This is a genomic window from Victivallaceae bacterium (genome assembly GCA_036659455.1).
Taxonomy (GTDB): Bacteria; Chlamydiota; Chlamydiia; order Chlamydiales; family Chlamydiaceae; genus JAVXCN01.
Map to the genome: position 1 here is coordinate 691,910 of JAVXCN010000001.1, position 115,343 is coordinate 807,252.

Below are 115,343 nucleotides of genomic sequence, written 5' to 3' on the forward strand. Positions count from 1 at the left end.
TTCCCGAATAAATTTCTCCAAAGACTGCCAATCGACATAACTACTACACTTGGGTTTATCGAAAGACCGTGATTTAGATGCGTCTTCTTTTAAAACCAATAAATCGGAATCGATGACCGATTCTTCCGTAATATTCTCTTCCTTCATTTGCTGTTCCAACTGAGCAACCGTCTTTAACTCTTCGCAAGATTTCATAACGGTTGATTCCGTAAAACAGGTCGAAGAGCAAAGAACTAAACACAAACATAAAAGTGTGGCTCGTTTCATATAAATCCTTACTAGCTTGTATGAAAAAATAATGATCCGAACACAACTCAGGTATCGTTGTCGATTATCGAATTTCTACGCGTCCAAAAATTCAATTGAAAAAGTTCCAAAAGATCATTAACTGCAAAAAGTTTCGCAAAAACATACAAAAAAACCAAGAAAATGCAGTTTTTAGATGAAAAAACAAATAAATTGTTCCAAAAATGAGACAAATCGATAGTCGATTCGGGAAATAAAAAGTTAAAACTATAAGTGGTTATTATATACGCTACCACCAAAGCAGGTAATGCTCTTAACAGCCCCGGTAACATCCCTGTTAGCAAGTTTTTATATAAAGAGCTTTTCAAATCGGAACAATACCATAAACAACACACCTGTAACCATGAAACTACACTCGTTACTAGAGCAATAACAACCATATCGTGATAAATTAAAACACCGAATACATAGCTTAAAATAATATTCAAAGCCACGGAGGCACATCCAAGCACCACAGGAATCGTATATTCTCTTTTGGAATAGAAAAAAATATTCACGATACTAATTAAAGACACAGGTAACAATCCGAAAGAATAACTTATAAGAAGTTTAAAAGTTTTAAGTCCGTCGGTAGAAGAAAATTTGCCATGTCCGTAAATAATCTCTATTCCTAAACGACCGGTCAGAAAAATACCGAAAATGACTATCAGCAATAAATAAACAATTACTTTCAAAGCCAATAACACCAATCTTCGACTTATTTCATAATCTTTACTTTGAACGGCTCTTGAAATGGGCGGTAAAAGAACTGCGAACACGCCTACCGTTAATAAAGAAAGAGGCAATTGTTGTATTCTAAGAGCATACCATAAAAAGGCAGGTCCCGAAGGTTCTATCAAACGAGATAAAAACATATCCGAGACTCCGTTAAGATAATTAGCGGCTATGCCTACAATACTTAACACCATCGGAAATAAAAGCTTCATGAAAGGTCGATATCCCTCAAAACTTTCCATCGGATATTTCTTTTTCAATTTGCGAATCGGCATTAACGTGATGGCCCACTGACAAATAAATCCCCCAATCAAACAAGAAGATAAAATCATTAAGGCTTTTTCGCAGGTAAATCTACGCGTCGATAAAACGATTGCAATCCAGAAAATATTGACAGCAGCCGGAGCTATCCCCGGTAAAAAAAAAGTTTGTTCACAAGACAAGATAACGGTATTTAAAGAGTATAAGACTAAAAAAATACTGCTTGGCAGTAACAATATTATTAAAACAACAGTAAATTTTTGTTCAAGAGAGCATGATTTATAGATTAAAAATAACGCCGCTTCACAAAAACAAACCGTCAATAAGGTGGAAAAAGAAAAAATGTGCACTATTTTTCGAATAAACATTCCCGTTTTTTCGGGAGAATCTTTTCGTAATTTTTCAAAATAAGGTACTAAAGTAATACTTAGAAGGTTTTCTCCGAAAATTCTTCTTAAAAAAAATAAGATTCGAAAAGCCATCCAAAAAGCGGCAACCGACGGAGTTATGCCCCAAATTGTTACCATAACAATTTCTCTGAAAAAACCCGTCATCCGACTGACTAAGTTACCGGAAAAAAAACCAAGAACGGAAGCAACAACGGACCTTTCATTATCTTTGATACTCATTTAATGACTCTTTATAGAAAAATATCGTTGCGTATATAACCAATAGACCAATAAATCATAATTCACTCTTCAAAAGCTATGAAAAATAAAAATTCTTTTCGAATGTTATTGGGTGCTCATACCTCAGCATCGGGAGGCCTTCAGAATGCCGTTTTGGCAGGAAAAGAAATCGGAGCTTCCACCGTTCAATTATTTACGGCTAATCAAAAACAATGGCACAGAAAACCATTGACAAAAGAAAATATCGATTTATTTAAAAACACAGTTGAACATACCGAACTGGAAAAAATCATGAGTCATGCCAGTTATCTGATTAATCTCGGAGCACCTGATGAAACGGTTTTAATCAAAAGTCGTCAATGTATCAAAGAAGAAATTCAAGACTGTTTATCTCTGGGGATATCTTTCGTTAACGTCCATCCTGGGGCTGCTTTAAAAAGTTCGCGCGAAGAATGCTTAGACCGAATCATTGAAAGTATTCTCGATACCGGTTTTCTATTTCCGGATACTTCTTCCTTAACTTTACTATTGGAAACAACTGCCGGTCAAGGTTCTTTAGTGGGAGCTTGTTTTGAAGAATTAGCATATATTCTCAGTAGAACCGAAAAAAAAGTACCTATAGGAGTATGTGTTGATACCTGCCATATTTTTGCTTCGGGATATGACATACGCAATGAAGAGGGATGGGAAGAGATCCTGAAAAATTTCGACAAAATTATCGGACTGAAATATTTAAAAGCTCTTCATCTAAATGACTCCGTATACTCGCTTGGAGCCAGAAAAGATCGACATGCAAATTTAGGTGAAGGACACATAGGGTGGAGCAGTTTTAAGTACATCATGGAAAACGCAACCCTAAAACCGCTACCTAAGTATTTAGAGACCCCTGGGGGGCCCGAAACATGGAGGAAAGAAATCCGAAAACTCTTAAAAAATTAAGTCCTGTGTGCAAGAAACTCGCAAACAACCGCAACATTGATAGGCATTGGCATCTGATTTTCCATCTGTTCCAAATCGGGGACAGCAATAAGACTTCCTTTAAAAGAATTCTTATCCAAAGATAAATATGCAGGTAGAGAATCACAATTCTTCAACTCCAAACACATTTTAATATCCTGTCTCTTGCGAGATTTTTCTTTTAAAGATATTTCCATTCCCAGCTTCACATGAAAAGACCGCCGATCTACTTTTTTACCGTTTACCAAGACATGCCCGTGAGATACCAATTGCTGTGCCGCAAAGATGGTTTTCGCAAAACCTAAGCGATAGACAATATTATCCAAACGACACTCAAATCTTTCAATAAACCACTGAGCCGTATTTCCGGCTTTTTTGGAGGCTTCTTTGAACGCTTTAACGAGCTGCCGCTCCATAATCATGCCGTAGCAAGCTTTCAACTTTTGTTTTTCTTCAAGCTGAAACCCATAATCCGACTTTTTCTTTCTCTGAACACCGTGCTGCCCCGGAGGATTCGGTTTATTCAATAGAGGGTTTCTACTCCTGCCAAAAATATTAGCCCCAAAACGACGTGCTATACGATTTTTAGGACCGCAGTACCGTGCCATTAACGTTTATCCTTTATTTAGACTTCTAAAACAAACACTTCACTTTCAAATGATTCAAAACGACTGATCGTAGCCGAAGGTGACATTTTAGTTAGAGACGTTAATTTTCTACAATGGAATTATTTGTATGATTCCGGTAAAGTCTCCATCATGAAAAATATTTACTACGCTTTAGCCTATTATTCTGTAGCCGGTGTATCCGATCCTCATGAAGAGATCGTTTTACATCAAATTTTTTTGAAAAACAAAGATGCTGCCTGTCGTATTTATATTTCAGAACAAGGCATCAACGGTCAATTCAGCGCCCATATTACGGTTGCTGAAGAGTATATGAATTGGCTTAAGGAGCGACCTTCTTTCGCTAAAATTCATTTTAAGATTCATGAAATTCAAGAAAATATTTACCCTAGAATAACGGTAAAATACCGAAAGCAACTCGTAGCTTTGGATTACGACGTAAATCTATCTCTTATGGGTGATCATATCTCTCCTCAGGAATGGAAAGAAAAGCTTTTGGAAGGTCAGTCGTTGATTCTCGATGTCAGAAACGATTATGAATGGAAAGTCGGTCATTTTGAAGGAGCGACTTTGCCTCCTCTTAACACATTCAGAGAATTTCCCGCTTATGCCGCGGATTTGGCAAAAACGCATGATCTTGAAACCCCGGTTCTCATGTATTGTACCGGAGGAATTCGTTGTGAATTTTATTCCGCATTATTAAAAGAAAAAGGATTCGAAAAGGTTTATCAGCTTGACGGAGGTGTAATAGCCTACGGGCAAGAAGTCGGACAGGATCTCTGGAAAGGGAAGCTTTTTGTCTTCGACGATAGATTGACAATCCCCATATCTCCGACCGAACAACCCAGCATGATTAGCCATTGCATTTATTGCAATAAACCTGCGGACATTTATTACAACTGCGCCAATGTCAATTGCAACGATCTCTTCATTTCCTGTTCCGAATGCATAGCACCTAACCATTGTTGTTGTTCCGACGAGTGTCAAAACTCAAATACGGTGCGTGTATATGATTCATCCCGAGGCAATAAGCCATTCGGAAGAAAAAGTACGGCTACGATCTTAGTTTCGGAAATGAGCGAATAATCTTTTTCTCATTAAATAAAATAGATTTTCCGTAAAGATTTAATAACCGTTTTCACGGCTTATTTTTAACAAAAACGATTTTTACTTGCTCTCGCCACCCAATCATCATCCAGATCGTCACAGTTAAAGTCAGGCATCCCATAATCAAAAATCCCGTTTTCGAGGCTTGGCCTAAACAATGTCCACACAGGAACATAATCCCGGAAGCACATAAAACACCTACGAAGTCAATCAAACTACTTACCGCAAGATTTTGTCCTCTATAAGAAATCGGACTTACTAATTGGACAAAAGCATGTAAAGGTACAATAAAACCGCCTCCGAAAAATCCTAAAGCAAACAATAAAAATATAACACTAATGAGGGAGCTTGAAAAAACATAAAGAAAAACAAAACCTATGCACATACCTAAAGCCATAAAAGGAACATAACCTAATACAACTTTAGATCCCGAAATATAGCCGATAAAAGTAGATCCTAAACCGATACCTATAGCGGTTCCTAAAAAGAAATATCCTCCATACAAGGGCTCCAATCCCAATTCGCTCTTAACAAACGAAAGCAAGGCGGACTGTGTATAGACGCCAACCAATAAAAAAAAGCCTCCTAACAAAATAGAAGAAACAAGAAAAGGAGTAGCACGACATCGTTGTAAACAAACAATCACATCCTTAACAAATGACCAATGTAATTTTTGTTCAGGATTACAAACACCGGTATCTTTTATATTTAATGACAAAAAAAAGCCGATTATCGAAAAAACAAAACAAAATAGTGAAGAGAAAACAAAATTGTCAGAAGATACGTGAACTAAAAAAGACGCTAAAAACACTCCTATAATACTAGCCAAATAAGTAACACTGGTCATAATTCCGTTACATTTCGTCATTTTCCGACTTGGGACCATTTCAGGCAATATTCCGAATTTAGCAGGAGCAAACATAGCAGTATGAGCAGCCATCAAAAATAAAGTTATATACCCTAGTACGGATGACGATAAAACAAAGCCTAAAAATCCCAAGAAAGTACAAACTATTTCTGCTATCCTAGTCAAAAATATTATTTTACTTTTAGAATATTTATCGGAAAGGCTCCCTGCTACCGCTGCCAATACAATAAACGGAGCAGCAAATAAAAAACCTACAGAACTTAAAACTAAAGCATTATTGGATTCGGTTACTTTTGTTAATAGAAAAAATACTAATAAAGTCTTATATAAGTTATCATTTATAACAGTGAAAAAATGAGTTAAAACCAAACCGTGAAACGATTTTTTTTGAGAAACATCAGGCATGCCCAATCAACAACCTCTAACTTTTTTTTTGAGTAATAAAATTGCTCTATTATTAAAAGAATTAGATATGAATCTTCTGATAAATGCCACCCCTTTTAGCAAAAGATGGATTATCGTTCCTAACCAAGAAATAGGTTTATGGATACAAAATCAAATAGGATTTTCAATCCAAAGACAAATTTCCATGGGAACTTTATGTATATCTTCATTGGAAGTTTTTCTTGATAAACTCAATCACTATTTATTTCCAACCGAGCCATTGAAAATTCCCGATGAAGTAGGGATATTTTTTGCTGTAAAAAAAATTTTACTCAAAACCCTCTCGGATGAAAGATATAATCCTATTAAAAAAATTTTTTCAACTAAAACTCAGCGTCTTTCCTTTTCAACGGTTAATTTCATCACCGCTTTTATAAAAAAAGCTTACTTTATGGATTTTAAAATTTTTGAAGATATGGATCCGGTTATAGTACAGGTTTTATCGGAATTTCAAAAAATCTTCGATTCGTTATCGGAAATATTAAATCTTTTTACACAAAAAATAATAATGTCTCCCGATAATGTACCCGCGTTACATTTTTTTGGATTTTCCGATTTTTCTAATCCTATAAAAAATTTTTTTCACAAAATCCAAAACCATATTCCGATAAACATTTATCAACAAACGGCTTGCAGGGGCATTTGTCTAGAGGTATGTTCCGATAAGGAATTGGCATTACTAGGTATTCCGGAAGCTGAACAAGAAAAATTCCATGCGATCCCATATCCTTTTTTGGGTAATTGGGGAGAAATAACAAAGAAACTGCTTTGTCATATCTGTGATTATAATCTTAATACAAAGGAGAATTATGAAGACAATGTCGTTATTAATGATTTAAATCGCCTACAAAATGCTATCTTAAACGTCACCGAAATATGTCCTCAAATAAATGATGATAGCTTTTCTATATTCAAGGCCACTTCCAAATTACGAGAAATCGAGATACTTTGTGATAAAATTTTGAAAATAATAGGTCTCGAAAATGAGAATGCACCCTCACAAATTTTTGTATTAACAACTAATCCTCAAGAATATTTTCCTTTAATAACTCAAGTCTTCTCGGAGAAATTATCTTTTAAATTCTCAGGTTTTTTAACTCGTGAAGGAAAGAATTTAAAAGAAAAAACCGAATTGATTTTTAAGATAATTGAAAGTGATCTGGAAATAGAGAATCTTCTTCTTCTTGTTTTGCATCCAGATTTTTTAAAAAAAAGACGTTGGAAAATCAGTGAATCAAATTTCCTATTAAAAATATTAAAAAATGCAAATATCCTTTGGAAATATACTTCAAACAATCAAGATACTGCTTGGACGGATTACATAGCCGATATTTTCAGGAATTACCCTTTTGTTTCCGACATCTCCAATGAACAATCTCTTTTTGAATCATCACAAAGTGAAATTTATGGAGAATTAGGAATTCTTCTCCATAATTTAACGATTTTTTCTTCGTTTATGAAACTCAATCATATCCCGGCAGATTACAAAGATAAGATGCTTCATCTGCTAAACATTTGCTTTTACATTGATGAAAATGAAGAACGAATTTTACAAGAAGCCGTTTTGAATTCATTTAAAAAAGATTACATTAATACTTATGAAATCGATTTTGACTTTTTCAAATCTTATTTTTTAAAAGCTATTGAGCACGATTTCTCTAACTTCAGGTCACATATCGGAAATTTTATAAGAATCGGTCATTTAACACATCTATCTGCGTTGCCTAAAGACTACACGTTTATTTTAGGATTTCCTGACATCACATGGACTTCGAATCCTTTCGACTCTTTAAAAACCACTTCATTACAAGCGGAAGCCGAGACCAAATTAGCACTCCTGCATGCTATTATCTCTACGAAAAAAAAAGTATGTGTAAGTTATACCCAAAATACACAAAGAAGTCATGAGTCTTTGGCAATCTTACAAGAGATGCTGAAGGTAGTTCCTAAAGACAAAATCGAAAATCATCCCACTCAAAACTATCATCCCGATTATTTCAAACAATCTTCCCCTATTTTTATTAATGATTTATCCAGATTTCAAATGGCAGAAAATTTTAATTCTTCGTCACCTACTATTAGAAAAGATTTTTTTTCCGAAAATCATTCTTATGAGAGAGTGCATGAAAACAATATAGTGACATCCGAACGACTTATTTCTTTTGTTGATCTTATCAATTGTTTATCTTCTCCAATTAATCATTTTTTCAAGCACCGTTACGGTATTAACTATAAAGATCACTACCCTTCAATACCAACCCCAAAGTTTTACCCTTCTTCAGCTTTTAAACGGAAAATAAAAAAGCAATATTTGAAGGAGCGAGATCCACCGCTTTCGCCTTGTTTATGTGTTTATTCGAAATCTTTTTTTGAAGAACAAGCAGAGAGTGAAAAAAATATTTTAGATAAATTTTTGAACGATTCCTCACTACCTTATAGAACTGTCGTATTTTCGGAAGCAGCCGTAAAACAAAATTCTATTATTAAAACACAAAATCCTCCTATAGAGATTATTTTGAATGGCGAGAAAATAAAAATTTGCGGCGAAATTAAAGGAATTTCTTCTGAAGGACTCTACTATCCGGGAAAACTTAAATCTAAAGATTTGTATCCAATACAAGAATATATCGAAATAATAATTTTAAGGTTTTTGAAAATTTCAAAAGGAAGTTTATTTTTTAAAGACGAATCGGAATCCTTAACCCTTACCGAATTATCTTTAACCCCTGAAGATGCTCGAATAAAACTGGAGAACATTGTTCGTTATTACTATTTAACGAAGAATCATCCTTCTCCTTTATTAATCGAATGGGTTCCGGCAATCTTATCCGGAGATGAAGAAAAATTAACTAAAACAATTCATGATTACATCGATCGACTAAGATGCGATGACCTCAATTTCTGGATTTTGAATTTTCGACAATATCCCTCTGCCACGCAAATATTGCAATATTGGAAACAGACGGCTTTTGATATATTTAACCTAGTTCCATAAAAACATGACTTTTGACATCCTTTCGGCTCAAACCCAAATTCTCGGAGAAAATTTTCTGGAAGCTTCAGCGGGCACCGGAAAAACATTCACAATTGAACATCTTTATCTCAGATATGTTGTTGAACACAATATTGATGTAGATAAAATCTTAGTCGTGACTTTTACTAAGAAAGCAACCCAGGATTTACAAGAAAGAATTTTTTCGAATTTAAAGAATATGCTTTCTTTGATTACCGAAAGCAATACATACAAGGATTTACCGGATTATCTTCTCAATTTGCTTAATGATAATGTAAATCGGATTGACAATCGAAAAAATATTTGTCGTCGTTTAAAAACAGCAATTAACAATTTTCAAGACAATGCTATCTTTACTATTCACGGGTTCTGTTCAAAAGTTTTAAGAAAGTATCTACCTGGGCAGATACTCCATGACCACGTCGGTAATGAGTACGACAAATTAAAGAACGAAATCCGAAAATATTTCAAAAACCAAAAATTCAAAGATCTTTTACTTAAGAACCAATTAAAACTCTTATATCAAAAATACCCTTTCTCTTACGGAGATTATAGTAATTCTTTAGAGGAAATAATTTTAAAAGAAATTTTAAACAAAAATCCATCAAAAACTTCATCTACCGATAATACCAGGGAACCCTTACACAACAGCTTTCTCAAAATCAAAAATGAATTTTCTTTCTTGAGCTCCCAAGAAATATTTGATCTTCTCAAAACGGATGCCAAGCATTTTAAAGATATTTGCTCCACTAAGAAAGAAATAAAGAGTTTTTTTCTTGAAAGCCTATCAGGACTTTCGGAATCATTAGCTAACGTCGACATATCCCTATTGAAAACGAACGATATTTGCCGTTTAAATTGTACGAATCGAAAAAAAACCGCTTCGAATAAATCCCTATCGGGTTTATTAAACAGATTACATCAATTAAATGTTTTTAATATGATATCCAAATTCTTGAATTTGGAAATAATTATTGAATTAATAGTTTATGATATAAAAATTCATATCGAAAACAGTGATCTTCATTTAAGTATCAACGATCAATTAATACTTACGGAATGTTTAATCACAACACAACCCCAAATCGCTCAAAAAATTCGAGACGATTTTACATGTGTTATGATTGATGAATTCCAAGATACCGACATTTTACAATGGAAAATTTTTTCTACTCTTTACATAGGACTCTCTCCCCCAAAAAACATTTTTCTTATAGGAGATCCTAAACAAGCCATCTACGGATTCAGGAACGCAGACGTCTATACTTATGCTAAAGCTAAAACATTTTTTGAAACCAAAGGAAAAACGTCTTCCTTAAATGTCAGTTATCGATCTATCCCACGATTAACCGATTGCTTAAATTTCTTTTTTACATACGCTGCTTCACTCATGACTCTACCGAAAACAGGGGGATACATACCGTATACTTCTATTGAAAATCCTCCGAATTCTGCCGAGGATCCATCAAAGGAAAAACCTTGTCAAATTATAGTAGATCAAAATGAAACGAATGTTTTTAAAAGAATATGTTTTGAAATAAAAAAATTAAACACACAAAAAAACATTCCTTTAAAAAAAATAGCCGTCTTATTTAGAGACAAAAAACAAATAGAACGATTTATAAGAATTTCTTCTTGTTTACCCACTACCGTATTTTCAGGAAAATCAATAACAAAATCTCTTGCGTTCGAGGCCCTATTTTCTCTCTTAGCAAGTATTTATTCACCTCATGATGAGGGAAAGTTGTATAAAGCTCTCTGTACTCCGTTATTTTTTCTATCCATAGAAGATTTCATACAAAACAAATTCTACTATCTTGAATTATTTTCTTCTTTCCGAAAAATTTTAATAAACAAAGGAATTCTAGCCTTATTCAAAGAAATAGTGCGACGCCGTGGACCGAAAATCCTTCAAAACATTCATCATTCATTTTATGAAGATCTTTCACATTTATGTGAACTTCTGAACAAAAAAGTACATTGCGTAGAATCATATTTGATCTACTTACAAATATTAAAAAATTCCGGAAATCAAAATCTTGATGAAATAAATCAGACCGGAGATTCCGAATTGGATGCGGTACATTTGTTGACTATTCATGCCTCAAAAGGATTGGAATACGATGCGGTTTTCGTTCCCGGTTTGGATTATGGCACCCGACAAACATCTTCAGACCGAATGGAAGAAAACGCCGAAAAATCCAGATTGACTTATGTTGCATTAACCCGTGCCAAAAAATACCTTTTTATTCCACTTACACTAAAATCTTATGAATCCATCAATGAAGGACAACCCGCTACTCCAATCTCTCGACTTTTATTTGAAATCGAAAAAAATACGAAAATCTCTATAGAAAAACTTGCCGAACAAGAAAAATCTCCATTTGCTTTCTTTACCAATGAAAGTCCGATAAAGGATTCCTCAGTGTCTTCCGAAACCAAACTTATCCCCCCCGGCACATTTGATATACCCATTTGGGAAGAGCCGATAATTTTATCTTTTTCGGGTTTAAAACAAGTAATACAAACAAATCATCAAATAATCGAAAACGACGAATGTTTATTCCTACACCATGAACCGGATTCTTCCGATCTTCCATTAGGCCCTCAAACAGGAACCATCATCCATAAAATCATTGAAAAACTGAATTGGTCTATCTTTAAACAACCTGAAAATACCTCGGAAATCATTTCCTTTATTTCACCCTTCTTACAAAACACTCCGTTATCGGGTTATGAGTCATACATTGCAGATATGTTAAATAAAGTATTTAACACACCGATAATAATCGATAACGAAACTATTGTATTAAACCGAATATCTTCAGACAAAATTTTAAAAGAAGCCGATTTTCACCTTTATAATGATAATTTCTCATTCTCGAAAAATAAATACTGGAAGGGAACCATTGACGTTTTTTTTGAATATAACGGTCATTATTATGCTATTGATTGGAAAATGACCTATGCCGGAGGAAATTCCGAAAATTACAATGAATCCGCTCTCCTAAAACTACTGGAAGAAAATTTATTAAATTACCAAGCCGCGATATATAGAACTGCTTGTAAAAAATATCTTGAGCTATTTAATAAAGAAAATTTATTTAAAAGCATTATTTTTATTTTCTTAAGAGGAATAGATAAATACGGTCAAGGAGTAGTTACTTTATAGATGCCCCAAGAATATCCGGAAAATCATCTGAATTAAAATTAACCGGAGGAAGAACGATAACTTCGTTTAACAGATCAAGATCCTTAACCAAAGGTTGTGCCTCCAATTCCAAAATATAATCCCCTTCCTGAGGCATAATCACCGTAACAACTTCAGCTACGGGAATACCCTCAGGAAAAACACCATCAAATCCGGTCGTAACCAAAATATCGCCCTTCGATAAAGAAAGCCCGTTATCATTTTTTCCCTGACAAAAACCATGGCCCTTCAATAAACGGGAATATTTCGTCCTTAAAGGATTTCCGGTACCATTTAGAACCCCGAATATTACCGAATCTTCTTTTAATGAAAAATCGACGTCCCACTCATCATTTAAAAGAGTCAATTCCTTTACTAAGCTATGAGTATCGTAATCCGAGATGTTTTGAAGATGCCTAATCAAAAAAGAAACGCAGGTCTTCATGAGAGCATCCTTATATCTTTTTCCCGGAACATAAACGGAAGGTTTGATCCCTGCATCAGTAATCATTCGTACTCTGGATTGATTGTCACCAACATAATCTACAAGACCGACTAAAAATCCTCCCGAAACTACAGGACTGTTTTTTTTTAAATCAAAACCGTTTTTTTGACCAATATCTATCCAAAAAGAACTATTCCAGAATGACGGATCTCTATAAACCACCTTTGCAGTAGCAATGTTTCTTTGAAACTTAGCGGATATATGATCAGACAAAAAAAAATGGCATAAACCGGCATATTCTCTTTTAAGATGATCCAAATCTCTTCTTAAAAGAAAATTTTCCTCATCATAAGCAACCGGAGATATCGTTTTCGAAGAAGTTATCGGAGTCGAAAAAATCTTACGTAAAAAAAAAATCCTTTTTTCCTGAATAAAATTTCTTATTTTTCCTTCGAAAACTCCTCCTACTCCGATAATAATGGATAAACAAATACCGATAACAAACAAATATTTTCTTTGATCTCGTTTTATTTTTTGCTTATAAAACATGTACTAAACCAAACGACTCCGCTACATAATCGATATTATCCGAATTTAATCCGGCAAGATTAAATCTTCCACCCGGTCCTACATAAATCGATTTTTCCTTTTTTAAAAACTCAACTTGTCGAAAAGACCAGGAAGCGTATCCGAAAAACCCTACTTGATCACCGAGAAAATCAAACGACTGTCCACAACCGGATTTTAAAGCTTCAACGATAACTCGTCTTTTTTTATCTAAATTATGTTTCATTTCCGATAATTCATTCTCCCAAGCCTTACGTAAGTCCGAATTTTCCATAATCGTTTTTATAATAAAAGCACCTCTTCTGGACGGCGATGAATAAATTCCTCGAGTTTTTTCTTGTAAAAACGAGGCGACTTTATCCAAATAACAACGTTCTTGGTTGAAAACTCCTAAAAATCCGATTCGCTCTCCATACAAACTAAAATTTTTACTCAAACTAGAAGCAACCAAAACAAACGGCATTTGTTTTACAAATAATTCAACTGCATACCTATCTTCATAAAAGCTTTTAGCAAATCCTTGATAAGCAAAATCAAAAAAAGGTATCAATTCTTTTTCTTTAAAAACTTGAGCCAATTCCGACCACTGTTGTTCCGTAAAATCGGTTCCTGTAGGATTATGACAACATGCGTGCAACAGTACTAAAGAGCTGTTTTTCACTTCGGAAAAAAAGTCGATTATTTTTTCAAAGCAAACAGTCTTGGATGCAAAATCCAAATAAGGATAACAAGAGACCTTCAAACCTGCTTGAGAAAAAATTCTTATGTGATTATCCCATGTTTCCTTCGGCACAAAAACTTCCGATATCGCTCCGGTCCCTTTGATTAATTTTGCTCCTAAACAAAGAGCTCCCGTTCCGCCTACGGTTTGCATTCCGTATATATGATCATGATTAACGGTGTCTCCGAAAACCAAAGATTTCATAACGGCAATATAATCACGATCCCCGGCTATTCCCAAATATTCCTTATTTAATTCACTTGTAAGCAATTCGGTTTCCGCTTTTTTGACACCCTTACTTCCGAAAACTTTTCCCGTGCTCTCATCAATATAAACTCCGATTGAAAGATTGACTTTTACGGAAGACGGATCATTACGAAATTCGCTCTGAAGACCTAAAATAGAATCCGGAGGAAACACAGGAAGATTATTAAAAACACCTAAGCGATTTTTTGATAAAGAACCCATAAAATATTAACTCTCCCTAAAAATTTTTAAAGATATAAAACATCCCGTTGACTCAAAAACAAATACAAAATAAAATTCTCCAGTCGTTTTAGGGGTGTTAGCTCAGTCGGTAGAGCGCAACAATGGCATTGTTGAGGTGAACGGTTCGATCCCGTTACACTCCATTCTAGATTTCAGCTTTGAATATCTTTTGGATTAAAAATTCTTTATCATGAAAACTAAAACGTTGTTGTTCTTTCAATCCAACCATTTGTTCGGTAAATCTCGATTTCAAAGAAAGAATATTCTTTTCGGGATCGGCTTCCCATGGTCCCAATATCGTATAACAAACAATTCCTCCAGTATCATCAACAACCTCAACGACACATCCAATTCCTACTTCCGAATCGCTTATATCTACGGCAGTTAAAATTCTAGCTCGTCCTAATTCTTCAGACAAAACTTTGATTTCATTTTGAATCCTGGCTCGTTTCTCAAGAGCAAATTTGTATTCGGAATTCTCTCTTAAATCCCCTAAAGCCCTTGCAGCCTCTATTTCTCTGGCATTTTCAACCATTTCCTTTCCTGCAAGAGAGTTGAGTTTTTCTCTCATCTTACAATAACTGCCTTGTGTACTCCAAAAAATGTCGTCGTCATTTTTAACTGTTTTAGAAGACTTTAGACTAGGTTGGACGACTTCGGTTAAACTTTGCAGAATACTTAAATCTTCTTGGGAAAATTGAGGACATTTAGTTGAGAGTAAAATCAATTCTCTTAAAAAATCAACCGAAGCCGACTTAATAAACTCTCTGAGTAAAAGATACTTTTTTCCAACCAAAAACTGATAAAGTTTCTTTTGATAATCTTTATCGGAAACGTTTTCGGAAAGGAAATGTAACAAAACAAAAGAAGCCTCAAGAAAATCCCTTCTGATGGATAAATCATCAGGTGAAAACAAGCCGTCTTCTTTCATAAACAGCTTTTGTAAAACCCAAATAAATGCTTCAGGATAACAAGACGCTTTACCGGGAAGCTCAGTTATAATCTCTCTTAATAAAATGTCTCCGAACTCGGACTCTTTCAACTCTTTAAAAAGGTATCCCCGAATATTGGATATATTATTACAAAGAAATAAACTTAAAAAAACACGATTCCATTCTTTCAGATGTTTTTTTATTAACTCTAAAAAACTGCGCTTCAAACCCAAAACGTATATGGAATCCATTACATCTTCGATCTTTGAAGAACAAACATATTCTTTAACTACCGATTCTTTATCAATCGACAAAAAATCATTTAAAATAATCAGACACTGTAAGCGATCTATCGGATCGCAATTATCTAAAGAAACAATGTCCTCCAAAACCGATATTAAATATTCCTCACAATCTTTTCTTTTAACTTCTTGAGGAAAGTCTCTCAGAAAATTATATACGGATATGATTTTTTCCTTATTGGTCAGATTTTCGGAATGCTCTTTTTTAAGTCGCTCTACACGAGAACAACTTCCTACACGTAAGACAAATGGATCTTTCAAATTATCGGGATAAATGACTCTCGAGTCTTTTTTTAATTTACTTCTCGCTGATTGCCACCATTTACTCCATTCTGCTTCCGGAATTACCAAATCCAACAATTCGTTTTTAATTTCCGAAGATGTTTTAATACCTAAATCTTTGAGCATCATAATAATAACCCCAACAGGATCCCGTTTCGCCAAAGACTCCAAAGAATCAGGATCTCCGAATCTTCGAGAAAGAAAATGTCCCTCATTTAAAGGAATCAAAGTTTTAAACGCACTCTCGAAAGAAACTTCTTTCAACGAAAATACACCTTCAAATTCAATAAGGGCTCTTTTCTGAGTAAATGAAGCCTCCATAACTTCTCCTACTCCCCAACCTCTTAAATGAAATACGAATTTTCCGGGTTTTAAGTGGTTAAGTAATTCGTAGTTACTGATAGCTCCCTTAAACTCTCCTCCTTCTCTTAAACCAATCAGCTTTAACGATTCTTGAAAATATTCTTCCCGTTCATATTTTTCTTTTAGAAAATTATAAGACAAATCATAAAAAAGTTTTGAATTATCGACTTGCAAATCCAATATAAGTCGCAAAATATTATCTTTCGAAGGCCCTTCCGCAACCACTTCCCATAAAGGTAGTACGGTATCAACGACTTGTCCAAAAACAGCCGCCAGAGGAGAACCCTTAACCATTTCTAAAACTTTCACAACTTCTTCAGCATCCACTACATCATTGAGACAAAACTCATCCCAAATAGACATGAAAGAAGAATACTGTTCCTCTTTTATAAGTGATTGAAATTTCTCTAAGTAATCCACAAACAATCCAAGTTTTTGGAAGACAAAATACAAATCCAAATAAAAAAGATCAACTACAGATTAAAAAAAAATATTTTTTATTTTAAAATACAAAAGAAACGGTATTTTATTATGAAAAATAGAAATGAACAAAAAATCCTCGACTCGATAAAACAAATATTGAGTATTTATAAAATAGATTTTGATACATCCCTTCAAGACTCTCTGCAATTCGATCCGAATAATCCTATGGATTTCGATCTGATCATTCAAAAAACTCAAGAAAAGATAGAAGAGCTTGATCAAAGAACCTCCGAAATATTAAAAAAAACGGGTATGTCTCAGGATCAAATGGAAACATACATACAAAACGCCGATAATTTTTCTCCGGAAGAATGGTTGGCTCTCCAAAACGTCAAAACAGCTTGCGATTCTTATAAAAAAGAAACCGAAGAACTTTTGAAACAAATCGATCAGGAGCTTGGGACATCGAAAATCACTGCTCCAGGCAAAAAAGAAAAGTCTACAAAAAAGAGTAAGAAAAGAAATTGGATTCCCATGTAATATTGGCGATATGCGTTCGTCTAGGTAAATCCGTTTTCAATGAAGCTTAAAATTAAAAAAGGGTTTGATATACCGATAGAAGGTTGTCCTGATGTCTTGACTAAAGAAATCACCGGAGTTACAACCATCGGGATCGATTTAAGTCCTTTTTCTTCTTTTCAACGATTGAAAATTTTAGTCAAAGAAGGTCAATTCATAAAAACCGGAGAACCGATTGCCGAATATTCTTCATTCCCGGGGACGTTTCTAACTTCCTCGGGAACCGGATATGTCGTTGCAATAGAACGAGGAGTAAGAAGGGTTCCTTTAACCGTAGTAATCGGAACGGCTTCCGAAGAAAGCTTTTTTTTCCACCCACCTCTTGACAAGGAGTTGGATAAAGATAAGGTTATTGATTTCTTATCTTCCAGAGGTCTGTTTTCTCACTTTTCGACAAGACCTTTTAACTTACCTGCTACACCTTATAACCTTCCTCGGAATATTTTTATAAATTTTTCCGAAAACTCTCCCTTTTATCCCGATTATATTTTGCAAACGGAAGGTTTGGGATTAAAGGATGAGATTTGTTCGATTGTGGAACAAGGAATTGAGATCGTTTCTCATCTGATTCCACACAAACCGCATTTGGTATATCGAAAACAAAACGAACGTTTTGTTTCTCCGACCGTTAAAAGAATGTGTATGTTGCATGAAATTGAAGGCCCCTATCCTTCCGGAGAACCGTCACTACATATCAGTAAGATATCACCGATAAAAAAATTATCCGATTCAACTTGGATTCTTAACTTTTACGATTTAATCGCAATCGGTTATAACGCTTTAAAAGACAGATATTTAAATAAAAAAATCATCGGTGTCGGAGGTTCGGCATTAGCTCCCGAAGACAGATTTTTCGTAAAAGTTCCCTCCGGAATCGGAGTTAAGGATGTAATTTCTTCGAAATATTCATCCTCCGACTATACGATTATTTCCGGTTCGCCTTTGACGGGACGAAAACTTCGTCATCCGGACAAAGAATTTTTAGGATTCAGAGATATGAATGTTTGTTGTTTTTCTATCGAATCGAAAAGAGAATCGTTTTATTTTATGCGGTTGGGATTAAATAAATTCACCTTAACAAACACTTACTTATATAAACTTTTTCACGGCTCCAAAACCCCTTGCTCTTTCACGACCAATATGCATGGAGAAAAGAGAAACTTCATTGAAGCGGACTTATACGATCGCTTTATGCCTATGAAAATTCCGGTCATTCCTTTAATTAAATCGATACTTACGGAAAATTACGATCAGGCCATTCGCTTCGGTTTTCTGGAAGTCGTTCCCGAAGACTTTGCTCTCTCCACATTCGTTTGTCCATCGAAAAACGAATTGATTGATATAGTCAGACACGGAATAGAAGACTTTCTGTCTAAAGAAAGTTGATTGTTCTCTAAAGAACATCACCCTTGAATGTCTTTTATGATTTTAATAACATAAGGAGCCGCATACGTTATAATCATATCCGCTCCGGCTCTTTTCATCCCTATCAGTGATTCATAAAAAACTTTATCTTTATCCAACCAACCATTTTGAGCTGCGGCGACAATCATGGAATATTCTCCGCTTACCTGAAAAGCTGCTATCGGCAAAAAACTTTCTTGTTTACTTCTGTAAATTACGTCGAGATAAAAAGATGCGGGTTTTATAATCAGGATGTCCGCTCCTTCGGAATCGTCTAAGACAATTTCGGATAAAGCTTCTCTTACGTTTTCAGGTTTTATTTGATATTCATTTTTATTACCAATGGAAACATGAGACGATAAAGCATCCCTGAAAGGACTATATAAAGAAGAAGCATACTTAACGCTATACGACATTATCGATACGTTTTGAAAGTTACTCCTATCCAATTTAGCTCGGATATAGCCGATTCTTCCGTCCATCATATCACTGGGAGCTACAATATCGGCTCCCATTTCGGCATGTAAAAGAGCAACCTCACCTAAAAATCGTACCGATTCATCATTCAACACACATCCCTTGTCATCAATAATTCCATCATGTCCATGAATAGTGTATGGATCCAAGGCAACATCCGTAATCACACATAATTCCGGAAATTCGGATTTTAAAATTTTAATCGTTTGACAAAAAATTCCATTCGGATTGACGGCAAAGGAACCGTAAATGTCTTTATTTTCTTTATTGATAACAGGAAAAAGAATAACGGAATAAATCCCTGATTCCAAAAGTTTTTCAACTTCTTTCAACAAAAAATCAGGACTCCACTTGTAAACTCCCGGCATACTTTTAATCGGTTGTTTAACGAATTGTCCTTCGGATACGAAAAAAGGACAGATCAAATCCTCAATACTTAAAACCGTTTCTTTTACTAAATTTCTAATTGCTTGGGTTTTTCTATTTCTTCTGGGACGTTTTTTCATATCTAAAACAGTCATAACTATCTCCTATTAAAAGGGGTTCGAAGTTAAAAGATGTTTAAATTACAAGTTTTCGTCATGTTTAACCCGGTTTTATTAAACATTTGAAATAAGAAAGAATAGATTTTTAGAAGTATATATTTTCTTCTTCTTCTTTTCTTGTGGAAAACATCAAAACTAATGTTTTTTCTCTGAAAAACATTGTCCAATTCGGTTCAAAAGTTGTAAAAACTTCTGAAGAAAAGTCAATTTTTTCGTATTCGACATATTTGTGAAAGAACTTTTAACATTACTTTAAAAGTTTTATAAACTGATTTTCCACAATTTCTAACGCATTGAGGTTTCGTAATGTCTTTTTTGAATGAAGAGTTTTCGGATAGGCAAAAAGAATTATTGTCTCTATTCGTAACCAATTTGGATAAAAATGTTTTCGGTATAAAAAACCTTCCGGAAGTTGTTAAAGGAGCATTGTTTTCCAGATATTCGAGATCGGTATTAGGTTTAAGAAGTTTGTTATTAAAAGAGTTTATCGAAAATGAAGAAGTCAATTCCTTTAATGCCGATGATTGTTTGAAGATCAGTGAAGACTCACTAAAAAAAGCTTCTTCCTTCTATGAAAGAGTTTTGGATAGTTTCGGAGACGATTCAATTGGAGAATTGGGGGGGGCACATCTGGCTATGGAAGGTGTGTCGGTTCTTGCTGCAAAAATTTTAGAAGACGCAAGAATCGGAGGATCGCCTCTTGAAAAGTCCACTAGATACGTTTATTTTGATCAAAAAGTAAACGGGGTCTATTTATACTATCGAGACCCTGTTATCATGACCTCGGCCTTTAAAGATGTGTTTTTGAAGGTTTGCGATAGTCTTTTCGATGCTTATTCCAAGCTTATACCGCAAGTGATCTCTTTTTTTGAAAAGTGTTATACCAAACCGGCAGATGTTTCAAGCGTTGCTTATAAGACCTCCATTAGAGCAAAAGTTTTGGATTGTCTAAGAGGTTTATTGCCTGCGTCTACTCTGACTAATTTGGGATTTTTCGGAAACGGGAGATTTTGGCAAACATTGGTTCATAAAATGTTGAGTAGTGATCTTTCCGAAGTTAAAGACTTGGGATTGCAATCGCTGGAAGCATTGAGATGTATTATTCCGTCATTCGTTGTCAGAGCGGAACCGCATCATAAACATCATCAAGGGATCATTTTATTTTTCCAGACAATGAAAGAACAATTAAAAAATATCGTTCGTTACCAAGGTCTTAACCAAAGAGATAAATCCAATAAATTTTCCGTGAAACTGGTTTATGACGATCCTAAAGGCGTATATAAAACTGCCGCAGCCCTTTTATTCCCCTATTCCGATCATCCTTATGAATATTTAATTGAGTTTTGCGAGAATCTTCCCAAGGATAAGCTTACTGAAATTTTTGAAGCTGCTTCTTCTTTAAGAGAAAATCGTCGGCATAAATCTCCTAGAGGATTGGAGTGCTGTGAATTCGGTTTTGATATTCTTGCCGACTTCGGAGCTTATCGAGATCTTCAAAGACATAGAATTTTAACTCAGGAAAGGCAACTTCTAACGGCTAATCACGGTTATTTCTTTCCTGAAGAACTTTTGGATACTCCAATGGAAAAAACTTATAGGAAGGTTATGGATGAGGCAAGAGAGGCCTATGAATTGATGTCCGAAGATTTTCCTGAAGAATCCCAGTATATAGTTCCAATGGCTTATAATATTCGTTGGATATTTCATATCAATTTACGTAGTTTACAGTGGTTATGTGAACTTCGATCAATGCCTCAAGGTCATACTAACTATAGACATATTGCTCAGGAAATGGCTTCTGAGGTTATCAAGCGTCAACCGTTGTTTGAACATTTTTTTAAATTCGTAAACTATGAAAGAGAAGATTTGGGGCGTATACACCAAGAAGCCAAGGGACTTTCGAAATAATTTCTTTCGAAATTCTGTATTGAACGTAAGTTTGCGCATGTGTTAGCTTTGGACTCTCGGATTTTATATTGAAGAATTTATGAAAGATCTTATGGAAAACAGTCTCGTTCGTTTTAAAAATATAGAGAAAAACAAACACGGTATTTTCGTTAATTTCAAAGTTAAAGGGGAAAGAGGAGGGGCTGTTTTTTCTGCTTCCATTTCCGTAGATATCAATTCCGCAGATCTGTCTTCTGTCGATTCATTGGAGACTATAATCGATATATGCGCTAAAATCGGAGTTGAAGAATTCAAAAAATGTAATTTTCATTTTGAAGGAATAGCGAGTCTTTAATTAGGTTAACTGGGTGTAGCGCAGACTGGTAGCGCACTTGCATGGGGTGCAAGGGGGCGGAGGTTCAAATCCTCTCATCCAGATTTTTTCTTTTAGGATCGTATTTTTGTTCTGATATCGGTAGTTTCTTGGTGAAATCGGAAAAATAGAAGAGAATAAACGTGTTGTATCTGATTTATTATCTTTTTAGTCGGCTTTTGTTTGTCGTTATGAAAAAATGGTTTTTTTTAATTGCCATTTGTTTGTGTTCCGTAAGCTTTGCTTCTTCGATTCAGGAGAGGAAAATCGATCCGCAAGCGTTTTCGGAACTCACCTTTGCTTTGAATATACCGAAAGATGAGGATATTATTGCTGCAACCCAGAGAATGTGGTTGCGTAAGCCTAATCAAGAAAGGTGGGATGTTAAAGAACTTTCTGAAGATCAGAGACTTTTTGTTTTGGATTGGGCTAAAAAACAAGGGTTTTTTTCTTCATGGAAACCTCTTGACAAGTCATACGACAAAGCTTTTATTTTAGGAGCTACAACTTCTCGAATGTCGATGCGACTCAAATATCTCAAACAACTTTGGGAGAATGAAGGAGTTCGTTTCAATGAGGTTGTGTGGCTTACGGGAGACAGACCTCTTGATCCGCGAGTCGATGATTTAACAGAGTGCTGCAATAATGAATCTCAAGCAGCTTGCGTTATTTGGAAAGAAGCCCATCTACCTAAGGAAATGCATAAGCTTCCCGTCGTTTTTGTTTCCGCTCCTATGAAAGTGAATGGGGATGTCTTAAAACGACCCAACACGGAAGATACTATTATTGCTTGGTTAGAACGAGATCCCAAGCCTTGTAAGGCGATATTCGTTTCGAATCAACCTTTCTGTGGATATCAATTTGCGGTTATCGATAAAAATCTTCCCAAAGAGTTTTTATTCGATGTTGTAGGCCACGGAACGAAAACCACAAGTGATCCTGCTTTGGCTGCAGTTGTCCTTGATTCCATAGCTCGTTGGATTTATTTGAACGGTCTAAATGCAAAGTCATAAACCGATTTATTCAATTTGCTCGATTTTCAAGAATTTTTTAGTGTTTTATAGCACTTTCTGAGATTGAAAGAAAAGCGCTTAGAAAAATTTGCTGAGACTCGTATTTAAAATGTCTCCATCCTATTCGTCTTTATAGAATAATCTCGAGATACGGACGATTATCTTAATAAAAAATGTTACGTATTCGAATCAGATGTATTGAGCCAAGATAACGTCGTTCGTGATAAAGTAAATCAAGCCTACTTATCCGAATTTGTTATTTACTCTTAGAAGAAGGAGTCTTTTTTACGGATTTTTCTTCTTCTTCCAAAAGATCGAGAAATGCCATCAACTGCTTCGAACGGATAGGATGTCGCATTTTTCTTAAGGCTTTTGCTTCTATTTGTCTAATACGTTCTCTCGTTACGTTGAAAGTGGAACCAACCTCTTCCAAAGTTTTAGGTTTCCCATCCATTAATCCGAAGCGGTGAATCAAAACGAATCTTTCTCTTTCAGTCAGAGTTTTTAAGACTTCTTTCATCTTGTCTTTAAGCATGGAGTATCCGGTAGCTTCTGCAGGCGATTCTGCTCCGGTATCTTCCAAGAAGTCTCCGAAAGAACTTTCTCCGCCTTCACCGACCTCTGCTTGTAAAGAAATCGGATGCTGAGCAATTTTATAAATCTCTCTTACTCTTTCAGGAGTTAAACCCAATTCCTCTGCTAATTCCTCAGGAGTTGGTTCTTTCCCGGTTTCCATCATAAGTTTTTTAGCGCCCCTAAGGACCTTATTGATGGTTTCAATCATATGCACGGGAATACGGATTGTTCTGGCTTGATCGGCAATCGCTCTTGTTACTGCTTGACGAATCCACCAAGTAGCGTACGTCGAAAACTTATATCCCCTACGGTATTCAAATTTCTCAACTGCTTTCATCAACCCCATATTACCTTCCTGGATAAGATCAAGAAAAGACAACCCTCTATTAGTATATTTTTTAGCTATTGAGATAACGAGCCTTAAGTTTGATTCCACCATTTCTCGTTTGGCTTCCTGGCTTTTATCCATCCATCTTTGCAACATTCGGACGTCTTTCTTAAACTCTTCTAAAGTTCTTCCTGCCGCAATTTCTCGTTTATGTAATTTTCTTTTGGCTGCTGCGAGTTTGGCTGCCGCAAATTTATTTCTCTCTGCTCTGATCTTTAAATCATTAATTTCTTTTTCCAATTCTATAAAAGAATCGTAGGCTTTAAAGACGACTTCACCGAAATCCTCGGTAATATTATGTCTGAAATGAAAACATCTTAGATAAGCTTGCGTTCGAATCCGGCATTTTTCGAGCTCTTCGTTAAGACCTACCAGTTCTTGTTTAGAAGGGTTGTCATTTTTTATTTTTAAAAGAATTGTTTCCAGGAAATCATCTTCTTCTTTCAAAAGAGAGACTAGCTTAGGCAACAATTTCAGAAACCCGGTTTTGTCTTCTACTTCTTTCTCGGAAATAATTTTATCAAACCTTTCTTTCCCTGTCGTGAGATAGTAAGCAATAGAGATGGTTTCTTTGTTAGAATAACGAAATCTTAAGATAATTCTTTCAATTTGAATTTGTGCTTTTTCTATTCTTTTAGATATCTCGACCTCTTCTTCACGAGTCAAAAGAGGGACAGCGCCCATTTCTTTCAAATACATCCTAACGGGATCGTCCGGGGTACCTTCAGTTCTTTTAGTGAGATTTTCTAAATCTTTAGCTTCCTTTTTTCTTTCTTTTTGTCTTTCGACATCGACTTGGTTGAGAACCTGAACATCCATTCCGGTTAAAAAAATCAAAACTTGATCGATTTGTTCAGGTGTATCGAAACTCATAGGAAGAATTTCATTAATTTCTTCATATGTGATAAAACCCTGCTCTTTTGCAAGAGCAACCAATTCTTCCATTTTTTTAGGAAATTCTTCTTCCGAAGGAGTGGGTTCGAGAAGTGTTGATTCAGCTGTCATATATTATATTCATTTTTTGATTCTTAAAGGTGTGGCCAAAAATATAACGGATCTTAGAAAGATATCTTCGAATTTTAACGAATATGTTATAGCAAATCTAGATAATTTTATTTCTCTTGAAGAGTTAGGATGCCTATAGTGTGTTCGTTTAAAGGCCCTTTACGTATCTTACGATTACAATAATAGAAATCGGTACGTTTTTGAAGGGCGGTTTTTATCGAAACTTTGCCGATGTTTTCTTTGGATTGAGAGCATTCGATGTCTTTAATCCATTCATTGCCGTTGTCCAACAAAAAATCGTGTTTTTTTTTAAAAAAAACGTTATGAGAAAAGCCGATCCAAGTTTTAAATAAAGAATTTGAAAAAATACAGTTTTTTTCTTTAAGAGAGTAAACGAAAAGAATAAATGAATTTTCATTTCTTAATATATCGAAAAATTCTCTGATATTCGGAGAATATTGATTAGGTGGAATGCAAAATGTATGAACATCATATCTAAAATCGTTTCCGAACTCTAAATTCTCGGCTTTTTCCGTTAACACTTTTAAAATGTCCGTCCCTTGATGAGAAGCCGGTGTTTTGGGAAGATCAATAGTTAATAAATTTTTGATTTCCGTAATTAAATCGCGTATTTTATTTTCCAATTTAAGAATATACGAGGATTTTTGATTGATGATTCCCCTTTGTTCTTTTTGAGTGATTCGATGTTCTTTGAGTAAAGATAAAATATTTTCGTTTTCTTGTTTTAATTCTTTTAAAATGCCTTCATGATTTTCCTTGCTTTCCCTTTGCTCTTGTTTCAAAAATTTTATAACAATATCTTTTTTTTGAGATTCTTCTAAAATTTGATGAAGTTTTATTTTTATTTGATGGTTTTCGTTTTGTAATCGAATGCAATTATTTTGAATATAAGAAAACTGTTCCTTGAATTGTATTTGATTTTTTTGAAAAATTTCTTTTAAAGTATCAAAATCCTTCGATTTTGTTTTTAATTGTTGTTTGAGGGATTTTTTTTTTAAAAAACGGTTTTTAACTAAAGTGGTTTTATTATTTCCTCTTTTTCGAAGTAAATCGTTTTTAAAAAACCAAAAAAGACAAAAAAATATTTGTATATAAAGTATAATTTTTAAATATGCGGTTTCGCTTTTGTTCGATAACAGGTAAATTGTAGTTATTGTAGTTACCGATAGTATAAGGATGATTATATTCGGCCGTATCAATCGATTTTTTATAAATGACGATGATTCTTTATTTAACGAAGTTTGTTTCATTCGACGATTTCTTTCCGGTTCTCGGCATCTTGTATTTAATATAGATTTTTTAGTTTTTTATTACATCTCTAAGGTTTTTAGTTTTTTTTTTTTTAGTTTTCGGTTATCATTTTTCGAATTGAATTTGAATGCGTTATTTTTTAGAAACGTCTTCGGTTGTTTATGAAGTTTTAGGTTGTATGGTGGGGAATAATGAAAAAAGTTGTAGCCGTTAAAGGTAAGCAAAAGCGTCCTAGTGCAGAAAAAAGAGTGATTACTTCGGCAAAGAAGCGTCTCATTAATCAATCTTTTAAATCCAAAGTTAAGACGGTAATTAAAAAATTCGAGACTTCTTTGAGTTCGGGTGATTCGGTTTTGGTTAATTCAGGATTGAATGATGTGTATTCCGTTTTGGATAAATGTGTTAAAAGAGGGGTGTTTAAGTTGAATAAGTCCTCCAGGTTGAAGTCAAGGCTTTCTTCAAAAATTTAAAAGATTGGCAGTGATAATATGGCTTTATTTATTTCTTCTTTAGCTTGTGGAATGGGGGTTAGGCGATCTCCTGCCTCTTTTGAACATGCCGTTTCAAGATTCGGGAATTGGATCAGAAATGCTGACGGTTGTTTGGGATTGATTTCGGATACAGCCTCCGTAGCAGCCGCAACTTGTGGAGTTTTATCTAATGCTATGAGTATGGCGAAGCTTGATTTCTCCGATAGTCCTCATGACAGGCGAATAAATACCGTTAATAGTATGTTATCCGTAACAAATGGGGGAATTGGAGCTGTCAGAGCGGTAGGTTTGTGGTCTAGATTTTTGTCGGGTCAAATGTTCTGGGAAACCGGACATAACGGAGAATTTTTGTATAAACCACGAGAGACGTTAACGGGTGACGCGAATAAAAAGATTTGGAGATGTCCTATAGACATTGCCAGTGATGTATCCTTAATGGTTGCCAGAACCTGTTCGGCGGCTTCCTTTTTACATAATCATCAACTTGTTGATTTGGGTAAACATGCTCAAATAATAGGTGGCGGGCCTTTGAGTGTCGCTTGTTTCGGCTTTGCGGTTTCCGACGCATTTTCAGCTGCAAGTGGCGCGGTAGCGGTACATAAAGGACTTAAAAATTATAATTCCGATTCTTTAGAGTCCAGGAAAGAGATGAGAAGTCTTATTTTTGGATTTTTATGTGATGTGATCGATATTGTGGCAACCTTTGTTGATTATGGTTTAATTATTCTAGGAGGACCTATAGGGATGCTGATCGGTTCCGTATTGATTCTGTTCTCCAGTGTCTTGAACCTTGTCAGAAGATGTTTGGGTTGATTTTGGTTTATTTTAACCATGAATTTTGTATGAGAACCCGGATTTTTTTCTGGGTTCTTTTTTTATCATAAGGTCTATCATTGAAGAGTGAGACCATATCTCGATTGTTTTTTTAGCTCTAGTAATTCCGGTATAGATAAGATCTGAGGAAAAATTTTCGGATCCTTGAGGAAGAATTAATAGGACATTTTCATATTCGCTTCCTTGGCTTTTATGGACCGATGTCACATAGTTTAGGGAAAATTTATCTTCCAATAATTGTGAAGAAAATAATCTTTTCCCTATCCGGATAGAATTGTCCTTTATGCATAAAATTCCTGTATCACCGTTATAAATATCCAGATTAGGCAAATTTTCAGTAATTATAATAGGAATAGGAAATCCCGAAGGAATTTTTTGTGAAAAAAGTTCATATAGTTTTTTATTCAAAAATTCCGTACCCCAGTATCCTTGTTTTAAGGGAGTGAGAACACAAAAAGTACCTGGTTCCGACTCCCTAAATTTTGTAAAAACTTTTTCTAAAAATATTTTCTGATTAGGTAAAGGCAAGGTTTCTATCGTTTCTCGAATCAAAATTTTATAAGCCAATTCCTGTATTAACGAACAAGATGTTCTTTGATTAATATTCAAGCGATAGCTGAGCTGAGGAAATAATTTTATTAAATCAAAAAAGATGTTACCTACGCCTATAGGAGAAAGTTGATTGGGATCTCCGGTTAATATAAGTCGTTTTTTATTAGGTATATAATTCAGTAAGAGATTAATGAGATCTAAACTAATCATCGACGCTTCATCGATGATGATTAGATCCGCATTAAGCAAAAGTTTGTTTTTATCCGGAGTAATTAGAGAATGTATAGTTCTGACTAATATGTCGGCATTGGTAACCGATTGACGGTTGGTTAGTAATTGTTTGATGTTTGAAGTTGATTTTCCTGTTGGACATGCCACGATAATCTTTGCTGACGGATGTTCTTCGAGGAATTGGGTTATGATTTCAATAACAACGAAAGTTTTTCCTGTTCCCGGCCCTCCATAAATAAAGCTTATCGAATTCCGTAAAACAGAATCGATAACATGTTTCTGTTCATCCGTAAGATAATCCGGGAGAGAGTGATTGTTAATATGAGGTTCCGGAGATAGTTGAATAATGGTTTTAATATTATTTAGAGTTTGTTTTTCAAGTTCATATATTTTCTTTAAAAATACAAATGGATAAGAAATATAGAGGTGCTGTTTTTTGATAATCTCCGGAAGATCTTGAACTCCCCTTTTTATTTGTTTTTCCCCTAATAGAGAACCGATGGATTGATCATCCGTTTCTTCAAGAGACAAACAAGAATGCCCGTTTCTGTGAAGAACCGATAGATAAACAAGAAAAAAAAAACTTGAACTTTGATGAGGATGATCTTTTAACAAAGAATAAGCAAATAATATGTCTTGATTTGTAATAATTTCTTGATCGATTAATGTAGTTAGTAAAGGAGAATTCAAAATCGATGCAGGAAGAAATTCCAAATCCGATAGGTTCATTATTTCATAACTCTCTTAAGGATAATTCATCCATACATATTGAAATGGCATGAATAACTCTTGTATCTTTTTTTTCATAAGAAAGTTTTTCAAAATAATTTAATGCTTCTTTGTAATACTTTTGTTTAACTAAGCAAAGTCCGGTTAATCGAATAATATCTTCATTATTCGGATAAACTTTTGAAAGCCAGTTGCAAGACATCATAGCTTTTTCGTTTTTCTGATGCATGTAAAAATACTCCGCATCCGCAATTAAGTTGGCTATATCTTCAGAAGAAAGATTTCGGAGAAGAGGGGGAAGTCTATGATTGAAAATAAATTCATCGAGTAGGCATAACCTAGAGATGTCTTGCATAGCTTCCGCTTTTTGATAAGCAATGTTAATGAAGTTTAAGATTTCTTCCCAAACTTCATCTTTATCTACTGTCATAGAGAGGATATTTTTAAAAATTTCCAATGCATACGCATCGCGTTTTTGTTGCCATAAATATCCGGCAATTTCAATGAGAGAAAACAACAGGTTTTTCCTATCTCCGGATGAAATTTGTTCTTTTTTCCATAGAGAGAGATAGGTGGTCAAAGGTTCATTAGAACCGTCGCATAGTAGTATTTGTTGTATGTCTTCGGTAGACATCGTGATTCGTTGAGTGAATGAAATATTGGGTTCTAATATTTCGAGATACGCAAAATATTGCCTTATTTTTCTCATGTCCAATCGATGTAAGGAGATTTTCATATAATCAGCTAGATGTTTAGTCAACTGTTCCCTAAATTTTCGAATGTTTGGACTTAATATCAATTTTTTTAGATATTTAATAATGGTTTGATGATTGTTTTCGTGCTCATTTAATTCATGAAATGTTTTTATAATTTCTCCGTATTGAAAGTAATTATAATTTTGTTCGGATAATTCGATAAATTCCAATATCAATTCGATATTATGATCGTTCATGTCTGTGACTAATTCTTGAACAATAGATAATATTTCTTCGGAAGAGATATGATTTTTTAATGAAGAGAGATTAAGTTTATTTGTTTTTTTTAGATAAAATAACATCATTTCATAGTAATGATTTTTTTTCTCATAAAAATCATTTTTTTTAGATAAAAGATAATAGTAACGACTTGATAATAATGCTATTTCTTCATAGATAGCGAGATTCCAATCTTCTTGTTTTTTTAAGAGATTGTCCATGAGTGTATTTAGATCCTTATAGGCTTTTTTTAATTCTCCGGTTTCCATTAAACATTTGATTTTGAGTAATGATAGATGCTGTTTAATGAATGGAAGACTACAGTTATAGGACAACCAACTCGTTTCAATAAGTGAGGGGTGGGCGGAATGTTTTTTTTCCCAAAGACAGATATGATCTAAGGCTTTCGAAAACGTTTTTTCGGTAAACGACCACATTCCTTCAAAAAGTTCCAAGAAAATTGAATCGGGACAATGTTTTTTAAAGTATTTCCAATAATAATCGAAGTCGTTGTGTTTTTGTTGAAAAAAAGCATTCAATAACATCCCACCCAAAAGATCTTCAGTTAAAGTAAAGTCGGTTCTATTGATCTTATTTAATCTAAGATCTTGAAAAGCTTTATTGAAAATAATTTCGGATTCTTCGAAATTTTTCTTCTCTTGTAAGCGAAGCCCTTCGTAAATCTGTTTACAGAGTATTTGTTTTTCTTTAGGGAAAGTACAAAGAGTTTTTTCCCCTTTATCAAGTTTACCTGTTAAAAAAAATGAAGTCGCTTTTGAGATTTTCAGGTTGGTTTTGTTTTGGTTGTTATGAAAGTGCCAAATACCGCTTGTCGTCCCCATAATAACGAAAAACGCGGTGAGTGCGATAACATAGTAACGTGACATCATAAATTTTTTCGAACACATTTAAGAGCGACTGAGCAAGAACGAACAGTTGTTTGAAGAGGAGCATTATATGTTTCGTGAGTTGTTTATGCAAATTGAATTTTAAATTTTGCATAAGAAAAAAATTTTGTTTTTTTAACGTTTTCTTTCAAAAATATCCGATTTTTATTAGGTTGCCGTTGAGAGAAGAAGAGTTTTTATTAGATGAAGCGTAAGAAAAATGTTTTATTAATTACTTTAAGTATGGATATTTTTCAATCCTTGCCGGACCATTGTAATCAATCGTTTTTAAATATTTTCTGGGAAGAAAAGATTGGCGGTGGATTTGAACGTTTGAAAGACATTCCTTGCGATTTAATTCTTTTGGATATCGACGGACAGGATTGTGATTTTGACACTTTTTTTGCCGATCTAAGGCAAATCAATACTTGTATTCCCGTAGCTATTATTTCTTCTTGCAGAGATGAATCAATCATTATTAGAGGACTTAATGCCGGAAGCGATGATTTCATGGAAAAGCCTTTGTCCTATCCTGTTTTAGGCGCTAAAATCAATGCTATTTTAAGAAGAACGGAAAGAGATCTCATCAGATCCGAAAAGGTGACTTTTGGGACGTTTGTTTTAGATATCAATAATTTTATTTTAACGACACCTGATAAAACAAAGATATTGACACCCTCGGAATCGAATATTTTAAAAAAATTGGTCCTCAATCGCGGCGAGGTGTGTTCTCGAGATGAACTTATGGGAGTAATCCGTCATGTCGACAATGATATCATAACCAGAAATATTGATGTTCACGTAGCGTCAATTCGTAAAAAAATCGGTGACGGTAATTATTGGATTAGAACCGTCAGGGGAATAGGCTATCGCTTTCGGGCTAACGATTAAAAATTTTTCTTAACCCGGCCTCTAATATTTTTCTTTCATTGTTTGATTTTTCTAACTTGGATCCTTCATACTGGAGCCGTTTATTTTTGTGTATTTCTTATGTCTTTTTTAGTTGCTGATTTTTTTGATCCCGAAACACATATATTTCCGGAATTGTTTTATGATGTTACCTATTGTTGGGATGTGTTGGATGGTCTGGACGAATTTTTTTCGAAGTATGTTTTCAGAGGAATTCGGGGAGTAGTGGAAGAAGGCGTGATTTTAAAAAATTCCGAACTCATAGAGATTCGGGAAGGTGCGATTATTGAATCCGGTGCCTGTCTTATAGGACCTATTGTGATCGGAACGGGGACTGTAATTAGAACAGGAGCTTACGTTCGAAGCAAAGTTGTTATAGGAAACGATTGTGTTATAGGACACGGTACTGAAATTAAAAGTTCCGTTTTGTTTAACAGAGTTAAAGCTTGTCATTTTGCCTATATAGGTGATTCGATAATAGGTAATCGTGTTAACCTGGGTGCCGGAGTTAAATTAGCCAATATGAAATTGGATAAACAGGAGATTTTTGTGACAACTTCTTCAGGAGATCGTATGGCTACCGGTCGTAGGAAGATGGGAGGGGTTTTAGGTGATGATGTCAGTATCGGATGTAACGCCGTTTTAAATCCGGGAACTTTTATTATTAAAGGATGTTCCGTTTTGCCTTTATCATGTCTCTCAGGTCTTATAAATTAGTTATTCACAAGGTGTTGAATTATGATTGAGGTTCTCGAAAGCTTGTTGTCCAAGTATTCGGTTGTTATAGAAAATTCCATAAAAGACAGTTTAGCGGATTTCGGGATCGGTGAAAATAAACTAAGAAAAGCTACCGAATATTCTTTAATGGGCGGAGGGAAAAGAGTTCGGCCGCTTATAATTTTTGTTGTGGCTAACGCTGTTGGGAAAAATTTCGATGTCTCCGATGTTGCTGTGGCGATCGAGTTTGTGCATACCTCGACTCTTATTGCTGATGACTTGCCGTGTATGGATAATGACATTGAGCGTAGAAAAAAACCGACTTTACACGTTGCTTTCAATGAAGCTACCGCGTTGTTATCTTCTTATGCTTTAATTGCGGCCTCTTACAATAGGATTCGTTTGAATGCCGAAAAGCTTCGTCGAGCTACGAATACCGAAATCGCTTGGGAAGCCTATAATTTAGTGTTGGAAAATGTGGCTTTCAATACCGGTGTGTACGGTGTTTTAGGGGGACAGTTTGATGATTTATTTGCGGAAAATTATTCGGCTGAAAATTTAAAGAGTATTTTTAGTCGAAAAACAGGCGCTTTATTCGAAATCTCTTTTGTTATGGGATGGCTTTTCGGAGGAGGCCACGTCAAATATCTGACCGACATTAAAAAATTAGCTAATCATTTCGGTCTTATATTTCAAATAGTTGATGATTTGATTGACTACAGACAAGATCAAGATAAATCCGAAACGGATCTAAATTATATTTCGATTTTAGGGGAGGATGCTGCGCGCAATACTTTGAATGAAGAGGCTCAATCCGCTCAAGATATTTTAAGCTCTCTATCTATCGATAGCAGAGAGCTTAAGGTTATTCTTGATTATCTCATGATGCGCAGCATTTGATGTCTTAGGATCTTAAGTTACTCCGACGATCTCTTTTTCCATGTTTTCCGCCGACCCTTCGGTAGCTACGGGCATCGGAGTTGGGGTAGGTATTGTTTGACAAGCTATTAATACTTTTTTCTCTATTTCGTTCAGAAGAGAACTGTTTTTTTTGAGTTCTTCTCGAGCAGTTTCTTTACCTTGACCGAGTCTTAGGTTGTTATAGCTAAACCAAGAACCTTTCTTTTCAATGATATTTTTTTCAACAGCAAGGTCTAAAATACATCCTGCAGAAGAGATACCTTCATTGAATAGAATATCGAACTCAGCAGTTCTAAAGGGAGGCGCTAATTTATTCTTCGCGACTTTGACTTTGATACGGTTTCCGATATCCGTATTATCGCTACTTTTAATACCTCCGATTCTTCGAATATCCAGCCGTAAGGAAGCATAAAATTTTAAGGCACGACCACCTGTAGTGGTTTCCGGATTACCGAAGCTAACACCGATTTTTTCTCTAATTTGGTTAATAAATACGGCACAAGTGTTTGAACGTGCTAAAGTCGCTGTTAATTTTCTTAGTGCTTGCGACATCATACGAGCTTGAAGTCCTACATGAACATCCCCAATATCTCCTTCCAATTCGCTTTTAGGAACTAAAGCGGCTACCGAATCGATAACGATGACATCAACGGCTCCGGAACGGGCCAATAACTCCGCAATACTTAATGCATCTTCTCCGCAATCGGGTTGAGAGATCATCAATTCTTCGATATTTACGCCGATAAGTCCTGCATAACTCGGATCTAGCGCATGCTCGGCATCAATGTAGGCAGCAATACCTCCGGTTTTTTGAGCATTGGCTACGATATGAGTAGCTAAGGTAGTTTTTCCGGATGATTCCGGACCGAAGATTTCAATGATCCTTCCTTTAGGAACGCCTCGAATACCTAAGGCTAAGTCAAGAGACAATGCCCCTGTTTTAATAACGGAGATTTCATGAGTAAGGGAATGTTTCCCTAGACTCATAATGGATCCGGTTCCAAATTGTTTTTCTATGTAAGAGATAGCGACTTCCAGTGCTTTTTTGCGATCCAATGATGAATTCATTTCAGGCCCTAATGGTAGACTTAATTTAAAAAAGGAAGAATAAGGAAAATGCTTTCGATTTATCACTATTCTTATTTCCAATTATGGGAATGCAGGGGTTTTCTTAAAATATGAAAAGTTATTTTAAAAGAATAATATTTCAGATAGCGAGATGTCATGTTGTTCGGATGGTAAAGAAATTAAAATTTGTTCTTTAAAACCTATACCGAAGATTCTGGTATTAGGATTTGGGAAATTCAAAAGGAATCGATCATAATAACCTTTGCCGTAACCTAAACGATGTTTGGAGATCGGATCAAAAGCTAACCCAGGGACTAAAATCGTGTTTATTTTATCGAAATCCGTATACGCAGGGATATTGGAGAGAGGTTGTAAAATATTTCCGAAAGGAGAGAGTTCAAGTTTATTGAGATTATCAATGTGTATCGGCTTCATTAATAAGTTATCGATATCTATTCTAGGCAGAAGTAACACACCGTTCTTGGCCAGAAAACGATTTGTTTCGGTTGTCGGGATTTCATGACCGAACGAACAAAAAGACATAACATACCCAGGATCGCTTGTATTTTGCTTTATGAAGTTTAATAAACCGATCTCTGCCTCGTACCGACGAGTTTTCGGAATGGCCGTTCTTTTGAGGCGATAGATTTTTCTGAACTGATTTTTTTGTTCTTTAGTCAAGAAGCGGTTTACCGTCTTGGTATATAATCTTTTGATTAACGGCACCGTTTTTAGTAAAGAGGGTGGCAATGCCGTTTCCTTTTTCTACTTTTGAACAACACTGTTTGTCTCCGGGTTTATAATATTCTCCCTTTATCAACAAATCATTTTCGTACTCCTCGACCATCATGATTTGTCCATTGGAATAATAAACCGTGGCAAGTCCGTTTTTTTTGTTACAAGACATTTGTCGGCAACTTTCTAGGTTCCCATTCTCATACCATGTTTTAATAGGGCCTTGAATAATGCCATGTTCTCTTGTAATTAATAATTGAGGCTGACTGCTGTCGGAGTGATAGAACACCTCTTCACCGGTTTTCAGATTGTTTTCAATGCGGAACATTCGCGTGATTCGACACCCGCTATTATCAAAGATCGATACCTGACCGTGTTGGTTTCCCGAACGATATTCTTCTTCGGAAGCAACACCGGTTTTTCCGAAATTAATTTTTGTACCGTTCCCTTCGATAATTTCGGATAAAAGAGTCCCGTCTTGTTGAAAATAGGAACCATGAATTAATCGATCATCAATATAATTTTCTTTGTGAGCAAGGATATCGGGGCTATGGTATCTCAAGGACAAGCCGTGTTTTTTTCCGTTTCTGAATTGTGTTTCTTGCAGTAATCGGTTATCCGATAAATATATGTTGAATGTTCCGTGAATAGAATTTTTTTGATAAGGCACTTCTTTCCAAACATTCCCGTTGGGATGAAAATAAACGGCAATCCCCTCTAAAGATCCCTTCTCGTAGGGAATTTGTGCGATACAGTTCCCGTCTTCGTCAAAGGCTTCCGTAGTGCCGTCGAACAGCCATCCGGCTTCTGCAGCGGGATTGAGATCCGCTACTCCTCCTACGACTTTGGCATGAATTTTTAATTGTCCGTTCGAGAACCATTCTTTATAGGTACCCAAAGCTCTGTTATTTAAACCTTCCAGATATTGTTTAATTTGACCGTTAGGGTGATATCCTGTCAGAAGATAAGCGTTTTCTCCGGATTGATTTTTGTAAATTCTTAACACTTTCTGATAAGGCTGAGGATCTAGAAAATTAACCGATAGATATTTTTTTAGTTTTTCCTTGGAACAAATTGTTTCCGAGAGTCCGTTTCTGTCAACGATATTGATACTGACGAGAATGTTTTTATAAGTCGTTCGTCTTCTGGGACGGGCAACGGATGAAACGGCTCCGGTTGCCGGAGTTACGCATACAAAAACCACAAGGTAAAAAACACCTATCCATTTAAGCAGACATTTAGACATTAGTACATTTCTCTTTGAACGATTTCTATTTGAGTATTCCAAGCTTCATTTCCGTCGGAAAACCGAGCTCGATTCATTTGCCAGCGCGAAATAAAGCAGATAGGTTTTTCTGCAGACGGACTCTCAGCAATCTCAGATAATCCGACGATGTCTTCCTCATCAATCTCTAAATTCGAAACTTTAAATATTTTAAAATCGGTCGCCGAGCGATCTTCGAGCTGGGATACCTTGGGCATGTTATTTCGGGATAAAAAGAGAAATCGGGTTTCTAAAATAGGATCGGTGATGAAGTCGGGAGCATTGAGCAATGTTTGTAATTGCATTCTTTCTTTTCGGCAAGGCGTAAAAGACTGTAAAGTTTGTTTAAGATATAAAGGATTGGCAGTGCGGGCTTTAGAGAGTATCTGCTCATTTTTTTGTCTTTTTGTTTTATCTTTATGACTCAAAATACCGATCTCCATTGCTCGTTCATTGATCTCGAACCAGTAATGCAGTTTTTTCTTGATGATACTGTAAGTAAATAAGGAAGGAAAAAGCGGAACGATAAAGATGACGGAGAAGAAAAATGCTTTGGGTAAAATTTTATTTTTCATATTTCACCTTTTGCGTTAATTCGCATAAATAGAAGGAAGTCGTAAAACCATCACTCTTTTCTTCCCAAGTAAATTGATTTTTATATTTTGGCTCGTTAAGCGATGTAAAAAATGATTTTAAAGATGATAACTTGTGTTTATCTATAGATTTACCCGATAGCGTAATTTTGGCCACGTAATCGGATGAAGGAGCGGTTAATGAAGGAAAAGAAATTAATTCGTAATCATAAGCGGTGATTACAATTTTGCCTTCTTTAAATACGTGTGATGACGTTAATTCATTCAAAATTTTAGAAAACGATAACGTTTCCGGAAGAAGCGGATAATAATAAGAAGTATGCAGATTTTTTAATTTGCCTTCCAAAAGCGAGCAACACTGTTTTAAAGAACCGATCTTTTTATGTTTTTGAGGGGAATCGTCGCCGAGAACGTAAGCTATATTGGCTTTTACCTGTCTTTTGGCACGATTCACGAGTATCCATCCGGTCGTCCCCGTAATAATCGTGCAGATAAGACTGATATAGGTAAGAGGGAAGTACCATTTTTTCAAATATTTCTTCCAACCGCATTTCGATAAGGACTGATCGTCTTGTTGAAAATCGCAACCTTTAGGGTCGCTACCGCTAAGAGCAGCAACAATGGTATCTCCGTATTTTAATCGTTCTTCCTTTGAGAGGTTTGTAAAAATAGTCGGGAGGAGTTCTTCCGATTCGGGACAATGAGAAGACGACCAATTTATTAAGAGTAATTCCGGAGGATTGATAAAGTAAATTTTTTTATTCATCTTTTCGGGATATTGTTTTCCCAAATGATCTATTGTAGCTACAAGTTCCGTTAATAATTGCTCGGAAGACGAGAATTTGAAGGAGTAAGAAAACAGGGGATGACTGTTTTTCATGAGAAGGCACTTAACATCTTCCTGTCCGAAATAAACTACGAGACCTGAAAGATCTTTTGTGGCGGAATCCGAGCGTAAAAGCGTTTTAAGATCCAGTTGTCCGCAAGATACGCGATCGATTGTAAAAGGCAGTGAAGATAAGTTATGCAACAATAATTGAATTTTTTCTTTTCGTGTAATGAAAGTAAACACATCGGTTTTATTACCGTCTTTTTGACGCGAGAAAAACACTCGAAAAACACCGGAGTTTTGAGGAAAAGGGAGTAATTGTTCGATTTGAAAACGTGTATCGGCTTCGATGTGACTGTTTTTTTTAAGACCGGATTCCGAATATTTGATAATAACATCGCGGAAAGGAAGAGAAGCTGTGGTAGCAACGAAAGCATATTTTTCCATTGCTTCCGTTAAATCTTGTAGAAACCCTTCTTCAATTGCTTTAACGGTCCAACCTTTAAAAGTTTTTTTTATAACCGCTAGTCGGATCGATTTATCGGAGTTAATCGTGATTCCCAATCGGTAGTTGAAAGGATCTAATAACATGATTATGTTTTAGTTTTTTTTTTTAAGGGACCATTTTAAAATAATGAGATAGTTTTTTCAAGAGAAGAAAATATTGTTATTGTTTGTTGTTTTAAACAAAAGGTGTTTATTTCGTGATTGTTTATTTTTTAAATGTTTTTTTTGTAATATATAATTTTTTAATTATTATTAGATTATTGGGTTCTTGGATTCCCGATTGTCATCGTCACTGGTGGTTTAAATGGACGACCACGGTCACTGACCCCTACCTTAATTTGTTTAAAGGTTGGATCCCCATATTTTTCGGTATGGATTTTTCACCGATGATTGCTATGTTCGTTTTACAATTAGTTATTTGGTTGCTTACCGGTTTATTTCAATGAATAATTTGAAAATAAGAAATTTAAGTTTAAAATCTAAGATTGTATATGCTCCACTGGCAGGTTTTTCCGATTTTCCGTTTCGACGTATGTCTGTGTCAGGCAATCCTGCTTTAATGTTTTGTGAAATGGTGAAAGTAGAAGCTCTTGTAAGGCGTATCCCCAAAACCTTGCGTATTTTGGATTATAGTGAAAATATGCGTCCTATCGGCGGTCAAATTTGCGGTAGCATACCGGAAACTGTTCGGGAAGCCGGAAAAATTATTGAAGATATGGGTTTTGATGTTCTCGATTTGAACTGCGGTTGCCCTACTGATCGTATTACTAAAGACGGTAGCGGTTCCGGATTACTAAAGACGCCTCTTGTTTTGGGTAAGATCGTGAAGGTTCTTGTTGAAGCTGTTCGAATCCCGGTTACCGTTAAGATTAGAGTAGGGTGGGATTCATCTTCCGTTAATGTGAGAGAAGTCGTCCGTATTTTAGTCGATTCGGGAGCTTCCGGAATTTTTGTTCACGGTCGTACGCGAGCACAAGGGTACACCGGACCGGCAGTTCGTCAATATATTGCAGAAGCCAAAAAAGAGGCGGGACCCGTGCCTATATTCGGTAACGGCGATATTTTTAAACCGGAAGACGTGAAAAGCATGTTGCAGGAAACATCGGTGGACGGAGTGCTGATTGCACGAGGGACTATAGGGCAACCTTGGATTGCCGAAGATGCTGATAAATATCTTAAAGGAGATCCGATGGTTGTAAAAGATTTTTTTGATCGCAAGAAGATGTTTTTACGTCATTTAGAGTATGTTTGGGATTATTATCAAGATGAGTATCAGGTGTTGACGGCTGCAAAAAAATTAAGTGGATACTATTTGATGGCTCATTCCGGTGTAAAAACTTTAAGAACAAGTTTATCTAAAATTCAAACTGTCAAAGACTTGTTTGATACTTTATCTTGTTTTGATTTAAAGGAGCCTATCGCTTGTTAATGCGACTTGTCGTATCAGGATTCTAAATTGGAACTTAATATTTTAGGAAGTTGTGTCATACGAACGATTTCGCTTCCCGTTATCTTAGCCAAATTATCGTCGGGCATGATATTGCGTCTATCTTTAGGATCTTGCAAATTGTGTTTTTTAATATAGTCCCAAAGTTTTTTCCTTGCTTCCGGTTGAGAGACCGGTTCAGGACCGATAATCGCGGCTAAATGGTGCGAAGGTTTTTTTAGGTTGCCGGAGGATTGGGGGGAAGATGTTTTCTTTTTGGTTTTAGTAGATTTAGTCTTTACATCGGTTTTCTTTTTGGTTTTGGTAGATTTGGTCTTTACACCGGTTTTCTTTTTTTCGTAAGGAGTCTTGGACCGATCCTTATATTTATCCGTAAGTTCCTCAATTGTATTTCCTATAACGTCGCATTCGGGAAAATCGGAACAGGAAAAGAAAGTTTTGTTGAACCGTGATTTTTTTTTCAGGATTTTTCCCGTGCAACCGGTTGCTGGGCAATCTATCGGAGTATAATCATCGGCAACTTGATCTTTTTTCATTAAGGTAATGGTGCCTTTGCATTTCGGATAATCAAGACAACCTAAAAAAGTCCCGTAACGTCCGAAGCGAATTTTCATTAAGCCTTTGCAGACCGGACAAGGCGCATTCCAGTCCGTATCGGGATTATAGTCGTTTTTATCGAAATTTATTTCTTCTTCGGAAGCCTTATAAGAACAGTCCGGATAACCTGAGCAACCATAAAAATATCCGATTTTAGACCATATTTTTTGTAAACGTCCGGTTTTGCAGGAAGGACATGGAATATTGGTCTGTATTTTAGGAATAAAGGCTTCTTTTTCCGCTGATTCTACGATAGGAATGAAATCGGTCCAAAAGTCTCTGATAAGAGTTTTCCAGACTTTTTTTCCGTCGGCAATCAATTCCAGTTCATTCTCCATATGAGCCGTAAAGCCGATATTCATGATATTGGAAAAATTATTTTCGAGAAATTGTGCGATAACCTTACCCAATTCCGTGGGCTTTAAACGCAATTGTTCCTTAATAGTATATTCTCGACTTTGAATTTTGTTCATGATTGTCGCATAGGTTGAAGGTCGACCTATGCCGGATTTTTCCAGCTCCTTTACGAGGGATGCTTCCGTAAACCTAGGCGGCGGTTTGGTAAAAGCTTGTTCTCCTATTGTTTTCTTCAAGTCTACCTTCGTGCCTTCGCATAAAGCAGGGAGAGTCATAGAAACTTCTTCAATATCGTCGTCATATTTTTCTTCGTATACGGCTAAAAAACCTTTGAACTTAAGAACGGAACCGGTTGTTTTCAAAACAATATCATCATTCGTGTGAATAGTAACGGACACGGTATCGTAAATAGCGGCACTCATTTGAGATGCTATAAATCGTCTCCAAATCAATTCATATAGATTAAACTGTTCATTGGATACGAACCGTTTGATTTTATCCGGCGTCACTCGTGCATCGGTAGGACGGATGGCTTCGTGAGCATCTTGAGCACTTTTTTTTCCGGTATAAACATTCGGTTTTTCCGGAATGAAGTCTTTTCCATATACCTCTTGAACATAGCTTCTTGCAGCTGCTATAGCTTCGGGTTCGACACGGACGGAGTCGGTACGCATATAGGTGATAAGACCGGAAACGTCTTCATAAGGAAAATCAATGCCTTCATAAAGAGATTGTGCAATACCCATGGTTTTTGAAGAAGAATATCGGAAATGTCGACTGGCTTCTTGTTGAAGAGTAGACGTGATAAAAGGTGGGCTGGGATTGCGTTTTTTTTCCTTGGCCTCGACCTTATCTATGCCATACGTTCCTTTTTCTAATCTTCGTAAGATAACATCGGCTTTTTCTTTGGAATCGATTAATAAATGTTTTTTGTTCTCAACCGGATTTTTTTCCCACTTCAAACCGTCCACCGAATATAGGGAGGCAAAGAATTCCTGCGCGGTTTCGGAATCTTGAAGAAGAACCTTAATATTCCAATATTCCTGTGGTATGAATTGTTCTATTTCATATTCCCTATCTACGACTAACTTGAGAGCAACGGATTGTACCCTTCCTGCCGAAATACCGGAACGTTGTTGTAGTTTTCTACTCAGAATCGGAGAGATTTTATAACCGACGATTCGATCTAACAATCGACGAGCTTGTTGAGCATCGACTAAATTCATATCTAAGGTTCGAGGTTCTTTTAAAGCTGCGGTAACGGCTTGTTTGGTAATCGCGTTAAACGAAACTCTTTTAATATTTTTGTCTTGAGGCAGACGACAAGCTATGTGCCAAGCTATGGCTTCCCCTTCTCTATCCGGATCGGGAGACAGATAAATGGTATCGCATTGTTTGGCGGCTTTTTCTATATTATTAATGACTTCTTGTTTATCGGGTAAAATTGTATATTGCGGTTCAAAATCATGCTCTATGTCTATCCCGAATTCTTTTTGAGGCAGATCGATGACGTGTCCGAAAGAGGATACAAAAATAAAATTACTGCCTAAAAATTTTTTTAAGGTCTTAATTTTAGCCGGAGACTCAACGATAATTAGCGATTTTTTCATTGAAGGATTAACGCCCGTTTTTATATTTGGCAAGATTGCAGATATTCAATTTCATACCTTTAATATGTGTCAATAAAATTAGTAATTTCATTTTCGCCGATAGGTATAAATAACAGTGTCGTTTGATGGTTTTCATCATTAATGATAGGAGAATATTTTTCACAATTAAAATAAATTTGTTGCATACATGTATTTTTTTTTTGCAAATGTTATTCTGAGAATCCTTTTTTTATATACCGGTGTTTATGTCGGATTTATTTGTTAATCTTGTCAGTTTAAATAAATGTGGATATATCGTTGCTCCGGGTGAGGATATGTGTTCTTTTTTGCGAAGGATCGATGAATTGAAACAAGAGGCTCCGGACACTCTTACTTTTGTTCCCTTAATGCTTCAAAAAAAATTCGATATCAATCCCGATTATGTACGCATCATTTATTCCGATGATGGAATAGGTGTATGGGAAGGAGCTTGTACTTGGATTATGAATAATGAGGTATCCATTCAATTAAGGAAGTCTTTGCAGTCCAAATCTCATTTATTTTGGATTTACTCTAAGGATGAGTTAATTGCTCATGAAATGGTACATGTCGTGCGATCTCATTTCCGGGAACCTGAGTTTGAAGAAATATTGGCGTACGAAACTGCCGCCGGGTGGTTCAGAAGATTTTTCGGACCCATATTCCGCTCTTCCGGAGAAGCTTATTTGTCCGTTCTTCTCATAAGTATAGGTTCCGTTTTAACAGTCTTCCATCCTTATTCGGGGCTTTTATGTATTTTGGGAAGCGCGGCATTTTTTTTGGGACGACTGATAAAATCGCGGTTCATTTTTTCGAGAGCCAAAAAGAAAATAAGAGCTATCTTCAATATTAATCCCGATTTTATTCTATTACGGTTAACCGATTGTGAAATACGTATGGTTGCATTCGCATCCAAAGAAGAAATTATCGATTACATCGATAAAGAGAAGATCATGAATCTACGATGGAGACAAATTTGTTTGTCTTATTTATTGACGGACGCTTGATTTTTGGGAAACAATTTCGGCTTTAACATCAAAGCAATACGGATTAAGGTAATTAAAACCGGAATTTCAATTAAGGAGCCTATTAAGACTGCTAATACTTCTTCCGATTCCGTACCGAAGAGGGAAATGCAAATGGCTATCGCCAATTCGAAATTATTTGATGCGGACGTGAGACTTAAAGTGATGCATTGTTTGTAATTTACTTTTGTCTTATAGGCCAAATAGAAAGACGAGAAAAACATAATCAAAAAATAAAGGATCATCGGCAAAGCTATTTTAACCACCGTAAGCGGAAGCAATGAAAATGTTTGGCCTTTAGCCAGAAAAATAAAAAAGACCGTTATGATCAACGTTAAAGGAGTAATAGGTGTGATCATGGGAATCAGAACTTTGTCATACCATCGTTCATTTTTGATTTTTAGAAAAACCGTTTGAGTAATGAATCCGCAAATCGCAGGGATGCCTAAATAAATAAAAAGATTTAAAGCCACTTCTTTTACCGAAATCGATATGTATTCTTCAAAAAAACCCAAGGTTTTGGGTAGCCATGTTACAAAAAAATAAGCGTAAAAAGGCAAAGCAATGATCTGAAATAAAGAATTAAAGACAACCAAGGCCGCGCAATATTCTCTATCTCCTTTAGCAATTTCGTCCCACACGATCACCATTGAAATACAGCGAGCTAAGCCCAGAATGATAAGACCGACCATTAGTTCAGGGTATCCGGAAAGAAAAACGGCAGCTAAGATGAACATGACTTTCGGGCCGATAATCCAATTTTGCAATAGTGATAAAAATAAAATTTTCAAATTACGAAAAATATAACCGATTTTTTTATAATTGATTCTTGCCAAACTGGGATAGATCATGATGATAAGGCCGATCATTAACGGCAAGTGTCGGTGATTCAAAAGCAGGTTTTTGGCAAGATGATTGCCGAAATTGAATTTGTGACTGAGTTGTATTCCGGTTAATACGGCAAGTATAATTCCGACACCTAAGTATTTATCCAGAAATCCGGACCATTGTTTTATTTTCCGAATCCGTTGAGCCGTTTTTATTTTTCTGTAATGCGACATAGTATTTTTTAAGTAGATTATTACGTTTTGCTTATCGGCGATTCTTTGAACAAATTTTTGAATGTAAAGCGGTTTTACTTAGTTTTCGGTTTATAGATTCTTAATGTTGATCCCGGAATGTTTAAGGATCTTCTATATTTGGTGATAGTTCTTCGTGCGCATTTTATTCCTCTAAATAAAAGCTCTCGGACTAACTCTTCATCAGACATTGGATGTTTTTCATTACGAATTAATTCATGAAGTAAATTTTTAATGACCGAAGTTCCCATATCTTGATGGGTATTAGGGAAGCTCCTTGGTAGCAGTGATTGCAAAGAAAAAATGCCTATAGGAGTGCTGATTGTTTTGTTTTTAACGGCTCGAAAAATCGTTGATTCGTGTCTATTAAGGATTTCGGAAATTGTTTTTACGGAAAGAGGCAAAGGAGTCGACCGCTTGCCGTTAAAAAAATCGTCTTGTTTTTGAACGATGACCTCTAAGACTTGCAGCAATGTTTCGGTTCGTTTATTTAAGTTTCGAATCAAATGTTGGGCACTTGCAATGTGTTTTTTGAAGTAAACGGAATTTTCTTTGGATGTTTCGGAATAGATATTCCCATTTTTTAAATAATCTTTATTAATACGTAATTTTTCCAAATTATCGTCATTGATTTTGATAAGCCAATCGTTTTCCGATTTTTTATAAACAAAAGCATCCGGAAGCATTCTTTGAGAAAAAGGTTCGGTGCAAGACAGAGGAGTGAAACGTAAACCGGTTAACGTTTTTTGAAATTCGGCTATCAATTTTTCTTTCGGAAGATGTATTTTGGAAGCAATTCTTTCAAGTTTATTGTCCGTAAGATCGTTGAAATGATCTTGAATCAATTGGTATCCGCGTGGATTGTTTCGTTCATGTTTGAGTTGCACCAAAAGATATTCTTTCAAGTTACGTGAACCTATTCCCAAAGGTTCGCATTTTTCTCTTATAAGTTGAAGAATCGTTTCGATTTCTTGAATCGGAGACTCCGTTAGGAGAGATAATTCTTGAATATCGACTCTTAAAAATCCGTCGTTGTCTAAACTTCCTAGAATGCTGTCGACAATGTATCTTTTGCGACGATTGGCCGTCATAAAACACATTTGTCGATAAATATCGGATAAAGGTGACGAATATTCAGGAACGTTTTCCCACCGGTTATCTTGACGTGAATAACGAGAAAATGAGTCGTCGTTAAAATAATTATCCATTTCTTCCGTAGAGGAAATGTCGAAAATGGGATTGAGAATTACTTCTTCTCGCACTGCTTGTAACAAGTCGATTATAGGCATTTGAAGAAAAGCCAGTCCTTGTTGAACGGAAGCTGAGGTAAGAAGAATCTGAGAAGACTTAAGATGATCATACAGCATCGGTTATATATTATATGGATTTCACCAAATAATGAGCCGGTATTTCCCTTAAAAATCTGCTGGGTTTCATAATTCTTAAAGAACCCCATAAAAATCTTGTTTCGGACCTGGATAGATAAAGTAAATCTTTTGCTCTAGTGATTCCGACGTAACATAATCGTCGTTCTTCTTCAAGATTTTCATGGCTGCCCATAGAATTTGCATGAGGAAATAAAGTTTCTTCCAGCCCGACTATGAATGCTACTTCGAATTCCAAACCTTTGCCGGTGTGAATGGTCATTAAATTCAATCGATCTTCATTAAGAGGACTTTCATCCGATGAGCTTTTCAGAGCTAAATCTTCCAGAAAGCGATTTAAATCGCTTTCATTGTTATTTTGTTCCCATTCGTAAGTTTTGGAAATTAATTCATCGATGTTGCTTTTACGATCTTCAAAGGAGTCTTTATCATCTTGTTTTAGGTATTCGAGATAACAGCTGCTTCTGGCGGTTTCCGAAACGAGTTCATGAAGAGGACCTTTGAAGTTTTTTAAAGAAGTAATAAGACTTGCATAATCTTTCAATCCAACTATTTGTTTGGCATTTACTTTAACTGCTTTAAAACCCGGATCGTTGCCGATACGTTCGCAAACTTCTATGAGAGATAGCTTATTGGTAAGGGTAAATTCTATGATTTTTCCGATACAGACGTTTCCTAAACCTCTTTTCGGAATGTTAACGGATCGTTCGAATGAAATAATATCTTTGGTTGTAACCAGCATTCGTAAAAAAGAAAGGATGTCTTGAATTTCCTTTCGTTTGTAAAAAGAAAGGCCTCCGAGAATCTGATAAGGAATTTTTTTGCGTAACAAAGCATCTTCGAAAATTCTCGATTGAAAGTTTGTACGATAGAATATGCATATATCTTTAAGAGAAATATTTTTACGATGTAAACGTTCCACCTCTCGTGCTACGAATTCGGCTTCTTCGCGATCCGTTTCTCCGATGAAAAGTCGTATTTTTTCTCCGGGCGTTTTGACACTACGCAATTGTTTGTCTAGACGCGAACGATTCTTCAAGATAAGAGCATTTGCTGCGTTTAGAATGTTACCGTGACTACGATAATTCTCTTCAAGGCGAATAATTCTTGTTTTGGGATAGTCTTTTTCGAAATTTAAAATATTATTGATATTGGCTCCTCGCCATGAATAAATGGATTGATCGGGATCTCCGACCGCAAATATGTTTTGATGTTGAGACACGATGTAACGTGCGATTAAATATTGTGCATGATTCGTATCCTGATATTCGTCTATTAAAAGAGCTTTCCACAAATTTTGATATTTAGACATTTCTTCTTTATGTTCCTGAAATAATTTTACCGTTAGATAAAGGAGATCGTCAAAGTCAACGGCATCGACTTCTTCCAGTTTATTTTGATATTGGGTATAGACGTCTTTAAAAAAAGGGACGTCTTTAAAACAAGGGCCGACGGTTGCGGAAGAGATTTTTTCCGGTGAGATCAGCTCATTTTTCTTTTTGGATATTTCATAACGAAAAAGATCAGCTTGAGTTTTATTGATATTCAGTTTTTCCAAAACTGTTTTTAACAGTTTTTCGGAATCGTTTTGATCATAAATGACAAAATGATTGCTTCTTCCCAAAATGTGGATACTATTCCTTAGAATATAGGTCCCTAAACTATGAAAAGTACAGATTAAGGGCTTTTCCTGACAGCAATGGGTTCGAGATAATTTCAATACTCGTTCCTCTATTTCTTTTGCTGCTTTATTAGTGAAAGTCACGACGAGTATTTGGGAAGGCGAAACGCCTTGTTCAATAAGATAGGAAATACGGAAAGTAATGACGCTGGTTTTACCCGATCCAGCCCCTGCAAGAACTAAAATAGGTGAACAAGGGGCAGTTACGGTTTCATATTGCGTTTGATTTAGAGTCGAAAAATCTATAACCATAGTGCCTATTGGGTGTTGAGTAAGTCTAAAAGAAGGTTTTATCTCATTTTTTCTTTGTTTCGAATATAATTTCCTTAATTTTTCGGTGATTTTAGCAAAAGGAAGGAAAATGGAAGGCATTGAAATGTTAAATAATGTTCCTCCTCAAATGGATCCGCATTGGGCAGAAATCCTATCCGCAGAGTGGGAAAAACCGTATATGTCGAGTTTGAGAACGTTTTTGCTTCGAGAAAGACGAGGTCCGCTTCCTATTTATCCGGAAGCACGAGAAGTTTTTTCTGCCTTCACCCATACTTCTTTTGAAAAAACTCAAGTAATTATTATGGGACAAGATCCTTATTCAGGTCCGAATCAAGCTCACGGGTTGAGTTTTAGCGTAAAACCGGGGATCCTTTGTCCTCCCTCTTTGAAAAATATTTTTCTTGAATTACAAAATGACTTAGAAATTCAAAATGACAAAGGATGTTTGATTCCTTGGGCAAAACAAGGCGTCCTGTTATTGAATTCCGTTTGTACGGTTAGAAAAGACTCCCCTCGTTCCCACGCAGGTAAAGGTTGGGAAGTTTTTACGGATGCGGTTATCGGAAAATTCGTAGAAAGGAAAGATCCCGTTATTTTCGTATTATGGGGGAGCGATGCTAAAAAAAAGTGTGAATTTGTTACGGGTCGCACGCATCACTTCGTCTTGACGGCAGCCCATCCCTCTCCTTTAGCGGCTTTTCGCGGTTTTTTTGGTTGTTCACACTTTTCAAAAATTAATTTTCTGCTTAAAAAACAAAACAAAGCAGAAATTGATTGGAGGCTAGTATGAATGAACCCGTATCTTTCCCTTGCGTATCCGGGATCAAACATTTAACTGCTAAATCCGTTGTTTCCTTGGAAATGGCACTCCCGATTCATGAGCCCGTGGATTTAGGAGCCATTTCTACTTTGAAAGAAATAGAAAGAGATTTAAGTAAAACCGAATGTTTATTAGTTGAAATGACTCATATTAGAGGGGCTATAGAAACGTCACTGGACAAATTGAATTTTACAAGTTGAAGCCAACGATTCCAATTCGGGCAGTAGTTTTTTCAAAGCTTTTGATCTATGAGAAATCTTATTCTTAATATCTTCGGATAACTCAGCAAACGTTAATTTGTAGTCATATTTTAAAAAAATAGGATCGTAACCGAATCCCCCTCCGCCTTTTTCCTCTTCGGATATATAGCCTTCGCAAGTTCCTCTAGTTACTCTGATATCTCCTTGAGGAGATGCCAAGATCATGCAACACTCGAAATATCCTGAACGACAAACCGTTCCGTCAAGAAGTTGCATCATTTGCAGTAATTTTTTCCGATTTTCTTTTTCGGAAGCCTTGTCTCCTGCGTAACAATCCGATAAGATACCGGGTTCTCCGTTTAAGGAAGGCACGATTAATACGGATTCATCAGCAATTACCCAATGATTTAAGGCTTGAGCGGTATGCAGTGCTTTATTGATAGCGAGATCTTTTACCGAATTGCCTTTGTGTTTGATCGTTGGATAATCGGGAAAATCCAATAAGGAAAAAATATCGAATTCAGGAAATTTTTTAAGGATTAATTTGGTTTCCCTAATTTTATAACCGTTGCGGCTGGCTATGACAATTTTCATAACGATAATTAAATAAAGAGTTTTTATAAGGTTAGCCTTATTAAGAAAAAATACCAAATGCTTTATAAGCGTTTGTATGTCTTTTTTTATTTTAATCTTAGGAAGTTTATGACTACCTTATCGATGAAAAACCCCAATCGAAAGAAACGGAAACGATTTTATTTATCGATATTCATTATCTCATATTTATTGATGGCCGTTCCTTATGCCGGTTTTTCAAATATCGTAGAGCTCGGAATCGATCGCATATTTTCTTCCGATTTCGTGGATCTGATCAAAGGAAAAAAAGTAGGACTCGTTTCTCATCATGCCGCTTTTAATCGCAGTGGCTCTTCTTCATTAATGGTTTTTTTTCAAAGAAAAGACATATGTGAATTAACGACTTTATTTACTATGGAGCACGGTTTTTACGGTTCCGTAATTGCCGATGTAAGCACCGAAGAGCAACATTTATTTCCCAATCTGAAGGTGTATTCTTTGCATGGGAATCAACGATTATTAACCCCCGAAATCATCGGTGACGTGGATGTTATTGTTTATGATGTTCAAGATATCGGTGTTCGGAGTTATACGTTCATTCATGTGTTATTTAGAATTTTGCAGGAAGCCGCACGAGTAAATATTCCCGTCATTGTTCTGGATCGACCGAATCCTATGGGTGGGCAAGTCATCGACGGACCTATTCAGACTTTTAAGGATGACAGGGCTTTCGATACGCACGGGTTGCCTTATTGTCACGGTATGACTATAGGAGAATTGGCTAGCTTTTTTAAAGCGACTCGTAATTTGGACTTATTGTCTTTGCATATAGTGCCTATGAAAGGTTGGTTGAGAAATATGTCGTTTGAAGAAACGGCCTTGCCTTGGATTCCGACCAGTCCTCAAATTCCCGAAGCAAATTCGGCTTTTTTTTATGCTACGACGGGATTAATCGGATACTTGTCTTTGACGAGTATAGGTATAGGTTATACTCTACCTTTTAAAGTTTTAGGCGCACCTTGGATAGATTCTTTTCGTTTTGCCGAAATTCTAAATGGACAATCCTTATCGGGTGTTTCTTTTGTCCCTTATCGATACGAGCCGTTTTTCGGAAAATACAAAATGGAAGAATGTGGAGGAGTACTGATATTAATTACGGATCCCAAAACGTTTAAACCGGTCGAAACCCAATTCGTAATCTTAGGAATCCTGAAAACATTATATCCTCGGCAGTTTGCGGAGAACATGAGCACTCTACTTAAAGTACCTTCACGTAAGAATATGTTTAATAGTTTAGTCGGAAATAAGGAAATTTTTGAAATCATGATGCGAGATCGTTATATCACTTGGGAGTTAAGAAAAATCTGTCGACAAGCTAGAGAAAGTTTTGCGAAGACTCGTTCTCCGTATTTAATCCGTGATTATGAAGTTAGCAATTAATGATTCGGTATGCCAACAATTGAATGCGAGCTATTGACAGTAAAGAGGGTCTTCTTTTAAGATGACTCCCTACGTTCTTGTCACATAAGCGACTTCTACGCGGAGTGAGGGATGTAATTTGAATGCATTAAAAAAGGGTTGTTTTATGGTAACCGATGTTAAACCTCTTAATAATAAGATTTTGCTTAAAAGATCCAAAGTCACCGTATCGAAAGGAGGAATTTTATTGCCGGATTCGGCTCAAGAAAAACCTAAAGAAGGCTACGTTATTGCAACCGGGCCAGGCAAAACGGATGAACACGGAAAGCTTCAGGTTATGACCGTTAAGGAAGGTGATCGCGTTCTTTTTTCATCTTATGCCGGATTGGAAGTAAAAAATGATGAGATCGGCGACGATGAGTATTTAATTCTTTCGGAAACGGATATTCTCGGAATTCTTGTGTAACTTAGGAGAAGAGAAGTATGGCGAAAATATTTAAAAATCATTTGGAAGCTCTGAAATCCGTAGGACGAGGGGTTGCTTTGTTGTCGAAAGCCGTTTGTGAAACGCTTGGTCCTAAAGGTCGTAACGTAGTCATCAAAGCAAGTAGCGGGATGCCTTTATCCACTAAAGACGGCGCAACGGTGGCTAAGGAAATTTTTTTGAAAGATCCTTTTGAAAACATGGGGGCTCAGCTTGTTAAGGAAGCTGCCGTAAAAACGGCCGAAGTTGCCGGAGACGGTACGACAACGGCGACGCTTTTAGCTTCCGTAATTTTCTCGGAAGGAATGAAAGGTGTTGTTTCGGGAATGGATCCTAATAATATCAGAAAAGGAATTGTAAAAGCTGTCGATCGTTTGGAGAATGCTCTTTCCGAAATGGCCATGCCCGTCGATTCCAAAGAGGAAATTTTGCAGGTCGCTACGATTTCTGCCAATAATGACGGTTCGATAGGTGCAATTGTTGCGGAAGCCATGGAAAAAGTCGGTAGAGACGGAATTGTCACTGTTGATGAAGCGAAAGGCATAGATACGGTTCTCGATGTCGTGGAAGGCATGCGATTCGACCAAGGGTTTTTATCGCCTTATTTCGTTACGAATCCGGAGACTATGGATGTAGATATGACGAACGGCTATGTTCTTTTAGTGGATCAAAAATTATCTTCTGCCGGCAAAGGTCTCGTTTCATTTTTGGAACAGGTTATTCAAAGCGCCACCGTTCCTCTTTTAATCATAGCCGATGATATAGAAGGAGAAGCTTTAACCACGTTGGTGGTTAATAAACTCAAGGCCGGTTTGGCTGTGTGTGCGGTAAAAGCTCCGGGCTTCGGAGATAGGAAAAAAGCGCTTTTTGAAGACATAGCTTGTATTACCGGTGCCGTAGTCATTTCGGAAGAAATAGGTCTTTCTTTGGATTCCGTCGGAATGGAAATTTTAGGAAGAGCCAAGCGTATAAAAATTACCAAAGATTCGACGACTATTGTTGATGGTATGGGCGATCCTAAAAAGATTTTTGAAAGACAAGAGACATTGCGTAACCAAATTGCATCCAGTACTTCGGATTATGATAAAGAAAAATTAGAAGAACGATTAGCTAAGTTGGTGGGGGGCGTTGCCGTTATTCGATTGGGAGCTGCAACCGAGATCGAACTTAAGGAAAAGAAATACCGTGTTGAAGATGCTTTGAGTGCTACTCGCTCTGCCGTAGTCGAAGGGATAGTTCCCGGAGGCGGTGTCGCTTTGGTACGTAGTTCATACATTCTCGATACTTTCGATGACGAAGAATTATTGGAAGACGAAATTTTTGGTATTAATGTTGTTCGCATAGCGGCTTGTGCACCTTTGAAGATGATTGCGAAAAACTGCGGTCGTTCGGGAGATGCCATTATAGAAAAGATTATGCGTAGCGAAGATAAGAATTATGGGTACAATGGTTTAACGGATTCCTTTGAGGATTTAATTATTGCCGGAGTGCTGGATCCCGTTCTTGTTACGAAAAGTGCATTAAAGCATGCCGCTTCCGTAGCTGGATTGTTATTGACGAGTGCCGTGCTCATTGCACGTAAACCCGAAGCTAAGCAGCAGTCAATGGGTGGTGGTCTTCCTTCAGGTATGCCTGGTATGCCCGGAATGCCTGGAATGGGAATGATGTAATAATAGTTTTCTTTTTTAACAATCCGAACTTTTGCCGATTTTGGGAGTTCGGATTGTTTTTTCCGGATCGATACTTGATTGATGGGCCTTGTTTTGTTTAGTATGCAATCTTTTCGGTTATGTGTTGTATGAAGTTTGGAATGAGCACTGGTGGCTTAGTTGGATAGAGCACCCGGCTACGAACTGGGAGGTCAGAGGTTCGAATCCTCTCCAGTGCGAACTGATAATTGAGGTAGTGGGCAATGGTAGTAATGATAGGAAAAAAAGCGCCGGCTTTTAAAGCGGATGCCGTCGTAAACGGTTCCATAACGGAATCATTGTCTTTAGAGAATTTTTTAGGAAAAAATGTTGTTTTATTTTTTTATCCTAGGGATTTTACTTTCGTTTGTCCTACGGAGTTGATTGCTTTTCAGGAAAGTACCGAAGAATTCAAGCAACGTAATACCGTCATAATAGGATGTTCCGTTGACAGCACGTTTTGTCATCTTGCTTGGTTGAATACCGATAAAAGTCGTGGCGGCATATCCGGAGTTAAATATCCGTTGTTATCGGATGTCACTCATGAGATTTCCAAAGAATACCATGTTTTCGAAGAGACGCAGGGGCTTGCTTACCGTGGTCTTTTTTTAATTGATGAAGAAGGAATTATTCGACATTATTTAGTCAACGATCTTCCTCTTGGACGTTCCGTTCCTGAAGTTCTGAGGGTCATTGATGCATGGATGTTCTTTAAACAACACGGAGAAGTGTGTCCTGCGAATTGGCAAAAAGGTCAGGTCGGTATGTCTCCCGATCAAAACGGTTTAAAAGAGTATTGTTCCTCTTATTTAGAGGTTAATAAATCATAGAAATCCGTTTCCGAACAAATTAATAGACTTCCGTATTTGTGACAGATTGAACACGAGGCGTCTATTATTTCCCGATCACCTACGCCAGGTAGGCCTAGAGCTATTATATTTCTTAATGAGGATTGAGTTTTTAGGAAATGTAAGCCGAAAAAGTAATTTTCCGTGCTGAATCCTTCTTCTTTGACTCTGAAATAGATAACGCTGTAGTCGTACATAAGCGAGCGAATCGCTAAAAACAGCCCGTTGCTTTCTTTTTGACCTAAATAACTGCAGAGATCGATTAAATCATGACAAAGATAAGCGGCATCGTAATTTCCTTTCTCTGCTTCTCCGAATAAAGCAATTGCAGGCTTCATGGACCGGTCAAGTAAATAATGTAATATTTTCGGATGTTACTGAAGCCGATTTTTATTATCTATTAAAGATTATTTAACTGTTATTACTACGATGGTAATGAATTTGTTAGATAAGAAATTTATTTTTTAACAACAGGGACAATTAGTTTTTGACCGGCAAAAATAGTGTCTTTTTGTAGATTATTCATCTTTTTTAACTCGTCGGAAGACGTATGGAATTTTTTGGCAATACCGTTTAAAGTATCTCCTTTTTCGACAATATATCGATTTTGCGGAGATTCGATAGCAAGATTAGCTGTTTCCCCCGGTTCCGAGTAGTTGATTAAAGCTAAAAGAGAACGCCTTACAAGACGTAATTCCTGGTTTAACGTCCGATATTCATTTTGTAATTTGGTTAAACTATCGCCTAAATCCTTTTTGATGGATAAGATATCCTTGTTTAACCGAGATAAATCACTTTCGATTTTATCCGTTCGAGACTTGTCTGAAGAGAGAGAGTCTCTGGATTTCATTTCGGCTTCGATATCTCGAAATTTATCGTAAATTAAAGAAATTTCGGAATCATAGCGCTTAAGAGATAACGTGATGTCTTCCAATTCGGCATGTAAATTTGAAAAACTAACGGAACCGAAACAAAAAGAACCCAAGCTGTAAATGATAGTACAAATGAATAAGAAGTATTTATTTTGCATTTAATTTAAACTCGGTTCTACGATTTTGGCGCCAACAAACCTCATTATGTTCCATAGCTACGGGTCTTTCTTTTCCATAAGAGACCGGTAAGATTCTATCGGGAGAGATTCCTTTTTTAATCAAAAAGTTTTTTACGCTATTGGCTCTACGTACTCCCAGTGCTAAATTGTACGAAGCCGTACCTCGTTCATCGGTATGGCCTTCTATAATAAGACGTACTTTAGGATATTTAACCATATAATTGACGATTTCTTGAAGATAGCGAAGATGATGTTCTCCTTTAATAGTATAACTGTCGGTATCGAAAGTGATTTTTTCGAAGGGAGAGCGTGTGGGCTCATTGAGAGATAACACTTCTTCTTCCTGCATATCGGCCGAAGAAGTGAACTTTGCGATTGGAAGCTCGTCTTCATACAGAGGAACGAAAGAAAAAGTTCGTTGATGTTTGTTTTTTTTATTAACTCCGAGAAGGCTGCCGAATCCTTTTTTCATATATTTAGAGCATACTTTAGTGTCTTCCCAAACTTCTGATGATGAACGGGCACATGAAGAAAAACTCAACGGAATCGCTAAAATAAGAAGTCGGATAATGTTTTTTCTAATCATAACACTCTCTTTATAGAAGGTTTAAAATTTTGTTCCCAAGAAGGGAAGCGTTTATTTCCCATGCCTTCGGTAATTTTAGTTATTTTTGAAGTTACGATATTGATAACGTATAAATCAAAAATTTTCCCGTTCAAGCCGCTGAAGACTAAATGTTCGCTATCTGCCGCCCAAGAAGGACTTTCTTTATTACCGGAAGAAAAAGTGACCTGAAAATCCTCTCGATTCAACATATCGTATACATGGATTTGTCGCACGCCCTTAGTTATCGCACAAAAGGCTATTTTTGTTCCATCCGGGGACCAAGCCGGACAATTGCTTCCTCTGTATTTTTTCGTTAATAAATGGGGATTCGATAAAGTCGGACTTAATTGTATAATATAGATTTTCGGTTCACCTTCCTTATTCGATACGAAAGCCAAATGTTCACCGGTAGGACTAAATGACGGATCGCCTTGTGTTCCGAAAGAAGCGTCCAATAACTGCATGGGAACGCCTAAAGGACCTTTCTCAGGAGAAAAAGATTGAATGAATAAATCAGGATTTCCTCTTAAATCCGAAATAAAGGCGATCTTATCGTTGTGAAGGGAAATATCCGGAGTGAGTTGATTGCCTTTTAAGGAAATGATCTTTTGTGTTGTCCCATTGTTTAAATTTCGAAGAAAAATTTTAGGAATTCCCGTTTGATAGGATACAAATAGGTAAGCTCCTTTTTTTTGATAAGGGAGACATAAAAATTTCGGACATATATATAATATACCGTCATCGGCGACCACAGTCATACATCGTCCGTTGTATTCGGTCATTCGAATCTCCGATTGTTGACTGACGGAAGATTCGGTGTACATGAACAAAATTTTAGATGACGAAATTCCTGGAATTCCCGTAACGATGCGATGTATTTTATCGGCAAGAAGATGGATTTGTTGTTGATCTTGTCGTATTTCACCGGATAAAGAAAGACCATCGGTTTTAAAAGTTTCTCCGGTTAGTTTGTCGTGAACATATGACGATAACGACTTTTCATTGATTTTAATGTGAACTTCATATCGATAAGGAGCACTTTTTGTCTTAACCGGAATGATGTGACCGCTAAAACCTAAATCGGAAATAAAAATTTCTTCCATTGCGGAATAATAAGCAGGATTTTGATCGTAGGAAAGACATTCATTGAAAATGAATACGTTATCGGGTTGTTGCCGAACTTTAACCTGAATTTCCAATTCATGACCCAACCCGGTTTTAGCGGTTAAGCACATAAATAAAAAACAGAACAATCGAACTAAAATCATAAACAATAAGACAACTTAAATTAGGAATTTTCTCCGATTAACTTGATGTAGTAAACGGTTTTTTTTTGAAAATTATATTTTTTTATGATTTCCCTGAAAGATATAAGAGAAATTTCCTTAAGAACATGATCCTTGTTAAGCGGATTATCCGTTTGAGTTATAACGCAAACAGCTTTTTCGTTAGCCGGATCTATTTCAAGTCTTAGTTGTAAAATGCCCGGATAAGGTAATTGAACGGCATTTTGTATTTTGTTACCGATATCCATAATGGCGGATGCGTTATTCAAAGAAGTTTGGGAAATGTTGATTTTTGTCGTCAATTTTTGAATTTCGGAACAAATGGATGCGGATTCGTCCAATGATTTTATTAGTTTTTCGGAATCGTCCAGTAATTGTTTGGCTAGTTTTTTAAGAGCGGCTTTATTAGATGTATCGGTTGATTTCGATACGATCGGCGTATTAATGGGAAGAGGTTCTTGAATCGAATTGATCGACGTATTTTTCCGGTCCGATTTTTTACAAACAGAAAGAGTTGAAGAGGGTTTTGTTTGAATCGGATTGGTGGGTGTTTTCACTTTTAAATCGGAAGAAGAAAGATTCACGACTTCTTTTTTCTCCGGAATCGAAGAAGGGATCGTTATATAATTGACGGTTTTTTCTTGAATCCTGTGTTTTGGTCGAGAAGATGTTTTATAACCGGCAGTTATTAAAATCACTCCGAAAATCAGTTGAAGACGCACGGCTGATAGAAAGGACTTTTTATATTTTCGATACCAAAAACCAAACTGAATCATTTAGGATTTAAAGCAATATTCAATTTCGAAAATCCCGCTTGTTCGGCAGCTTCTTTCACGCTTTGATAAATACGAAAAGAGGAATTCCCGTCTTGTAGCAATAAGGGGATTATTTCAGGACGGATTTTCCGATTTTCGATTAGAGAAGATGTAAGTTCGGCGAGAGACATTTCTCGGTCGTTTAAAAGTATACGGTTGTCGGCAAAGACTTTAATAATAAGGCCTTGATCCGGTGTTTGGATAACGGATTCTTTTTGGGTATCGGCTAAAGAGATGGTGTCTAACCCTATTAAGGGCATTATAACCATAAAAGCCATTAATATTACGAAAACAACATCAATCAAAGGGGTGAGATTAATTTCCGGTTCCGCAAATGAGGATGTGATTATGTTTAAGCGTGGTCTCATGTCCGACGTCTCTTGTATTTACATTCGACGGCATTGAGTAGTAAATACGCAAACTGCTCGATTTCCAAATTAAGATGAGTGGATTGAGCACGAAGATAATTGTAGACTACAAGAGCGGGAATAGCTACGGCCAGCCCTAGGATGGTCGTTCCTAAGGCTGTGGATAAACCTTCCATAACCATGCTGTTACCGGTTACGGAAGATGTGTTGCCCATAGTTTTTCCTAAAGAAGAGAAAGAACATAAAATTCCCCAAACGGTACCCAATAACCCTAAAAACGGCGCTAAGCTGATCGCGGTCCCGGGAATAAAGGTATTTTTATCCAATAAAGAGCGGTACTTAGGAATTGCGGATGCAATCAGGGTTTCGATCGAAGAAATATCATCGGGAGATAAAAAATTGTTTATTTCATTACCGTTTAGTAATTCCAGAACATTGAGTTTGACCGTGAGATATAAGTCCGCAAAAGGATTATCAGGAGGTAACCGGTCCAAGGCCAAAGGAGTGGTTCGTTGTCTCATTAAAGACGAACGAATCACTTTACCTTGTTGACAAAATTTTTTTTGAACCATAATCTTTTGTTGTAAGACAACCCAGGTTACTAAAGATAAACAAATAAGACTGATGAATATACCTTTTCCGAATAGGTCGGATGTCATGTAAGCTTGGATAATCGGGTTATCAAAAAGAAGACGCATTACTTGCCGAAACCAATTAAATTAAGTTCCTTTTACAATATAAATTGATTTTTTGCATAAAAGCAATAGGTGTTTTAGGTTTTTATTCTTAAAATTAATATTTATGTTATAATTACGGATTTTTCAGGGGAAAATTCCATGAATTACAAAAAACTTTTTTCACTTTGTTTCCCTGTTTATGCTTTTATCGGAAGTCTTTTAATATTCGCACCGATGTTCGGCAATCAGACGTTCCGTCAGGAACAAACGGTCGGATTACTAACCGAACACAAACATATTTCGGGATTGCCTTTTAAATTAGGTGTTTTGATTCAAGCCCCGGAAAACGCTCATATTTACGGCAAGTATCCCGGATCTACAGGGACGCCTTTGGATATCGTATGGGAGCTTCCCGAAGGATTCATTTTAAAATCCGTCTCATGGCCGTCACCCGAATTATTTCAAGAAGAGGGAATGATATCGTCCGGTTATAATCAATCGGTTTTCGTTACGGCAGAGATTATTCCTCCGCAAGATCTTTCCGAGGGAGAAAAGTTTACGTTTCGAGCTAAAGTCAATTGGCTGGCTTGTAATTCGCAGTGTTTCCCAGGGACGAAAACCGTTGAATGTCAGTTAAGCTATTTAAATGACGAATCGAAGATATCTGAAGAATCGAGTCGATTTTTCAAAGCGCATTCCGAACACATTTTAAAAGAAATCGTCAGCCATAAGTCAAAAATCCTCTTACATTCCGGTGAATTAATCATTAAGATGGAAGGTATTGATTATTTACCGATCCCGGATGCAGCGGAAGCTTTTTTCATAGCGGATGATAGGTTAGATTATTCGGTGAAGCCCGGTTTTTCGAAAGAAAATAATGATCTGTATTTAAGGTTAAAATTGTTGCCGAAAAAAGAACCCTCTTTCGAAGCTTTTGAAGGCGTTTTGTTTTTAAAAGACGCTTCGGGAAAATATTCGGATGTGATCTCCTTATCCGTAAAAAAGAACGACATCGAGATCGTTGCTTCTGAGAACAAATCGAATCATATGTTCGGATTGACTCTTTTATTATGTGCTTTCGTTGGCGGCCTACTTCTCAATGTGATGCCGTGTGTTTTGCCGATGATTACGGTTAAAATTTACGGCATTATTAAAACGTCCGGAGATTCTCGAGCTCAAGTGGTCAAAAACGGCTTGTTTTTTTCTTTAGGTGTCATAGGTTGTTTCTGGCTTTTAGCCGGAGTTTCGTGTTTATTAAGAGCATTGGGTCACAATGTCGGTTGGGGTTTTCAATTACAGGAACCTTTGTTCGTAGGTATTTTGATCACCGTTCTCTTTGTTTTTGGGCTTAGTTCGCTGGGTGTTTTTGAAGTGGGGACTTCTCTTATAGGTATCGGAAACGGGCAACGAAGTTCATCGTCTTCCGTTTGGGGTTCCTTGCTTAACGGGGTTTTGGCTACTTTAGTTACCACTCCATGTACCGGCCCTTTGTTAGGGCCGGTTTTAGGTTTTGCTACCTCATTGCCGGTAATGGGACAATTATCTGTTTTTACTTTAATCGGAAGCGGTATGGCTTTGCCTTATTTGATGCTCTCTCTGTTTCCTAAATTAACGACTTTTTTACCGAAGCCCGGTGCTTGGATGGAAATTTTTAAGCAACTCACAGGCTTTGTGATGCTAGGGACCGTTGTGTGGTTGTTTTGGGTATTCGGTACTGAAACGGGAGCCTCTGCAACGGTGATTCTTATGGCGGCGTTATTGGTTGCAGCCGTATCGGTTTGGATATTGGGTAAATGGGGACATGCTTTGATTTCCGGGAAAAAGCGACGTTTGGCTAGGATCGCGGTGTCGTGTCTGATAATTGTTTCCGGATTTTTAACCGTGAAAGCATCCCGTATTCCATCGACATCTATGGAATATTCCGATGAGAGTGCAATTCGGACATTTTCCGATGAAAATCTTGAAAAGTTCAGGAGTACTCATAAAGGAGTTTTCGTTGATTTTACGGCAAAATGGTGCCTGACTTGTCAGTTAAATAAACCCGTGTTGCATACGAAACGATTTATGGATTTCTGTCGAGAGCACGATATTGTGTTTATGACTGCGGATTGGACGAAAAAAAATCCTCAAATTACGGCAGAATTGTCTAAATTGGGGCGTTCCGGCGTGCCCTTATACGTGTTTTATCCTTCGGATAAAACCGCACCTCCTAAAATTTTATCTCACTCGCTCAATTCATCAATACTGCAGGAGGAATTGATCGAAGTTTTACGAACGAGTACGATGAATTGAACCTTAGATTAAAGATTATTTAATTTTCTTATATGCTACTCTGGGATCGTTAATTTTTTGGGTTTATATGGAACAAACATTGGTTGACGCTCACGTTCATTTAGCGTCCGAAGAGTTTAAGGATGATATCGAACAGGTTTTACAAGCCTCCTATGACAATGGAGTGAAGACCGTCTTCAACGTAACAACCAACCAAGAAGAGTTGGAAACCTCTTTTCTTTACGCCGATAAATATCCGTTTATGAAATTTTATCATATTGCCGGAGGACATCCTCACGATGCTCCGAATGCGGGTGCTCAGCATTACAAAACATATGTGCGGGAGCAAGTTTTAAAGGGACGTTTAGCTGCTATAGGTGAAATAGGGTTGGATTACGGGCATTGCGATTCGGATATCGTTGAGGCCCAAAAACGATTATTCATCGATTATTTAAGACTTGCATTGGAATTTCATTTATCGGTAGTCGTTCATTGCAGAAATGCTTTTGATGATTTTTTTGATTTAATAAACAATGAATATATCAATTGCAGCCATGCCCTCCCCGGTATGTTACATTGTTTTTCGGGCTCTATTGAAGACGCGCGCAAACTGGTTGATAGAGGATGGTTCGTTTCATTGAGTGGCATATTAACTTTTAAAAATGCTCATAGTTTAAGAAAGACTGCCGCTTATATACCAATTGAAAATCTTTTGGTGGAAACCGATGCACCTTTTCTGGCACCGGAGCCTTTTAGAGGAAAACGTAATGAACCCAGACATCTTACATTAACGGCTCATACTCTCGCAGAAGTAAAAAAAATTACTTTCGGTGATGTTGTTTCTCAGACGCAAGCAAATGCTCTTCGTTTTATTGCGAAGGGATAAATTTTTCTTGTTGTTTGTAAACTGAAATTTTAATAGATTCGGCATCATGGTTTTTGTTGAATACTTGCGTAAGAAATTATCGATTCCTACAGCCTTTGCAATTCGAAGATTACACTCATTAACGGGGTTGGCTTTCACTTTATTTGTTTGCGAGCATTTATTTACCAATTCATTATCCTCTTCTTTATTAGCCGAAGGGAAGTATTTTGTTTGGATGGTGGATGGGTTTCATAAAATTCCGGGTTTGAAGGTTATAGAAATCTGTCTTCTGGCACTTCCCTTCGGTTTACACGCCGTAGTCGGGATTAAATATGCTTTGGAAGCGAAATTCAATTCGGTAAAACACGGTAATGACCACCCGCATTGTAATTTTGAACGAAATCATGCCTATTCGTGGCAAAGAATTACCGCTTGGTTTTTATTGGTCGGTATTTTGTTACACGTTGTCCATATGCGTTTTATGGAATATCCAAGGAAAATAACGCTGGATGATCGGAATTATTATTTAGTAACTTTGAATGAGTCGGTGTCTTCGAAAAAAATAATAGATACCTTATCTTTAGGTGTTGTTTCGCCTTCAAAAGACGTTATTTCTTCCGGTAATTTCTCGCTTAATCAAATTGAGAAATTAGCTTCCGATCTGCAAGTTAAAGATTTTTTAGACGGATTGAAGGATCAATGGGTTGTCGTAGCTTCTTCTGCAGGACAAGCTTTTTTGGTAATCGTAAGGAAAAGTTTTACTTCCGTGTTTATGTCTCTCTTATACTCTATGCTGGTATTGACAGCCGTTTATCATGGATTCAACGGTTTATGGAGTTTTACGGTACGTTGGGGCATTATCATTTCTCAAAAGAAGCAGATGTTATTTTTAAAATATGCTTTCGTTTTGATGTTAGGCGTTGCTTTTTTAGGATTATTTGCGGTTTGGGGCACGTATTGGAGTTCAAAGTAACATGAGATCTAACAGAGTTATTGTAGTCGGCGGCGGGTTAGCCGGTTTAACTGCGGCTATGAGGCTTGTCGATCGCGGTTGCACGGTTGATCTCGTATCGTTGACGAAAGTTAAAAGATCTCATTCGGTTTGTGCTCAGGGCGGTATTAACGCTTCTTTGAATATTAAGTCCGAAGAAAACGATTCTCCTTTGATCCATGCTTACGATTCGATTAAAGGCGGCGATTTTTTAGCGGATCAACCTCCCGTTTTGGAGATGTGTCTTTCCGCACCTCGTATCATCAAGATGCTTGATCGTTTCGGATGTCCTTTTAATCGAAGACCTTCCGGTGATTTGGACGTCAGGCGATTCGGTGGCACTCTTTATAATAGAACGGTCTTTTGCGGGGCTTCTACAGGTCAGCAGCTTATGTATACGATGGATGAGCAAGTCCGTCGTAAAGAAGACAAAATCTCGAAATTTGAAAATCATGAATTCTTAAGACTGATTATGGATGATTCCGGACGAGCTTGTGGGATAATCGTCATGAATTTATTTAATAATAAGCTTGAGGTGATGAAAGGAGATGCCGTTGTTATTGCTACGGGTGGCCCTGGAGTCATTTTTAAAAAATCTACGAATTCGACGTTTTGTACGGGAGCCGCTAATGGACGTTTATTTATGCAAGGAATGGCTTATGCCAATCCCGAGTTCATCCAGATACATCCGACGGCGATTCCCGGAAGAGATAAATTGCGATTGATTTCGGAATCAGTAAGAGGTGAAGGAGGACGTGTTTGGACATGGGGCGATTCTTCCAAACAAATTCAAAAACCCGACGGGACCTATATGTCTTGCGGAGAAACCGGAAAGCCGTGGTATTTTCTTGAAGAGCTGTATCCTGCCTACGGTAATCTTGTCAGTCGGGATGTCGGAGCTCGTGCCATACTTCAGGTTTGTGAAGCCGGATTAGGTATCGACGGTAAGATGGAAGTATTTTTAGATGTTACCCATTTGCCTCAATCAACGAGAAATAAATTGGAAGTCGTTTTAGACATATATCGCAAATTCACCGGCGTTGATCCTAACTTTGAACCGATGAAAATATTTCCGGCCGTGCATTATTCTATGGGAGGAGCATGGGTTGATTGGCCTGCAACCGGCGATTCCGATCGAGAAGTACGTTTCAGACATATGACGACTTTGAAAGGGTGCTTTAATTGCGGTGAATCGGATTTTCAGTATCACGGAGCTAATCGATTAGGAGCCAATTCGCTTTTGTCATGTCTATATGCCGGATTAGTTGTCGGAGACGAAGTTCCTCGGTTTTTGGAAATAGAGGGTTCAGTTATCGATAAGGTCGGAAGCCATACGTATGACACCAATTTACGAGAAGAAATGGCCTTATCCGAAAAATTGTTGAATAATTCCGGTAAAGAAAACGTATTTTTGCTACACGATGAGATGGCACATCTTATGGTAAATAATGTAACTGTTAAAAGAAACAACATCGATTTATCCGATACTTTAAATAAGTTGAAGGAAATTCGGGAAAGAACCGAATACTTGAATGTTCATGACAGTTCAAAGTTTGCGAATAAGACATTTCATTTTGTCAGACAATTTAGACCTATGGTTGAATTGGCTATAGCGATAACCAAAGGAGCTTTATTACGGAATGAGTTCAGAGGTTCTCATTTTAAACCGGAATATCCTGAAAGAGATGATGTTCATTGGTTAAAAACGACGATGGCTTTTTACGATTCTCAAGAGTGTAGGATCGAATATCGACCGGTTGATATTCGACATCTTAAGCCGATCTTAAGAGATTACACGAAAGCCAATCAGGAGGATATCGGTTTACGGAATATTCCGGAAAATATAACTCTACCCTTGTAGCTCGGATAATAGGATAATCGAAATGGATGAAGATATTCTCGAAACTTATGTTTTATCGATTTATAGAGGCTTCCCGGGAGATCAATATTGGGAAAGCTTCGAATTACCGTTGTCTCCCGGAGAAAACGTAATCAGTGCATTAATGGAAATAGAAAAAAATCCGGTTAATATGAAGGGCGAAAGAGTAGACCCGGTTGTTTGGGAACAAGGGTGTCTTGAAGAAGTTTGCGGCTCCTGTTCGATATTAGTCAACGGCACTCCTAAACAAGGATGTACGGCTTTAATCGCGGATTATCTTACGGAGAAGACCGGAACCATTTATTTGGCACCTTTGACGAAATTTCCGCTAGTTAGGGATTTAATCGTCGATCGTTCAGTGATGTTTGATAATTTGAAAAAAATTCAGGGTTGGGTTGAAGGTGAGCCGGTGGGTGATGAATACGGTGTTAAAGTGACTCAAAAAGATCAGGAACTAATGTATGCTCTATCGATGTGTATGACATGCGGATGTTGCGCGGAGGCTTGCCCTCAGGTCTCGGAAAAAACCGATTTTATCGGACCGGCAGCTATTGCACAGGCTCGTTTATTCAATACCTATCCGGGAGATCATAAACAGTCTGAACGCTTGCATGTTTTGATGCAAAAAAATGGTCTCGGTGGATGCGGACAGGCCCAGAATTGCGTTCGAGTATGTCCTAAGAAGCTTCCTCTTACGGAAAGCATAGCTGCTATGGGTCGAGCCGTGACTAAACAGGCCTTTTTTGATATTTTCGATAAGTGGTTTAAATCTAAAAAAATCGAAGATTAGCATCGTTTTCAATAAAATCCAGTCCGAAACCGTATTGACGCGGATCATTGAATAAGGACCATTGTTGTTCGGTCGAAAAATATTTTTTCCAGTCAATCATCGGTTTTCCGTTTACTCCCGAATAATCGAACGTCCAAAAATCCGTTTGTTGAGTTGCCGGATGAATGGTGAATCCGAAAAATATGTGCTCCCAATTGGAATCTCCGATGATTAATGGAGCAGGATAAGCAATTTTGTAATGACGCATAGCCGTAACGAGACGTAAATGAAAATCTTCTTCGACATAGAGCTTACCGTAATGGTGAATAGCTAGCATTTTGTAAAGAGTGCGGAAATCCTTCGGTGTTAGTGTACTATATTTGGGAACATTTTTTTCAATGATATCGGCTGAATTTTTGAAATTGATTTTTGAAACAACTCCGATATATCGGGATATATCGTCGATCAATTGGGGTAATCGTTGCTCTGAAAATAGCGGAGTGCAAGAAAAAATAATACCGGCAATATCAGCTTTTAATTTGTCCAAGAATTTTAAGGAAGAAATCTGGGCTTGGTTTTGTAGAAATCGTTCCATCTTTTCATAAAATTCGGTAATGGTAAGACTTAAATCACCGAAAAAATGTAATAAATCTCTCAAGGAAACCAGATAAGGCGGAAATAATTGAATGCATTCCTCCAGTAATCTGGGAAGCTGTTGTTTCGTAAGCAAAGTTTGCGAAAAAAAATCGACATGTTGTTGACCCCAAACATCTCTTATCCAGGAATAACTGTACCAGTTATTATCCCAGGAATCTCTGAATAACGAATTTCCCGGCATTACGGAAAAGACATGAGTAGGAGAAGATGCCAAGAATCTAGCATCGGATTGTTTTAAATAATCGATTGCGACTCCGGGAAGATCTTTAGTGGAATCCGAAAAAAAAGCGGCAAGCTCGGCGGGATTTTCGGGATGTTTAAAAATTTTGTTGGGGTCTTGATTTAAATCAAAATAAGTACAAAGAAAAGATTCGACAGTTCCTCCGGAGATATAAGCCCAAGGTTTATAAGGGAGTTCATTGATATGCTCGAGAGGTTTGTTTGGGGCGATAATATGGTAGTAGGCAAGTATTCTTGAAAATGCGGCTTCTTGAAAATCATCGGTATGAATGGCGGTAATTAATTTACCGATGCATCGTGAAATCTCTTTTTTTAGATTTGCATAACGTTGTTTCTCCATGATGTCTACTTCGGTTAAAGATAGAAATTGCGTTAGAGAATAAATGTATTCCTGAAGAGAATTGATGGAACTCCAAGATAAGGAATTGTTTCTTCCGTGTGTATAGTAGATGCGAAATCCTGCTGGGCGATCTTGATGAGCTTCCTGTGAGACGTCATTCATCGTGGCATCGTAAAGTCCGTGGAAATATTGACTGATATAGGTCGTATAAATCTTTAATAATTCGGGGATGAGATTTATCAGATGTTGTTGTTTCTCGCGACAATTGTCCCATTCATAGAGAGCGCGATTCAATTCCTGTCTTTTTAAATGAAGGTCAATGGATAAAGCTTCGGCATCTCTTTGATTTAAAGGAAGACGTAATCTATTTTCTATATAATTTAAATCGGCTTGTACATGTCTGTATCGGGACTCACACGCTTCCGCTTCGTCTTGTACGGCAAACATTTCTTCATGAATGGCCGTTTGAAGATAAGAAGCAATTCCGTTAGGTTCTTGCGGATACATTCCCAATCCGATGAGAATATGATGTGTTGAAAAATTAGCTTTGGTTTCCGCTAAAGAAGCTAAAGAAAGTTCCCATGATTTTAATAACGGATTGACGGTAAGTCGAATGAAAGCGGTTTTCGCTAACCGGAATTTCGTTATGAAAGTATTGATTTTACTTATTTTCGATAAACCGGAAGATGAGCCGACAGTAGCGATTTCTTCGACCGGTTTTATTCCTTCGAGAAATGAGTGGGTTTCAACGTCTTCTTCGTTAATTTCGTATATATGTAATAATGTATATTTAATAATCTGTTCCGCAGAAATTAGGGCATACGGATTTTTCAATATGTCTTCGATATATCGATTGGCTAAAATTTCCTGACAAATGGAAGAGGGGTCCGGATGATTAACGGGAATAATGCCGGCAGCTTCGAAGGCTTTCAGAATTCCCGGTTCTTGCGATATAATCGTAATGGGATTTGCAGGAAACATACGATATATCTCTACCGGTTTTCTTAAACTTCCCAACCCCCCGGTTAAGTTAATAGGTACGGTAATTTGTTGATGTTCATAGAGCTTAGTCAATTTTGCCGTGCTGATAAGTTTCTCGATATCTTGCAAAAACAGTTCAGGATATTGCTCTTGGATAATAATTGCGGGAGCAGTAATGAAACAGGATCCGACGTCTTGTCTTAAATAAGAAAAAAGAGCCGATAATGCCGCTTGTCTGACGTGTTGTACGGTAACGGTTGTCCTTTCGTCTAAAAACAAGGTTTCTCTGATTAATTGATGTATTTTCGTGTGAGAAGGACAAAAAATTTTTTTTAAAATTTGTTCCGTAATCTCTTTTTCTTTCAGGGCTTTCAAACTTTTGAATAAATGTAATCTTTGAGTAGTTTCGTTGGTTTCGTTTTCAGATAAAGGATAGAGATGCGCTTCCAGAAAGCTCACCGCTTCGGTTAATCCGGGTTTATTTAATTCTCCGGCCTCCGTAATCAGAAGTTTGGCCAGCTCTCTGGCTACGAAAGCGTTCTTAATTAGAAAGCGATCTTGAAAATAACAAAGATTCCCTTCCGCATACAAATTCGTATCTTGATAGATAAGAAGATTTTCGATTTCGGATAACATTTTTCCGGAATGACTCGAATGAAAAATATCTTTATAAGAGGGGGGTTCTGACGTCATATATTGCGTATATAGCGATATTCCATAGTTATTTGCTTTTAGCAGGAATGTCGTTTTAATGTAAATTAGAGGAGCTCAATAAGAATAACGGTTTGTTTTTGAGCACAAGTATGAATTTCCCTAAGAAGAGAGTCTAAAGAGAGCTTGTGGTCTATGATCGATTCTTCGTTGAAATCAGGCATTTTTAAAAAAATAAAAAATCGAGAAGTTGAGGTACATAAAACGGCCGTATTTTCATGTACGATACGAACGTTATTTTCCGTAATATGCAAAACGAAATATGAGGGATTCTTCGACAGAAATTTAAAATTTTTTTGAATCGGATCGTATTCGAATATGCAAAACGACGGCGGAATAATACCGAGTTCATTTATTTTAAAAGATAAAAGTTCATAAATTGCGGTTACGGATTTTATCGCTATTACGTATGTCAAAAATAAACTTCTTACGGAGACCGCGTATAAACAAGAGGCGAGACCGTAGTTGTCGAACAATCCTACCATTCCGATGCAACAGCGGTTGTCGTTTTCTGCCGATGCCAAAAAAACCATCTCGGAATGAGAGTCCCGATTATCAAGAATCTTTATTTTTATTGTCGTTGAAGTTTGTTCTCTGAGGAGCAATTGATCTTGAATACTTTTAATCAATACCGTTTCTTTTTGAACTCTTTGTTTACAAAGCGTTTCCTGTTCGGATTCTTCTATTGAATTGAGTAATTGCAAAAGGGTGGAATTAAAAATACGACCTAGACGATTGAACTCGTATCCGAAACGTTGAACATGAAAACGAACATTGTAATCTCCGTTTTGTATGGCATTCATACAATCGGATAAATGGCAAAGAGGGATGTTCAGACGACGGGACAGTCTTTTGAGGAAAAAAATAATGATCATCAAACTTATCGGAAAAGTTAACAACGTCCACAAAGGGATTCTCAAAGCCGTTGTAATAAAAGAAGTTTTAGAAGCAAAAGTGAGAGTGTAGGCGTTTTTTAAACGCGTATTTTTTGCAAGAATACCTAATTGATTCTCATTGTGTAAAAGAAAGGAGAAGATATCGATATTTTTTTGTTTGGAGAAATTATCGAAGTTAATCCTTTCTTTTCCGAAGATTTCTTTTGAGCCGACCAGAGGAATTCCGTTCTCATCGGTTAGGATGAGGTCAAAAAATCTGTCCTGAGGGAAAGACAGTAGTTCCTGTCTCAAATTATTTAAATTCTTAAAACCTAATAAATAACCGGATAATCCGTCCGTAACGGCAGGTTTAATATAATCTACGGTTAGAAGATAATGAAGATTTACGGAAGAGTTTATAGGAATCGTTATTAAAGATGACATCTTCGTATATTCATCGATGTTCGCTGTGATTCTCGTTTCTTCCTCAATAAATTTTATAAAAGGATCAGCGGTGTCTTTAGCAATGAGTCTACCGTCGGAAGAAATAATAGCCAGATCCGTTAAATTTTCGGATAAGGAAAGATTAGGAAATTCCCTTAACGTGTTTTTATAAAACCCTAAAGCATCCGCTATCCGCATCAAATATAATTTATCCAGATAGATTGTTTTTTCTAATTTCAGGTTGAATTCATCGGAGGCTTCTTGCAGACGATGAGAGAGAATTTTGTTTTGGGTACGAACGGTAAGATAGGAAATCAGAAAGAAGTCGATGATAAACGGAATCGGAAAAACAATTAAGCAAATAAAGAGTATGCGTGACGTTAGAGAATTTTTATTCATATTGGTCTTTTAGCTTTATGACAAGAAGAGTTATATCGTCATGTTGTTGTTGTCCCTGTACAAAGGTCTTAATTTCATTCATTATGTATGCCGATGTTTCTTCGCTATTCATATTTCGAGTGCATTCGATCGTTTTAAGGAGTCTTTCTTCTCCGAAAAGTTCATATTGCTTATTGTGCGCTTCCGTAATACCGTCTGAATAAAAAACGAGTTTGTCTTCGTCTTCTAAAATTATTTCATTACAGGCAATGATTTGGATATCAGGTAAGAAACCTAAAGCTGTTCCCATATGTTTTAGTAAAACCGGAGATCCGGTTTTTTTTAATAGAATAGCAGGAACATGACCGCAGGAATAGTAGGACAAAATACCGGTTTTACGGTTGTATTTGTTCAAAGATGCGGTGACGAACATCCCGGATTCCGTAGTATCCGAATGAAATAGTTTAGCGGCTTCGATAACTGTCGTTTCAAGAGAGGATGTTTCTTGGAGTAATGTTTGTAACATTATTTTTAATTCCAGAGAGTAACAACAAGCTGAGACGCCTTTATCGGCAGCATCTGCAACAACGATAAATAGATTTTCTTCTCGAAGGTCAGTAAAAAGATCATAAAAATCACCTCCTACGGATAAAGCAGGGATATAGATTTTAGATATTTCAAGTTCCGGAATGGGAAGGAACGATGAGGTTAAAAGAGTCTCTTGAGCCTTTTTTCCCAAATCAAGTTCCAATAAGGCTTCATTTTTTTCTTTTTGTGCGGTTTCCGTAATGATTTGTTTGGCCAGGAAAGTTTTCAGCATTTTATTGAAAATGTATCCCAGATGATTAATTTCAAATCCATAACGAGAAGGTTTATAAATATTTTGAGAAGATCCTTTTCCTGCTTGGATCATAGTGAATGATAATCGTAATAGCGGATTGGATAAACGCTTGGTTAAGAAATATCCTAAAAGGAGAGAGGGAATGATCAGCAATAAACATGTAAGATTCGAAAAGAATATTTTTTTGCATTTCGAAAAAATATTCGAATAATTCTGATAACTGATAACGATTAGATGCAATTCGGGAACTTCATCTTCAAAACACAGAAAAGTTTTTTTGTTGATATTTTCCTTAAAAAAATTGTTTTTTTCTCGGCTTATTCCGATCAATTTTTTCTTAATAATAGAGATGTCATTATCCGTGATATAAGATGAGGCGATAGCAAGCTCGGTATTGGTGAAAAACAATAAGGTTCCTACATAGGAAGAATGAGTTAAGATCGGATCGAGAATGGATTCGGCATCATGAGTAGCGTATAAGATTCCTATGAGTGTTTTCGTTTCCGGATGATAGATATTGGCCTCTGTTACGATTAAAAAGCGATGAGGATTGTCTTCGGATGGCGCTATTGAAATAAGAATCGGAATGTCTGGGGTGATGGCAAGCCGCGAATTATAGTTTGCTCCTTCATTGGCCGTTATTCCGGAAGCTACGACAATTTTCTCTGTCGACGATATGGGTAAGACTAAAGTAATTTCACGGAACCCATCGGAAAAAAACTCTTTGAGTTTGCGACCTAAATCAGGATCGATTGTTTTAGGGAATTCCGTCTCGAGATTCAATGCTTGGATAATAAAATTAACGGCGCTTTGATTTAACGGAAGACTTTCTCTAATCAATTCCGTCTTAAACAGGGTATCTTGTCTAAGGTTATTTTTTGCCAGCGTTAGAGCAGACGTACGAAGATCATACTCAGTAAAAGCTGTATGGATTGTCAAAGGAACAACGACGATTACCGAAGATATCAGCCATAATCGAAACCCTATGGTTTGTATGAAAGAAAGCATGCTTTAAAGTACGCCGGTAAGTAAATTTGATACCGTTAAGGTCTGACTTTATCTTAAAGCAAATCGATTCGAATCTTTAAAATTACCTTTGTAGCCCAGTTCATTTTCAATAGTCGACAATCGGTTATATTTGGCTACTCTTTCGGATCGTGATAACGATCCTGTTTTAATTTGGCCGCAATTGAATGCGACGGCAAGATCCGCAATAGTAGTATCTTCGGTTTCTCCCGAGCGATGAGAAACGATTGTAGCATAACCGTTGGTTTGAGCTAACTTAATGGCAGCCGCAGTTTCCGAAAGAGTCCCGATCTGATTGACTTTGATTAAAACCGCATTTGCGATACCTTCTTCGATACCTTCTTGGATGATTCTAGGATTGGTTACAAAGAAATCATCTCCGACCAGTTGAACTTTACTGCCTAATTTATCAGTCAGCGAGATCCATCCTTCCTTGTCGGTTTCGGATAAACCGTCTTCTATGGAATCTATAGGAAATCGAGTACATAACTCTATCAGACGATTAATTTCTTCTTCCGTCGATCGGTTATCGGTTCCGTAAGTATGATTAGCGTTATAATAAGAAGAGGCCGCGCAGTCGAGAGCCAGAGATATCTGTTCTCCGGGAACAAAACCTGCTTTTTCAATGGCTTCCATTAAAATTTCAAGAGCGGCCTGATTTGAACCGAGATGAGGAGCGAATCCCCCTTCATCTCCGACGGATATTGATAAATTTTTACTTTTTAACAGTTTCTTAAGAGTATGAAACACGGAAGCTCCCATAATAAGAGCTTCACCGAATGTATGTGCTCCGATAGGACGAATCATAAATTCCTGAAATTCCAAACCGTTATCGGCATGCACTCCTCCGTTAATTAAATTCATCATCGGACAAGGCAGTGTCATCCCAAAAGTACCTCCTATGTATCTATACAACGGCATATTTCCGGCTTTTGCGGCAGCATGAGCAACGGCAAGAGATACTCCGAGAATGGCATTTGCTCCCAAGTTCATTTTATTTTCGGATCCGTCGCAATCGCACATCATTTTATCGATTAAGATTTGGTCAAAGACATTGACGCCTATAAGGAGTCTGGACAACGTCGTGTTGACGTTGTGAACGGCCGATAAAACACCCATCCCTTGGAGTCTAGAAGAGTCGCCGTCCCTTAACTCCAATGCCTCTTTGGCTCCCGTAGAAGCTCCCGATGGGACGAATGCTTCTCCTTGAAAACCGTTCTCTGTGGTGATTTTTACGGCAACGGTCGGGTTTCCTCTTGAATCTAAAATTTCATTTCCTTCAATCATTACGATTGCTTCTTCTAACATGGATAACCTCATGATTTTCTTCGGAGTTGCTCGGCTTTGTATTTATCAAGTAAATTTCGATAATCGGTAGCTTCTTGGAATCGATATTCTTTAGCGGCCCTTTTCATCAAGTTATCGTATTTTTTAATACGAAGTGTCAATTCTTTTAAAGTTAACTTATCCGGAGGGGCCATTTCTTCTTGACAAGCCGGTCTTTTATTACGGTTATGTCGGTGTGATTTGGCAATGCCGTTGCTAGGTAAAAGTTCCGGATGAATATCTTTAATTACCGTTTTGGGAGTGATATCGTATTTTGAATTATAAGCCAATTGGAGTATGCGTCTTCTTTCCGTTTCTTCAACAGTCTTTTGCATGGAAGCCGTTATTCCATCGGCGTACATGATGACCGTGCCTTCGATATTTCTGGCAGCCCTACCGCAAATTTGAATGAGCGAAGAAGAACTTCGTAAAAATCCTTCCTTATCAGCATCTAAAATTGCAACCAGAGATACTTCGGGAAGATCTAAGCCTTCTCGAAGTAAATTGACTCCGATTAATACGTTAAAAACACCACTTCTTAGCTCGGAAAGAATGCGCGTTCGTTCGGGGATATTAATGTCGGAATGTAAATAACGAGCTTTGATGCCTATTTTTTCCAGGAAAGCGGCAATCTCTTCAGCTAATTTTTTTGTTAATGAGATAATAAGAATCCGTTCGTTTTTGTTACTTCGTTTACGTATTTCTTCAACGATATCGTTCATTTGTCCGCTTGCGGGACGAATTTCGATTAAGGGATCCGGAATTCCCATAGGACGAATGACTTGTTCAATAACTTTATGTTCGACTTCATGTAGTTCGTTGTTACCGGGAGTAGCGGAGACATAAATAACTTGCCTGAAAAATCGATAGGCTTCTTCAAATTTCAAGGGCCTGTTATCGAAAGCTGATGGTAACCGAAATCCGAAATTAACCAAAGTTTCCTTACGGGCTCTATCACCGTGGTACATAGCTCGCATTTGAGGTAATGTTTGATGGGATTCATCGATAATCAGTAGATAGTCTTCCGGAAAATAATCCAATAAGCATTTCGGAGGCATTCCGGGAGGGGAATTTGAAAAATGACGAGAATAGTTTTCTATGCCTTTACAGAATCCGATTTCTTTAATCATTTCCATATCATATCGAGTTCTGTTAAACAATCGTTCCCGTTCAAGAGGACGATCCTTAAAAGTAGAAAGATGTTCTTGTAATTCCGCTTCTATGGATTCTATGGCTCTAAGTCGGACGTCTTCCGATGATACATAATGAGAGCCCGGATAAATCGTGATCTCGTCCAAAGCGGAAAACGTTGAACCATGATTAGGATCGAAGGTTAAAATTTGCTTTAAAACGACATCTTTAAACTCTAGCCTAACGGCGAAATTACTTTCGTAAGCCGGAAAAATGTCTATTACGTGACCCCGTATTCTGAAAGAACCTCTGAAAAGATGGCTCTCAACTGCAGCATAATGCATTTGTAATAGCTGTAACGCCACATGATCTTTGGAATAGATTTCCGCCGCGCGTAAATTCAGCGTCATATTCAAATAATTTTCGGGAGAACCTATACCATAAATACATGACACTGAAGCAATAACGATAACGTCCCTACGTTCCGCTAAGGAGCGTGTCGCCGATAATCTGAGTTTATCGATTTCGTCGTTAATCAATAAACTCTTTTCTATGTAAGTGTCCGTACGAGCTATATAGGCTTCGGGCTGATAATAATCGTAATAGGAAACAAAATACTCTATGGCATTATCGGGAAAAAAACTATGAAACTCTTGATAAAGTTGTGCGGCCAACGTCTTGTTATGTGCAATGATTAAAGCCGGACGATTTAATTCCTGAATGACGTTGGCGATCGTGAAAGTTTTTCCGGAACCCGTGATTCCCTGTAAAACCTGGGATCGCCGACCCGATCGAATGCCTTGAATCAATTGCTCAATAGCTTGCGGCTGATCTCCGCAAGGTCGGAAGGAAGCATTTAATCGAAATGTCATAGCCGTGAAAGCCTAAAAAAAGTTTAACCCCATAGCATCTCGTACATCTCGTAACGTTTGAGCAGCAATAGGTTCCACTTGTTCAGAGCCCTTTTTAAGAATTTGAGTCAGTCGATCAGGTTGATTGGCAAAAAATTGTCGTCGTTCTCTGAAAGGTTCTAAGAAATCATTAATTACCTCGGCTAAACGATTTTTGATTTCCGCATCTCCTATTTTTCCTTCTCTATAGCGAGCTTTGAATGAGGCGACTTCATCTTTGTTAGGATTAAATTCATCGTGATACATAAAGACGGGGTTATTTTCCACATTACCCGGAGTCGTTGCATGAATCCTATTCGGATCGGTATACATCATTTTAACTTTATGTCTCACAGAGGCGGCATCATCCGAAATATAAATTGTATTATTGGCGGACTTACTCATTTTTCCTGCTCCATCAGTACCGACTAAAGTACTTCCGTTATCGGTAACGGTAAACGGCTCGGGAAACACGTCTCCGTATAAACCGTTGAATTTTTTAGCTATATCTCTCGCAAATTCGATATGCGGGACATTATCTTTTCCTACGGGAACGATATTTGCCTTGGTTAAAAGAATATCGGCTGCTTGTAGGATGGGATAGCCTATCAGACCGCAAGACATGCTTGATTCATCAATCGTGGCGTTTCTAGCCATTTCTTTTAGACTAGGGATACCGTAAACACGATTTAAAGAAGTAAGCATGGATAATATGAGTTGTAATTCATAAATCTGAGGAACGGTAGATTGCAAGTAAACCACCGATTGCTCAGGATCTATGCCTAAACATAGCCAGTCTAGGAGAACTTCTTTAATATGCTCTTTGATTTGAATAGTCTGATCTTTGGATGTTTTCGTTGTTAAAACATGTAAATCGGCTATTAAAAAAAAACAACTATATTGAGGATCGGCTTGAAATTTCAACCGATCCTTAATGGAGCCGACCCAGTGTCCCACGTGTAATTTGCCGGTGGGACGATCCCCGGTTAAAACGCGCTTTTTATTCATTATTTACTCATTTTCATAATATTACATCCGGAAATGCAATATAAATTATTATGCCGTTTTATGTTTTTTTAAAGAAAAAAACCTTATTCCTCCGATATATTTAAATTGGTCAAAAGGAGATCAAGGTAATTTTTTAAAGATAAAAGATCGTCTTTAATTTCGATGAGATTCTTTTCTCCGGTAGGATTTTTTTGAGCTTCCAATAATCTCGATAGAAAATGTCGAGTTAAATGACAGGTGTTTTGAATGTCTCCCATGATGAGGAATTCCGTCCCGTCAACTCGAGCCAATCTATTCATGAACACGCAACGTTCTTGTTGAACCAGCATATCGGAAGTAATGAAATTCATAAATTCGCCTCTTTCATGAATATCTTTAGCTACCCTAATGGGAATCATAAAATCGGAAATTAAGGATTGAGCATTCCTTTTTTGATGATCCGTAAGATCTGTTTTCATTAATTTTCCGTTAATCAGCAGTTCGAAGAAAAAGTTAGCAAGATCTTCATTTCCGTTTGTGCAGTTAAAAATAACATTCTGTATTTCTCTAAAGGTTGTATAACCCGTTTTAGTGGCAAATATTCTTTTTAAATTACCTTCGATAATTAGAAATAAACTATCTTGTAAAGCGTCTTCTTGGGACTGAGCCATGTCAATTCTCCGTTATTTTATTCTTTATGATTGCAAATTTTTCCAGTAAATCTTTCAATTTGAAAATCTTTTCTTCGGTCAGTTTAGAATCCGGAGCATAATCTTTCAATATATTGTAAGCCCTATCCAGAAAGGTAATGGCAGTTTCTATAGCCGGTTTTCGCCTTCCGTCAGTGAATTCGAGAGGGAAGGTTTGTCTTATGATGGCTAAAACCGCATTCTTCGTTTCACCGTGATAATTATTGATAATTTCCTGTTTTTTATCTTCATCGCCTTGACGAGACGCAAGTACGTAGACCGCTTGTCTGGGCATCTTTTCTAAAGCAGGTCTTAAATGAAGAGGAGTTTTTGAATAAAATTCATAATAAACCAAAAAATTATACGGAGTTTGACGATTGCCATAGGCGAGCATTAACCACGCTGAAAAAGCTCCGTCCTTATATTTTTTCAAAATTTCTTTAGCTTTTTTAATCCGCTCCCCGTGAAGAATAACGGATTGATGATGGATCGTTTTAATCTCGGAAGAAAGAGAGGCTAAGGAATTAAGATCTTGAAGACACCCTTCCGGATTTGAGTCTTCGTATTCATAATCGGTTAAAAGAGTTTGCAGCTTATTGAATTCATCTTCTTTAAGAGGACGAACCTCAAAAAGTCCCGTGAAAGAATTAAGATGTCCTTCAGAGCTCTTTTGAGCCATAACCTCAATTTTTTCGGAATGAGATTTTTTAAATCTTTTTTCTAGAAGTGCGGAAAGCTTAACCATAATTAAAAATGCGATAAAAGTTCGTCCGTAAGTTCCAAATAATCTTCGGCGGCTCTGGTAGAGGGGGAAGTTTTAAAAATCGGTTTCCCGTGAATCGCCGCTTCAGAAATGGAAATATCCCGTCGAATCTTACTGTTGAGTAATTTGCCCGGAAAAGTTCTTTGAATCAGATGCTTGAAAGCTTCATTATTTTTGCCTCTTTGATTCCAAAAAGAAAGAGTAACCCCTAGAACGGAGAGAGGGTGCCTGGCTGCAATACTCTGAATAAATACGGATAGTCGTTCCAAGCCTTTAACGCTATAAAATTCCGGTGTAGCACAGATTAAGGTATAATGAGCAGCTATCAATGCCGATTCCGTTAACCAACAAAGAGAGGGCGGAGTATCTATAAAAATGAAATCATACTTTGAATTTAGGGGAGTCAAAACATGCTTGAGACGTTCATGGGAATAACGATCGCCGGCCAAATTACCCGTAATTTCGACTCTCTCCAACCACGTGTCCCCTGGGATAAGATCCAAATTTTCATATTCCGTACGTAAAATCACTTCTTCAATGGTTTTCTCGCCTTGAAGTACTGATGACAGACTGTCGTACCCGTCAGGGTCCAATCCCAATCCGGAAGTTAAATTTGCCTGAGCATCAAAATCGATCAAAAGCACCCTGGAACCATGAAAGCCTGATAAAGCGGCTCCAAGATGAAGTGTTGTCGACGTTTTTGCCGTGCCGCCTTTAAAACTGCTGATGGCTATTATTTTCATAAAGGCACTTATTACTTTTCTTTTAGAGAAAAGGAGTTAAACTTAAGGACTCTTTTTCTTCAAGAATTGCTTTTAAAAAGGCATCGAAAGACATGCTTTTTACGTCACCCGTATCTCTGACTCTCACCGTTACGAATTGTTGATCCATTTCCTTGTCTCCGACCGTTAACATATAGTTAACCTGCATGTTTTGAGCATTACGAATCTTTTTTCCTACCGATTCGGCAGAAGAATCGACCGAGGCTACGAATCCGGCACTTAATAATTTTCGATATAAATCTTGAGCAAACGGTTCGTGCCGATCGGCTACCGTTAAGATTCTTATTTGTTCGGGACTTATCCATAAAGGAAATTTACCTTTAAAGTGTTCAATGAGAATGCCTAGAAATCTTTCGATAGAACCGAACAAAGCCCTATGGAGCATAACCGGAACTTTTTTGGAACCGTCGGAAGCAGTGTATTCCAATTGAAATCTCTCCGGTAGGAACATGTCTAATTGGATGGTGCCGCACTGCCAGGTTCTTTCTAGGGCATCTTTGACGTGTAGATCGATTTTCGGGCCGTAAAATGCTCCCTCGCCCTTACTGATCTTAAACGGTTCGCCGCAAGCTATAAGAGCTTGTTCAAGGGAAATCGTTGCCTGTTCCCAAAATTCCGGATCACCGATCGTATCTTGATCCGGTTTTGTCGAAAGTTCCAGATGATAGGTCAATCCGAACGTACCGTAAAGTGTATTGACCAGATCTAAAATGCGAAGAGTTTCCGTTTCTATTTGCTCCTGAAAAATGAACAAATGTGCGTCATCCTGATGAAAACTTCTGACTCGCATTAACCCGGATAACGCTCCGGAAGCTTCTTGTCGGTGTACGTGACCGATTTCAGCAATTTTTAACGGAAAGTCCCTATAGCTACGAGTTTGGGTTTTGTAATATAGCATACAGCCTGGGCAATTCATCGGTTTCAGAGCATAGTCCTTTTCATCTATTTCCAGGGTATACATGTTTTGTTTATAGTTTTCCCAATGTCCGGAGATTTCCCAAAGTTCTCGAGACATGAGCTGGGGAGTTAAAATTTCAACGTAGCCATCTTTAAGGTGGAGTTTTTTCCAAAAGCCGATCAGAGCATTCCACATAACCATGCCTCTCGGATGTAAAAAGATCATACCGGGAGCACATTCTTGATGGGAGAACAAATGTAATTTGGGGCCTAGAATCTTATGATCTCGTTGTTTAGCCTCTTCAATACGAGCTAAATAATCATCCAACTCTTTTTTGGAAGGGAAAGAAATTCCGTAAATACGTGTTAACATCGGATTTTTGGGATTTCCTCGCCAATAAGCGCCCGAGGTCTTTAAAATTTTAAAGGCCTTAATTTGCCCGGTTTGCTTGAGATGAGGACCTCGACATAGGTCGGAAAATTCTCCTTGACTATACAAAGTGATTGATGATTCTTCAGGTAAATCGGCAATGATTTGTTGCTTGAAATCATTGTTTGAAAAATGAGAAAAAGCCTGTTCCTTGTTTAAAAATACATTCTTTTTAATGTGAAGATTTTCTTTGATGATATCGTTAGCAATCTTCTCTATTGTCAGTAAATCTTCTTCGTTAATGGTCAAATCGGCGAAATCGTAATAAAACCCTTGATCGATTGCCGGTCCGATAGTCGGTTTGGCTTCGGGATAAAGTCGTAGTACGGCTTGCGCCAAGACGTGCGCCGAACTGTGACGAAAGATATCGCATCCTTCGGGGTCTTCAAAAGTCAGGAATTTGATCTCATCTCCATCCTGAAGTTCTTGCGAAAAATCGCAAGGGATTCCATTGATTAAAACACCTACAAAATCATAATGCGGCCTAACGGACTGAGCTAAAACTTCCGCCGTAGTTTTGGAATCTAAAGAAATCTTGTCGTTTTCAAAAAATATATTCATTGTCATCATGCATTTGAGTTAATAATCTTTAATAGATGCTATTGAAACTCAGTTTTAGTGAAAAGTATTTAGTCGAGAGAACAAAAAATATTTTTTAACGGTTAAAGTTCATTTTTTAACGGTAACTGATTTTGTTAGGGTAAAAACGGAATATCTCATAAAATGTCTTTCTATGAGAATAGTGCTTGTCTTTGTTACTTTATTCATCTGGTCGTCTTCTTTCACTTTTAGTAAAAGTGCGCTTGAAGTTTCCTCTCCTTTATTTTTGACCGGAGTCAGAATGATAACGGCTGGAGGGCTTTTATGTATTCTTGGTTTGTCGTTTCGGAAAAAGGTATTTGCAGGGGTATCTCGTAAATCCTTGCCGAGTATTTTGGCTCTTTCGTTTACGGGTTTTTATTTGGCAAACGCATTGGAATTTTATGCCTTACCGTTTCTGAGTTCTTCAAAAGCCAGTTTTATTTTCGGATTATCGCCTTTCATCACGGCTTTAATGTCTTATTTGCAATTAAAAGAGCGTCTTTCCGTTCGCAAATGTTTAGGTATTGTCATAGGGATGATCGGATATGTTTTGTATTTGATTTACTCGAGACATTCCAACCCGCTTTTACCTGAAACAAAAAAACTGTTCATACCTGAATTTTTGTTGATAGGGGCTACTTTAATAGCCTGTTACGGATGGACGTTAATGCGGAAGATAGAAAAGGTCCATAACATCTCGCCATTAGGACTGAATGCGATTGCAATGATTATTTCGGGTATTATGAGCTTGATTCATTCGGGATTTTCGGAATCCTGGAATCCCATTCCCGTAACGAATTTGATGGTGTTTTTTAAAATGCTTCTCGCATTGTTAGTATTTTCGAACATCATCTGTTATAATCTTTACGGTTACTTGTTAAGAATCTTTTCTTCGACTTTTTTATCTTGTTGTGGGTTGATTATGCCCCTTTTTGCCGGGTTTTTCGGATGGGTTTTTTTAAAGGAAAAAATGGAACCGTCTCTTTTATTGGCAATAGCTTCGATGGCAGTCGGTTGTCGTCTGGTTTATTCGGAAGAGCTCAATATGGGTCATATCGTGAAAGGATCTTTTTATAAACGTGGATTCCGGGAATTGAAGGATCGGGTTTAGGATCAACTTTATCTTCATGAGTCCGGTGAAAAGAGCAAATTTTCCGTAATAGATAAAAATTTGCTCTTTTTCTTGAAACGCTAGCTGAAAATGGCAGCCGATGTTTGAGTCATGGAGTCGGCAACGTTTTGTATGGTTTGGAGAGCGTTTTGGACAGTGCTTTGCGCCTGATCGCCCATACTTTGTGCTTGACTCGCATATTTGTCCATTACGCTGGCCATCTGTTGCAACTCAGCCGATTGTGCTTCGGCAATACCTGCCTGTTTTTGGTGTGCGGCTACTTGAGATCCGTAAACCGAACCTACAATACCGTCGATACCTTGAGACAAAAGATTCATAACTTGAGCCACTTGCATGCTTTTTGCAAAAGTTTCTCCGGCGAACGCAGCTGCGCGTCCTCCTTGTTCTTTGAAAACGTTCATGCCTCTACTTAACTTATCTTTCCAAGACGGAGTGTTAATGGCATCGTCCAGGACTCCCGTTACATTTTCCCCCACTCTACCGGCTTGGGATCCCGTTTGACCTAATACTCCTGTTGTTCCTTGCGTAATTTCGGATGCGGAGCTGGCTGCTCGGGAAGTTGCTTGCTGAGTGGCTCCGGTTGTCGCGCCCGCAATATCATCCAAGGAACCGGAAACCCGACTGCCGACATTTGTTGCCGTAGTACTGGCCTGTGATGCAGCAGACCCCGCCGTTTCGGAAGTAAACGAAGCCGATTTTACTCCGGAAGCAGCTTTTGCTGCGGAAAAAATTCCCATCCCTGCAGATACGGCAAACGAAGCAATATTTGTAATACCGCTAATTAAGGATTGCGTAGCTTGTGCTTGAGTTGCAGCGGATTGATGCTCGGCTTGAGTTCGAATGGCCTGACCGATCTCAGGAGCCATTTGCACTTGGTTTTGAATGGCTTGGTTCTGTTGTTGAAAATCCATACTCCAAGATTTTGAACTGGCTTGAGCCATCAAAGTCATTACTAATCCAAGTAAAGCCAGAGTACCCATATTTTTTTTCAGAACTACACCGTTAACGCTGGCAGAAGGTTCCGGCAGGGAAGGAAGCTCATAAGCATTGGCTCGAGTACTTTGAGGACCTCGAATGGCTTGAGCGGTTGCCGTCTCCGTAGATCGTTGGATGTTGTCCTTGCCGGAAGCAGTCGATTTTTTTGAAGTTTTCGTTGTTTCCGTAGATGCGTCTTTTTTACTGGTTTTACCGACTTGTCCTTCGGAGATCATTTCCTCCATACCGGCTGCGGCTTGTTCCGTAAGTTGGTGCAAGGAAGTGGAATTTTTAGTATCGTGACCCTTACCGGTTCCTTGGGAACCTTCTTTTGCTGCGGCTAATTGTTGTTGAATGTTTTGAAGTTGTTGGGCTTCATTAGCTCCGGAACCGCTGACTCCTGATGTCATAGTGTATATCCTTATGTTTATAATTAACTTTTTAGTTTAAACGGCCGCAGCCAATCCTTGACCTATTGATCTATACGCTTTATTCATCTGTCCGAAAGTTTTTACGATTTGGTCTTGCATTTGAGATGTATCTCCGGTTTGTTTGGAGGCAATCTTACTGGCTTGTTGCCAGAACATCGTGAACATTTTCATCATTTCGGATTGAGCGGAAAGAGCACCCACTTCTTTTTGAATGTCTGCCAATTGATTTTGTGCTTCCGAAAGTTGTACCCCGAATATACCTTTTACAAGCTGAGGAACGGCAATAACGGTTCCGACTGCGAGTCCGACCCACTTGTTTCCTACGGCTTCAAATACTTTAGCTAATTTAGGAAAAGCTTCCTTAATCAAGGATTTGCCCATTTGGAATATTTTTGACATTTGCTTCATCAATGCTTTCACGACATTTTTGATGACTGCTTTTATCGTTGCTTTAACGCTTGCTTTGATACCTTCTTTAATGGCTTGTTTTACGGCTTCCACAACAGCTTGTTTTACGGCTTGGATAACGGCTTGCATTGTAACCTGACTGGCCGTCGTCGTTGCTACCGACGTTGCTGTCGCCGTAACGGCTGCTGCAGTTGCGGTTGCTGCTGCCGTGCCTCCTGCTGCTCCTGCTGCCGCTCCTGCTCCTGCTAAACCTATTAATCCGGCACCGCAGGTAAAGATAGCTGCTATGATGGAAATGACCGTTATTACTACCGATATGGCAATACAAACGGCATTAACGGTGTCCATAGTTTTAGAATCTTGTTGTTTGCCTTCCACCTCCTTCATTTTTTGGAATTCCGTACGTTGTTCTTCAATCGTAGCCTGAGAACTTGCCAGAGACGTTTTATTCATTTCTTGGGCTTGTTTATCGGTATCCGCATAGTTTTTGATAGCTTCGATTGTTGAATCCGTCAAACTGGAAAGAGCTTGTGCCAAAGCCATAGCAATTTCGGTGACTTCTTTTCTCGGAACGACTTTAGGCGCGGGCAGATTGGGCGTTTCGGAAATCATTGTTTCCGTTTTTTGACCGGCTGCTCCTTTAACGATAGCTTCGATTTCTTTCAAGGATATCGCCGATACGGAACTTAAGGATTCCATGGAGCTTGTTCCGGATAACCCTAAGGCTTTCATTTCTTTTCCCTTAGCAACGTTAGAAGCTTGAGGTTCCGATTCCATTTCAGTAACCTCAAAACCTTCGACCATTTTCCGTTCTTCGGATACCCCTCGAGAAGACTTGCTAACGCTTGCCGCATCGGCTTCCATAGAAGAAGTTTCTCCCGATTTGACTTTCTGCATTTGCTGCACTTCATTAGCGGAAAGCTTAGCATCGGGATTTATATTTGGAGTTGAAGACAAAACTTGTTGTCTAATCAAGGATGCTCCGTCCGAACTTGAAGAAGAAGATGATAAACCCATAAGATCCTTTTTAAATGGTTTTTTTTTATTTCTTAACGAAGATCTCTCGTGATCATTTGAGAAATATTATTTAAATGATCGGCTAAACACGTAAATTGTTTGGCGAAAGCCGCATCTTCTTTCGAATTTTTGAATACGCCTTTGAAAATATTATTATAGTCAATGCTATTCAACTGATGAGAAAGAAGAGACATCATTCCGGTAATGTCTTTTTCTGAAAAATTGTTCAAAATCGGAAAATGTTCGGAAAAAGTTTCTAAAACTCCTTGTGTTTCATTGATGAGTTGAGCTTCTACCGGTTGAGGTTTGGCTTTAACGGTTCTTCGTCTGGCTGCAACGGTTTTACTTTTTTTATCACGAGCTTGGTGTTTCATGGATTAAACTCCCTATGAATGGTTATGATTATTTTTTCTTGGATTTTCTCGATTTTTTATTTGATGTTGCGCTTGTTTTTTTGCCGGCACTTTTTTTAGTGGGGGAGGTTGCGGGTTTCGCACTCAGTTTTTTGCTTTTTAACATATTGTGAATCGCTTCCAACATAACCTGACAACGCTCTTTCAACATTTTATACTCAGGTTTATTTCCGCAGACTTTAAGTGTGATATCAATGAAGTCTTGGGCTTCTTCAGGTCGATCCGATTTTAAAAAAGTATCCGCGATGTAATAAGCAGGGATGGGATTGGTCGGATCGTTATCGAAGGCCAGGAAAAAACCGAATGCGGCTTCATCATACATTTTAAGTTGATGGAGACAGGAACTAAGACCCAACATATACTTATAAGAACCGGGTTTGGAGGCTGCCAGAACTTGGAAAAGACCAATGGCTTCGTAATACTTACCTTGAGAGTAGAAGCTGTAAGCCATCGTATAGATTTCTTCAAGAACGGTGTTAGAGAGCCCCAAGATGTCTTGCAGATTTTTTCCTTCAGCCAATTGACCCAAAATATTCGTAAGAGCTTGCTTGGTTTCTTCTTCACTGGGAAGAGGATAACCTTGATCGAAATCGCCCTCTTTAGATTTTTTATAAGCGGCGATTTCAGCCAGTTTACTACGTTGTTTTTTTCCGAAAGAAGCCGAGACTTTAGGTCCTTTGTTAGAAGGGTTTTGACCGGAGCTTGTCATGAAATTTCTCCAAAAAATATAAATTATTCAATATAGAAACAATTATATTTATATTTTTAATGTTAATTCAATGTTTTTTATTAAATAAAAATCATTTTTAATTTTATTTAATTGTTTAATAAAGGGTTATAGATATTTTATTTCATATCGGTTATCAATAGAGTTTCTTAATCCGGTAGATTGAGTAAATAAAATAAGGAGTCCGATTATTAAGACGCGCCGTAAAGGAAACATTCGATTTTTAGAGTCGCATATCATTAATCAAATTGCAGCCGGAGAGGTTATTGAAGATTCTTCTTCCGTTGTTAAGGAGCTGATTGAAAATGCATTGGATTCGGGTGCCGATTTCATTGAAATAGAAACGATAGGCGGAGGACAAGGCAGTATTATCATTAGAGATAACGGTTCGGGGATGACCGAAAAAGATCTGGAGATGTCCGTTCAAAGACACGCGACTTCAAAAATATCGTCTTTTGATGATCTATATTCTTTGTCTACTTTAGGGTTTAGAGGAGAAGCTTTAGCTTCGATAGCAGCTATTTCCGAAACCACGATATACTCTTCTTCGGATGATTCGGGATACGGGTACATTCTCCGGATTACGGGAGGAAAAATCGATAAGACCGAACGATATCCTCGTACCGGCGGCACGACCGTGGAAGTTTCTTCATTATTTTATAACGTTCCCGTACGAAGACGTTTTCAAAAAACGGAATTAAGCGATCGGAATAAATTGCGCAAGCTTATCGAATCTATGGTTTTATCAAGAACGAAAGTCGAGTGGCGATGGATTAGTGAGGGTCGGGAGGAATTGTTTGTTGAACGTGAAATGGATTTCGATAACAGAATTCGTTACTTCATGGGAGAGTCTTTTTTTTCTTCCGGGATTCATTTATCGGCATCTCGAGGAGCATTAAAATTGGTGGGTAGAATCGGCAATCCTGCTTTTCATAAATCTAACAGATTAGGGCAGAAATGGTTTGTTAACGGACGATGTGTGGAATGTTCGTTTTTAAGTTATCAAATCAACGAGGTTTATAAGGCTTTCATCCCCATTCATAGGTATCCTGCCTTCATTTTACATCTCACTTTGCCTGAAGGTTGGTATGATGTAAACATTCATCCTCAAAAGAGAGATATTCGTATTAGACGAGAGAGTTTAGTAGGATCTTTCATATATGATGAAGTTTCGAATGCTTTAGTTTCCTTGTCCGGCAGTTGTTCGGCGCCGGAAGTTTTCACTTCACACATTCGAGAAAACGATTTCGTAAAAACCGATCAATTTGTCGTCGAGCGATCGGATCGGTTAAATGCGATAGAATTTATGAGACATGACGTACTTATTTCGCAACGGATGGATGAAGGTGACGGTCCGGATCCGGTGGGTTCAAGGTACACTGCATTGAATGAGCGAAAAGAGTTTATCTACGTAGAAAAAGACACAAAAGATGGACAAGAAAAGTTGCCCTTTATGGTTGATGTTTTTTGCATTGCCGGGATCGGAAAGTTTTTATTGGCCGGTGAGAACGATAGGATCTATCTTGTAGATAGGATTAAAGCGATACGTCACATTATATTCGTAGCTCAAACGACGACTATGAATCGGAAAACTCTCGGGCGTGGACAATTTTTAGTAGAAACGATATTTCCGGACTTTAGTTATGAAGATGTGAACCTGCTTCGAGAGCATTGCGATCTGTTTGAATCTTTCGGTTTCGTTTTCGAATTTGAGCAGAATACAAAAATAAGGCTTATGGCTGTACCTGAGGGGTTGAATCAATCTGAAGCCGTCGCTTTTTTAAGAACACATTTGGAATATATTTCTCTTGATCTTTATCTTAAAGATAAAGATTCTTGCGTCTCTCGAAGGTCGCGATATGGTGGTTTTGTGTCGTTACCCGGAACCGACGCGGAATTGCTGAAGCATTTGTGGTCCATCGGTAAACCGGAAACGGCTTTTGACGGTCAAAGAATAATGAAACGGCTATCGGAAGAGGATTTATTGGAGGTCTTTATTTATGGAAAGACTGATTCGAGTTCGTCAACATCTTAATGAAAGCGGACTCAAAGGTTTTATCTTTGATCAATCCGTTGATTTGAAATATTTGTCCGAAGGCAAGATTTTTTCCGGTAAGCTGATTGTTTCTTCTGAGGAAGTCAGATTGTTTGTTGCTCCGATAGATGTTGCAATGTATTCGCATTTGATTTCCGAAGATATTGAGATAACCTGTTGTTCTTCTTTTTCGGATGATTTGTTTTTAGATTATCTGAAAAATATGAACAATTGCGGATTTGATCCCGCTACCGTTACTTATACTTTTTATCAACGCGTTCTTTCGCAATGTCCTTCGCTTGTATCTGTCAATTTTTTTCTTGATGGAATTCGTTCGATCAAAAGTCCTGAAGAATTGGAAAAAATGACTGCTGCGGCAAAATTAGGCTCTGAGGGTTATGACTTGGTTTGTTCTTTATTGAACGAAAACGTCACTGCAACCAGCTTGGCCACGGAGCTTCGCACTTTTTGGGCATCTCAAGGAGCTACCGCTACTGCTTTCCCTCCGATTATTGCTTTCGGTGAAGACACGGCTTTCCCTCACGCATCCTTAAGTGAGCGTAAATTGTGTTTCGAGGATATCGTTTTGATTGATATCGGAGTGGAATTGGATGATTATTGTTCAGACATGACTCGAGTTTTGAATTGGGGCAAACCGAAAAAAGAACTTAGAGCCGTTTATCGTATTGTCAGAGAGGCTCAAATCGAAGGTTTAAAACTGTGTAAGGCAGGTGTGTCTTGCGGAGCGATACATGAAGTCGTGTGCGCAGTCATCAAAGAAGCCGGATATGAAAAATACTTTATGCATGGAACGGGACACGGTATTGGTATGTCCGTCCATGAATATCCTTATTTATCCTCTAATCGACAAGATCGACGAACGGCGGAAATTTTATTGAAGGAGTCCATGGTAGTAACGGTAGAACCCGGGATTTATTTACCGGGGATAGGGGGAGTGCGTTTGGAAAACTCAATCATCATCAAGTCGGACGGTTATACCGATTTAACGAAAAGAGAAATTCCGGAAGAACTACCCTGTCTATATCGAAATTAAAAAAAACGCCTTTAACATATTCAAGATAGAGTTATCTTTATAAAATACCAATGATAATTCAATATAAATTGAAATTATTCTTCTTTTGAGCTATCTTAAATCCTTTTATTATTCATTTGGCAAATAAATAGTTTATCTATGTATCGCTTAATAAGGGTACGGTATTGGATCATTGTTTTGTCTTGTGCCTTATCCGGAGTTTTATGTTTGTCCGGCAAGGAGTTCTCGGATTTTGGCAATTATTTTTTTAATAATCGTCATCTCGGCTCAGTCGGTTCAAGCAAAAAACGGTTGGAATCGATGACGTTGAGTAAGGTAGGATTCGGGCTGGTTTATCGTGAGCCTAAAGTCGGAATGCCTTCTTTGAAAGATGAGCTGATTTTTAGAGGAATGAATTTACGACCGGATGCAGCGGGGCAAGGTCCGGTTTTGAGTTTTCGTAAAAGTAAGAGTTCGAAACAACTTGAAATCGGAAAGAAGTTTTTTATTCGTTTTAAAAAGTATTTGAATTCGATCGAAGACATGTCTTCGATCGCTATTCCGGATGTTCATTATTTTTTTGAAGATCATCAAGGTACGGCTTCTTTGTGGATTGAAATCGTGCGCGTTGCCGATGATGGGCTTTCCTTGGAAGTTAATGTCGGAGGGGGAAGTAAAACCGATTCAAAACCGGATTGCGAAACTTTCATTCTTAGGGCTCAGGAGATCGAGAATAATAGAGAGTGGTTTTTAGGGAAAAATAAAGTTGATGCTTCGTTTCCCGTAAAACAGAAGATGCGTCGGATAGGCAAAGATCTGTTTCTTGTAATGCATGGCGGACCGGAATATTTATATGCTGCAGCTAAGGAACGATTCGATTTTTCGGATGAGCAGGGTGAAAATTATTGTCGATTCATGAGTGTCGGTGAGTATTTATTGTGGGACGGAGAGGCTTGGGTTCATAAAGAGCCGAAATCGGATTCGAGTTCTTTTCCGATTTTATATTTAAAACGGATGGATGAAAAATGCGCCGTTTTCGAACTTTGGGATATCGGAGGTATCAGAAAGCAGATATTGAATTTGATACGGTATCCTCAGCCTGCAACGGAATGTGAAGATTTAACCGCCGAAATAGAATATGCAGGTCTGAAGACCTGGAATAGTCCTACGATTGTAACTACCACAGGACAACGATTTTCGTTAAATTCAAATGAGTGGTTATTGCGATCGTCTTCAGGATGGAGAAAGATCGAATCGGCACATGAATTAGAGGAATATCTTTCCGGTAAATTGATGGAGCCGTTATTTGTTTTCGACGGCATGGAAAAAGACGGCAATACTTATCTTCTGAAAGGACATATGTTCAGTGCCTCTCGTTCGAGCGTATTTCCCGTAATTTTGCGTCTCAAACATCAAAGTGTCGCTTTCGGTGATATGACGCATTCTTCCGGCGTTTATCGATCTGCTGAGGATAAAAGCACTTTCAATCGTGATATAGAGGTTGGAAAATGAGAAAATTGTTGTGTCGTCTTATTAACTGCGTCCCGTTCACTTTGGTTCTTACCCACCCTCTTTCAGGAATTACGATTTCCGAGAAATTAACGTTGTTGAATTCCGGTGATAAGGTTCTCGGTTCCGATAAGGCCACATCTTTACAAGCTCAAAAATTTAATGAAGCCATGGTTGAATGGAATAGGGAACTTCAACACTTATATGATCGGGCTTTTGAATTGGGAAAGTCCGGTGGTTCGCTTTCCGATGACGTTTTTTTTCCGATTTTAAGTGAAATCAGACGGATCAAATCGGATATTCGAGAAGCACAGGAGTTGTGGGCGGCTCACTGCCGTACTTTAAATACCTCCGGCGATTATTCATTATGGCATCACCCTGAAGGGACCGTTTATGATTTAATTTCCGATTACGGAGGTATGGAATGTATATACCTTATTCCTCCCGAAATCGGTTCCAGAAAAATTTCCGTTGTTTCGCATATTCCGGTGCCGAGAGAGTGTTGGGATGAATTTTTAGGTTTGGTACTAAGTCGATCGGGCATCTCGGTTCAGTCTCTTTCTCCGTTGATAAAACAATTAACTGCCGTTTCGAATACTGCTTCCGTCAGCTCTATCGTAGCCGATTTTAATCAATTGTCGTTAATGTCTCCCGGAGACATGGTATGTTATGTTTTCTCATCTTCCAATCCGGATATTCAAGCCGATCAGTTGATCCTGCAAAAATTCATTAACGGAGAATCCGTTCATCATGAGGTGATTGGAGGAAAACTGTTTTTATTCGGGCGCGTAAGCGATATTTCGGAGATTCTGAAATTGTATCAGTTTCTTGGGCCGGACTGCTCCAAACAGGATTTTCGTATCCTTACATTAAGTAAAATCGATGCTTCGGAAATGATGGCTATTCTTCAAGCCGCTTTTTCTTTGGAAAAAGAAGGTTCGGGATTGAAGATCCTTCCCTTACAGAGTCGATCGGATGCATTATTCGTTAGCGGTAATACCGGTGATGTGCGTAAGGCTATGGATTTGGTCTATCGACTTGAAGAAGGTATCGAAAACTCCAATGACAAGGTTGTTTTTTGGTATAACGTCAAGCATTCCGACCCCGAAGAATTAGCTTCGATATTATCTCAGGTTTATAATGTATTATCCGTTAATTCCGATGGTCGGGTGCTAACGACTCGGTCCTCTTTATCCGGAAATCGGATGGAATCCCCTGCTCCGCAAACTAAATTAACCGGTTTGTCCGCAAAACCCGGTAATTTCATTGTCGATTTGAAAACGGGTACCTTAATCATGGTCGTTGAAAAAGAGACCTTACCCCACATTAAAGCATTGCTTAAGAGATTGGATGTTTCTAAGAAAATGATTCAAATCGAAGTTCTTTTGTTCGAAAGGAAGATTGTCAATCAACGACGATCCGGGTTAAATTTGTTACGTCTGGGCGAGGAGGTTTGTAAAAAAAGTTTCTCTCCGGCACTGTCTTGGAATGCTGCTACCGGAATTTTGGAATTTTTAATCGGAAATAAGGGATCTTCTTCCGTTCCGGGTTATGATCTGGCTTATCAATTTCTCTTAGCTCAGGAAGATATTCAGATTAATGCCAGTCCCTCGATTGTAACGATGAATCAAACTCCGGCTACTATTGCAATTGTGGAAGAGATGTCCATTCTCATATCTTCCGATAAAGATAAGGTCCAGTATAACCGTGCTCAATACGGTATAACAATTAAAATCATTCCCACGGTTAATATCGGAGACGAAGAAAACGGCGAAGGTAAGTCTTTCATTACCTTGGATACGGATATCATGTTTGATACCACAGGAAAAAGTCCTAATGATCGACCAGACGTTACACGAAGACATATCACGAATCACGTAAGAATTGCCGACGGAGAGACCGTTATTTTAGGTGGACTTCGAAGAAAAAATTCTTCGGACGGTAAAGACGGCATTCCTTTTTTAGGTGATATCCCTGGCATAGGCAAACTATTCAGTATGTCAAATACCGCGGAGAACAGTACGGAAATGTTTATTTTCATAACTCCTAAGATTCTTCATGATGGAGCTATGAAGGATGAAGCCTATAAAGAAGCCCTCTTATCTCGTCGTCTCGGCGATTCGGAAGAGTTGGATCTTGAATTGATGCATGCGCGAGATTATTTGTATAAAAAGCGTCTCATTGAAGAGGCGAAGAAGCTGACTTCAAGTGTACCCGCTTTCGATGTTTCGTTGGGGAAAGAATATGACGGCAAATAATGAAATTGATCTCTCTAAGTGTTCTTCGGACTTATTAAAAATTATTCCCTACGATTTTTTGAAGAGACATAAGATTTTCCCGTTGGAAGAGCAGCAAGACCGGGTAATTGTAGCTACGGAGAATCTGAATAATTTTGAAGTTATCGATGAATTGAGATTAATTTTCGATAAACCATGCGTTTTAATCGAGTACAGTCCAGCGGCCATATTAACGGCTATAGATCTTTATTACGGTAATCGTGAAGGCGAAGCCTCCGCATTTTTGGATCGGATTTCCAATCAGGAAAACACTGTATCCACTATCGAACAGGTTTCCGAAGATGAGGAAGATCTTTTCGGTGTTAAGGATTCCGCTCCCGTTATCCATTTTTTGAATTTGATTTTTAAGGAAGCCGTTAACGAAAGAGTGTCGGATATTCATTTTGAACCTTTCGAAGATATTTTGCAGATTCGTTACAGGATTGACGGTGTTTTGCAAATTAGACATACTCCGTCGGCCGAATATCGTTCGGCTTTGATTACACGCATTAAAGTACTGGCAAAATTAGATATTGCCGAACATAGATTACCTCAGGATGGTCGTATTAAGTTAAAAATCGGCGGTAAAGACGTGGATATGCGTGTCAGCACCGTACCTGTTATTAACGGAGAACGAATCGTTTTGAGAATTTTGGATCGCGGCAATGTATTACTCGATCTGGATTGTTTAGGCATGCCGGATGTGATGCTGAGTTCTTTTCGCAACCTTCTCTCTTCATCGGAAGGTATTATTTTAGTTACGGGACCGACCGGCAGCGGAAAAACAACGACTCTGTACAGCGCCGTTAAGAGTTTGCTTGATCGATCTTCAAATATTATGACGATTGAGGATCCTCCCGAATATAAGTTAAACGGTATTTCACAAGTCGCGGTTAAACCGAAAATAGGTCTTACTTTTTCTCAAGGGTTGAGACATCTTTTAAGGCAGGATCCTGATGTTTTAATGGTAGGTGAAATTCGTGATTTGGAAACGGCGGAAATAGCCGTACAGGCATCATTAACGGGACATTTAGTATTAAGCACATTGCATACGAACGATTCTTTGGCCGCTGTTCCCAGGTTGACCGATATGGGGATTCCGTCTTATTTATTATCTTCGACGATTCAGGGGATTGTTGCTCAGAGACTTGTTCGTAAAATATGTCGGGAATGCGCTGCAGAAAGAAAAATGACTTCCGTTGAAAGAGAATTTTTTCATGAGCGTGAGATTCACTGTGCCGAAGATTCGGTTTACGAGGGAAAAGGTTGCGAACATTGTTTCGGAACCGGGTATAAATTTCGACATGGTATTTATGAACTTTTTCAACCGATCGGCGATCTGAAATCGATTATCGCTACAAAATCTTCCGGCGAATTATTAAAAACCCGTGCTTATGAATATGGGTTTAAACCGCTTCTCAATCACGGAGCGGAGTTAGTCCTTGAAGGCCTTACTACAGTGCACGAATTACTTCGTGTGGCCAAAAAAGCTGAATAGGAGTTTTGTACGATGCCTTTATTTCAATATTCCTACTTAAATGAACGTCAGCGGAAAAAGAAGGCTTTTATAAATGCCGATAGTTATGAAGGGGCTCGCGAAAAGCTTTTAAAAAGTAATTTTCATATTTTATCCTTAACCGAAAAAAAAGGAACCGAGGCGGTTAAAAAGCGATGCTCGGCCGCTCAATTGATTTTATTTACTAAGCAGTTAAGGCTGCTGATATCGTCCGGTTTGCCGGCGTATGAAAGTTTGCGTAATCTGGAAGAACGGTTTTTCGGAGACTCTTTAGGAGTTGTTATCCGATTTTTAAGCGATAAATTGCGAGAAGGCATTCCTTTATCTCAGGCTATGCTTGAATATCCCGAGTTTTTTAATGATTTTTATAGAACCACGATTGTATCCGGAGAATCGATAGGCGATCTTGAAGGAGCTTTACTACGTCTGGAAGAAAATTTGACCTCTGAAGCCGCTTTTAAAAAGCAACTGCTGTCTTCCTTATCTTATCCGCTGACTTTGTTTTTATTCTCTCTAGGGGTCATCGGTTTTTTCTTGATTGCCGTAGTCCCCTCGTTACAAGAGGTTTTTGAAGAAAGCGGTCTTAATACAACGACCCGACTTGTTTTCGGTGCCAGCAAATTTCTCTGTACTTACAAGTGGGGTTTATTTTTAGGATTTTTCACCGGAGGAGGATTGATATTTTTCTTTCACCGAAAGTGGGGACTTAAAAAACATGTTATGAATGCGTTAATGATCGCTGATTTTATCAAACGACTCATTATTAAATTGTCTTTAGGACGGTTTTTTAGAGTATTGAACGTGTTATTGCAGGGAGGCAGCAACCTCGTAACGGCCGTGGCTATAGCTTCACGATCATTAAATCCGGAAAGTCTTAGAACAGCCGTTGATGAAGCGATGGATCGTGTGGTTGCGGGTGGTCGTCTCAGTCAGGAATTAGCCGTATATCCCTTTATTCCTAAAACGGTTATTCAGATGGTCGCTTTAGGAGAAGATACCGGCGATCTTTCAACAACCTCCGGATATTTAGCGGATATTTATGATGAGGAAGTTCGTAGGTTCCTGCAAATGTTCGTATTTTGGAGTCAGCCTTTGATTCTTGTATTTTTGGGAGGCATTATTGCTCTCGTAATGTTAGCAGTCTTAGTGCCCTTGACGGGCGGACTCGGTTTTTGAAGGAGAAAATGTATGTATAATAATAGAAAAAAAAGATCCGTTACGTTGATCGAAATCATGATAGTTATTTTTCTGATAGGTCTGATTGGCGGAGTTTTAGCTATTAATATGAAGGGTAGTGTGGACAAGGGCAAAGAGTTTCAAACACATCAAAATTGTGCAAAAATTTATGATATTTTGATGATGGAATACGCTACCGGTGATAGATCTCTTGATCAGATAGTTTCCGATTACAGGGTTCTCGTTAAAAATTCACCGTTTTGTAAAAACGGAGATAAAGTTCTTAAGGATGGTTGGGGACATGATTTGATAGTCGAAATCCAGGAAGGTACCGATGATATTAAAGTATATTCGAAAAAAATTCCTATCAACAACGCCTGATCGTTTTAACCGAAGAAAACAGTCGTTAAGTCTCATAGAAATCTTAATAGTTATCGGTATTTTAACTCCGATATTGGCTTTTCTCGGTTCCGGGGTATTGTCTGAAAATCAATATAAAATGATGTTTGAGCATTCATGTAATGAATTGACCCGTCAAATCGGTTTAGCCGGCAAATGTTGCGTTTACTACGATACCGATGTTCATTTGTCTATTCGAAAGGAAGAAAAAGGTATATACGTTTCCGAAATCAAAGCAACTAAATTGCTTCCTGAAAAAACACGAAGATTAACGAATAAGCTCGTAATATTGAAAGGTGTCGAATCTATAGATACTTGTTCCGGAAATCCGAATTTAGACGACTCTTTGTTGATATTTTTTGATGGATCTTTAGGAGGAGCATCAGTTCGGAAAATTATTTTAAAGGGCAAAGCCTATGAAAAAACGATTACTTTTTCATAGTATTCGAACCGTTTCCGGTGCGAGAAGATTCAAAAGAAACTTTCTGTTATTGGAGGTGCTTTTGGCTCTTTCTCTCATTATGACAATGCTCATTCCTATGGTTCGATTTTATTCGCATTGCAGAATGCGTAATCACGTAAAGCTTATTGAGTCGCAGATGTCTTCTCTTTTGGATAAGGCGTTCGTTCATACTTTTCTTTGTGTTAAAGAACGATTGTCGACTAAAAATTTTTCGGAAGATTGGACAGAGACCGGAATCGTTTATCCCGATTTGTTCTTGTATTCGGAAAACGGGATTATTCGTTTCATTAACTGTGATTACACGGTTAAGATAAAAAATCATGTGAAAAAAGACGATAAGGAAGGCTGGCTAATCGACTTGGAAGTTACCTTGGTTTTATCCGAAAAATTACGATTTTCTTGCCGAAGGGATGTTTTTTTTAAACTATGAAACGATGTAAACAACCTTTTCTTTTAATCGAAATACTTATCTGCTTGTCATTAATGGGATTGCTTTTAGGAGTCACCGTTTGTTGGCAGTCGCGAAGTCGCGAAGTCCATGAAAAAAACGCTATCGTGCATAAAATTTTGGGTGAAGAGAATATTTTTTATAAGCGGTTAAGAAAGATTTATGAAGAAATTCGTGAAGAACTGATTACCGAAGATGATGAAATACATGCTTTCTTATTTAACAGAGGAATAAGTAAAAACCCGGAGTTATCGGGAATAATGCGCGGTGCACTCATTTACAATGAAGAAGAACAAGTTTTAAAACTAAGAGTTACCAATCCGAAGCTTACTTGTTATGAAGAAATCAACCTGCTAAGCAATGTTTTATTCGTTGAAGATTGTGTTAATACACCGGAAGCGATAACCTTATCTCTTAGAAGATCAGCTTGTAAACCTTTTAAAGAGAGAACGTTAGTCTATCTTTTTCTGAAGTGTAGAGGCTATTGAAATGTATCCTTATTTGATTGCCATGTTATGTTTAATGAATTTCTCCGTTCTGATTTTTAATGAAATCCGGGTGTTAACGACTTATGAAACATTGCGTAAGATAGAAGTCCGACAAGATGATCTGTTTGAGATTAGATATTCGTTAAAGGCAGAACATGCTTTTAACGATTTTGTCGAAATGATTTCCGAAAAAGACGATTGTAAAGTCGAAGAAGCAAAAACTACAGAGCCCATTCATAACCTTGATTTTGAAGAGAAATCGAAAAAATCCACCGTCAAATCTCTGAATATCGATTTCAATCGTCTACCGAATAATTCTCGTATTAATTTATACGGATTTTTGAATGAGCCGGAAGAATTACGGAATAATCCGGCTTCATGGTATGCCATATTAGGTCGATTTTTAAGAAAAAATTACCTTGAGAAACCTGGGTTTCCGATTAATAGAATCAATTTTGAATGGGATATACTTAACGCTATTTTACTTCAGAAGGCCCGAATTATTTCCGGAGAGGAAAAAGTAGATCCTGATATTTTGGGTACGTTGGTTTTTCCGAATCCGGAGCTTGCGGAAGCCGTTTATCTTTTGCTGACGGGCTTTGACGATAACCCGTCTATTCTTAATTATTTGGATTATGAAGTTAAAAAGCCCGGTTTTTGTAAACTTAATTTTATGTTCGTTGATCCGCTTCTTCTCAGTGCAGTCATTGATCATCAAGAAGCTTTTAATAAATTACGAGCCCTTCAATTAAAAACTCTTCAAGAGGTTCGAGATCGCGAAGAGGAATTTCTTCGCAATAAATCTTTAAAAGACAAGCCATTCCTTAAAAATCGAACTTGTTTTAAATTGGAACTTAACGAGTCCGTCTCTATTATCTTGGCAGAATATGATTTATTGCCGATTCTTAATAAAAAATTGTTTGAGTTTACGTTAGGTAAACCTGGTGATTATATCTTTTTATCGAATTCCGATACGGGTGTAGTAACTCGCTATTGCTGCGTAAATAAGGTCGTTACCGTTTTTTAATCGTTGCCAAAGAAATTTTTTTTTATTTTCTTTTTCTTATTTTTTTGTTAATTCTTAATTAAGAGTTAATAATTTTTTTATAATTTTGTCATCAGGAGTGCAAAATGGGAGAGGAAAATCAAGGGAAGGACAATCAACATAATCCTCAGGCAGACAACTCCTCTAAAGATTTAAAATCAAATATAAAAGACAAGGTTCATCAGTTTGTTGAGGATCCTAATGTAGGTAAGGTCACCGGTTTCATTAAAAAAAATGTCAGAGGAGTGATCAGTGGGGTTTTAACATTCTTAGGGGTTGTAACGTTTCCTTTTTGGTGGAGCGGTATTTCGGTTGCCCTGGGGTTAATGTTGTGTTTTTATAACGAGATTAAATCATGTGTAAGCGGTTCTTTTTTCAGTTCATTAAAAGAAAAATTTTCAAAAAACAGCGTTTTAAATAACGTCATACTTTTTGGAGGGATCTTTTTTCTTTTTGCTCGTATGACCGCTTTCATGGTTACTGCTTGCTCTCTGCTCATCGTATTTTATTTTTTAGGATCGAACGATAATCAGAAATAATACTTTATTAGGATCAATTGAAATCGGGAATTTTTTCCCGATTTTGATTTTAATGCATTCTTAAGAGAATTCTTTCTCCCGGTATCAATAACGATCCATCACCTAGCCGAATAGAATATCGCGCATTTTCTTGAGCCAAGCAACTACGAAAAGATCGAGTTGTTTAAGAATGAACCACCAAGATATCGTCAAGAATAAAAGACCCATAAAGGCTTTCAAAGCCGATAATAGGTAAATGACTTGTACTTGAGGTGCCATCCTATTGATAATACCCAAGAATAGATCGGACAACAACATAGCCAGCGTTGCCGGAGCTCCGAGTTGAATCGTAACGACTAAGCATAGTTGACATATTTTAATCATCGTTACCCAAAAAGGAGTATGCATGCTCATAAAGTCCGGAGGTAAAAAATGAGACAAGGGAATAACCTGTAATGAGAAAGTGATCAGATCCATCAAAATGATCGGTCCGCCGCATAACCAAAAAATTAAAGTAGCCATATAATGATAAAGGATACCTTGAGGAGCACTTTGTTCCATGGAGATCATGGAAATGGCCCCTTCCATACCTTGAATACCCTGTTGGTTGGCAATAAAGGAACCTGCCGATTGAGTAGCATAAAAAGGAAACGCAGCAATGAATCCCATCAAACATCCGATAAAAACTTCTTTTAGTATAAGAAGATAAAATAGAGCATCCGAATTATATTGAACGAATGTCGTATCCATGAGAATTTTCGGAAATGCTATGGCCATATAGGTTATGGATACGCCCAGTTTGATAGGAGACGGCAGCAGTTTGGCTCCTAAATAAGGGACGATTGCGAATATCGGTAGTACTCGAGCCATCAATAATAAAAACGTTTGCCAAACGATCGCAGGGTGCTTTTGAAAGATAAAATTAAAGTAAACGGAATCGAGAGAGGATAATAGCTTGGGAAGCGTGGTCGCCATTTAACCTTTCCTACTTCCATTTATAAAAATTATGAAATACCTGGGAAGCAAATCTATAAATAAGATTGCTTAACCAACCTCCGGAGATCATTAAAGTGCCGAAGATAACAACAAGTTTAATTGCGAAAGCAAAGGTTTGTTCCTGAATTTGCGTTGCCGCTTGAAAAATGGCGACCATAATCCCGACCAGGGATGCGAGTATAATCGGAGGCGCTGAGACTATGAGAATGAGTAAAAGAGCTTGGTATGAGTACTCGAAAAGTACGGCTCTGAAAGATGTGGTTAACATAGAGTTCTCCCTATTATTTAAAGCTTATCATTAAGCCTTGCAGTAATAGAGTCCATCCGTCAACCATGACCACCAATAATAATTTAAGAGGGAGAGAAATGGACAAAGGCGATAACATCATCATCTGCATGGCTACGAGAACGTTCGCCGTTACTAGATCAATCACAAAAAACGGTAAATAGATCAGAACGCCAATTTCAAAAGCATTCTTAATTTGCCCCATAATAAAAGCGGGCATAATAATCACAAAATCCTTAGTGGAAAGAGATTTTTTGATTTCGGCTGGGAAAGTCTTTTGGGAAGCTTTATAAAAGCTTTGGATTTGTGATTTCGGTGTGTTCCGAATCAAAAATTCCCTTAGCGGTTCTTTAGATTTATTAATTGTGATAAAGACTTTCTCTGCTCCCTCTGCCGAAAATAAACTGGCTTGCATTTTGGATTGTTCTTGAATTTCTTGCCGCGCGCTTTGATACATGGCTACACCTGTAGGAAACATAACATATATCGATAAAATAAGCGCAACTCCATTGAGCACTTGACTGGGAGGAGTTTGTTGAACGCCGAGAGCATTTCTTAAAAGCACGAGAGTAATGATTATCTTTAAATAAGACGTCAATAACATCACGAAAAAAGGTAACAAAGCAAGAAAGACGAGGACGATTGCCTGTGTGGTCAAATCGGGATAAGTATCTGAAAACGTCCCCGAAGAAAGATCGGTTTGAGGCAGGACGTCTTGAGAAGTTATGGGAGGCATGTAATGTCTGGGAGCTTTTTGGATGGGGGCTTCCTGAAAGTTCGATGCGAAACCGATCGTACCGAAACACAACAAAGAAAGAAAAACCAAAACAAAAAATCTCATTATTTTTCCTGATTGGAATTCGTAGAATTGTTTGTATTATCTTTTTTATCTTCCTCAGATACGGTTTCTTTGGATTCCTTTAAAATTTCCGTGAAAGCTTTTTCAAGTGCTGCCAACTGATCTTTAATCTGAGCATTAACGATACCCGATTCCGTTTCTATAATACAGCCCCCCTTTTCTATGTCATTTCTTGGGGAGATAATGATTGAGTCTGCATATTCAATAACTTTTCTGAATTCCGATTTGTTTCCTTCTACGATTTCCGAATCTTCGGGATTGATAAAAATAGTAATTTTTTTATTTTGATTAACGGTTTTAAGTGCATTTGTAATCAAAGATACCACGATATCGGGTTTCATCTCTAATTCCTTGCCGATGATTTTTTTAATACTGGCAATAGCTAAGGGGATAAGAGCTTCTTTTAATTTAGCCTGCACGTTATTCGTTTCTTTTTCCAAACACATCAGTTGTTCGGACCAAAGTTTCATTCCTTCAGCGAATCCTGACTTTTTGGCTTCTTCTCGTAAAACTACGCATTCTGCTTCTACCTGTTTCTTATATTTCTTCGAATCGTTGATAGCGCGGTCCAATAACTCGGAAGCATCTATCACGGTAGAAAACTCTTCCGATGACATGATTTTAGAGTTCGGAGAAACATCCGTATTTTGAGATATTAGGCTGAAAAATTTCATTGAACGACAACCTTAATGCATTTAATCACATAATTTTTAAAATATTCGCTATTTTTAGCGTGTTGAGATTCTTTAATACTTTTCTCTATAAGGTAAGCTCGTTGCACATCAAACCGACGCAGAAGGTGCCACAATAAAGAAGCGTTTTCTTGAGCCAATGCTTTTCCTAAAAAAATCAGTCCCTGAGAATGAATATGATGTCTTAAACGAGCTTCCGAACCGTCCCATGTAGCAAGAAATCGACATTTGTCACTGTATTTCAGAGGATGAGTCATGCAATAATTTAAGAATAATCGTTTTTTTTTCGATAAAATTTGGTTGATTTCCTGCAATCTGCTTTGAGAAACGACCATATGTAATTCATTTGCTAGGTCATACAGTCCCAGAAAATCGATAAGCTGCATACGTAGTTTGACTTTGAGATAAAGCAAAATATTAATGGAAGATACCGGAAGAAACATTTCATCAATGACATAATCCGGATATATTTTCTCTTTAAGACCCTGAAGTAGAAACAGAGCCGCAAATTTTGAATGTATCTTCGAATTTCTTTCGGTCAACATCGATGCATCGGCTAATTTGTCGGATATCCCCGAAGGCAGAAGATTTATGATTGCGTTTCGAAAACATTCGGGAAATCCTTTTAAAACCGATTCAATCCAAGAATAATGGATAACCAAAAGCCACCGCATATTAAAAGACAACATCTTGAGAGACGAAGCTTCTTTAACTGTGAGCTTTTCCGTTAAGGAAATCGGTAAAAAAGAAGCCATATCCTTAACCGATGAAGATCGTTTTATTAAGGTATTAAGGACTCCGAAAGTATTGAGGGTCACTACGCATCGTCCTCATTTTCGGCTTCGACGGTGCTGTTTTCTACGACGGCCTCCTGCTCGACTTCTTTTTCGTTATCCTTGGTTTCAGCTTCTTGGTCAGCCGTTTCTTTGTTGTCATCCGAAGGTTTCGGAGTGATCATATGATAAGGTGCAGGAGAAAATAATGTTTTGATTCCCCCTAGAGCGATTATCATCGTATGAGCTTTCCAAAGAATCCAGAGCAAGATGCTTGAAACGACAAATAATCCTAATAGAAAACAGTAAAAAATGGTTCGGAAGCGTACGACCGACTGTTTAGCCATAATGACACCCCAAACGGAAGCATACTCCACTTCATCCGTTAATCCCCAAGGACCATTAAGACTGATTTCACTATAGGAAGCTCTATCTCCTACAACAGAAACATTTTCGGGAATCAATCCAGGTATGGCACTAGCTACTAAACGCTTGATTTTTGAAACTACGACGCTATTGGGATTATCCAAAATACCTCTGTGTTTTATATAAACGGAGGCTGTCATAACTACATTTTCCTCACCCTCAGTGGGGAAGGAAACTTGTACGTTGGCATCCATAATACCATCCATCTTCCTGATGGTCGTCGCCAGTTGTTCGGAAAGACCTTCCTGGTAACGAATTCGTTCTTGCAATTCCGAAGGCACCAAACTTTGTTTAGCAAACAAATCGAGAAGACTTGTTCCTTTAAGACGAGGAAGTCCTGCTTGATTCAAAATAGCCAATGCTTCGGTAATTTGTGAACTCGGAACGGCAATATCCCATAATTGTTCCGTTGATGTTCCTCCCACGGCTCCCGTCGGCATAGGAGATTTTTCTGCCGAAATACCTTTACTTACAAGTAAGACAACGATTTCGTTAGCATCCCTCCCTAATAAACCATGAGCGATTAGCGTTCGGCTATTACACCCAGCATTTAAAAAAGCCAAAGAGGACAATAAAATAATAAAAGAAAAAAAACGACGATACATAACCACGCATACTTTTTTCCCCACCATAGCAAAAGGTTGGATTAGTGCCAATAATGAACATTCGACGGCATTAAATCTAATTTTTTTTTGTTTATGTATTCTTAGATTTAATTTGTTACGAACGGAAGAGATTTTATAAAAGTTATCGTTGGCGGATTAGGTTAATAATTTCGGCCGCATTATAGCTTGAACGAATGAAAGGTCCTGAGTAAATGAACAAACCGATAGATTCTCCATATGATTGATAATAAGAAAAGGTTTCGGGGAGAACATATTCCTTAACGGCAAGTTTTTTTTTGCCGGGACGTAGATATTGACCGATTGTTACTATAGTAACACCTGCGTTTTTGAGATGATCCAGAGTTTGTTTGACTTCAATCTCTTTTTCGCCGAGTCCTACCATAATCCCCGATTTTATACCCATGGAAACATTTGCCTTAGCTGCTAAGGATAATACATTCAGGGACCGTTTATAGGTGGCTTTATGCCTGACTAACGGAGACAATCTTTCCACCGTCTCAAGATTATGATTGAAAATTTCAGGTGCAGCTCTCAATAAGATTTTCAAAGATTCGTCATTTCCTTGAAAATCCGAAGATAGTGTTTCTACCGTTGTTTTTGGTGATCGACAGCGAATTTTGTGAATGATTTCCGATAGGTGCGTGGCTCCGCCGTCAAGTAAATCATCTCTGGAAACCATAGTGATGACGGTATGACGTAGCTTTAATTGTACCACGGAATCGGCTATTCGATCGCATTCTCCAGAGTCCGGAAGAGGAGGAGTTAATGAATGATCGATATCGCAAAACCCGCATCGACGCGTACACACACTGCCCAAAGCGAGATAGGTAGCGGTATGTTGAGACCAGCATTCCGTTTTATTAGGACACAAAGCCTCTTCACAGACTGTATGTAATCGTTCAATTTTTAAATTATGCGCAGTAGAAGATAAAGCACGTCCTTTAGGTAACGTTTTCCTTAACCAAGAAGGAAGGCGTTTGTTTTTTGAACTCTCTGCTTGAACTGCACTATTCATGATTTATTTTTCGGAATGTGAAGAGGTTGTTCATCGGCTAAAAGAGCCGCTTCTGCCCATATCTCCGAAAGAGTGGGATGAGGATGGATGGTCTCATAAACACACGGCAGGGTGAGCTCGTTTTTAATGGCAAGAGCCATTTCTCCTATTAGAGACGAAGCATGCGGTCCTGCCACACAGGCACCTAATATTTGTTTGCTTTCGCTATCGCTTATAATGGTAGCAAATCCTTCAGACTCTTCAATAGCCAAAGCTTTGCCTAAAGCCCGAAAAGGAAAAGTGGATTTTTTAACGGAAAGACCTTGTTCCAGGGCCTTTTCAAAAGATAGCCCTACCGAAGCGACCTCAGGAGATGTAAAAATTACGCTAGGAACAACCGAATAATCCATTTTCATGGGGTGACCTAATATTTGTTCAACCGCAACGATTCCTTGGTGTGAGGCAACGTGAGCCAGTAACCATTTTCCGGTTATGTCTCCTATAGCATAAATATTGGGTACGTTCGTTTGCATACAGTCGTCCGTCAGAATAAAACCGCGTTCATCCGTGATCACTCCGGTTTTTTCCAGTCCTAAATCTTGCGTATTGGGGACTCTGCCGATGGCAATCAATGCCTTGCTGAATGACTCCGTTTGATCGTTTTCAAAAACGACCGTTACTTGATTTTCATCTTCCGTCAATGAAGTTATACGAGCATTGGTCAAAATCGAAATGCCTTCCTTTTTAAAGCTGTTGCTTATGAAAGAAGAAAGCTCTTTATTCTCGATTGCTAAAATTCTAGGAAGTGCTTCTACAATCGTAACTTGAGTTCCGAGGGCTGAAAATAAAGAGGCAAATTCGCAACCGATTACTCCTCCTCCGATGATAACCATGGATTTCGGTAGTGAAGACAAGTTCAGAATTCCGGTTGAATCGATAATGTTTTTACCTAGAGAAATACCAGGCAAAAGTTTGGGTTCGGATCCAGTTGCAAGAATGATATTCTTTGCTTTAAGCGTACATGCGTCGTTTCCGAGAATCTTGATTTCGTTATCGGAATCCAGCTTGGCTCTTCCGTTAAAACACTGTATTTTGTTGTGTTTAATCAGATTTTCGAGACCTTTTCTCAATCCGGAAACTACGTTCGATTTACGATTCATCATTGAAGCGAAATCAAATGAATAATTATCGACTTGAATGCCGTATTTGTCTGCATATTTGATTTTTTTTAAAAGAGAGGTTCCTGCAATAAGTGCTTTTGAGGGAATACAGCCTCTGTTCAAACAAGTACCGCCCGTTTCAAAACTTTCTATAAGGGCCGTTTTAAGATTTTTTTGAGCTGCTCGTAAAGCGGCGACGTAACCACCAGGGCCACTTCCGATTACTACACAATCGAATTCATCGTTCATACAAGAAGTTGCTCCGCTATTTATCGATTTGTCTCTTGTCTGTTGGGCTGGTGAACTTACGTTCGATCATACAATCGAATGCATCGATATAGGATTCACCACTTAAAATTTAATACATTTTTCAAACAAACTCAATATTTTCCAAAATTTTTTAAAGTTTGTTTTCTTTTTATTTTCTTGTCAGGCTTTTTCAAAGATTTATTGATTGATTTTTTCGATGTATGGACTATAATCCCCTCTGAGGGAGGTGAGTCCTATTGCCTGGGATGTTTGGGCGGATGAGGTTCCGAGAAATTCGATAACTCCTGGAGAGGCTATGCATATATCGAAAGAATCCGGTAGCCGGATGTGTTGGCATTGTGAGGGATACGTTGCTGTGCATTTATCGCAATGTCCTTATTGCCAAGCCTTTTTACAAGAGCCGACTTATGGATGTGGTTTCAATAAATCCGAAGATTCCCGGAATGAAGGGATCTCCGAACCTTTCGCGATTCCGTCTCACTGGAGTAATTCCTTGGAAGATTTTAAATCCGAGGAGTCTGCTGTGAACGGAGTTCCTTTCGTTTCAAAAGAATCCTTGTTATTAGCTCTTCTTTTTTTCGGTATGGGGATGGTAACTTTCGGTTTATTCGTAACTTTATTTGGAGGATCCGACGGTTTGACTTTGACATGGAGTCGCAGCCGTGCGTTCTATTGTATTCTTATTGGGATTCCTTTAATATACAAGGGCGTGAAAACTCGAACTGATTGCGGAAAAACAACTCCGATCGATGGTTTGGAGCCGTGAAATCCGTATTTTTCGAAATTTGATATCGAGTTATTTATCTTCTTTATAAGAGAGTAAAGTTATTAGATCGTCTCTATTTAGCATATGGATGACGTTTGCATCGGCGTCTGGGATAAAATCTCTGAAGAGTTCCAGTTTTCTTTGAATAAGTGAATCTATACGTTCTTCAACCGTATTTTTTGCAATTAATTTATAGATGAAGACCGTATTTTTTTGGCCGATTCGATGTACACGGTCAAGAGCTTGGTTTTCTTTAGCCGGATTCCACCAACGGTCGTACATTATAACAGTACTTCCGGCAGTCAGATTGATACCCACTCCAGAGGCTAATAGTGACCCCATGAAAATTTTACAATCGGGATTGATTCGAAATCGTTCGATTTCTTCTTTACGGTTTCTGGTTTTGCCTTGAATCGATGCGTAAGAAATACCGATTTCTTCGAAATACAACTTAAATATTTCGAGCATGGCAAGATATTGAGAAAAAATGACGATCTTTTTATTTTCATTTAAAGCTTGATGTAAAACATCTACAAAAAGATCCCATTTACCGGATGCATGTTTTTTATACTCACCAGGTGTTTTAAGATAAACGGCAGGATGATCGCAGATTTGTTTTAACTGATTGAGTATTGAAAATATATGGAAATAAGGAAGAACCGTATTGGGTTCCGACAGATCTTGCAATAACGCATCTCTTTTACGATCCAATAAACCTGAGTAAAGTTGTTTTTGTTCCGAAGATAAGTTAAACGGATAGGTAATGTTCACCTTATCGGGTAAATTGGGTAACACCTGTTTTTTGGTTCTTTTAAGAATGAAAGGTCTCGTGATTTTTATGAGCTCGTCTTTCTGTTTCGGCGAGTCTTTAAATTGTTTGAGAAAAAATTCCTTAAAAATGGGATCGGGGATATAGCCGGGCAGAATAATTTCCAACAGATTTTTAAATTCATATAAATTGTTTTCAATAGGAGTTCCTGTTAAGCCGAGCTTCATGTGAGCATTTATACGAGCTAATATTTTATGAATTTGACTGTTTTTATTTTTGGCGATTTGGATTTCATCGAACACGGCAATATTCGGAGATCTCTGATTAAGAAAAGCGACATGATTACGTCTCAGAGTTCCGTAAGAAGTAATAACGATGTCGGCAGTCGAGATTGTCCTTATGTGTTTGGTATTACAGAATATCGTTAACGATAAAGTAGGTAGGTATTCCTTAATGACACTTTCCCAATGGGAAACGACGCTGGTTGGGCAAGCTATTAAAAAATAAATAGGCTTATTCTCTTGTTTAAGTGTTCGAGCTGCCAGATCCAATAAAGCTACGGATTGATGAGTTTTACCTAACCCCATTTCATCGCATAACATTCCGGATAATCCGTGTTTATAGAGAAACCATAACCAGAGTAACCCGTTTTTTTGATAAGGTCTTAGGTGATGTTTGACACAAGATAGATTAACGTCCTCGGGGAGACAAAAATCCTTTAATTGTTGATAAATCTCTTTATTTTGAGGCGAGATAGCGATATCCGAAGCAAGTGAAGTCGGAATGAGAGCGTCTAATTTCAAAAAATCCGTAATGGACAAAAAACAAGATTCGTTATTTTCATGAGAACTTTCTCCCATATTCAAACTCTTTAGAATATAGAAAGGTTCTTCCTGAAGATTGAGAAATCCCGCATTTGAAAATAAGAAGAGTTTTTTCTTTTTCAATTTGTTAACGATTTCTTTAAAAGAAATGCTTCCGAGATCAGTCTTAAAGGTAAAATTGGTTTTAATGTATCCCGGATGCTTTTCCCATTGATTAATCACCAGTGAATGATGCTTCGGTTTTTTCAAATAAACGTCATCGGATTCAAGATGATCTTGAATGAAAGGAAGAGACAAGAACTCAGGGGTGTTGGTGTAATCGATTTTCCCTTCTCGGACAGATAAACAAAGGATTTTTAATTGTTCCGGGATTTTATGAAACCCATGATCTTCAATATACATATAATCGCGGAATAAAGTGAGTGCCGCATTAGCAATAAAAGTTTTTACGGATAAATATTTATTTCGATCATCACGTTTTATTTTTAGGTGAACGTCGTTGACGGAAATTTTTTGATCGAAAAAAAAACCGGAAATTTTTTTTAACTCCGTTTCGTTTTCCGCAATAAAATCATCCAACTGTTCTGGTTCTATAATCAGACCGCTTTGAATACGTGAAAGATTCAAGTCGTTTCGAAAGAATCCTTTTTCGGGATAAAATGTCCATTTGCCGAATACATAATTTGGATCGGATAAGCTTGGTTCTCGACTATGAAAAAATATTTGCCTTAAAGGTGAAACTCCGAATTCAAGCTCTTGGGGTGCGGAAGAATTGAAAATTTTAAGATCCAACAGAGCATCGGAAGATGTATAGTTATCCAAAAAATCTTCCATTCGATCTTTATTTATAAATAAAGATTCGGGTTTTTGTCCGAAGGTGCTTTTGAGTTTATAAAAACCTTTATTTTCAATATAAGCCAGTCTGTCGTTAATCGAAAAACCCTTTTCCGTTAAATCTCTTGGGGTAAAAAGATAGGGAATTCCATGAAAAGTCGTATTTTTAGAGATCAATATTTCGTAATGCACCGGAACCGCTTCCTTAAAGAAAGGAATATGTTCCGATAAAAATTTTTTAAATTCCGGCGATGATTTTTCAATGTCTTCGCAAGAGATTGAATACTCTTGCTTTATGGGAAGCAGGATCATGCCTCCGGACAGGTATCGTAAATCCCCTAACGGTTTGACCGAATCTTCTGAAAAGAATGCAGGCACGGGCTTGGTTTCCCAAGAATATATGAGGTCCTGAGATGATAGGTCAATCCGAGCCGCTTTCATTTTCAGTTTTTTGGGAAAGATCTCGAGATTTGTAGAAATTTTTTCAAGGTGAGGGGCAAAAACGGATAAAAAATCGGAAGATGAAATGCAAAGATCAACGGTATAATTAGTCGACTCGGCTTTTACGATTAGAGGCAATCCCGTTTCATCTTCCCTAAATTCAAATATCCATTTTTCAAAGAACATTAATTGGAACAATAATAACAACTCGTTTGTTGAAGTAGGGTTTTGTATGGATAGAATAAGTCGATTATATGAGTCGTTGTTTTTAGCTTTTATCGCAAAATGGTGTGTGGGGGTTTTTCCGGTGATCTTTAGGGATTCGTTGGCTAAGGATGATGATTGAATGTCTCCCTTGAATATAGACGCAAGAGCGGTCCAAAGCGATTGTTTGAATTGTACGGGAAGAGTAGGTTTTTGTTCCGGATGCATAATGAAATTTGCGGTTGCCAGATGTTCACAACATTCTCCGTCCGGACAACTGCAAAATGCTTCAATCAGATCTTCCCCGGATTCATCGAATTTCAGAACGCATTTCCAATGACCTTCAGGTGCTTCGTCGGAAGGAATTTTCAAAGTATATACGGGATGATTTTCAAACGAAATCCCTAAGAACAAACTGTCGTCAAGTATCGAACGAGCCCTATGTTTTGCTTGAGGAAAACCGGAGATGAGTTTCTTAAAATTAGACATATCCACTCCCGAAACCCAAAAGGTTAGAATGTTTTAAAAAAATAATTTTGTGCAAATAGAAATTAATAAAATGCCATAAAAAAACATGTAGGAATATTTGAAATTGAACAATTTATGTAAAATATTTCCTATGGTTAACCCGATAAGAGCCGGATAACAGAGGCTTAGTAAGGGCCCGATCAAGCGGCAAATATTCTCGAAATTCAAAACGGAGATCAAAAAAGACGGGATTAATGTAAGAACCAACGTTGCATGATAAGATACGTTTCTTTTGGCAAAGACGGTCGTTTGTAAAAATCGGGAAAAAATTCCGGCTAATGCGATTTCTGTGGTTAAACAGGCTGCAAATACTCCTACTCCAGTGATCAATCCGTTTTTTCCTAGGGTAAGTTTAGACAAAGCTCCTAAAATTCCGCTCGGTGCAACGTCTTGTATGGCATAAGCATGTTTGGCGGCTATAGTCGTGAAGCTGAAATAGATCACGGCCAAAAGTGTGATCGTGACTAAACTGCCTTTCATTAAAAGTATCGTCGTACGCTTCCCAATCGGTAGATCCGACGTGCCTTTTAAAGGTGTATCGCTTTGGTTAGCTATCTGTCTTAAAGAGGTCAAAACTATTGAGCAAAAGAAAAAAGAAGCAATAAGATCCATTGTATTGAAACCTACACGGATTCCGTCATAGAACGAAAGAGACGCTGCCGGAGGCACAATGGTAACCGAAGGGTTGGTACTTTTCAAAATAAAGCCTTTCAACAACATCCAAGCAAGAGAACCTAGCATAATCGGAGTGAAAAAATAACCCAACCACTGAAGTAATTTACTCAATTTCCACGAGAAAGCAAAAATTAAGAGACAACAGATAAAACTGAATAAAGGTAACGAGAGCCCTAGATCGGCATTAAGACTGACCAAAGTTGAGTGTGATACGGCAATAGCCCGGGGAATTCCGGCTAGAGGTCCGATAAGTAACAAAATCAATATGATTAAGCCGTACCCCGGAATTTTTCCTATTTCGAAAAAAAATTTTTTATAATCACCGGAATATAAAATGATACCTAATAATCCCAAAAAGGGGACCAGCACGGCCGTAACAATAATGCCGCAAGCCGCTGCTATGGGATGAAAGTGATTCTGAACTCCCAAAATAAGTGGAAAAATAGTATTTCCTGCTCCAAAGAACATGGCGAAAATAGAGCCGCCAATAGACCAAAAAGAAGCAACTTTATCTAAAGGGAGATTCCCCCGTTTCTTTTTTATGTTTGTCATGAACCGAAATCTCACGGATTTTACTTAAGGAAACGGAAACGGATTCCAACTCCCAATCTCAAGACAATTAATTTTGAAATCCTTCCGACGAGGAATTATAACAGTTTGGCTAGGGCAATGCAATATCTTTGAAACACCGCCGATTTATTGAAAATCATTGATTTTTCTACAAATTATACAGCAACTTAATTTATGTCCTCTGGCCGGACAAAATAATCTTCCGTAATAAATTAATCGCAAATGTAATTTGATAAAATCATGTCCTAAGAAAAATGCAGTAAGATCCCTTTCCACTTTCAAAGGGGATTTATGAAGAGACAATCCCCATCTTTGTGCCAAACGTATTATATGAGTGTCTATAGGGAACCCTTGTTGGTCGAACCATTGAGCTAGAGTAACAAGAGCCGTTTTTCTTCCGACTCCCGGAAGTGCCGTTAAATCCTCTAATTTATCGGGTATATCTGAGGTATTTGATTCACTTAAGATTCGGGAAATTATGGATATAAAAGTTGCTTTTCTTTCGGAGAGCCCGCACGGTTTTATAATTTTTGCGATATCGGATACGGTAAGACGAGCAAGAGCATGGGCATCGGGTGCTTTTTCAAAAAGATGAGGAGTCACTTTATTAACGATTTTATCGGAAGAGTTTCCGGATAATAAAACGGCAATGAGTAGTTGAAAACCGTTAGTATAAGTTAAAGAAGGTTTCGGACTCGGAAAAAGTTTTTCTAAAGTGTTCAGAATAAATAGTTTTTTATCAAAACAAGATGAGTTCACGGTTCTCTTTGAGTGAAATGAATTTTAAAAAAGCCATATTTTGATTTTTTTCCTCCGTATATTCCCAAAGGACGGTTCAGGACTTTTTATTTTCCGATACAAAATTGCCCGAAAACTTCATTGAGAACATCTTCGTTTAAGGAAAATCCGGACAAAAGTCCCGTTTCTTCTATAGCCTCTCGTAGATCGGCTGCAAGGCATTCAGGGAAGAAAGGATGCTCGATATCCTTTCGGATTTCGTTAAGAGTTCGTTGAATGTTCATCAGGTTATTAAATTGCCTTTGGGTGATTAAAAAAACGTCCTCCTTGGAATTTTCGGAATTTTCCAGATATTTATAGATGATTTTTTTTAATTCTCCGATTCCTTGTCCGGTTTTCGTAGAAACATACGCTTTTTCTCCGAGCCAAAAATCCGTACATTGAAGTGATTTCAAATCTATTTTGTTAATAATGAGAATAGTGTTATGAGGAAAAATGTTTTTTGGAGGAGCTTTTGAATGTGCGGTATTATCTATTACCCACAAATTTAAAGAAACGTTGAGTAATAGATTTTCCGTTCTTCGAATGCCTTCTTTTTCGATAGGATGGTCTGTGTCTCTAAGACCTGCCGTATCGATCAATTTAAACAGTTTACCGTATAAAACGAATTCCTCTTTTACGAAATCTCTGGTGGTTCCCGGAATTTCAGAAACGATAGCCGCATCCTTATCCGTTAAAGCATTGAGAAGAGAAGATTTTCCTACATTAGGATCTCCGACGATAGCGATTTCGGTTCCCGAAAGAATACGGCGACCTTCGTCATAGCTTGCCAAAAGAGAATTTACTTCTTCGGATGCTTGATTGATAAAAGGATTGAGTTGTTGCGATAAATCGATCGAGTCCAAATCTTCAGGAAAATCCAAATAAGCTTCGATCAAGGCCAAAGAAGAAATGAGATGATTTTTTATCCGATTGATCTTTTCGGATAATTTACCGGATAGTTCTCTTTGAGCGATTGAAAAAGCGGTTTCATTTCTTGCCGAAATGATTTTTTGCACGGCCTCAGCCTGTATGAGATCCATTTTACCATTTATAAATGCTCTAAAAGTAAATTCTCCCTGGAGAGCCGGCCTAGCACCCAGAGTGTACAAAGTATCTAAAATACTGGTGGGAGCAAAAAAACCGCCGTGACAATGAATTTCAACGACGTCTTCTCCCGTATAGGAGCGAGGGGCTTTCATTACGATTAATAGGCATTGATCGATTTTTTTCTTATCGATCGTCAGAGCATAGCCTAAATGGACCGTATGAGACTCATATGAAGTCACGGATCCCGAAAACATCTCGTTAGCTATACTTATTGCTTTAAGCCCGGATAACCGTATAATGGAGACCGAGTTTTCTCCGGGAGATGTAGCCATGGCCGCTATTGTGTCATGGTTATTTGTATAAGACATCAATCATTGGATTGTAAAAACGGTACGACTCGTGACAGTTTATTTAGTTTTGTCTATTGATTCAATAATTAATTTTTTTTGTTATTTTATAACATCCGAATAAATGATTATTTATAGTGTGTTTAATTTTTTTAAGATAAGAGTATCTTTTTGATTGTAGCTTCAAGCAAAAAAGATCGGAGAGAGGCAGGAGTTTGGTGAAAAAGGACGATATCGTATACTACGTAGACCGGTTAACCGGGCAGAAAAAAATAGAACAAGTCGTAGGGGCTAAACTTGTACATTTTTTTTCCCAACCCGGTTGGAGACGCAAGTGCGTTGAGTTTGCTTGCCGATATTCCATTTTTTCTTTTCTATACGGTCTATGGCAGAAAATGCCCTGGACAAAAAAAAATATATTGTCATTCGCTTTAAGATTCGGCATTAAGCTGGAAGAATGCGAAAAATCCATAGATGAATTCACATCAGTAAATGATTTTTTTACGCGTACCTTGCGTCCTGAAAGTCGTCCGATAGTTCAAGATAAAAATGTTTGTATTATCCCTGCCGATGCCCGGTATTCCGTTTGTCCCGTTATTAGAGCCTCAAAAATGTTTTTTATAAAAGGTCAAGAGTTTTTTCTCGGAGCTTTTTTGGAAAACGATAAGCTGGCAGAACGGTATGATGGGGGTAGTTTAGTTGTTGCTCGATTGGCCCCGGTTGATTATCATAGATTTCATTTTCCTTGCGATTGTATTCCCGATAAGCCTCGCGTCATTAACGGAAAGTTATTATCCGTCCATCCTTTGAGTTTGAATATCAGATCTTATTTTTCCGAAAATAAAAGAATTGTTACGAAATTAAAAACGGAAACATTCGGTGACGTTTTGTTTGTTGAAATAGGTGCTTTGAACGTCGGATCAATTAAACAAACTTTTATACCTGGGCAATTTTATAAAAAAGGAGAGGAGAAGGGTTACTTTGCATTAGGAGCTTCTGCTATAGCCATGGTTTTTGAGAAGGATCGAATAATTTTTGATGAAGATTTAACTTTTTTTTCGAAAATTGAAGTGGAAGCATTATGTTTTTTCGGCCAATCTTTGGGATGTTCCGATAAAACGCTCTAAAGAGCAAAATATTTTTATTAGGTGTTCCGGAAGTGTGATTGAGGCGGTCGATTTCTTGTGTTTATTCCGATAGTTTCTTTTTTAGGACTTTGTTTTACAATAGCTTTCGTTTATCGAAGGTACTCTAAAGTTTCGTCTCATACCGTTTTTCATAAAATTCTACGCGAAGTTAAATTGAGTCTTTCTCAAGAAGAGTGGTCGATTGCCGAAAAAAAATTAGAACCTCTCTTAAATTTTAAGCCGCAATCTGCTGAAGTCGTTTTGTTGCAAAGTCATATTTTAAGAAAGACTTTTCGTTTTAAAGAAGCTTATGTATTGCTGAGCGATTGGACCTTTGGTAAATCCGATTTTACACTAGTCTGTTTGGAACGTGCGCGCATTTTTTATGGGTTGGAAAAATTCGAGCAGTCCGTTACTTTTTATGAAAAAGCCAGACTGACTTATTTGGAGGCCGTCGATACGGTAGAGACGGATCTTTTCTTTTATCTTGATGCTTTGATTAAGATTGGTCGTTATTCGAAAGCTCTCGAAATCTTGGATAAGCTATCGTTTGAGTCGCAAAATCGCAAACTCAGAATTTTAACCGGGGATTTAAGATTCCGTTTTAAAAGATATCAGGAAGCTATTTCGTGTTATGAGAGTTGTATTATTAAGGAATATTTTGATGCAGAGATTTGTTTATTAAAGAAATTAGGGCATGCTTACCGTTTAACGAAAAATTATTCGAAAGCAAGAATGATATTCAATATTCTGATAAGGAGAGATGAGGGAGACGAAGGAAGTCGCTTAAGTTTGGGATTATGTGAATATTACGAAGATCATTACAGAAAAGCACTTTTAATTTTTCAGTCAGGAAATTTATGGTCTTTGGGACATCCGATTCTAATG

At 37.6% G+C, this 115,343-nt stretch carries 98 protein-coding genes and 3 tRNA genes (2 of these 101 running past the window's edge); 46 read left to right on the top strand and 55 right to left on the bottom strand.

The features are described from left to right. Both RSA43_03300 and RSA43_03305 read right to left on the bottom strand, forming a co-directional pair. A protein-coding gene (locus RSA43_03300; protein MEG2496307.1) for a hypothetical protein crosses the window boundary here: on the bottom strand, positions 1-267 show its start. The gene continues 1,122 nt to the left of window position 1, outside the view; only the first 267 of its 1,389 coding nucleotides appear in the window; its start codon is at positions 265-267; the stop codon falls past the left edge of the window. A gap of 47 nt (positions 268-314) precedes the next feature. Next, entirely contained in the window at positions 315-1,910 is a 1,596-nt protein-coding gene (locus RSA43_03305; GenBank protein ID MEG2496308.1) for a lipid II flippase MurJ, read from the bottom strand. Positions 1,911-1,988: 78 nt separating this feature from the next. Here RSA43_03305 and RSA43_03310 point away from each other — a divergent pair, with 78 nt between their 5' ends. After that, entirely contained in the window at positions 1,989-2,849 is an 861-nt protein-coding gene (locus RSA43_03310; protein MEG2496309.1) for a deoxyribonuclease IV, read from the top strand. Here the strand turns inward: RSA43_03310 and rpsD are convergent. Further along, positions 2,846-3,475 carry a 30S ribosomal protein S4 gene (rpsD, locus tag RSA43_03315; GenBank protein ID MEG2496310.1) on the bottom strand — a complete coding sequence of 210 codons (630 nt, stop codon included), beginning with the start codon at positions 3,473-3,475 and terminating at the stop codon, positions 2,846-2,848. The genes RSA43_03310 and rpsD overlap by 4 nt on opposite strands. Before the next feature lie 150 nt (positions 3,476-3,625). Here rpsD and RSA43_03320 point away from each other — a divergent pair, with 150 nt between their 5' ends. Further along, on the top strand, positions 3,626-4,579 hold the full coding sequence (locus tag RSA43_03320) for a rhodanese-related sulfurtransferase (GenBank protein ID MEG2496311.1): 954 nt from the start codon (positions 3,626-3,628) through the stop codon (positions 4,577-4,579). Positions 4,580-4,631: 52 nt separating this feature from the next. On the opposite strand, the gene RSA43_03325 is transcribed toward RSA43_03320, so the two are convergent. Next, a complete protein-coding gene (locus RSA43_03325) occupies positions 4,632-5,873 on the bottom strand; it encodes an MFS transporter (GenBank protein MEG2496312.1) in 1,242 nt (413 codons plus the stop codon). On the opposite strand from RSA43_03325, the gene RSA43_03330 reads away from it, so the two are divergent. Then, positions 5,872-8,907, top strand: coding sequence for a hypothetical protein (locus RSA43_03330; GenBank protein ID MEG2496313.1), 3,036 nt, complete (start codon positions 5,872-5,874; stop codon positions 8,905-8,907). The two genes, RSA43_03325 and RSA43_03330, sit on opposite strands and share 2 nt — an antisense overlap. Before the next feature lie 4 nt (positions 8,908-8,911). Beyond that, positions 8,912-12,097 carry a UvrD-helicase domain-containing protein gene (locus RSA43_03335; protein MEG2496314.1) on the top strand — a complete coding sequence of 1,062 codons (3,186 nt, stop codon included), beginning with the start codon at positions 8,912-8,914 and terminating at the stop codon, positions 12,095-12,097. Here RSA43_03335 and RSA43_03340 read toward each other — a convergent pair. Together RSA43_03340 and RSA43_03345 are read right to left on the bottom strand one after the other, a co-directional pair. Next, positions 12,087-13,109, bottom strand: a complete 1,023-nt coding sequence (locus RSA43_03340; protein MEG2496315.1) for a rod shape-determining protein MreC — start codon at positions 13,107-13,109, stop codon at positions 12,087-12,089. The two genes, RSA43_03335 and RSA43_03340, sit on opposite strands and share 11 nt — an antisense overlap. Next, positions 13,099-14,316 (bottom strand): aromatic amino acid transaminase, encoded by a 1,218-nt coding sequence (locus RSA43_03345; GenBank protein ID MEG2496316.1) that lies wholly within the window; start codon positions 14,314-14,316, stop codon positions 13,099-13,101. Before RSA43_03345 ends, RSA43_03340 begins: the two co-directional genes overlap by 11 nt. A gap of 91 nt (positions 14,317-14,407) precedes the next feature. Between RSA43_03345 and RSA43_03350 the strand changes: the two genes are divergently transcribed. Further along, positions 14,408-14,480: transfer RNA gene (locus RSA43_03350), tRNA-Ala, on the top strand. 2 nt (positions 14,481-14,482) lie between these two features. Here the strand turns inward: RSA43_03350 and RSA43_03355 are convergent. Next, positions 14,483-16,636 (bottom strand): GreA/GreB family elongation factor, encoded by a 2,154-nt coding sequence (locus RSA43_03355; protein ID MEG2496317.1) that lies wholly within the window; start codon positions 16,634-16,636, stop codon positions 14,483-14,485. A gap of 111 nt (positions 16,637-16,747) precedes the next feature. Between RSA43_03355 and RSA43_03360 the strand changes: the two genes are divergently transcribed. Both RSA43_03360 and nqrA read left to right on the top strand, forming a co-directional pair. Then, the gene (locus RSA43_03360) at positions 16,748-17,179 is read left to right on the top strand and encodes a hypothetical protein (GenBank protein ID MEG2496318.1); all 432 of its coding nucleotides are present in this window, start codon (positions 16,748-16,750) and stop codon (positions 17,177-17,179) included. Positions 17,180-17,218: 39 nt separating this feature from the next. Then, on the top strand, positions 17,219-18,604 hold the full coding sequence (gene nqrA, locus RSA43_03365) for an NADH:ubiquinone reductase (Na(+)-transporting) subunit A (GenBank protein MEG2496319.1): 1,386 nt from the start codon (positions 17,219-17,221) through the stop codon (positions 18,602-18,604). Between the two features lie 17 nt (positions 18,605-18,621). Here the strand turns inward: nqrA and hemB are convergent, their stop codons facing one another. Next, positions 18,622-19,620 (bottom strand): porphobilinogen synthase, encoded by a 999-nt coding sequence (gene hemB, locus RSA43_03370; protein MEG2496320.1) that lies wholly within the window; start codon positions 19,618-19,620, stop codon positions 18,622-18,624. A 330-nt stretch (positions 19,621-19,950) separates the two neighbouring features. On the opposite strand from hemB, the gene RSA43_03375 reads away from it, so the two are divergent. The 4 genes from RSA43_03375 to RSA43_03390 all read left to right on the top strand — a co-directional run bounded on the left by RSA43_03375 (position 19,951) and on the right by RSA43_03390 (position 22,917). Then, positions 19,951-21,552: an FAD-dependent thymidylate synthase gene (locus RSA43_03375; protein ID MEG2496321.1), complete on the top strand. Its 1,602-nt coding sequence runs from the start codon at positions 19,951-19,953 to the stop codon at positions 21,550-21,552. A gap of 79 nt (positions 21,553-21,631) precedes the next feature. Continuing rightward, the gene (locus RSA43_03380; GenBank protein MEG2496322.1) at positions 21,632-21,886 is read left to right on the top strand and encodes a hypothetical protein; all 255 of its coding nucleotides are present in this window, start codon (positions 21,632-21,634) and stop codon (positions 21,884-21,886) included. 9 nt (positions 21,887-21,895) lie between these two features. Continuing rightward, a tRNA-Pro gene (locus tag RSA43_03385) sits at positions 21,896-21,969 on the top strand. Positions 21,970-22,095: 126 nt separating this feature from the next. Then, the gene (locus tag RSA43_03390) at positions 22,096-22,917 is read left to right on the top strand and encodes a hypothetical protein (GenBank protein ID MEG2496323.1); all 822 of its coding nucleotides are present in this window, start codon (positions 22,096-22,098) and stop codon (positions 22,915-22,917) included. A 256-nt stretch (positions 22,918-23,173) separates the two neighbouring features. Here the strand turns inward: RSA43_03390 and RSA43_03395 are convergent, their stop codons facing one another. Both RSA43_03395 and RSA43_03400 read right to left on the bottom strand, forming a co-directional pair. Continuing rightward, positions 23,174-24,886, bottom strand: coding sequence for an RNA polymerase sigma factor (locus tag RSA43_03395; GenBank protein MEG2496324.1), 1,713 nt, complete (start codon positions 24,884-24,886; stop codon positions 23,174-23,176). A 107-nt stretch (positions 24,887-24,993) separates the two neighbouring features. Then, complete coding sequence (locus RSA43_03400) at positions 24,994-25,689, bottom strand: hypothetical protein (GenBank protein MEG2496325.1); 696 nt, start codon at positions 25,687-25,689, stop codon at positions 24,994-24,996. A 660-nt stretch (positions 25,690-26,349) separates the two neighbouring features. Between RSA43_03400 and rpsT the strand changes: the two genes are divergently transcribed. Both rpsT and RSA43_03410 read left to right on the top strand, forming a co-directional pair. After that, positions 26,350-26,628 (top strand): 30S ribosomal protein S20, encoded by a 279-nt coding sequence (rpsT, locus tag RSA43_03405; protein ID MEG2496326.1) that lies wholly within the window; start codon positions 26,350-26,352, stop codon positions 26,626-26,628. Positions 26,629-26,646: 18 nt separating this feature from the next. Continuing rightward, positions 26,647-27,462 carry a hypothetical protein gene (locus RSA43_03410; protein MEG2496327.1) on the top strand — a complete coding sequence of 272 codons (816 nt, stop codon included), beginning with the start codon at positions 26,647-26,649 and terminating at the stop codon, positions 27,460-27,462. Positions 27,463-27,474: 12 nt separating this feature from the next. On the opposite strand, the gene RSA43_03415 is transcribed toward RSA43_03410, so the two are convergent. Then, positions 27,475-28,995 carry an AAA family ATPase gene (locus RSA43_03415; protein ID MEG2496328.1) on the bottom strand — a complete coding sequence of 507 codons (1,521 nt, stop codon included), beginning with the start codon at positions 28,993-28,995 and terminating at the stop codon, positions 27,475-27,477. Between the two features lie 4 nt (positions 28,996-28,999). Continuing rightward, positions 29,000-30,859, bottom strand: coding sequence for a DUF1347 family protein (locus RSA43_03420; GenBank protein ID MEG2496329.1), 1,860 nt, complete (start codon positions 30,857-30,859; stop codon positions 29,000-29,002). A 201-nt stretch (positions 30,860-31,060) separates the two neighbouring features. Here RSA43_03420 and RSA43_03425 point away from each other — a divergent pair, with 201 nt between their 5' ends. The 3 genes from RSA43_03425 to RSA43_03435 all read left to right on the top strand — a co-directional run bounded on the left by RSA43_03425 (position 31,061) and on the right by RSA43_03435 (position 33,382). Next, positions 31,061-31,747 carry a response regulator transcription factor gene (locus tag RSA43_03425; GenBank protein MEG2496330.1) on the top strand — a complete coding sequence of 229 codons (687 nt, stop codon included), beginning with the start codon at positions 31,061-31,063 and terminating at the stop codon, positions 31,745-31,747. A gap of 99 nt (positions 31,748-31,846) precedes the next feature. Beyond that, entirely contained in the window at positions 31,847-32,482 is a 636-nt protein-coding gene (locus RSA43_03430; protein MEG2496331.1) for a hypothetical protein, read from the top strand. Between the two features lie 21 nt (positions 32,483-32,503). Further along, entirely contained in the window at positions 32,504-33,382 is an 879-nt protein-coding gene (locus tag RSA43_03435) for a polyprenyl synthetase family protein (protein ID MEG2496332.1), read from the top strand. 12 nt (positions 33,383-33,394) lie between these two features. On the opposite strand, the gene recA is transcribed toward RSA43_03435, so the two are convergent. The 5 genes from recA to RSA43_03460 form a co-directional block, all read right to left on the bottom strand. After that, positions 33,395-34,471: a recombinase RecA gene (recA, locus tag RSA43_03440; protein MEG2496333.1), complete on the bottom strand. Its 1,077-nt coding sequence runs from the start codon at positions 34,469-34,471 to the stop codon at positions 33,395-33,397. Between the two features lie 123 nt (positions 34,472-34,594). Further along, on the bottom strand, positions 34,595-35,197 hold the full coding sequence (locus RSA43_03445) for a 5-formyltetrahydrofolate cyclo-ligase (protein ID MEG2496334.1): 603 nt from the start codon (positions 35,195-35,197) through the stop codon (positions 34,595-34,597). Beyond that, the gene (locus RSA43_03450) at positions 35,145-36,452 is read right to left on the bottom strand and encodes a hypothetical protein (protein MEG2496335.1); all 1,308 of its coding nucleotides are present in this window, start codon (positions 36,450-36,452) and stop codon (positions 35,145-35,147) included. The genes RSA43_03445 and RSA43_03450 overlap by 53 nt, the downstream gene beginning before the upstream one ends. Then, entirely contained in the window at positions 36,452-37,045 is a 594-nt protein-coding gene (locus tag RSA43_03455; protein MEG2496336.1) for a hypothetical protein, read from the bottom strand. The genes RSA43_03450 and RSA43_03455 overlap by 1 nt, the downstream gene beginning before the upstream one ends. Then, positions 37,035-38,483, bottom strand: coding sequence for a hypothetical protein (locus RSA43_03460; protein MEG2496337.1), 1,449 nt, complete (start codon positions 38,481-38,483; stop codon positions 37,035-37,037). Before RSA43_03460 ends, RSA43_03455 begins: the two co-directional genes overlap by 11 nt. Positions 38,484-38,841: 358 nt before the next feature. Here RSA43_03460 and dusB point away from each other — a divergent pair, with 358 nt between their 5' ends. Beyond that, on the top strand, positions 38,842-39,828 hold the full coding sequence (gene dusB, locus RSA43_03465) for a tRNA dihydrouridine synthase DusB (GenBank protein MEG2496338.1): 987 nt from the start codon (positions 38,842-38,844) through the stop codon (positions 39,826-39,828). 14 nt (positions 39,829-39,842) lie between these two features. On the opposite strand, the gene topA is transcribed toward dusB, so the two are convergent. Continuing rightward, positions 39,843-42,410, bottom strand: coding sequence for a type I DNA topoisomerase (gene topA / locus RSA43_03470; GenBank protein MEG2496339.1), 2,568 nt, complete (start codon positions 42,408-42,410; stop codon positions 39,843-39,845). Positions 42,411-42,655: 245 nt separating this feature from the next. Between topA and RSA43_03475 the strand changes: the two genes are divergently transcribed. Then, a complete protein-coding gene (locus RSA43_03475; protein ID MEG2496340.1) occupies positions 42,656-43,435 on the top strand; it encodes a hypothetical protein in 780 nt (259 codons plus the stop codon). On the opposite strand, the gene arsB is transcribed toward RSA43_03475, so the two are convergent. The 3 genes from arsB to RSA43_03490 all read right to left on the bottom strand — a co-directional run bounded on the left by arsB (position 43,414) and on the right by RSA43_03490 (position 47,970). Next, the gene (gene arsB, locus RSA43_03480) at positions 43,414-44,514 is read right to left on the bottom strand and encodes an ACR3 family arsenite efflux transporter (GenBank protein ID MEG2496341.1); all 1,101 of its coding nucleotides are present in this window, start codon (positions 44,512-44,514) and stop codon (positions 43,414-43,416) included. The two genes, RSA43_03475 and arsB, sit on opposite strands and share 22 nt — an antisense overlap. Positions 44,515-44,588: 74 nt before the next feature. After that, positions 44,589-45,899, bottom strand: coding sequence for an RNA polymerase factor sigma-54 (rpoN, locus tag RSA43_03485; protein ID MEG2496342.1), 1,311 nt, complete (start codon positions 45,897-45,899; stop codon positions 44,589-44,591). A gap of 10 nt (positions 45,900-45,909) precedes the next feature. Beyond that, positions 45,910-47,970 (bottom strand): UvrD-helicase domain-containing protein, encoded by a 2,061-nt coding sequence (locus RSA43_03490; GenBank protein ID MEG2496343.1) that lies wholly within the window; start codon positions 47,968-47,970, stop codon positions 45,910-45,912. Here RSA43_03490 and ung point away from each other — a divergent pair. Together ung and RSA43_03500 are read left to right on the top strand one after the other, a co-directional pair. Then, the gene (ung, locus tag RSA43_03495) at positions 47,960-48,661 is read left to right on the top strand and encodes a uracil-DNA glycosylase (GenBank protein ID MEG2496344.1); all 702 of its coding nucleotides are present in this window, start codon (positions 47,960-47,962) and stop codon (positions 48,659-48,661) included. The two genes, RSA43_03490 and ung, sit on opposite strands and share 11 nt — an antisense overlap. After that, the gene (locus RSA43_03500; protein MEG2496345.1) at positions 48,658-48,891 is read left to right on the top strand and encodes a hypothetical protein; all 234 of its coding nucleotides are present in this window, start codon (positions 48,658-48,660) and stop codon (positions 48,889-48,891) included. Before ung ends, RSA43_03500 begins: the two co-directional genes overlap by 4 nt. Here the strand turns inward: RSA43_03500 and rdgB are convergent. Then, positions 48,862-49,485, bottom strand: coding sequence for an RdgB/HAM1 family non-canonical purine NTP pyrophosphatase (rdgB, locus tag RSA43_03505; protein MEG2496346.1), 624 nt, complete (start codon positions 49,483-49,485; stop codon positions 48,862-48,864). The two genes, RSA43_03500 and rdgB, sit on opposite strands and share 30 nt — an antisense overlap. Before the next feature lie 108 nt (positions 49,486-49,593). Here rdgB and RSA43_03510 point away from each other — a divergent pair, with 108 nt between their 5' ends. From RSA43_03510 to RSA43_03530, 5 genes are all read left to right on the top strand, one after another. Continuing rightward, positions 49,594-50,904 carry a DUF1343 domain-containing protein gene (locus RSA43_03510; protein ID MEG2496347.1) on the top strand — a complete coding sequence of 437 codons (1,311 nt, stop codon included), beginning with the start codon at positions 49,594-49,596 and terminating at the stop codon, positions 50,902-50,904. A gap of 145 nt (positions 50,905-51,049) precedes the next feature. After that, positions 51,050-51,349, top strand: coding sequence for a co-chaperone GroES (locus tag RSA43_03515; protein MEG2496348.1), 300 nt, complete (start codon positions 51,050-51,052; stop codon positions 51,347-51,349). A gap of 17 nt (positions 51,350-51,366) precedes the next feature. Then, the gene (gene groL, locus RSA43_03520) at positions 51,367-53,037 is read left to right on the top strand and encodes a chaperonin GroEL (GenBank protein MEG2496349.1); all 1,671 of its coding nucleotides are present in this window, start codon (positions 51,367-51,369) and stop codon (positions 53,035-53,037) included. 144 nt (positions 53,038-53,181) lie between these two features. Beyond that, a tRNA-Arg gene (locus RSA43_03525) sits at positions 53,182-53,255 on the top strand. Between the two features lie 24 nt (positions 53,256-53,279). Next, positions 53,280-53,885, top strand: coding sequence for a peroxiredoxin (locus RSA43_03530; GenBank protein MEG2496350.1), 606 nt, complete (start codon positions 53,280-53,282; stop codon positions 53,883-53,885). On the opposite strand, the gene RSA43_03535 is transcribed toward RSA43_03530, so the two are convergent. The 7 genes from RSA43_03535 to RSA43_03565 all read right to left on the bottom strand — a co-directional run bounded on the left by RSA43_03535 (position 53,861) and on the right by RSA43_03565 (position 58,728). Next, the gene (locus RSA43_03535; protein ID MEG2496351.1) at positions 53,861-54,241 is read right to left on the bottom strand and encodes a hypothetical protein; all 381 of its coding nucleotides are present in this window, start codon (positions 54,239-54,241) and stop codon (positions 53,861-53,863) included. The genes RSA43_03530 and RSA43_03535 overlap by 25 nt on opposite strands. Before the next feature lie 119 nt (positions 54,242-54,360). Then, positions 54,361-54,933: a LysM peptidoglycan-binding domain-containing protein gene (locus RSA43_03540; GenBank protein ID MEG2496352.1), complete on the bottom strand. Its 573-nt coding sequence runs from the start codon at positions 54,931-54,933 to the stop codon at positions 54,361-54,363. Further along, complete coding sequence (locus tag RSA43_03545; protein ID MEG2496353.1) at positions 54,923-55,540, bottom strand: OmpA family protein; 618 nt, start codon at positions 55,538-55,540, stop codon at positions 54,923-54,925. Before RSA43_03545 ends, RSA43_03540 begins: the two co-directional genes overlap by 11 nt. Beyond that, positions 55,537-56,829, bottom strand: coding sequence for a Tol-Pal system protein TolB (tolB, locus tag RSA43_03550; GenBank protein MEG2496354.1), 1,293 nt, complete (start codon positions 56,827-56,829; stop codon positions 55,537-55,539). The genes RSA43_03545 and tolB overlap by 4 nt, the downstream gene beginning before the upstream one ends. A gap of 20 nt (positions 56,830-56,849) precedes the next feature. Then, positions 56,850-57,569 carry a hypothetical protein gene (locus RSA43_03555; protein MEG2496355.1) on the bottom strand — a complete coding sequence of 240 codons (720 nt, stop codon included), beginning with the start codon at positions 57,567-57,569 and terminating at the stop codon, positions 56,850-56,852. Positions 57,570-57,619: 50 nt separating this feature from the next. Further along, on the bottom strand, positions 57,620-58,030 hold the full coding sequence (locus RSA43_03560; protein MEG2496356.1) for a biopolymer transporter ExbD: 411 nt from the start codon (positions 58,028-58,030) through the stop codon (positions 57,620-57,622). Continuing rightward, complete coding sequence (locus RSA43_03565; protein ID MEG2496357.1) at positions 58,027-58,728, bottom strand: MotA/TolQ/ExbB proton channel family protein; 702 nt, start codon at positions 58,726-58,728, stop codon at positions 58,027-58,029. The genes RSA43_03560 and RSA43_03565 overlap by 4 nt, the downstream gene beginning before the upstream one ends. 138 nt (positions 58,729-58,866) lie before the next feature. On the opposite strand from RSA43_03565, the gene RSA43_03570 reads away from it, so the two are divergent. The 5 genes from RSA43_03570 (at position 58,867) to sdhB (ending at position 65,503) form a co-directional block, all read left to right on the top strand. Beyond that, positions 58,867-60,999: a thioredoxin family protein gene (locus tag RSA43_03570; GenBank protein MEG2496358.1), complete on the top strand. Its 2,133-nt coding sequence runs from the start codon at positions 58,867-58,869 to the stop codon at positions 60,997-60,999. 67 nt (positions 61,000-61,066) lie between these two features. After that, positions 61,067-61,864, top strand: a complete 798-nt coding sequence (locus tag RSA43_03575; GenBank protein ID MEG2496359.1) for a TatD family hydrolase — start codon at positions 61,067-61,069, stop codon at positions 61,862-61,864. A 46-nt stretch (positions 61,865-61,910) separates the two neighbouring features. Then, complete coding sequence (locus RSA43_03580) at positions 61,911-62,816, top strand: hypothetical protein (protein MEG2496360.1); 906 nt, start codon at positions 61,911-61,913, stop codon at positions 62,814-62,816. Between the two features lies 1 nt (position 62,817). After that, positions 62,818-64,695 carry a succinate dehydrogenase flavoprotein subunit gene (sdhA, locus tag RSA43_03585; protein ID MEG2496361.1) on the top strand — a complete coding sequence of 626 codons (1,878 nt, stop codon included), beginning with the start codon at positions 62,818-62,820 and terminating at the stop codon, positions 64,693-64,695. Between the two features lie 22 nt (positions 64,696-64,717). After that, complete coding sequence (gene sdhB / locus RSA43_03590; GenBank protein MEG2496362.1) at positions 64,718-65,503, top strand: succinate dehydrogenase iron-sulfur subunit; 786 nt, start codon at positions 64,718-64,720, stop codon at positions 65,501-65,503. Here sdhB and RSA43_03595 read toward each other — a convergent pair. From RSA43_03595 to thrS, 10 genes are all read right to left on the bottom strand, one after another. After that, a complete protein-coding gene (locus RSA43_03595) occupies positions 65,484-68,393 on the bottom strand; it encodes a hypothetical protein (protein ID MEG2496363.1) in 2,910 nt (969 codons plus the stop codon). The genes sdhB and RSA43_03595 overlap by 20 nt on opposite strands. 65 nt (positions 68,394-68,458) lie before the next feature. Continuing rightward, entirely contained in the window at positions 68,459-70,129 is a 1,671-nt protein-coding gene (locus tag RSA43_03600) for a hypothetical protein (protein MEG2496364.1), read from the bottom strand. Then, complete coding sequence (locus RSA43_03605; protein ID MEG2496365.1) at positions 70,122-71,957, bottom strand: PP2C family protein-serine/threonine phosphatase; 1,836 nt, start codon at positions 71,955-71,957, stop codon at positions 70,122-70,124. The genes RSA43_03600 and RSA43_03605 overlap by 8 nt, the downstream gene beginning before the upstream one ends. 48 nt (positions 71,958-72,005) lie before the next feature. Then, entirely contained in the window at positions 72,006-73,295 is a 1,290-nt protein-coding gene (eno, locus tag RSA43_03610) for a phosphopyruvate hydratase (protein MEG2496366.1), read from the bottom strand. Continuing rightward, positions 73,292-75,304, bottom strand: a complete 2,013-nt coding sequence (uvrB, locus tag RSA43_03615) for an excinuclease ABC subunit UvrB (GenBank protein ID MEG2496367.1) — start codon at positions 75,302-75,304, stop codon at positions 73,292-73,294. Before uvrB ends, eno begins: the two co-directional genes overlap by 4 nt. A gap of 12 nt (positions 75,305-75,316) precedes the next feature. Next, positions 75,317-76,330 (bottom strand): tryptophan--tRNA ligase, encoded by a 1,014-nt coding sequence (gene trpS, locus RSA43_03620; GenBank protein MEG2496368.1) that lies wholly within the window; start codon positions 76,328-76,330, stop codon positions 75,317-75,319. Between the two features lie 83 nt (positions 76,331-76,413). After that, positions 76,414-76,980: a DUF5414 family protein gene (locus RSA43_03625; protein MEG2496369.1), complete on the bottom strand. Its 567-nt coding sequence runs from the start codon at positions 76,978-76,980 to the stop codon at positions 76,414-76,416. A 1-nt stretch (position 76,981) separates the two neighbouring features. Next, complete coding sequence (locus RSA43_03630) at positions 76,982-77,743, bottom strand: CT583 family protein (GenBank protein MEG2496370.1); 762 nt, start codon at positions 77,741-77,743, stop codon at positions 76,982-76,984. Between the two features lie 2 nt (positions 77,744-77,745). Then, entirely contained in the window at positions 77,746-78,504 is a 759-nt protein-coding gene (locus tag RSA43_03635) for a ParA family protein (protein ID MEG2496371.1), read from the bottom strand. A 22-nt stretch (positions 78,505-78,526) separates the two neighbouring features. Continuing rightward, the gene (gene thrS / locus RSA43_03640; GenBank protein MEG2496372.1) at positions 78,527-80,431 is read right to left on the bottom strand and encodes a threonine--tRNA ligase; all 1,905 of its coding nucleotides are present in this window, start codon (positions 80,429-80,431) and stop codon (positions 78,527-78,529) included. Positions 80,432-80,603: 172 nt separating this feature from the next. On the opposite strand from thrS, the gene RSA43_03645 reads away from it, so the two are divergent. Further along, positions 80,604-81,563, top strand: coding sequence for a DMT family transporter (locus RSA43_03645; GenBank protein ID MEG2496373.1), 960 nt, complete (start codon positions 80,604-80,606; stop codon positions 81,561-81,563). A gap of 80 nt (positions 81,564-81,643) precedes the next feature. Here RSA43_03645 and sctE read toward each other — a convergent pair whose 3' ends face one another. The 4 genes from sctE to RSA43_03665 are packed head-to-tail and all read right to left on the bottom strand — an operon-like array spanning position 81,644 to position 85,537. Beyond that, the gene (gene sctE / locus RSA43_03650) at positions 81,644-82,969 is read right to left on the bottom strand and encodes a type III secretion system translocon subunit SctE (GenBank protein ID MEG2496374.1); all 1,326 of its coding nucleotides are present in this window, start codon (positions 82,967-82,969) and stop codon (positions 81,644-81,646) included. Positions 82,970-83,005: 36 nt separating this feature from the next. After that, positions 83,006-84,415, bottom strand: a complete 1,410-nt coding sequence (locus RSA43_03655) for a secretion system protein (GenBank protein MEG2496375.1) — start codon at positions 84,413-84,415, stop codon at positions 83,006-83,008. Between the two features lie 32 nt (positions 84,416-84,447). After that, positions 84,448-84,789 (bottom strand): hypothetical protein, encoded by a 342-nt coding sequence (locus tag RSA43_03660; protein ID MEG2496376.1) that lies wholly within the window; start codon positions 84,787-84,789, stop codon positions 84,448-84,450. Between the two features lie 28 nt (positions 84,790-84,817). Further along, the gene (locus RSA43_03665; GenBank protein ID MEG2496377.1) at positions 84,818-85,537 is read right to left on the bottom strand and encodes a SycD/LcrH family type III secretion system chaperone; all 720 of its coding nucleotides are present in this window, start codon (positions 85,535-85,537) and stop codon (positions 84,818-84,820) included. Positions 85,538-85,769: 232 nt separating this feature from the next. On the opposite strand from RSA43_03665, the gene mutL reads away from it, so the two are divergent. From mutL to RSA43_03725, 12 genes are all read left to right on the top strand, one after another. Next, positions 85,770-87,590 carry a DNA mismatch repair endonuclease MutL gene (gene mutL / locus RSA43_03670; protein MEG2496378.1) on the top strand — a complete coding sequence of 607 codons (1,821 nt, stop codon included), beginning with the start codon at positions 85,770-85,772 and terminating at the stop codon, positions 87,588-87,590. Beyond that, positions 87,556-88,644, top strand: a complete 1,089-nt coding sequence (locus RSA43_03675; GenBank protein MEG2496379.1) for a Xaa-Pro peptidase family protein — start codon at positions 87,556-87,558, stop codon at positions 88,642-88,644. Before mutL ends, RSA43_03675 begins: the two co-directional genes overlap by 35 nt. A 300-nt stretch (positions 88,645-88,944) precedes the next feature. Beyond that, a complete protein-coding gene (locus RSA43_03680; GenBank protein ID MEG2496380.1) occupies positions 88,945-90,135 on the top strand; it encodes a hypothetical protein in 1,191 nt (396 codons plus the stop codon). Beyond that, positions 90,132-92,390 (top strand): secretin N-terminal domain-containing protein, encoded by a 2,259-nt coding sequence (locus tag RSA43_03685; protein ID MEG2496381.1) that lies wholly within the window; start codon positions 90,132-90,134, stop codon positions 92,388-92,390. Before RSA43_03680 ends, RSA43_03685 begins: the two co-directional genes overlap by 4 nt. Next, the gene (locus RSA43_03690; protein ID MEG2496382.1) at positions 92,377-93,906 is read left to right on the top strand and encodes a GspE/PulE family protein; all 1,530 of its coding nucleotides are present in this window, start codon (positions 92,377-92,379) and stop codon (positions 93,904-93,906) included. The genes RSA43_03685 and RSA43_03690 overlap by 14 nt, the downstream gene beginning before the upstream one ends. 12 nt (positions 93,907-93,918) lie before the next feature. Further along, the gene (locus RSA43_03695) at positions 93,919-95,100 is read left to right on the top strand and encodes a type II secretion system F family protein (protein ID MEG2496383.1); all 1,182 of its coding nucleotides are present in this window, start codon (positions 93,919-93,921) and stop codon (positions 95,098-95,100) included. Between the two features lie 12 nt (positions 95,101-95,112). Continuing rightward, positions 95,113-95,481, top strand: coding sequence for a type II secretion system protein (locus RSA43_03700; GenBank protein ID MEG2496384.1), 369 nt, complete (start codon positions 95,113-95,115; stop codon positions 95,479-95,481). Next, a complete protein-coding gene (locus RSA43_03705; protein MEG2496385.1) occupies positions 95,435-95,941 on the top strand; it encodes a hypothetical protein in 507 nt (168 codons plus the stop codon). The genes RSA43_03700 and RSA43_03705 overlap by 47 nt, the downstream gene beginning before the upstream one ends. Beyond that, the gene (locus RSA43_03710; protein MEG2496386.1) at positions 95,916-96,392 is read left to right on the top strand and encodes a hypothetical protein; all 477 of its coding nucleotides are present in this window, start codon (positions 95,916-95,918) and stop codon (positions 96,390-96,392) included. The genes RSA43_03705 and RSA43_03710 overlap by 26 nt, the downstream gene beginning before the upstream one ends. After that, entirely contained in the window at positions 96,389-96,898 is a 510-nt protein-coding gene (locus tag RSA43_03715) for a DUF1494 domain-containing protein (protein MEG2496387.1), read from the top strand. The genes RSA43_03710 and RSA43_03715 overlap by 4 nt, the downstream gene beginning before the upstream one ends. A 1-nt stretch (position 96,899) precedes the next feature. Continuing rightward, positions 96,900-97,925, top strand: a complete 1,026-nt coding sequence (locus tag RSA43_03720) for a hypothetical protein (protein MEG2496388.1) — start codon at positions 96,900-96,902, stop codon at positions 97,923-97,925. 104 nt (positions 97,926-98,029) lie between these two features. Next, complete coding sequence (locus tag RSA43_03725; GenBank protein ID MEG2496389.1) at positions 98,030-98,482, top strand: hypothetical protein; 453 nt, start codon at positions 98,030-98,032, stop codon at positions 98,480-98,482. 102 nt (positions 98,483-98,584) lie between these two features. Here RSA43_03725 and RSA43_03730 read toward each other — a convergent pair whose 3' ends face one another. The 8 genes from RSA43_03730 to lpdA form a co-directional block, all read right to left on the bottom strand. Beyond that, on the bottom strand, positions 98,585-99,436 hold the full coding sequence (locus RSA43_03730) for an EscT/YscT/HrcT family type III secretion system export apparatus protein (protein MEG2496390.1): 852 nt from the start codon (positions 99,434-99,436) through the stop codon (positions 98,585-98,587). A 10-nt stretch (positions 99,437-99,446) separates the two neighbouring features. After that, on the bottom strand, positions 99,447-99,725 hold the full coding sequence (sctS, locus tag RSA43_03735) for a type III secretion system export apparatus subunit SctS (GenBank protein MEG2496391.1): 279 nt from the start codon (positions 99,723-99,725) through the stop codon (positions 99,447-99,449). Positions 99,726-99,738: 13 nt separating this feature from the next. Beyond that, positions 99,739-100,584, bottom strand: a complete 846-nt coding sequence (gene sctR / locus RSA43_03740) for a type III secretion system export apparatus subunit SctR (protein ID MEG2496392.1) — start codon at positions 100,582-100,584, stop codon at positions 99,739-99,741. Next, positions 100,584-101,276: an HrpE/YscL family type III secretion apparatus protein gene (locus RSA43_03745; GenBank protein MEG2496393.1), complete on the bottom strand. Its 693-nt coding sequence runs from the start codon at positions 101,274-101,276 to the stop codon at positions 100,584-100,586. The genes sctR and RSA43_03745 overlap by 1 nt, the downstream gene beginning before the upstream one ends. After that, a complete protein-coding gene (locus RSA43_03750; GenBank protein ID MEG2496394.1) occupies positions 101,273-102,049 on the bottom strand; it encodes a hypothetical protein in 777 nt (258 codons plus the stop codon). Before RSA43_03750 ends, RSA43_03745 begins: the two co-directional genes overlap by 4 nt. A 62-nt stretch (positions 102,050-102,111) precedes the next feature. Continuing rightward, the gene (gene sctJ, locus RSA43_03755) at positions 102,112-103,149 is read right to left on the bottom strand and encodes a type III secretion inner membrane ring lipoprotein SctJ (protein MEG2496395.1); all 1,038 of its coding nucleotides are present in this window, start codon (positions 103,147-103,149) and stop codon (positions 102,112-102,114) included. A 91-nt stretch (positions 103,150-103,240) separates the two neighbouring features. Next, positions 103,241-104,134, bottom strand: coding sequence for a lipoyl synthase (gene lipA, locus RSA43_03760; GenBank protein MEG2496396.1), 894 nt, complete (start codon positions 104,132-104,134; stop codon positions 103,241-103,243). Beyond that, positions 104,131-105,522, bottom strand: coding sequence for a dihydrolipoyl dehydrogenase (lpdA, locus tag RSA43_03765; GenBank protein MEG2496397.1), 1,392 nt, complete (start codon positions 105,520-105,522; stop codon positions 104,131-104,133). Before lpdA ends, lipA begins: the two co-directional genes overlap by 4 nt. A 247-nt stretch (positions 105,523-105,769) precedes the next feature. On the opposite strand from lpdA, the gene RSA43_03770 reads away from it, so the two are divergent. Further along, positions 105,770-106,309, top strand: coding sequence for a hypothetical protein (locus tag RSA43_03770; GenBank protein MEG2496398.1), 540 nt, complete (start codon positions 105,770-105,772; stop codon positions 106,307-106,309). Between the two features lie 30 nt (positions 106,310-106,339). Here the strand turns inward: RSA43_03770 and RSA43_03775 are convergent, their stop codons facing one another. The 4 genes from RSA43_03775 to mnmE form a co-directional block, all read right to left on the bottom strand. Beyond that, positions 106,340-109,870, bottom strand: a complete 3,531-nt coding sequence (locus RSA43_03775; protein MEG2496399.1) for a DEAD/DEAH box helicase — start codon at positions 109,868-109,870, stop codon at positions 106,340-106,342. 33 nt (positions 109,871-109,903) lie between these two features. Beyond that, on the bottom strand, positions 109,904-111,136 hold the full coding sequence (locus RSA43_03780) for a branched-chain amino acid transport system II carrier protein (protein ID MEG2496400.1): 1,233 nt from the start codon (positions 111,134-111,136) through the stop codon (positions 109,904-109,906). Positions 111,137-111,280: 144 nt separating this feature from the next. Then, on the bottom strand, positions 111,281-111,913 hold the full coding sequence (nth, locus tag RSA43_03785) for an endonuclease III (protein ID MEG2496401.1): 633 nt from the start codon (positions 111,911-111,913) through the stop codon (positions 111,281-111,283). Positions 111,914-111,999: 86 nt separating this feature from the next. Continuing rightward, the gene (gene mnmE / locus RSA43_03790; GenBank protein ID MEG2496402.1) at positions 112,000-113,349 is read right to left on the bottom strand and encodes a tRNA uridine-5-carboxymethylaminomethyl(34) synthesis GTPase MnmE; all 1,350 of its coding nucleotides are present in this window, start codon (positions 113,347-113,349) and stop codon (positions 112,000-112,002) included. A gap of 197 nt (positions 113,350-113,546) precedes the next feature. On the opposite strand from mnmE, the gene asd reads away from it, so the two are divergent. Both asd and RSA43_03800 read left to right on the top strand, forming a co-directional pair. After that, positions 113,547-114,455, top strand: a complete 909-nt coding sequence (asd, locus tag RSA43_03795; GenBank protein MEG2496403.1) for an archaetidylserine decarboxylase — start codon at positions 113,547-113,549, stop codon at positions 114,453-114,455. A 57-nt stretch (positions 114,456-114,512) separates the two neighbouring features. After that, on the top strand, positions 114,513-115,343 hold the 5' portion of the coding sequence (locus tag RSA43_03800) for a tetratricopeptide repeat protein (protein ID MEG2496404.1). The gene runs 516 nt beyond the window's last position; the window shows 831 of its 1,347 coding nt (coding positions 1-831); it begins with the start codon at positions 114,513-114,515; the stop codon falls past the right edge of the window.

Excerpts from the sequence above, each read along its gene's own strand:
- RSA43_03305 (MEG2496308.1), bottom strand. The coding sequence starts at position 1,910 with ATGAGTATCAAAGATAATGAAAGGTCCGTTGTTGCTTCCGTTCTTGGT.
- RSA43_03310 (MEG2496309.1), top strand. The coding sequence starts at position 1,989 with ATGAAAAATAAAAATTCTTTTCGAATGTTATTGGGTGCTCATACCTCA.
- rpsD (MEG2496310.1), bottom strand. The coding sequence starts at position 3,475 with ATGGCACGGTACTGCGGTCCTAAAAATCGTATAGCACGTCGTTTTGGG.
- RSA43_03320 (MEG2496311.1), top strand. The coding sequence starts at position 3,626 with ATGAAAAATATTTACTACGCTTTAGCCTATTATTCTGTAGCCGGTGTA.
- RSA43_03330 (MEG2496313.1), top strand. The coding sequence starts at position 5,872 with ATGCCCAATCAACAACCTCTAACTTTTTTTTTGAGTAATAAAATTGCT.
- RSA43_03325 (MEG2496312.1), bottom strand. The coding sequence starts at position 5,873 with ATGCCTGATGTTTCTCAAAAAAAATCGTTTCACGGTTTGGTTTTAACT.
- RSA43_03335 (MEG2496314.1), top strand. The coding sequence starts at position 8,912 with ATGACTTTTGACATCCTTTCGGCTCAAACCCAAATTCTCGGAGAAAAT.
- RSA43_03340 (MEG2496315.1), bottom strand. The coding sequence starts at position 13,109 with ATGTTTTATAAGCAAAAAATAAAACGAGATCAAAGAAAATATTTGTTT.
- RSA43_03345 (MEG2496316.1), bottom strand. The coding sequence starts at position 14,316 with ATGGGTTCTTTATCAAAAAATCGCTTAGGTGTTTTTAATAATCTTCCT.
- RSA43_03360 (MEG2496318.1), top strand. The coding sequence starts at position 16,748 with ATGAAAAATAGAAATGAACAAAAAATCCTCGACTCGATAAAACAAATA.
- nqrA (MEG2496319.1), top strand. The coding sequence starts at position 17,219 with ATGAAGCTTAAAATTAAAAAAGGGTTTGATATACCGATAGAAGGTTGT.
- hemB (MEG2496320.1), bottom strand. The coding sequence starts at position 19,620 with ATGACTGTTTTAGATATGAAAAAACGTCCCAGAAGAAATAGAAAAACC.
- RSA43_03375 (MEG2496321.1), top strand. The coding sequence starts at position 19,951 with ATGTCTTTTTTGAATGAAGAGTTTTCGGATAGGCAAAAAGAATTATTG.
- RSA43_03380 (MEG2496322.1), top strand. The coding sequence starts at position 21,632 with ATGAAAGATCTTATGGAAAACAGTCTCGTTCGTTTTAAAAATATAGAG.
- RSA43_03390 (MEG2496323.1), top strand. The coding sequence starts at position 22,096 with ATGAAAAAATGGTTTTTTTTAATTGCCATTTGTTTGTGTTCCGTAAGC.
- RSA43_03395 (MEG2496324.1), bottom strand. The coding sequence starts at position 24,886 with ATGACAGCTGAATCAACACTTCTCGAACCCACTCCTTCGGAAGAAGAA.
- rpsT (MEG2496326.1), top strand. The coding sequence starts at position 26,350 with ATGAAAAAAGTTGTAGCCGTTAAAGGTAAGCAAAAGCGTCCTAGTGCA.
- RSA43_03410 (MEG2496327.1), top strand. The coding sequence starts at position 26,647 with ATGGCTTTATTTATTTCTTCTTTAGCTTGTGGAATGGGGGTTAGGCGA.
- RSA43_03415 (MEG2496328.1), bottom strand. The coding sequence starts at position 28,995 with ATGAACCTATCGGATTTGGAATTTCTTCCTGCATCGATTTTGAATTCT.
- RSA43_03420 (MEG2496329.1), bottom strand. The coding sequence starts at position 30,859 with ATGATGTCACGTTACTATGTTATCGCACTCACCGCGTTTTTCGTTATT.
- RSA43_03425 (MEG2496330.1), top strand. The coding sequence starts at position 31,061 with ATGAAGCGTAAGAAAAATGTTTTATTAATTACTTTAAGTATGGATATT.
- RSA43_03430 (MEG2496331.1), top strand. The coding sequence starts at position 31,847 with ATGTCTTTTTTAGTTGCTGATTTTTTTGATCCCGAAACACATATATTT.
- RSA43_03435 (MEG2496332.1), top strand. The coding sequence starts at position 32,504 with ATGATTGAGGTTCTCGAAAGCTTGTTGTCCAAGTATTCGGTTGTTATA.
- recA (MEG2496333.1), bottom strand. The coding sequence starts at position 34,471 with ATGAATTCATCATTGGATCGCAAAAAAGCACTGGAAGTCGCTATCTCT.
- RSA43_03450 (MEG2496335.1), bottom strand. The coding sequence starts at position 36,452 with ATGTCTAAATGTCTGCTTAAATGGATAGGTGTTTTTTACCTTGTGGTT.
- RSA43_03455 (MEG2496336.1), bottom strand. The coding sequence starts at position 37,045 with ATGAAAAATAAAATTTTACCCAAAGCATTTTTCTTCTCCGTCATCTTT.
- RSA43_03460 (MEG2496337.1), bottom strand. The coding sequence starts at position 38,483 with ATGTTATTAGATCCTTTCAACTACCGATTGGGAATCACGATTAACTCC.
- dusB (MEG2496338.1), top strand. The coding sequence starts at position 38,842 with ATGAATAATTTGAAAATAAGAAATTTAAGTTTAAAATCTAAGATTGTA.
- topA (MEG2496339.1), bottom strand. The coding sequence starts at position 42,410 with ATGAAAAAATCGCTAATTATCGTTGAGTCTCCGGCTAAAATTAAGACC.
- RSA43_03475 (MEG2496340.1), top strand. The coding sequence starts at position 42,656 with ATGTCGGATTTATTTGTTAATCTTGTCAGTTTAAATAAATGTGGATAT.
- arsB (MEG2496341.1), bottom strand. The coding sequence starts at position 44,514 with ATGTCGCATTACAGAAAAATAAAAACGGCTCAACGGATTCGGAAAATA.
- rpoN (MEG2496342.1), bottom strand. The coding sequence starts at position 45,899 with ATGCTGTATGATCATCTTAAGTCTTCTCAGATTCTTCTTACCTCAGCT.
- ung (MEG2496344.1), top strand. The coding sequence starts at position 47,960 with ATGGAAGGCATTGAAATGTTAAATAATGTTCCTCCTCAAATGGATCCG.
- RSA43_03490 (MEG2496343.1), bottom strand. The coding sequence starts at position 47,970 with ATGCCTTCCATTTTCCTTCCTTTTGCTAAAATCACCGAAAAATTAAGG.
- RSA43_03500 (MEG2496345.1), top strand. The coding sequence starts at position 48,658 with ATGAATGAACCCGTATCTTTCCCTTGCGTATCCGGGATCAAACATTTA.
- rdgB (MEG2496346.1), bottom strand. The coding sequence starts at position 49,485 with ATGAAAATTGTCATAGCCAGCCGCAACGGTTATAAAATTAGGGAAACC.
- RSA43_03510 (MEG2496347.1), top strand. The coding sequence starts at position 49,594 with ATGACTACCTTATCGATGAAAAACCCCAATCGAAAGAAACGGAAACGA.
- RSA43_03515 (MEG2496348.1), top strand. The coding sequence starts at position 51,050 with ATGGTAACCGATGTTAAACCTCTTAATAATAAGATTTTGCTTAAAAGA.
- groL (MEG2496349.1), top strand. The coding sequence starts at position 51,367 with ATGGCGAAAATATTTAAAAATCATTTGGAAGCTCTGAAATCCGTAGGA.
- RSA43_03530 (MEG2496350.1), top strand. The coding sequence starts at position 53,280 with ATGGTAGTAATGATAGGAAAAAAAGCGCCGGCTTTTAAAGCGGATGCC.
- RSA43_03535 (MEG2496351.1), bottom strand. The coding sequence starts at position 54,241 with ATGAAGCCTGCAATTGCTTTATTCGGAGAAGCAGAGAAAGGAAATTAC.
- RSA43_03540 (MEG2496352.1), bottom strand. The coding sequence starts at position 54,933 with ATGCAAAATAAATACTTCTTATTCATTTGTACTATCATTTACAGCTTG.
- RSA43_03545 (MEG2496353.1), bottom strand. The coding sequence starts at position 55,540 with ATGATTAGAAAAAACATTATCCGACTTCTTATTTTAGCGATTCCGTTG.
- tolB (MEG2496354.1), bottom strand. The coding sequence starts at position 56,829 with ATGATTTTAGTTCGATTGTTCTGTTTTTTATTTATGTGCTTAACCGCT.
- RSA43_03560 (MEG2496356.1), bottom strand. The coding sequence starts at position 58,030 with ATGAGACCACGCTTAAACATAATCACATCCTCATTTGCGGAACCGGAA.
- RSA43_03565 (MEG2496357.1), bottom strand. The coding sequence starts at position 58,728 with ATGCGTCTTCTTTTTGATAACCCGATTATCCAAGCTTACATGACATCC.
- RSA43_03570 (MEG2496358.1), top strand. The coding sequence starts at position 58,867 with ATGAATTACAAAAAACTTTTTTCACTTTGTTTCCCTGTTTATGCTTTT.
- RSA43_03575 (MEG2496359.1), top strand. The coding sequence starts at position 61,067 with ATGGAACAAACATTGGTTGACGCTCACGTTCATTTAGCGTCCGAAGAG.
- RSA43_03580 (MEG2496360.1), top strand. The coding sequence starts at position 61,911 with ATGGTTTTTGTTGAATACTTGCGTAAGAAATTATCGATTCCTACAGCC.
- sdhA (MEG2496361.1), top strand. The coding sequence starts at position 62,818 with ATGAGATCTAACAGAGTTATTGTAGTCGGCGGCGGGTTAGCCGGTTTA.
- sdhB (MEG2496362.1), top strand. The coding sequence starts at position 64,718 with ATGGATGAAGATATTCTCGAAACTTATGTTTTATCGATTTATAGAGGC.
- RSA43_03595 (MEG2496363.1), bottom strand. The coding sequence starts at position 68,393 with ATGACGTCAGAACCCCCCTCTTATAAAGATATTTTTCATTCGAGTCAT.
- RSA43_03600 (MEG2496364.1), bottom strand. The coding sequence starts at position 70,129 with ATGAATAAAAATTCTCTAACGTCACGCATACTCTTTATTTGCTTAATT.
- RSA43_03605 (MEG2496365.1), bottom strand. The coding sequence starts at position 71,957 with ATGCTTTCTTTCATACAAACCATAGGGTTTCGATTATGGCTGATATCT.
- eno (MEG2496366.1), bottom strand. The coding sequence starts at position 73,295 with ATGAGGTTATCCATGTTAGAAGAAGCAATCGTAATGATTGAAGGAAAT.
- uvrB (MEG2496367.1), bottom strand. The coding sequence starts at position 75,304 with ATGACATTTCGATTAAATGCTTCCTTCCGACCTTGCGGAGATCAGCCG.
- trpS (MEG2496368.1), bottom strand. The coding sequence starts at position 76,330 with ATGAATAAAAAGCGCGTTTTAACCGGGGATCGTCCCACCGGCAAATTA.
- RSA43_03625 (MEG2496369.1), bottom strand. The coding sequence starts at position 76,980 with ATGGCTCAGTCCCAAGAAGACGCTTTACAAGATAGTTTATTTCTAATT.
- RSA43_03630 (MEG2496370.1), bottom strand. The coding sequence starts at position 77,743 with ATGGTTAAGCTTTCCGCACTTCTAGAAAAAAGATTTAAAAAATCTCAT.
- RSA43_03635 (MEG2496371.1), bottom strand. The coding sequence starts at position 78,504 with ATGAAAATAATAGCCATCAGCAGTTTTAAAGGCGGCACGGCAAAAACG.
- thrS (MEG2496372.1), bottom strand. The coding sequence starts at position 80,431 with ATGAATATATTTTTTGAAAACGACAAGATTTCTTTAGATTCCAAAACT.
- RSA43_03645 (MEG2496373.1), top strand. The coding sequence starts at position 80,604 with ATGAGAATAGTGCTTGTCTTTGTTACTTTATTCATCTGGTCGTCTTCT.
- sctE (MEG2496374.1), bottom strand. The coding sequence starts at position 82,969 with ATGACATCAGGAGTCAGCGGTTCCGGAGCTAATGAAGCCCAACAACTT.
- RSA43_03655 (MEG2496375.1), bottom strand. The coding sequence starts at position 84,415 with ATGGGTTTATCATCTTCTTCTTCAAGTTCGGACGGAGCATCCTTGATT.
- RSA43_03660 (MEG2496376.1), bottom strand. The coding sequence starts at position 84,789 with ATGAAACACCAAGCTCGTGATAAAAAAAGTAAAACCGTTGCAGCCAGA.
- RSA43_03665 (MEG2496377.1), bottom strand. The coding sequence starts at position 85,537 with ATGACAAGCTCCGGTCAAAACCCTTCTAACAAAGGACCTAAAGTCTCG.
- RSA43_03675 (MEG2496379.1), top strand. The coding sequence starts at position 87,556 with ATGGAAAGACTGATTCGAGTTCGTCAACATCTTAATGAAAGCGGACTC.
- RSA43_03680 (MEG2496380.1), top strand. The coding sequence starts at position 88,945 with ATGACGTTGAGTAAGGTAGGATTCGGGCTGGTTTATCGTGAGCCTAAA.
- RSA43_03685 (MEG2496381.1), top strand. The coding sequence starts at position 90,132 with ATGAGAAAATTGTTGTGTCGTCTTATTAACTGCGTCCCGTTCACTTTG.
- RSA43_03690 (MEG2496382.1), top strand. The coding sequence starts at position 92,377 with ATGACGGCAAATAATGAAATTGATCTCTCTAAGTGTTCTTCGGACTTA.
- RSA43_03695 (MEG2496383.1), top strand. The coding sequence starts at position 93,919 with ATGCCTTTATTTCAATATTCCTACTTAAATGAACGTCAGCGGAAAAAG.
- RSA43_03700 (MEG2496384.1), top strand. The coding sequence starts at position 95,113 with ATGTATAATAATAGAAAAAAAAGATCCGTTACGTTGATCGAAATCATG.
- RSA43_03705 (MEG2496385.1), top strand. The coding sequence starts at position 95,435 with ATGATATTAAAGTATATTCGAAAAAAATTCCTATCAACAACGCCTGAT.
- RSA43_03710 (MEG2496386.1), top strand. The coding sequence starts at position 95,916 with ATGAAAAAACGATTACTTTTTCATAGTATTCGAACCGTTTCCGGTGCG.
- RSA43_03715 (MEG2496387.1), top strand. The coding sequence starts at position 96,389 with ATGAAACGATGTAAACAACCTTTTCTTTTAATCGAAATACTTATCTGC.
- RSA43_03720 (MEG2496388.1), top strand. The coding sequence starts at position 96,900 with ATGTATCCTTATTTGATTGCCATGTTATGTTTAATGAATTTCTCCGTT.
- RSA43_03725 (MEG2496389.1), top strand. The coding sequence starts at position 98,030 with ATGGGAGAGGAAAATCAAGGGAAGGACAATCAACATAATCCTCAGGCA.
- RSA43_03730 (MEG2496390.1), bottom strand. The coding sequence starts at position 99,436 with ATGGCGACCACGCTTCCCAAGCTATTATCCTCTCTCGATTCCGTTTAC.
- sctS (MEG2496391.1), bottom strand. The coding sequence starts at position 99,725 with ATGTTAACCACATCTTTCAGAGCCGTACTTTTCGAGTACTCATACCAA.
- sctR (MEG2496392.1), bottom strand. The coding sequence starts at position 100,584 with ATGAGATTTTTTGTTTTGGTTTTTCTTTCTTTGTTGTGTTTCGGTACG.
- RSA43_03745 (MEG2496393.1), bottom strand. The coding sequence starts at position 101,276 with ATGAAATTTTTCAGCCTAATATCTCAAAATACGGATGTTTCTCCGAAC.
- RSA43_03750 (MEG2496394.1), bottom strand. The coding sequence starts at position 102,049 with ATGGCTTCTTTTTTACCGATTTCCTTAACGGAAAAGCTCACAGTTAAA.
- lipA (MEG2496396.1), bottom strand. The coding sequence starts at position 104,134 with ATGAATAGTGCAGTTCAAGCAGAGAGTTCAAAAAACAAACGCCTTCCT.
- lpdA (MEG2496397.1), bottom strand. The coding sequence starts at position 105,522 with ATGAACGATGAATTCGATTGTGTAGTAATCGGAAGTGGCCCTGGTGGT.
- RSA43_03775 (MEG2496399.1), bottom strand. The coding sequence starts at position 109,870 with ATGTCTAATTTTAAGAAACTCATCTCCGGTTTTCCTCAAGCAAAACAT.
- RSA43_03780 (MEG2496400.1), bottom strand. The coding sequence starts at position 111,136 with ATGACAAACATAAAAAAGAAACGGGGGAATCTCCCTTTAGATAAAGTT.
- mnmE (MEG2496402.1), bottom strand. The coding sequence starts at position 113,349 with ATGTCTTATACAAATAACCATGACACAATAGCGGCCATGGCTACATCT.